Below are 115,343 nucleotides of genomic sequence, written 5' to 3' on the forward strand. Positions count from 1 at the left end.
GTTTTCAAAGATCAACTTCGTTTTCAGCGTCGCTGCGTTCTCAGCAGCAACTCTTATAATATATCATATGCTGTTCTTCAATGCAAGACTTTTTGAAATCTTTTTTTGAAGCAACTTTCGTTGTTAGCAACAGCGTTTATAAATATACCCTATATTCAATCTAATTGCAACCCTATTTTAAGCCTTCTCTCCAAGTACGTCCAAAGAAGATCGGTTTCTTCACCGAAGCTTATGCTTCCGATACGCAGCCAGTTGGATAAAGCTAGAGCCTGGAATTCTATAACGCAAGTCTATGTGAGGACTTCCTCAATATACAAGTTAGTCTCCTGAACCAGATTAATAATCATGCCCTGCACGGATACCATAGGCCGGGTAGGATGATTACGATCGGAAAATACGATCTCTCCTATCTGATTATTGCTTAATCTGATTCGAGTCCCGTTGTGAAATTGAGTGACCTTATCTACGAAAGTCTGCACAATACTAGGATCCAGCTTACCGAAGGATTCCGACTTGATCTGTTCCAATACCAAATAAGGTGATACCGCCGGGCGATATGCCCGATTCAGTGTCATCGCATGAAAAATATCTGCGACAGCGATGATTCTGGCATAAATATGAATCTTCTCGCCGGCTAAATGAAACGGATAACCGCTACCATCCATTTTCTCATGATGCTGCAGGGCCGTTAACCGTACCCCTTCATTGATTGCCGAAGTCTTGCGCAGCTGCTGATAGCCATAGGTCGTATGCATACGCATCTCGTCACGCTCAGCCTCAGTTAATGGTTCAGTCTTGAACAGAATCTGCGGATCTATCCTCGTATTCCCGATATCATGCAGTAGACCAGCAAACGCAACCTGCATCCAGTCCTTCTGCGGGAGTCCATGCCACCCGGCCAATTGATAGGAGGTCAGAGCAGATAGTATGGCATTATGATATAAGTAATCATACTCTTTATGGTTGCGTGGCATAAATGTCAGAATATTATAATGCTTTAATTGTTTGATCAGAGCCTCCAACTGGTTACGCAGCTCATAAATAGGCAGTTCGGAAGCGAGTACAGATTGAAAAGCATTCTTCGTCAGTAGCAGCATCCGATCATATTCCTTATATAAAGCTCCAATAGGACTCGATTCCAATTCAGGTATAGAAACGGCTGCAGGCTTTGATTTATCGGCTGCGGAAGAATTGGCAGACTCCCCTTGTCCCATCACTGGCGGTTCGTCCACTTCTACATGAGCAACCAGAAAAGCGCGCAAGATATCCAAGTCCCGCGGCAATAGAACCTTGCCTTTTTGCAGTAACAGCCCACCAAGCGGCGTATACACATGATTTGCTATTTTTAAACCCGGTCTAACATCTGCTAGAGGAATACTCACCATTTCTCAATCTCTCCTTGGACGAATCTTCAAATTGATATGTATAGTGAAAAAGTACTATAACTATATGTTCAAAAAGCCGTTTTTCAGCATCGAAGCTTATGCTTCCGATGTGCGTTTTTCAAAACGCTTTAGTTGGATGAAGCTAGGGACTAAGGAGCGGAGCTACACGTTTTCGTAGAAAACGACCTCGGAAGCATTTGCTTGTAGTGGGTACGTGAGAACCTGAAATGTTTCCTCAGGAAACATGACTTCGCAAGCTCCTACTTAGGCCCGGCTAAATTCAAGATTCGATGTCGAATATACTCTCAGTGTTACTTCGTGTTAGATATAGAATTTATTCGTTATCAACCTACCTTTGAATCGCGGTCGCTCATCCTTGAATGTCTTCGATCGGTTTTCTTATCAAAAGTAGACTTTTTGAACTACTTCTATAGGTTATAGTCATTATATTACGAGTTGACTAGACCAACAATCCTTCTTTTAACGCTTAAAAGTAATAAAAGAGGACTTCCGCGGTTGGAAGTCCCCTAGAAATATATGATTATTCTTCGTCTGTCTCTGGCGCTTCGCCCATATTCTCAGTATTGATATCTTCTGAAATAGACTCGCTGCTATCGCCATTCATCTCGCCCAATTCATCCGTATCCTCACTGTCATCGCTCTTATCGGAACGGCAGACCGTAGCTACGGAATCCTCATCACGAATATTAATCAGCTTCACCCCTTGTGCATAACGCCCCATGGTGGAAATGCCCTCCATGCTCATTCTGATCAAGGTTCCGCTACTAGTAATAATCATCAAGTCTTCGTCATCCTTAACGACCTTCAGACCCACTACAGGACCATTCTTGTCCGTAATATTGATCGTCTTAATCCCCTTGCCGCCACGGCTCTGGATACGATAGTCAGACACTGGAGTACGTTTGCCGTATCCTTTTGTCGTAACGATCAGAATATCTTGATCCGGAACGATAACGTCCATACCGATCAATTGATCATCCTCATCGAGTGTAATCCCCTTCACGCCAGTTGCTGCACGTCCCATCGAACGCACATCACTTTCAGGGAAGCGGATCGACATTCCTTTAGCTGTACCCATAATGAGTTCTTGCTCGCCATCTGTAAGTCTTACGTCAATCAAGGTATCATCTTCGCGAAGATTAACGGCAATCAGACCGCCCTTACGTATATTCACGTAATCTTCAAGCGGAGTTTTCTTCACGATACCCTGACAAGTCGCGAAGAATAAATATTTATCCTCATCGAAGTTCTCTACCGGAATTACGGCATTGACCGTCTCGCCTTGTTCAATCTGAATCAGATTAATGATAGGCGTCCCGCGTGCGGTCCGACCAAGCTCTGGAATCTCATAGGCTTTCAGTCGGTAGGCCTTACCGCGGTCGGTGAAGAACATCAAATAATGATGCGTATTCGTCACAAAGAGATGCTCAACGAAGTCATTATCCTTCGTATCCATCCCGACGACACCCCGTCCCCCCCGCTTCTGGCTGCGATAAGTCGTAACTGGAAGACGCTTGATGTAACCCGTATGAGTGATCGTAATAACGACCTCCTCTTGCGGAATCAAGTCTTCATCCAGGATGCTCTCTTCACCAACTATAATCGCGGTGCGGCGATCATCGGAATAACGTTCGCGGATCTCTTGCAATTCATCGCTAATAATTTGCAGTACAAGCGCTTCACTAGCTAGAATCTCACGGTATTCGGCAATCTTCTGCAGAAGCTCTTGATATTCTGCCTCGATCTTCTCGCGTTCCAGGCCAGTCAGGCGTTGGAGACGCATATCCAGAATAGCCTGTGCCTGCTCCTCGCTCAAACCGAAGCGTTCGATCAAGCCGTTACGGGCAATCTCGGCAGTCTGCGAGCTGCGGATTAGGGCGATAACTTCATCCAGATGATCCAGGGCAATCCGTAGGCCTTCCAAAATATGAGCACGGGCTTCCGCTTTTTTCAGCTCAAATTCGGTGCGCCGGCGAATAACATCAACCTGGTGTTGTAAATAATGATGTAGGACTTCCCGCAGCGTCAGTATCTTAGGCTCGTTGTTAACGATAGCAAGCATATTAATACCAAACGTGCTTTGCAAGGAAGTATGTTTATATAAGTTGTTCAATACAACATTCGGATTGACATCCCGACGCAATTCGATAACGACGCGCATCCCATTACGGTCTGATTCATCGCGCAAATCGGTAATGCCATCGATTCTCTTCTCACGTACCAGCTCAGCAATCTTCTCAACAAGCCGAGCCTTATTGACCTGATAAGGCAATTCATCGACGATAATGCGCGCTTTATTGTTATTCTCTTCAATGGTGGTCTTGGCACGCATTGTGATTGAGCCGCGGCCCGTCGTATACGCCTGACGAATGCCGGAACGGCCAACGATGAAGCCTGCTGTTGGGAAATCGGGCCCTTTGATATATTCCATCAATTCCAGGGAATCGATATCAGGGTTCTCGATCATGGCCTGAACCCCATCGATAACTTCGCCCAAATTATGTGGTGGAATGTTGGTTGCCATCCCGACAGCAATCCCCGACACACCATTAACGAGCAGATTCGGGTAACGCGCAGGCAGAACGACAGGTTCATGCTCCTCACCATCATAGTTCGGCATGAAGTCGATGGTCTCTTTGTTAATATCGCGCAGCATTTCCATAGCTATCTTGGACAGACGTGCTTCTGTATAACGCATCGCTGCTGCAAAGTCACCGTCGATGGAGCCAAAGTTACCATGCCCCTCAACGAGCATATAACGCATCGAGAAATCCTGCGCCATACGTACCATGGTCTCATATACTGCTGAATCGCCATGAGGGTGGTACTTACCGATAACTTCGCCGACGATTCTTGCTGATTTCTTAAACGGCTTGTCTGGATACATACCGAGCTCGGACATCGCATACAAAATGCGCCGATGGACAGGCTTTAAACCATCCCTAACATCGGGCAAAGCACGGCTGACAATGATGCTCATCGCATAATCCATAAAGGATTCGCGCATTTCCACATTAATGTCCCTATCTACAATTTGCGAAAATTTTTCCTCCGCCATGCTGGACCTCCTAAAAATTTATCCATGTGCCTACGTACAGGATGATTATGAAAAAGCCAGTCATTAACATCGTTTCACAAAAACGGCTCACTTAAACGTAACGATTTCTCATCCTAAACTCCCATAGACAACAATAAAAATGGGGATGTGTCCATTCCCATTGTTACGTCTCTTCATACACTGAAAATATAGGCAATTTATTCGATTCATCAAAAAACTTATAAAATCCCCGCATCTTTTAATTATATCATTGTTTATCTCTCCTGTCCTATGTTTTTCATACCTTAGGGCAGCATCCGGGGTACAGAAAGGAAGGATAAGTACTTGGCGATACAACGTATAGCAAGTAAATGGGAGAAGACCGTCATTTTACGGCAGAACGAACTCATTCGTCCTTACATTCCAGATACAAGAAAATATTCTGCCGAGCATCTTGGAGAAATGTTGAATACTTACGGCGTCGTATTTATCAAACCAGACTGCGGGACTTATGGGATCGGAGTCATGAGTGCCGAACTATGGCATAATGAACTTGATGCTGGTGCAGGTCATCAATATAAGCTCAGGCACGGCATTCAAACGGAGCTGTTCTCGTCATTAGAGGAGCTACATGCCTCCATCTCCTCTCATATCGGCAAAAGATTATATCTGATTCAAACTGGCATTCGAATGCTCACATTTAGGCGCTCCAAATTTGATATTCGTGCCCTTGTTCAAAAGACACCACTTAAAACTTGGGAGACAACCGGATTTATCGGACGCTTGGCAGCCCCGCAGAAGATCATCACCAATTACCGCGGCGGTGGCACGATTATGACGATCGAGAGTTTGTTCGCCCCTCACCTTACACCAAGACAATTTACTAGCGTGTACAAGGAGATGAAGGTGCTAGGAGTGCGCGTTGCCGCCCAGCTCGCCCGGAGATTCCCCAATTTGAAGGAAATAGGCCTTGATCTGGCTATCGATGAACAACACCGCATCTGGATTCTGGAAGTGAATACACTCCCGGCACTCTTCCCCTTCAAGCATCTTACTGACAAAGAGATTTATAAGAAAATCCGCCGGTATGCCGTTCACTATGGACGTCTGAAATCTAAGAAGTAGTCTACTTCTCCACCGGGTATAGAAGAAGGCCGAGTTGAGGGGATGCCTCTTCTCGGCCTTCTTATTGCTCAAACTTTAAATATCCAAGTTCCTCACGTATTTAGCATGTTCATGGATGAAGTCGCGCCGCGGCTCAACACTATCGCCCATGAGCACATCGAATATTTTGTCAGCTTCCATCGCATCGGAGATCGATACCTGCTGCATCGTACGGCTCTCGGGATCCATGGTTGTCTCCCACAGCTGTTCAGCGTTCATCTCGCCGAGACCTTTATAACGCTGTACATTGTATTTGGCATTCTCGCCGAACTCGGCAATAATCGCATCGCGCTCTGCTTCAGAACCGGCATAGCGGACAACCTTGTTGCGTTCTACCTTGAACAAAGGCGGCTGAGCAATGTATACATATCCTGCCTCGATAATTTTCCGCATGTAACGGAAGAAGAAGGTCAACAGCAATGTACGAATATGCGCTCCGTCGACGTCGGCATCGGTCATAATAATAACTTTGTGGTAACGGGCTTTGGAAATATCGAACTCCTCGCCGATCCCGGTACCCAGTGCAGTAATGATTGCACGAATCTCTGCATTGCCGAGAATGCGATCAAGACGCGCCTTCTCCACGTTCAGAATCTTCCCGCGCAGCGGCAGAATCGCTTGGAAATGACGATCACGTCCTTGCTTAGCCGATCCGCCTGCGGAGTCACCTTCGACGATATACAGTTCGCTAAGCGATGCATCCTTAGAGGAGCAGTCGGCGAGCTTACCTGGCAAGGCACTAACCTCGAGCGCACTCTTACGACGTGTCAATTCCCGCGCCTTACGAGCTGCTTCTCGCGCCCGTGAAGCTTGCAGAGCCTTCTCCAGAATCCGGCGCGATACCGCTGGATTCTCCTCCATGAATTCCTGCAACTTCTCTGCGAACAAGGACTCCACAATTCCACGTACTTCACTATTGCCGAGCTTCGTCTTTGTCTGCCCTTCAAATTGTGGTTCAGGAATTTTCACGGAGATAATCGCCGTTAACCCCTCACGGACATCATCCCCGCTCAGGTTGGAGTCATTATCCTTGATCATGCTATTCTTACGGGCATAATCGTTAATAATTCTCGTCAACGCACTCTTGAATCCGGACTCATGTGTACCGCCCTCATGCGTGTTAATGTTATTGGCGAAGGAGAAAATATTCTCCGTATAGCTGTCGTTATATTGTAAAGCTACTTCAACCTGAATCATATCACGCTTGCCTTCAACGTAAATTGGCTGTTCATGCAGTACTTCTTTGTTATGATTCAAATATTTAACGTATTCGTTAATTCCACCTTCATAATGAAAAGTATCCGAGACTCCGGTACGATTATCCGTCAATGAAATATTGATGCCTTTATTCAGAAAAGCAAGCTCACGAATACGTGTCAATAGAGTGTTGTAGTCAAAAACAGTCGTCTCCGTAAAGATTTCCGGATCGGGATGGAAGGTCGTCTTATTTCCCGTCTCTTCATTATCTGAATTACCGACCACCCGGACGTCATACTGAGGAACACCACGGCGATATTCCTGTTGATAGACATGACCGTCCCGTCTAACTTCAACTACCACTTTCTCGGACAGGGCATTCACAACAGATACACCAACCCCGTGCAAACCACCGGATACTTTATACCCGCCGCCGCCGAACTTGCCTCCGGCATGGAGAACGGTCATAACGACCTCAAGGGTCGATTTTTTCAATTTCGGGTGTTCACCAACTGGAATGCCACGCCCGTTATCGATAACCGTTACGCTGTTATCTTCATGAACGATTACGTCAATCTTATTGGCGTAGCCGGCCAATGCCTCGTCAATACTGTTATCAACGACTTCCCAGACCAAATGATGCAAGCCCCGGGCACTGGTCGAACCAATATACATCCCCGGACGTTTGCGGACAGCCTCCAGACCTTCCAATACCTGTATCTGACTCTCATCATACGATTGTTCGTTCATAGACATGCCTTCACCTACTTCTATAGATTCAATTCAAGATCACACCAAATAGTTCAGATTGGTCTTCTTCTTCAGTGTTGAAGAGGAAATTGGCGAGTAGTACACAGTATTTTTGGCGACAACGATGGATTTGGCCTCTTCTTCTCCGATCCGTACCACATTCTTCTCCTGAATCGCGTTACTTACGAACTGTTTCGATATTTTGGATGATTTCTCAATCGATATATCAAAGATCGCTACCAATTCCGATGAGAGAATGATCTTCTCTCCCCCCAAATGAATGTACATCGCTTACCTTCCCACCTTATCTCTGAACTTGTCCCTCTTGAACATGAAAAATGCTGGCGTTCTGAAGCCGGCTCTCGTTAATGCTCTCAATTCCCGTAGCCGTGATGAACGTCTGCACTTTACTTTGAAACGTCTCGATCAATTGGGTTTGACGGTATGGATCAAGCTCGGACAATACATCATCCAGGAGCAGGATCGGGTATTCTCCGATCTCCTCGTTAATAAGCTCAATCTCCGCTAATTTAAGTGATAGTGCCGTGGTCCGCTGTTGTCCCTGTGAACCATAGGTCTGTGCTTCATTGCCATTAATATAAAAAGTTATATCATCGCGATGAGGACCCGCTAAGGTCATGCCGCGGCGGATTTCCTGATCCTTCATTTGTGATAACTTTATCATAAATTGCTCCAATAAGACAGCTTCATCTTCTGTATCGGCTTCTCCGAAGGAAGGAAGATAGGATAATTCCAGCTTCTCGCTCCCCCCAGTTATACCATCGTGAATCTGTTCCGCCCATTTTTGCAGTTTCTTTATAAATTGTTTCCTCTTCTTGATAATTTTAACACCATGCTCCACTAATTGCTCATTCCAGATCTCCAGCATGACCGCATGCTGGGCTTCCTTGCCCCAAGCCTGCTTCAGCAGATTGTTGCGCTGTACCAGCACCTTCTGATATTGCTGCAAATGGAATAAATAGCTTGGCTGGACTTGTCCAATCTCCATGTCGAGGAAGCGCCGGCGAACACCAGGGGTTCCCTTTACAATCTCCAGATCCTCTGGTGCGAACATAACGGCATTGAGGGCGCCAACGAACTCGCTTAACTTGCGCTGCTCAAGTCCGTTGAGCTTGGCCTTCTTGCCTTGGTTAGAGAAGCGCAGCTCCACTTGAACGGTTCCATACTTCTTCTCAACCTCAGCCGAGACAGCAGCATGATCTTGTCCGAAGGAGATCAGCTCCCGATCTTTACTCGTACGGTGGGATTTGGTCAAAGCAAGGACAAGCAATGCCTCGAGCAAATTCGTCTTGCCCTGGGCATTGCGTCCAAGAATGAGATTCACATCTCCAAAAGAATCAAGATTTAGCGCGTCATAGTTCCGATAATGCTGCAAGCTTAATTTATTAACAAACACGATCGTTCATGCCCTCATTTCCACCTGTCGCTTCAGGTTCAGGGAGCTACTTGCTGGCCACTTGAAAAGTGCCGCAATCCCGCACTTCTACAATATCCCCAGGGTATAACTTACGGCCGCGGCGCTGCTCGGGCTCATTATTCACGGCTACAGCTTCTTCCTGCAGCAGGGCCTTGGCCATGCCACCTGTACTAACACAGTCGGCCAGCTTCAGAAATTGATCCAGCTTAATATACTCATCCGAGATGCTAATCTTCTTCATCTCTGATCCATTCCTTTCTTGAGGGATGCAATCCCCGTTAGTTCTCTTATTCGCTTTTCAGCACCAAAGCTTATGCTTCCGATGTGCGTTTTTTCAAAACGCTTCAGTTGGATGAAGCTAGGGCATGAGGAGCGGAGCGTACGTAGTTTGTACGTGAGCACCTAAGATGTTTCGTAGGAAACATGACTTCGTAAGCATCTGCTTAGGCCCGGGTGAATTCAAGATTCGATGCCGAGTTCACTTCTTGCTTTACTTCGTGATCAAAGGCGAACTCTAGTTGGTTGTGCGGTAAGGCAGGATCAGATAGAGACTCTGGCTGTCATCCACCGGTTTAACGATCATCGGACTCATCGCTCCGGTGAAGCCGATATGGAGCTGCTCGCTCTCCACCACCTTAAGCACATCCAGCATATATTTTGAGTTAAAAGAAATCCTCAGTGGATCTCCGGTGTATTGAATTACATCCAATTGTTCAACGACCTTCCCGAGTTCGGTGGAACTGGAGGAAATCTCTATCGTACTATTCTCAAAGGTTTGTAGACGGACGATATTCGACTTTTCTTCACGCGACAGCAAATAAGCCCGGTCGATGGACTCGCTTAATTTCTTCGTATCGATAACCAATTCCGACTTATAGTTCGTCGGGATGATTCTGGAAGTATCCGGATAGGTTCCGTCCAGAATACGAGTATAGAACAGAACTCGGTCAATTTTAAATAATACCTGATTGTCGGCAACAACGATATCCACAATTGTATTTTGGTCAGGTACGATCTTGCTGAGTTCATTCAGCGTCTTACCAGAAATAACGATATTGCTGACGCGAACTTCATCCGCGTTGTCGATCTGTGCAGTACGGCTTGCCAAGCGGTGACGGTCTGTAGCCACCAGTTTGAAGTCATTCCCGTTAATATCCCATAGAATACCTGTCAGAATCGGTGATGTCTCGTTGGTAGAGATCGAGAATGTCGTCTGCTTGATCATATTCTTGAGCAGATCGCCCTGAATCGAGATGACTTGATTCTCTTCAATGCTCGGTAATACAGGATATTCCTCTGGATCCATACCTACCATCTGAATATCGGTAGAGCCGGAGGTGATTCTGGTCTGGAATCCGTCGAGAAGCTCCATCTCAATTTCGGAGGAAGGCAGCTTCTTAATAATTTCCACGAAAAATTTAGCCGGTAATACAACGCTGCCCGGCCGTTCAACTTGTACGATTTGCTTCTCGTTATCTTCAACTGGAATATAGGCTTGAATAGAAATATCGGTGTCGCTGGCAGTCAGCGTCATTCCCTGATAATTAACTTCGATCTTGATCCCTGTCAGAATCGGGATCGTTGTACGGCTGGAGATCGCTTTGGATACATGCTGGATAGACTCATTCAATTCATGTTTTAAAACGCGGATTTTCATAAATTCAACTCCTAAACAAAGTATCTTATTCTTCTACTTCTCTAACCCCCAAAAAAGAGGGCAGTCATAAAACCTCTCATAGCAGCATATTAGTAACTGAAACAGCTTGTTCTGGAAGAAAAGCAGGGTTGGACAATTGGCAGCGGCAGGGCCGCTATTATCTATGATGAATATTATTATTTATAGTAATAGTAGTAGTAGGGACCCTGAATATGTGGATAACAAGCATAATCATATGAAATGAAGCCTATCCACATGTGCATATCATGTGCATAGGCTTATAGCTTATTCAGGATGAATTTTTAATTTTCTCCGTGATGTTGTTGATAACTTTATTCAATTCCTGATCATTCTTAATCTGCTGCGAAATTTTCTCATGGGCATGTATTACTGTTGTATGATCTCGACCTCCGAAGGCATCCCCGATCTTGGGCAATGAGAAGTCGGTTAGTTCCCTAGATAGATACATCGCGATCTGGCGAGGAAAGGCAATGGCTTTGGTCCGCTTACGCGCCTTGAAATCCTCCATCTTGAGATTGAAGTATTCACCGACCCGCTGCTGAATATCCTGAATCGTAATCATCTTCGGACGGCTGGAAGGGATAATATCCTTCAAAGCTTCGGCGGCTAGATGAGTTGTAATGTCCTGATTAATCAAGGACGAGTACGCAACGACACGGATCAGCGCTCCCTCGAGCTCCCGAATGTTCGTATCGATCTGGTTGGCGATATACATCATCGCTTCGTTCGGAATGTCGAGATTCTCCGCTTTGGCCTTCTTGCGCAGAATGGCAATACGGGTCTCCAGATCCGGAGGCTGAATATCAGTGATAAGTCCCCATTCGAACCTTGACCGGAGCCGTTCTTCTAAAGTCGGAATCTCCTTAGGCGGTCGGTCACTAGAGATAATAATCTGCTTACGCTCTTCATGCAGGGCATTGAAAGTATGGAAGAACTCCTCCTGCGTAGACTCTTTCCCGGCAATAAATTGAATGTCGTCAATGAGAAGGATATCGATATTTCGATATTTGTTACGGAAGCTCTCCGCTCGATTATCCCGGATCGCATTAATGAATTCATTCGTAAATTTCTCGGAGGAAATGTATACGACCTTGCTGCTGGGGCTATGTTCCAGAATATAATGTCCGATTGCATGCATTAGATGCGTCTTGCCTAGTCCCACGCCCCCATATAAGAACAGAGGGTTGTAAGCTCTGGCCGGCGCTTCAGCAACAGCAAGTGAAGCTGCATGGGCAAACCGGTTCCCGGATCCAATAACGAATGTATCAAAGGTGTACTTGGGATTGAGCATGTGGGATATGCTGTCTTCGGTTTGGACGGGGGCCTGGGGCTCCTTATAGACTGGGGGTTGCTCGGGTGGGGCTGATTCTTCGATGACGAAGGTTACGTCCACCTGTTTGCTGAGATATTCATAAACCGTGGTAGCTACCAATTTTGTATATCGGCTCTCCAGCCACTCCACTGCGAACGTGGTGGGAGCTGAGATGACGATGGAATGATCGTCGATGGATACAACTTTGGTCGCTTTGAACCAAGTATCGAAGCTGGGCTTGCTGAGCTTGGTATTAATGATGGATAAAATATTTTGCCATATTTCAGAAGTATGGCTATCCACAGACTGTCACTCCTTTTAAATCATCCAATTGTGGCATGAGCCATGCAAAAAAAGTCGAAAAAACATAAATAAAGGGGAGTTTTATCCCCAGTACTCAGAAAAATGTAATCATTATAAAAGTGGATAACTTTGAATTGTTCACAATATTATCCACAGGCTGTTGATAATTTTATAATGTTTAATAGATATTCACAGTGAAAGCAATATAATCATAGCAAAAGAAGCCTTATATTTCAATGGAATGCGCGTATTTATCCACAAATTCAATAACTTGTGTATAAATTCCGTCAACAACACTATATATTGTTTATAATCTGTTTAAAAATCGACAGGAACTGTGAATTAACGAAAAAAAGTGTGCACAGGTTATTCCAAGCCGATCGAAATTTGTCCTTCAAGAGGTTGTGAATAACTTTTTCGATTGGATAGATACGAGGATTGTTGGTAGGATAAACGAGCCCTTTTCATAGAAATAAAATAAAAAACAGGACCTGACATTCGTCAGGTCCTGTTCGTATGATCAGACTATATATTACCCGTTAAATGGTTACGCTGAAAATCGGCAATGGCTTGATAATCTTCCTCTAATTTTCGCGAGATACGGATATAGATAGGAAGGAGCTCCTTATAGATCGCTGAATTGTCGCGGTTTGGCGTATGTTCATAGGTTTCTCCGATCATGCTGGAGACATGGTTGAAGGAATCGATTCTTCCTAGCGCATATAAGCCAAGTACGACTGCCCCCAGGCAAGAGCTCTCGAAGCTCTCCGGAATCACGACGGTCTGGTCGAAAATATCGGCCAGCATTTGCCGCCATAATGGGGAGCGGGCAAATCCGCCAGTGGCTTGAATTTGAAGCGGCCTCCCAATTTGTTCTTCCATAGCAAGTAGAACGGTATACAGATTGTAGATGACTCCTTCCAAAACGGCGCGAATCATATGCTCCTTCTGATGATGGAGGGTCAGACCGAAGAAAGAACCGCGTGCATTCGGATTCCATAGCGGGGCTCGCTCTCCCGATAGGTATGGATGGAAGAGGAGACCGTTTGAGCCAGGGGGAACCCGTTCTGCAATCTTCGTTAACACTTCATAGGAACTGATTCCGAGCCGCTTGGCGGTCTCGACCTCGGATGCGGCGATCTCATCGCGCACCCAGCGGAAGATAACGCCGCCGTTATTGACCGCTCCGCCGATCACCCAATGCTTCTCGGTTAGCGCATAGCAGAAAATCCGTCCCTTCGGATCGGTCCTAGGCTTATCCACTACAGTGCGGATGGCTCCGCTCGTGCCGATGGTGACTGCGACGACTCCAGGATCGATGGCGCCGACACCCAGATTTGATAGAACCCCGTCGCTTGCGCCGATCACAAAAGGGGTAGAGGCGAGCAGACCCATTCTGTTGGCATATTCAGGGGCTAGCCCGTGCAAAATAAACGTCGTTGATACAAGAGAAGACAGATGCTCTGGAGTAATGCCAGCGATCTGCAGCGCCTCGGCATCCCAGTCCAGATTCTCCAGGTTCATCAGTCCGGTTGCTGATGCGATGGAATGATCGACAATATATTTTCCAAACAACTTGAAGAATATATATTCCTTAATAGAAATAAATTTACGAGTTCTATTGAAAATATCCGGCCGCTCATGGCGCAGCCATAATATTTTCGTCAGTGGAGACATCGGGTGAATCGGTGTTCCGGTACGAAGATAAATTTCATGTCCGCCCAGTTCCTGCTTCAGTTTATCCGCCCATTTCACACTGCGGTTATCGGCCCATGTCAGGCAGCGCATCAATGGTGCTCCCGCTTCATCTACAGGGATTACGCTATGCATGGCCGTACTGAAGGAGACGAACAGGATTCGGCTTGTCTCCGTCTTACTCTGCTGGATTACTTGCTGAACTGCCTGTAGTACAGCGGTGAAAATCTCTTCCGGATCTTGTTCAGCAATATCTGCGGAAGGAGTATATAATGGATATCCAATATTTGCGCTCGCTACAACAGTGCCATTTTCTTCGTAAAGAACTGCTTTTGTACTTGTCGTTCCGATATCAACACCGATCATAAATGATGTTTTGTTCACTTAACAACGCACCTTCTTTCTCCTGCAGGAGATATATTATTCTGGAATACTTGTATGCAAGGTTTGAACGGAATCTTCGAAGTATTCTTCAACATTGCGGGCGATGATATGTGGATCTCTGGATTCCAGCCCGGCTAACAATTTGCGATGCTTATTGACGACGTAATTGATCCTGTAATCATCCTGGGACAGAATTTGATTTGTCGTGATCAGCATGACGGTCATCACAATCTGCCGAATGCTCATCCATAGATGCCAGATCCGGGTATGATTCGCTGCCTTAATGATCGTCTCATGGAAGGTTAGGTCCTGATAGGCAAACTCTACAACATCATGATACTTGCCGGCCAAATCCATTTTGTCAATAATCTGCCGCAGTTGAGTTATTAGTTCCGCTGAATTGCTGCTGGCCAGCCGTTTCCAGGCAAAGCTCTCAATTAAGTATCTGACGTCATACAACTCTTCATAGTCTTGTACTTGAAGTCCGTTCACGACCGCGCCCATTCTTTGCAGGGTGATTAATCCTTCACTAGACAGCGTTTTCAAGGCCTCGCGCACCGGTGAGCGGCTGGCGCCATAATCTGCGGCAATCCGATTCTCGGATAGTACCGTACCCGGTTTAATGTCTCCGCTTATAATATGTAGGCGCAGCTCACTGGCGATAGATTCGCCAAGTGAACTGCCCTTTAACCAACTTGAGGGAAACTTCATCATTCTATACTCCTATCACTAAATACGTTTATAAGATCATAGCATGAAATATTTAGGATACCTATATTTTATTTGCTTGATTCTACGGCATGGCCGCCAAATTCATTGCGCAGAGCAGCAACGACTTTGCCGTGGAAGGTGTCATCTTCAAGAGAACGATAGCGCATGAACAGAGACATTGCGATCACTGGGGCACTTGCCTGCAATTCCAGTGCAGTCTCGACTGTCCATTTACCTTCGCCCGAGGATTGCATAACTCCGCGGATACCCTCCAGCTTCGGATCTTTGGAGAAGGCATTCTGTATCAGTTCCATCAGCCAGCTGCGGATCACCGATCCATTCGACCATACCTTGGCTACATCTTCATATTTGTAGTCATATTGGCTCTTGTCCAGCACTTCAAATCCTTCGGCAATCGCCTGCATCATTCCGTATTCAATTCCGTTATGGACCATTTTTAGAAAATGCCCACTTCCAGGGTTGCCAGTATACATATAACCGTTCTTCACAGCGATATCTTGGAAAATCGGCTCAATGGTGCGAAATACAGCTTCATCGCCGCCAATCATGAAGCAGCCGCCTTGTTCAGCGCCTTCGATGCCGCCGGAGGTTCCCACGTCGAAGAAGTGGATGCCGGATTTCGCTAGCTGGTCAGCCAGCTCTACCGAATTTTTATAATGGGAGTTGCCTCCGTCAATAACGATATCATTTGCATTCAAAAGTGGAGTTAGAGTAGAGATGACGGACTGAAGAGCAGCTCCGGCCGGCACCATAATCCAGATAATCCGCGGTGGCTCGAGTGCGGCTACGAGTTGTTCCAAGCTTGTTGCAGGAATAGCTCCATGCTCAGCAACACGGCTTACTGCCTCCGGATTCATATCGTAGGCCGCAACCTCGTGATTATGGTGCAGCAAATTCATGACCAGATTATGGCCCATTTTTCCGAGTCCTACCATGCCTAGTTTCATAAATTACATCCTCTCAGTATACTTGTATACATCCTTACATTAGAGATCATACCCCGATTCATAAATACTGTAAATATGAAGAAATTGAGAGTGTCAAAATTACTTTTCCACATGTGTATAACCTTTATTCTCAAGTAAAATAGTAACCTAGCCTGTGGAAAACTAAAATGAATCATTATTTTTTGCTTGTTTACGCGAGTTGTGTATAAATTTGACTGGATAAAGATATGCCGGGCTCAGTTGACTTTTTATAGTGCTTATGATTAAATGTAAAAAGGCATTTTCTGTGGATTATGAAAATGGTGAATTTGACAGTGACGGATTCCTGTAGAGGGGGTGCAATAGATGAGACCGACTTTCAAACCGAATGTGAGCAAACGTAAAAAGGTTCACGGTTTCCGTAAAAGAATGAGCACGAAGAATGGCCGTAAGGTTCTCGCTGCTCGTCGCCAAAAAGGAAGAAAAGTATTGAGTGCGTAATGCGTGCGTGAAGACCACTGCGGTGGTCTTTTTTTGTACGCCAAATGATATAGCAATGAACTTGCTGGTTTATGTGTCAAATTGGTTGACTAATTATTGACTATAATATGAAGGAACTCGATTTTGCATAAAATCAGGTTTACTGCATAAATGGATGGTTTATAATTACAATAGCAGTTAGCAGGTCTAGAGTTGAGGAGATTGCTCGTGCATAAAAAGTTGAGATTAAGAAATCGGGCGGATTTTGGCCGGGTATACCGGCATGGAAAGTCTTTTGCTAACCGTCAACTCGTTGTTTATTGGTCGAGAAAACCGGATGTTGAGCGTTTCAGACTGGGTATATCGGCAAGCAAGAAGATAGGTAATGCTGTGGTACGAAACCGTATGCGCAGAATGCTGAAGGAGATCGTTCGCTTGCATGAGAGCGAGATCCAGGATCATGTCGATATCATTCTCATTGTGCGCAATGGTGCTGTCGGAATGGAATATAAGGAACTGGAGAAAAGCGTTCTTCACGTCCTTCGTAAAGCCTCGCTACTCAAGCCTTCCGGACGCCAAGCATGATTGTTTCTTTGTCCCTATAAATATGTTATGATTTACGATGACGGATAGGTTAAGAGAGGGGTTTTGAAGTGTCGCGAATTGCCAATAACAAGAGGAGATTAGTCCTCCTTATTCTTGCAATCGGGCTCGTCGTATTGTTGGCCGGTTGCGGAACGCAAAATGCTCATTTGGCTACCACTACCGAAGATATGAAGAATAGCGGTTCTTTCTGGACTGCGAATGTCGTCTATTATTTTTCATTAGCTTTGGATACGTTTGCGAAGTGGTTCAATGGGGCATACGGAATCGCCGTATTGATCATGGTGATTATTGTTCGTACGTTAATTCTTCCACTTACATTGAAGCAAGTTAAGAGTTCAAAAGCGATGCAGGCTATTCAGCCTCAGCTGGCGAAGATCAAAGAGGATTACAAAGATAATCCTGAGAAGCAGCAGCAGGAGACGATGAAGCTGTTCCAGGAGCATAAGGTTAATCCGATGGCGGGATGTTTCCCACTTCTGATTCAGATGCCGGTCTTTATCGCGCTCTATAATTCGATTTATTATAACTCGGCGATCCGTGACCACTCCTTCTTGTGGTTGCAGCTTGGTGAGCCGGACAAGACGTATATTTTGCCGTTAGTAGCGGCGATTACTACATTCGTTCAGACGAAGATGATGTCGAATATGAATACGATGAACACTTCCGGTCCTAACCCAATGAAATTTATGATGTGGGTCTATCCGGTGCTCATCTTTATTATGGCTTTCAACTTCCCGGCTGCATTGCCGCTGTACTGGATATTCTCTAACTTGTATACGATAGGACAAAATTATTTCATTTATAGAAAGAAAGAACCTGTACCTGCTGTAGCAACCAGTAGCAACACGTCATCAGGGAAGAAAAAGGGCGGTTCGAATCTCAAAGCCGGTCATCCCGGCAGAGGTGCCAAGGAGGCCAAAAAGTCGAAATGAATAAAATTGTGACGTCAGGGAAAACCGTTGAAGAAGCTGTAAGACAAGGATTGGCTGTGCTCGGCACCACCGAGGATCAAGTCGCCGTTAATGTGTTAGAGCAGCCATCAAAAGGATTCCTGGGACTGATTGGGGTGAAGGAGGCAAAGGTTGAGCTTACTCTCCTGACCAAGACCCCAGCAGTTCCGCCAAAGGGAGATCGTTCGGAGGATCGCAGTCTGGAATCCCAGAAGGATCTAAGTTCTAATACCGATCAGGATCCTTATCAAGAGGCGGCGTCATTTATAAAAGACGTTGGCGAGAATATGGGACTTCAAGTCGATGTGGAGATCGCCCAGAAGAAGGATGCCACTGTGCTCAATATCTCAGGCAACGATCTGGGCATGATTATTGGGCGCCGGGGGCAGACGCTTGACGCGCTTCAATACTTGGCAAATATTATTGCCAACCGCTATTCTGATAGTTATATTCGTATTATTCTTGATGCGGAGAACTTCCGCGAGAGACGTAAGAAGACGCTGGAGGATCTGGCCGTCAGACTGGCGGGTCGGGTTGTTCGCACCCGTAAGGAAGTAGCTCTTGAACCGATGCCGCCGCAGGAGCGTAAAGTGATTCATTCCAAACTTCAGGATCATCCGGAGGTTAAGACGTTCAGCAAAGGCGAGGAGCCGAACCGGCGGGTTGTTATTACACTGAAGCAAAGCAAATGATGAATGAGACGCAAGCGACGTTTCCTTAGGGGGAACGTCGTTTTTTTCAACTGTGTAGGTGACCCGGGTGCTCCAATAGTAAGACGTACCCGAAGGGGGAAAAGCGTTCCACGATCCATAGTCTTCTTGGTGCGCTTCTCCCTCTCCCACGTTAGTCCAGTTGCGGGTGTCCAGAGGGCGCAAGCCCTTGGGGCCCTCCCTTACGGTAAGGGAGGGTTTGGGTGGGATGAGGACGAGTAAGTTGTTGACGGATGTGGTACATTTAATAATTGAAGATAACAGTTAAAATTTGCTGTTTAGGATAGATATTTGATGAAGCAGGGGTGAGAGAATAAATGTTAAGTGATACGATTGCAGCGATCTCTACGGCGGTAGGAGAGAGCGGGATTGCGGTAATCCGGGTGAGTGGACCGGAGGCGATCGCGAGTGTGGAAAATGTATTTCGCTCGAAGACGAAGTTAACGGATGCGGATAGTCATACGGTCCATTATGGATTTATTATAGATCCGAAGACGGATGAGAAGCTGGAAGAGGTGCTGGTGTCGCTGTTCAGAGCGCCACGATCTTTTACGACGGAAGATGTGGTAGAGATTAGCACGCACGGGGGGATTATCTCCGTGAAGCGGGTGATGGATCTGTTGCTGGAGCAGCGGGATATTCGCCTGGCAGAGCCGGGGGAATTCACGAAGCGGGCGTTCTTGAACGGGCGGATCGATTTGTCTCAGGCGGAGGCGGTAATCGACCTGATCCGCTCGAAGTCGGATCGGGCGTTCTCTTTAGCTCTGAAGCAGGTTGAAGGGGCTTTGTCGCGCAAGATCGGGGAGCTTAGGCATACGCTGGTGGAGACGCTGGCACATATTGAGGTCAATATCGATTATCCGGAGCATGATGTGGAGTCGATGACGACGGCGTTCATTAAGCAGAAATGTACGCTAACGATGCAGGGAATTGATGATCTACTGAGGACGGCGAGCCAGGGCAAGATTTTGCGGGAAGGGATCACGACGGCGATTGTCGGCAGACCCAATGTCGGGAAGTCTTCGCTGCTTAATGCATTAGCCAGGGAGAATAAGGCGATTGTTACGGATATTCCGGGTACGACGCGGGATGTGATCGAGGAGTTCGTGACGATCAATAATATTCCTCTTAAATTGTTGGATACGGCGGGAATTCGTGAGACGATTGATGTCGTGGAGAAGATCGGTGTGGAGCGTTCCAAGGCAGCCGTTAATGAGGCAGATCTGATCCTGCTGGTGTTGAACCATGCTGAGGAGCTGCATGAGGATGAGATCACTCTATTGAAGCAATTATCTGATCGGCCGGTAATCGTCATATTGAACAAAATCGATTTGCCGCAGCAATTGGATCGGAGCGAAGTAAGCCGTTATTTCGCAGATGATGTAATTGTGGAGTTGTCGGCGAAGACAGAAGAGGGTCTTGATCATCTGGAAGAGGCAATCTCGAAGCTGTTCTTCGGCGGTGAGCTGGAATCTGGAGATTTGACTTATGTTAGCAATGTCCGTCATATTGCGCTGTTAAAGCGGGCTAAGCAATCTTTGAAGGATGCGTACGAGGCGGCAGATGCAGGTATTCCGATCGACATTATGCAGATTGATGTTCGCTTGGCTTGGGAACAGCTTGGTGAGGTGGTCGGCGATTCGGCACCGGATGCGCTGATCGATCAAATTTTCTCGCAATTTTGTCTTGGAAAATAACGGCGTTCGTGTATTATACACGATTGTTCATGGTATGATGAAAAGTATGAATAAACGTTTTAAATTTGAACGAATGTAGAGCACGTCTCTTCATTCGATTTCCTTATAGTGTAGGTTCAAAAAGATGCAAGGGGGTTGAGATATGGGTCATTTTGGCGGCGAATTTGATGTAATTGTCGTCGGTGCAGGACATGCTGGCTGTGAGTCGGCATTGGCGGCTGCTCGTATGGGAAGTAAGACGTTAATGATTACAATTAATCTGGACATGGTGGCATTTATGCCTTGTAATCCTTCGATTGGCGGTCCGGCCAAAGGCCATGTTGTTCGTGAGATTGACGCGCTTGGCGGAGAGATGGGGCGTAATATCGATAAGACTTTCATCCAAATGCGGATGTTGAATACAGGTAAAGGGCCTGCCGTACATGCACTTCGTGCTCAAGCGGATAAGTTCTCTTATCAGCATACGATGAAGGAGACGCTGGAGAAGGAGAAGAATCTGACACTTCGCCAGGGAATGGTTGAGGAATTAATTGTTGAGGACGGGCAATGTGTCGGTGTCATTACGAAGACCGGGACAGAGTATCGTGCCAAGGCAGTAGTACTTACGACAGGGACTTATCTGCGCGGCAAGATTATTATGGGTGAATTGATGTATGAGAGCGGTCCAAATAATCAGCAGCCATCCGTGCAACTGTCTCATAATCTGAAGGAACTAGGATTTGAATTGGTTCGTTTTAAGACAGGTACCCCACCACGGGTTCATAAGGATACGATTGACTTCTCGCAGATGGAGATCCAACCTGGGGATGAGAATCCGAAGTTCTTTTCCTATGAGACAAAGAGTTCGGATAATGAACAGCTTCCGTGTTGGTTGACTTATACGTCGATCGAAACCCATGACATCATTAATGCTAATCTTCATCGTGCACCAATGTTCTCTGGGGTGATCGAAGGGACGGGCCCACGTTATTGCCCATCGATTGAGGATAAGATTGTTCGTTTCAGCGATAAGCCGAAGCATCAGATCTTCCTGGAACCCGAGGGCAAGAATACTTCGGAGTATTATGTACAAGGCTTCTCGACCAGTATGCCTGAGGATGTTCAAGTACAAATGCTTCGTTCTGTTCCAGGCCTACAAAATGCTGAAATGATGCGTAATGGCTATGCGATTGAATATGATGCAATTGTACCGACTCAGCTCTGGCCATCCCTGGAGACCAAGCGAATTTCCGGTTTGTTCACAGCTGGACAAATCAATGGTACCTCTGGTTATGAGGAAGCAGCTGGACAAGGGATTATGGCAGGAATTAATGCAGCTCGCAAGGTACAAGGCAAAGAGCCAGTCATTCTTGATCGCTCCCAAGGATATATGGGTGTGCTGATCGACGATCTAGTGACGAAGGGAACGAATGAGCCTTACCGCTTGCTTACTTCCCGAGCCGAATATCGGCTATTGCTTCGTCATGATAATGCAGATCTTCGCCTTACACCATTGGGTCATGAAATTGGGCTTATTAGCGAACAGCGTTATGAGCAATTCCTTGATAAGAAGCAGAAGGTAGAGGATGAGATAGCAAGACTCAAGGAGACGAAGGTTAAGCCTTCGGAGATCAATGAGTTGCTCACTTCTATCGGATCAGCTCCAATTCAGGACGGAAGCAATTTGTTAACGATTTTGCGGCGTCCGGAAGTGGCGTACGCTCATATCGATTCCTTCTCTCCATCTGAGGTACAGTTGGATGATGAAATGAAGGAACAGGTGGAAATTCAAATTAAATATGCTGGTTATATTGAGAAACAATTGCTGCATGTAGAGCGTCTGCAGAAGATGGAACGGAAGAAACTTCCTGAGAATATTAACTATGAAGATATTCAAGGCTTGGCTATAGAGGCGCGGCAGAAGCTTGCTAAGATTCGCCCAATCTCAATCGGCCAGGCTTCAAGAATTTCGGGTGTAACGCCAGCGGATATTTCCATTTTATTGGTGTATTTGGAGCACTTTAATCGCGTTACTGCTGCAGGAGGACCTCCGATTGGATAAGGTACAGGATATTTTTCAAGAGTTATTAAAAGAGCATCAGCTTGAGCTGTCTGCGGAGCAATTACATCAATTCGAGATATACTATCAGGAACTGGTAACCTGGAATGAGAAAATGAACTTAACCGGGATCACGGAGCGGGAACAGGTGTATGTGAAGCATTTCTATGATTCAATCACATTGTCGTTCTATATGGATATGAATCAGATATTAACAATGGCAGATATTGGGTCTGGAGCTGGTTTTCCGGGAATACCGCTTAAAATTTGTTATCCTCATTTGAAGCTAACCATTATTGACTCTTTGAATAAGCGAATTCAATTTTTGCAAAACGTTGTAGATCAGCTCGGCCTGCAGGATGTGCAGTTGATACATGGACGTGCTGAGGATATAGCTCGGAAAGAGCAATTTAGAGACACCTACGATCTCGTATCAGCAAGAGCAGTTGCACGTATGGCTGTACTAAATGAATTCTGTCTACCTTTTGTTAAAACGGGTGGTATCTTCGCAGCGATGAAGGGTCTGGATCCGCAAGAAGAGTTGAAGGAGGCTGCTCGTAGTTTGAATGAGCTTAAAGGCAAGCTCTCGGCAACTCATCATTTCGAACTCCCAATGGAGAATTCGGAGCGACACATTATTCTTATCAATAAGACAGCTTCGACACCCAAGAAGTATCCGCGTAAAGCGGGGACACCCCTAAAAACTCCAATTATTTAGAAATATTTGTATCCCTCTTAACAAAATGTTCCACGTGAAACATATGTTAAGGGGGACTTTTTAATTGTGGAAGTTTACCATCTAGCAAATTTAAAATACATTTAATAAGAGAATAGGATTATAGTGAAAAAAGTGGTAGAATAGATATATCGTTACAAAGTAGAGTTTTTTACATAGGGACCAGCATAGCGATTTTTGGTTATGTTTGGGAGATGCCCTTAAACTTCATCGTGTTTAATAATGAACTTTTGTAGTCTCTATTAGTGTATGTTCAAGTAAGGTATGACCTTATGTCACTATGAAATTAGGTGGTAATCTACAGAATGAAAGAACAATTTTCCAAATTGTTTGGTTTAGCCGAACGCAGCAGTAGTGATGAAGTCAAGCAAATTCCGGTAGGGGATATCGTTGGAAGTCCTTATCAGCCCCGGACAATATTTGATGACGAGAAGATCGATGAGCTATGTCAGACGATTAAGACGCATGGCATTATTCAGCCGATCGTTGTTCGTTATCGCAATAATAAGTATGAGATTATAGCGGGCGAACGGCGCTGGCGGGCTGTGAAGAAGTTGGGAATGGAGAGCATTCCTGCTATTTTACGAGATTTCAATGACTCTCAGGCAGCGTCGATTGCCTTGATAGAGAATCTGCAGCGTGAAGGACTGACAGCGCTCGAGGAAGCGATAGCCTATCAGAATCTAATTGATTTACATCAATTGACACAAGAGAGTCTCGCTCAGAGATTAGGCAAGAGCCAATCTACAATTGCTAATAAGATCAGGCTGCTCAATCTTCCTGAAGATGCCAAAAATGCCTTAATGGAGCGTAAAATTACGGAGCGTCATGCCAGAGCTTTATTGTCACTGGATACAGAAGAGCTACAGCTTAAGGTGTTAAAGGAAATTATCGATAAGGAATTGAACGTTAAGCAGACGGAAGCTAGAATTGCTTACTACAAAGAAGTGAATAAGAACAAGAAGAAGTCTAAGCGGATCTCTTTCACCAAGGATGTCAGATTGGCCTTAAATACGATACGACAATCGATTGATATGGTATCGGGTTCAGGATTGCAGATCAAGACGGAAGAGAAGGATCACGACGACCATTATGAAATTGTGATTCAGATTCCAAAGAGATAAGTTCTATGTTCGCTGACCATAACCGGACAGGGTTGGGGGTCAGCTTCTTTTTCGATCATTTTCTGAAATATTGATTTGCTTCATTTCAAGTTTGTGGCTTAGCAGAACTACCAATGTTTGGTCTTTTTGTAGCTGCAGCTTAGTAGTTACAATCTTAGAAAATCTACAAGAAGATTCTTCTTATATATTGAGGTGAAATGGATTGTCTAAAATCATTGCCATAGCCAATCAAAAAGGCGGAGTTGGAAAAACAACGACGTCCGTAAATTTGGGAGCGGGTCTTGCCACGATCGGTAAGAAGGTACTGCTTATTGATATCGACCCTCAGGGGAATACGACTAGTGGTGTTGGCATTAATAAGGCCGATGTAGCTAATTGTATTTATGATGTGCTGATTAATGATGTCAATCCGAAGGATGCGATCACGCAAACTGAAATTGAGGGCCTGGATATTATTCCGGCCACGATCCAGTTGGCGGGTGCCGAGATTGAGCTTGTATCTACGGTGTCTCGTGAAGTACGTCTTAAGAAGTCATTGGAGCAGGTGAAGCGTTCCTATGATTATATTCTGATTGACTGCCCGCCATCGCTGGGTATTTTGACTCTAAATTCTCTAACAGCAGCGGATTCCGTCCTGATCCCAATTCAGTGTGAATATTATGCGCTGGAAGGCTTGAGCCAGTTGTTGAATACGGTGCGTCTCGTTCAGAAACACTTGAATACCTCTCTACAAATTGAGGGTGTTCTGCTGACGATGTTCGACGCTAGAACAAATCTGGGAATACAAGTGATCGAAGAAGTTAAGAAGTATTTTCAGCAAAAAGTGTACAAGACGGTCATCCCTCGAAATGTGCGTCTAAGTGAGGCACCTTCGCATGGCCAGTCGATTATCACGTATGATCCGAGATCCAAAGGGGCGGAAGTATACCTAGAGTTGGCAAAGGAAGTGGTTTCTAATGAGTAAGCGTTTGGGTAAAGGATTGGATGCTTTGATTCCGTCGCTTTCCATAGATGAAGATGAGAAAGTGATCGAGATTCCTTTGAATCAGCTTCGTGCTAATCCGTATCAGCCTCGGAAGACTTTTGATGAGGAATCGATCAAGGAATTAGCTGAATCTATTCGTCAACATGGTGTTATTCAACCAATTATTGTTCGTAGTGTACTAAAAGGGTATGAGATTATCGCAGGAGAACGGCGTTTTCGCGCGTCCCAATTTTGTGGGAACACTTCGATCCCGGCTGTCGTTAAATCCTTTTCCGATCAACAGGTAATGGAGATTGCTCTGATCGAGAACCTGCAGCGTGAAAATTTGAATGCGATGGAGGTTGCGGTCGCCTATCAAGGGTTAATGGACCAGTTTCAATTAACACAGGAGGAATTATCTCTCAAAGTTGGGAAATCAAGGTCGCATATTGCGAATTTTTTGAGATTGCTATCTCTTCCGGATGAAGTAAAGGAATATGTTTCACGTGGAACATTATCCATGGGTCATGCTAGAGCATTAGTTGGCTTGAAGGATTCTGCTGTAATCATGCAACTAGCGAAGCAGTGTATTGACCATGAATGGAGCGTCCGTGATCTGGAAAATGCTGTGCAGCAGTTAGACAAGAAGAAATTGGAAAGCAAAAAAACTGCTGTTAAGAAACGTGATCCGTATATTGAAGAGGTAGAAGAGGGATTGCGTGAGAGGTATAAAACGACAGTTAAGATCAAAGAAAATAAAGATAAAGGTAAGATCGAAATTAACTATTATAGCAAACAAGACCTACAAAGATTACTGGATATATTGAGCCAATAAAATGAGGTGGCATATTTATCCTATTTATCCATGGAAGGATTATCCTTGGGCAGGGATGGGTATGTCACTCTTGGTATAAGTGGTGATATTTCCTTGTCAGATGAAGGCAGAGGGGGGAGACGATGGTCAATCAGCCTGCTATATATTTGGACCACGCTGCTACATCCTGGCCTAAAGCTCCCGGTGTAGGCCAGGTGATGCTGGAAATGATAGAGGGGCAGGTTGGAAGCTCGGGGCGAGGTAATCATGGGATGGCACTTGTGGCTGCGAGGAAATTGTTCCGCACCCGATCCTTGCTGGCAAAATTGTTCCATATTTCCAATCCAAATGATATTGTCTTTACGTCAAATACAACAGAAGCGTTAAATCTGGCGATTAAGGGATGGTTAAAGCCGGGGGATCATGTTATTGCCACGATGGTGGAACATAACTCTGTCAGAAGGCCGCTGGAATTCCTGCGCAGGACAATAGGGATAGAAGTAGATTATATCCCGGTCAGCCCGCTGGGTGAAATGGAAATGGAGCTACTGAGAAGCAGCTTCCGTTCTAATACAGCTCTGGTGGTCTGCTCCCATAGCTCTAATCTGCTGGGAAGTATAGCTCCTGTGCGTGAGATGAGTCAGCTTGCTCATGAGTATGGGGCGGTCATGCTGTTGGATGTCGCTCAGACGGCTGGAAATTATCCTATAGATGTCGAGGAACTAGATGTGGATATGCTGGCCTTTCCGGGACATAAAGGACTGCTTGGCCCACAGGGAACGGGCGGCTTATATATTAGCCCCAAGATTGATTTGGTTCCTCTACTCCATGGAGGGACGGGGAGCCAGTCTGAAGAGTTAGAACAGCCTGCTGTGCGCCCAGACCGTTATGAAGCAGGAACCGCAAATACGGTAGGGATCGCTGGGTTGGGAGAGGGCATTAAGTATATTCTTGAACAAGGTCCGGAGAATATATATCGGCACGAGTGGGAATTGACTCAGCGGTTAATGATGGGATTATCGGAAATCCCTGGTTTAACAATGCTTGGACCAGAGATTGGCAAAGACCGGACAGGAATCGTTTCCTTTGTTTTAGCAGATAGGGATGCTTCAGAGGTCGCTTTTCTATTAGATAAGGACTATGGAATTGCTGTAAGGGCAGGCTATCATTGTACTCCGTTAGGGCATATGACGGCAGGTACGATGGAGGGTGGCGCGGTACGCGCCAGCATAGGTTACAATACTGTGGTTGATGAAGTCGACGCTTTAGTGTTAGCTATAAAGAGGATTACCGAGTGATATTAGGCATAGAGGGGAAAAAGCATGCGGGAATGGAATGAGCTCTTTTTAGATCAGATGGTATGGATTGTAGTTGGTTTGGTGGTAGTGTTCTTATGGCTGTTGATTTGGAACTTCATCCAAGGCAGTAAGCTTAGAAAGATACGCAAGAAATATGAATTGATGATGGGCGGCACCGGAGTTGAAGATTTGGAGAGCTTGCTCATCGATTTGAAGCTGGGGCAGGACAAAATTGAAGAGCTTCAGACGAAGCAGAGTGCGGAGATATCGGCGATTAGCCAATTGCTTCCTAAGCAGAAGTCGAAGATCGGTATTAAACGTTACAATGCATTTGGTGAACGTGGAAATGACCTAAGCTTCTCTATTGCGATCGTTAATGATGCTAAGGATGGAGTGGTCATTACTGGACTGTACAATCGTGATGGGTCCTATGTGTATGCCAAGCCCCTGGCAAAGGGAGAGTCGCCGCATGCGCTCTCCCCGGAGGAATTGGAAGCTATTGCTCTCGCTGGATCAGGGGAATGAACGAGCGATTCCATTCTTTAATAGCAGCATAGACGCTGCTGGCGATAATTTCAGATAAACGCATAACAAGGCTAAGCCTTGTGTTCTGCAATACGAAATACTCCATAAAACCGCCGACGTTGACGATTCCTGTAAGATGGATATCGCCGACCGGCGGTAATTCTTTATTTACCCCAGCTCCAGGACGCAGCGGCCCCTGTACGACTTGGATGGAGCCGACGCTGGAGGTCTGCCCAAGGCAAGCATCGATCCCGATAATAAAGGGTTGGTTGAATTTTTCGTTAATTTGCTGTAGGGTATCTCTTAAATTCATCGCATGCACAGGCTCCTCCAAGGTGCCATAGACGTGAAAGTGCTTGCTATTCCACTTAGACAATGAAGTACCGACTAAAGGTCCAAGACAGTCTCCAGTAGAACGATCTGTACCGATGCATACGATGACGATATCCTGGCCCGGGCACACTTTAGCGAAGTGCAGCAAGAGGCGGTGAATAATGACGGATTTAATACCAGGTTCGGTATGGGCGATCTTCAAGTAAGGGATGTCCTGGGTGCGCAGCGGTGGTTGAATCTGAGACATGGAATCTTCCTTTCACGCGTATTAAAATAGGTTACATAGACATGAATGTATACCTGTGCCACTCTTATAGCGGTAGTAGATAGTATATGGAAATCAAGGGAATTATATACTCATACTTAAGTCATAGTTCATAAAAAGAGCGTGAACTACATCTTAAAAAGGGGTTCAAAAAGTGCGATTTTCAGCACCGAGAAGGTTGGATGAAGCTAGGGTCTGAGGAGCGGAGCGTACGTAGTGGGTACGTGAGCACCGGAGGAACCGGCTGAATTCAAGATTCGACGCCGAGTAGCTTTCTAATTTACTTCGTGATCAAAAGCGAACTTTTTGAACTACATCTTAAAAAGGGGAGACTAGATTTGGAAGATTGGCTGGTAATGGCCTTCGATTCCACCCAACAGGCGCTGCGTGCCGAAATGCTGCTTGAATATGCTGAGGTGGAGATAGACTTATGCCCAACCCCGAAAGAGATTACAGCGGGTTGTGCGTTGTCCATTCAATTTCCTCAACAATTCTTGACTGTGGTGAAGGACGTCGTGACCCGGGAACAAGTGGAGATTCGTGGCATCTATATGCGCAGTGAGACAGGAGAATATGACAACATCAGCTTATAGGAGAGGATATGGATAAATGATAGGCTTATTAAGTGGGGAGACGACAATTGATGATCCGGCAGAAGCGGTGGAAGCAGCTAAGAAATGGACGGATGGCATGATAAGCTGGTTCACCGATATGGATATGTGGCAGAACTTCATGTGGGCTGCGGTGCGGATTATTCTTATCTTCATATTAACTCGTATATTAGTAAGAATTATTTTCCGGATTATTGATCGTTCTCTGCAGAGGAAAGAGAAGGGAAGACTGCAAGTAAATCCGCGCAGATTTGTGACGGTTGGTGAGCTGTTGAAAAATATGACTTCGGTCATTAGCAACTTTATTATGGTATTAATTGTGCTTGGGGAGCTTGGCTTCCAACTAGGTCCATTGATTGCGGGGGCTGGAGTGCTGGGGATGGCAATTGGTTTCGGTGCACAGAGTTTGGTTAAAGATGTAATAACTGGATTTTTTATCATATTAGAGGATCAATTTGCGGTAGGTGACGTCATTCAGACCGGTACGCTAAAAGGCACGGTTGAGATGATTGGGCTAAGGTCGACGAGATTGGTGAGCTGGACAGGAGAGGTTCATATCATTCCTAATGGCATGATTGCCAACGTGACGAACTATTCTATCGGGACTGCGCTGGCGGTAATTGATCTGCCCTTCAGTAATACGAAGAAGCTTGAGGATAGTGTTGAATTGCTGAAGAAGGCCATGCGTGAATTGAAAGAGAAGCATGATGAGATTGAACAAGTGCCGAATGTACTTGGAATCCAGTCTTTAACGGCCAGTGAATACGTAATACGGATCGCTGTGGAATGTCAGCCGGGGGCCAGATCGGAAGCGGAACGTCTGATGCAGATGTATGCGAAGGAGGCGCTGGAGCAGGAAGAGAGCGCTAGACTTGGCAGTTGAGCTATGTCAGACTTGAGTAAATATCTCACTTAGAGAATAAAGGGGGAAGGCAAAATGGAGCGGAAACAGTTTCAGCTAGGTGATATTGTTCAAATGAAGAAGAATCATCCATGTGGCAGTAATGAGATGGAGATTATCCGGATGGGGATGGATATTCGTATCAAATGTGTTGGATGTAAGCACAGCGTGCTCATTCCAAGAACCAAGTTTGAGAAGAATATGAAGAAGGTGCTGCGCTCCGCCGCCTCTGAGACAGAAGCTACAGACAATGAATGAAAGATGCTTGGAAGTCATGAGGGGACACTATTGCAATTGTTCATAAATCATGATACAATCATTCTTGCTGTAAGGAGAGGTACCCAAGAGGCCCAAGGGGGTTGACTCGAAATCAACTAGGCGTCGCAAGGCGTGCGTGGGTTCGAATCCCACCCTCTCCGCCATAGCTTTGAAATTTAAGACCTTCTACACAAATGTGTGGAAGGTTTTTTGGTATTACAGGCTAAATACATAAGATGGGCTGTTGTGAACGTACAAAAGGGAAAAGGACCCTTTTTACGGGTCCTTTTCTGGTCGACGGCGAAGCCTAATGGAATTCTTTTTCTAACGAACTCAGAAACGTCGATATGCGATCATTCGCGACACGTCTTATCGAAGAGGGGTCTTCAATAACCCGTTATTATCTTGGTTTCTACTCTCGACAGTGAATAAGACTCCTAAAGCGGTGTTACTCGCTGACTGGCCCAACGGAACCACACCTCTCTTGGCTAATGTAAATTAGTCTCCTAAAGCGTCGTTACTCGCTGATTGGTTCAACGGAACCACACCTCTCTACGCTATCGCCATCTGAAGTGTATTATGCTCAGCCAATTACTTTTTATACAGCTTAGAAATATAAAATTACGAAATTCTCCTTGCTTAAGTTGAAAAGGCTGCTACATTAGTGAACGCGAGCTTTCTCGACTTTTTTCCATTTACGGTTCTTGTTGCTGGTTTCTGGGAAGGTATCCCCTTTTTCCATTGTAATTCGCATCGGATCTTTAATTTGGGTGTGGAAGCTTCTCGCTTCGCCAACCTCCATATAAACTCCAGGATTCGGGGCCTTATCGCCTTCTTCGTATTCTGTTCTTTCACCCATGGTAAATGCCTCCTTAATTATTGATAAATACGCACTTATATTGTGCGCAGGGTTCGGCTTAAAAATGTGTGAGCTTGCGTTGGCGGTTCTGATTTGGTATATTAATATAGTTCGAGTTTATGCTCGTTCCTTGCTCCTAAGCGAAATAATTTGGGGGCCATAGTCCAAGAGGAGGTGAAACAAATGCGCAAATACGAAGTGATGTACATTCTTCGTCCTGAACTTGAGCAAGAAGCTGTTCAAGCTTTAGTCGAAAAATTCCAAGGCATCATCCAAAACGGCGGTGAAATTACTAAGCATGACGTCATGGGCAAACGCCGGCTTGCGTATGAGATTAACAAAATTCGTGATGGAATTTACATTCTTGTGAATTTCACAGCAACTCCTGAAGTTGTTGCCGAGCTTGAGCGGATTTTGAAGATTTCCGACGAGGTTATCCGTTATCTCATTACAAAAGACGTAGCCTAATATGTACTAAGTTTAGTAAACATTTGCCCGTAAGGAGGGGATTTGATTGTTGAACCGTGTTATTCTGATTGGACGTCTTACCCGGGATCCGGAGCTAAGATATACACCATCCGGAGTGGCTGTTACTCAGTTCACTGTAGCTGTTGACAGACCGTTCACATCGCAAGGTGGCGAACGCGAAGCGGACTTCATTCCAGTTGTAACCTGGAGACAGCTTGCCGAGACTTGTGCGAATTATTTGCGCAAAGGTCGTCTGGTTGCCGTTGAAGGACGCATTCAAGTGCGGAATTATGAAAATAACGAAGGTAAACGTGTCTACGTCACCGAAGTCATTGCTGATAATGTCCGTTTCTTGGAATCGAGCCGTGAAGGTGGATCCGGCGGCGGACAGCGGGAGGATAATCCTATTGGAGGCGGTAATGCAGGCCGCAGCAATAATAACAATTATTCGCGCAGCAATCAACAGGATGATCCATTCTCTGATGACGGGAAACCGATCGATATATCGGATGACGATTTGCCATTCTAATAAGGAAGGACTGAAAAGCATGAGCTTCAAGCAAAGAGAAGGCGGAGACGACAAAAGACCGGCTCGCCGCGGCGGACGTAACAAACGTCGTAAAGTGTGCTACTTCACTGTGAATAAGATTACTCACATTGACTATAAAGATACTGAGCTGTTGAAGAAATTCATCAGCGAACGTGGTAAGATTTTGCCACGCCGTGTAACCGGCACTAGTGCAAAATACCAACGTCTCTTGACAGTTGCGATCAAACGCTCCCGTCAAGTAGCATTGCTTCCGTACACTACGGAGTAATGTAGAGATTTTCAAGAGAAAGACGAACAGCCTTATTCCAGAATTTTCTGGAGTAAGGCTGTTTTTTCTTAAATAGGAAATGGCATAAGTTTATTTACAGAACGACAAGAAACATACATGAATGAAGGTAGAAAAGAGGACTTTCCTAGCTCCTTTTTAACGTCAAAAAATATGAAGATCCCTGCCCACAGTTGCTTTTCTATCATTTCCAGAACATCAAACTATACCTTAAGTTAACATTTCCCGTTGGTTTAAAAATGAAACGTTAAAAAATATAATAAAGTACTTGGAATATTAGGGGAATTAGGTTATATTATTAACTAAATTAAAAAAAGTTACATTACCTTCTAAGAATCTACTGCATATTCAATTGACCTTTGGTTTATTTATGCACTAACCTCATCCACGAATTTCTACCTTTCCAAGCATCTTTGATTATACCCGCATTTTTTACTTTGAATGATTAATCGTTTCATGATTTAACTACTTTATTTTTAAAAATAGTATCATGCAGCCGTTTTTTTCTGGAAACATAAAACCAAGTTAGCCTATGTTATTTACTGGATATATTATTTTATAATATATTTCTTCATTGTATAACCATCAAAGGGGCAATGATTCTATCAGAGGGGGCTGAACAGGTACACAGATAATTCGGAAGCAGTTTGATTTGATCATGGGTGTAGTGTAGAAATTATTCTATTACGGGGAGGAATGTAAGAATGACTAAGAAAAGGTATTGGATGTCTTTGTTCATGGTACTCTCGCTGCTAGGTGCATTGCTGGCAGGATGCGGAGGCTCGAAGACAGATTCCGCGGGTGGGAATGACAAGCCGCAGAATACGAATCAGCAGACGGATAATAACAAGCAAGGTGATGAACAGAATACTAGTGATGCAGGCACGCCTAAGGATGGCGGAACATTTACGTTCAGCAGCACATCGGATATCGTAAGTATTAATCCTATTTTCGTAAATGACACTGCGTCAGGGGATGCTGAATTATTTGCTTTTGCCAAAATTTATGACCTTAATCGCGCTGGTGACCTCGTGGTTGAACCTTGGTCGCTAGCAGAGAGCCTTCCAGAAATATCGGAAGACGGCAAAACTTATACCGTTAAATTGAAAAGTACTCCAAAGTGGAGCGACGGTCAGCCAGTTACCGTTGATGATATTATTTTTACGATCAATACAATAATAAAACCTGAAACAGGATCACCAGGGATCAGCCAATTCGATAAGGTAGATTCCATGGAGAAGATTGATGATCAAACGGTTAAAATTACATTGAAAGAAGTTTATGCTCCTTTTGGATATTCACTTAATAAAACAATTGCTCCAGAACATATTCTGAAGGACGTTGATCCGAAGGATTTGAAGAAGCACAAATTTGGTGCTGATCCAGCACAAACAGTAACCAACGGACCTTGGAAATGGACAGAATGGAAGCAAGGTCAATACTTAACATTCGAAGCCGATCCAAACTATTGGGGCGAAGTGAAGCCGCATATCGGTCAAGTCGTATATAAGATTTATGCGGATCAAAATACAGAAGTTCAAGCTTTGCTGAAGGGCGATGTAGACACCGTAAAAGGAGTTCCATTGACTCAATTAGACGCAGTAGCTAATCAGAAGGGTATTACGATTACCAACAAACCGGGAGCGTCTTACGAATTTATTTCCTTCAACTTTAAGCCGGATAACTTCAAGGATAAATTCATTCCATTTGAAAGCCAGAAGGCAAGACAGGCCATCGCTCATGCATTGAACCGTCAAGGCATGGTTGATAACGTACTGAAGGGAACAGGAATCCTGATGAATGCTCCGTTCCTGCCAGGATCCTGGGCAGATCCAGGGGACAAAGCAGTGAACTATGCTTATGATGTAGAAGCTGCCAAGAAGCTGCTTGCTGAAGATGGCTGGGTCGCTGGCAAAGATGGAATCTTAGAAAAAGACGGACATCGTTTCTCGTTCGAACTGCAATATAATGCCGGCAACAGCCGCCGTGAACAGATTGCGGCCATCGCTCAGCAAAACCTGAAGGAAGTTGGCATTGAGTTAACTCCGAAAGCGATTGATTTCGCTGCTTGGAATGAACAAAATCTTACTCCAGGTAAATATGAAACTGTTTTGCTTGGCTGGTCCCTTAGCGATCCGGACCCTAACCAAGAAAGTATCTTCTCTTCGAAGTATTTCCCAGAAGCCGGTCAGAATATGGGCTGGTATAAGAATGAAAAGCTTGATCAATTGTGGATTGACGGTTACTCAACCGTAGATCAAAACGAACGTAAAGAGGTTTACGCCGAAGCTGCAAAAGAACTTTCTACTGATTTGCCATACATCTTCATGTACCAATACGGGATACCTCAAGCGATCGGCCCGCGTGCTCATTTCCCAGAGGAGGATGGTCCAGAGCCAACAAGAGCTTATGGATACTTCTACCACATCATCAAATGGTGGGTCGACTAAAATAGAACAGGTTACGTCATCAGCGTCAGTATGGAGGGGAGGAGAACAATCTCCTTCCCTTATTTCCATACTTGGGGGTGGCGAAGGTGTGTAACCTCCAAAACTTGAGGAGGAAAAACATGACAGAGTATTTAGTTCGCCGTTTACTTCAATCTGTCCTAGTATTTTTTCTAATTACTTTGGTTGCCTTTGGTCTTATTCACGCAGCCCCGGGCGGTCCGACGCAAATTATGCTCTCGCCGGGCCTGTCTCCGGAAGCCCTAAAAGTACAAGCCCATAACCTGGGCTTAGACCAGCCTATTCATATTCAATACTTTCGCTGGTTAGGGGACATGCTGCAAGGAGACCTTGGCCATACGTTCAAAAATAATATACCTGTAGGGGAAATTCTGTGGCCGACAGTGGGCAATACGCTGATATTGATGGGAGCTGCCTGGCTTGTGTCACTTATTATCGCGATCCCCTGGGGTATTTACAATAGTACGTCGACATACGGAATTTCCGATCAGGCTGCATCGTTTGTTTCCTATGTCGGTTTTGCTATGCCGAGCTTCTGGTTCGGGATATTATTACAGGAATTATTTGCGCTTAAGCTGAATTGGCTGCCTTTATCCGATATGTGGCCCATGAGTAAACAAGGGGATATCGGTGAATTGATATTACATTTATTGATGCCAGTGACTGTCCTATCTTTGGGCTTCCTTGCTCAATATGTAAAGTATTCGCGCTCAAGCATGCTTGAAGTACTTGACCAGGATTACATCCGTACCGCTCGCGCGAAGGGCGTCCCGGAGCGGAGGGTTATTTTCCGTCATGCTCTGCGCAATGCGCTTATTCCGATTATAACGATCCTTGGCTTGGATTTGCCGATGCTTGTTAGCGGCGCTGCGTTAACGGAGCGGGTATTCAACTGGCCAGGTATGGGCCGATTATTCATTGAAATGGCTGTAGCCCGTGAGTATTCGGTATTAATGGCCATTACAATAGTAACCGCTGTCATGGTCATTTTCGGGAATCTGATTGCCGATATTTTGTACGCGATTGTCGATCCTCGTGTTCAACTGGGACGTAAAGGAGGGAAAGCAGCATGACAGAGCTTAATCTTGAGCCTTCCCTTAGTAATCCACAGCCGAATACGAATTCTTCAAAAGCGGCGTCTGCAGACAGGCCCCAGAGCACCTGGGTTGTTTTCTGGAGAAAGTTCTCCCATAACAAGTTTGCTATGTCTGGATTGGTTGTTCTTGTTTTCTTTGTTCTTGTTGCCATTTTTGCACGTATTATTGCACCTTATGATCCGACTTTCATCGATTTATTGAATGCAAATTTACGTGCAGGGACCGGGAACCATCTTTTAGGGACTGATGAGTTGGGGAGAGATATTTTCTCCAGGCTTATTTTTAGTAGTCGAATTTCGTTGCAAGTTGGCTTTGCTGTAGCCATAGTTGCTGTTGTTATAGGATCTATAGTGGGGGCCATTTCAGGATACTTCGGCGGCATTATCGATACGATCTTTATGCGTATCATCGATGTGATGTACTCGCTTCCGACTTTATTTATTAACATACTGGTGCTAGCTATATTCGGATCGAAGTTTGTTTATATGATCCTGATTCTTTCTTTAACCGGCTGGATGGGCGTAGCGCGGCTTGTACGCGGCGTATTCCTGCAGCTGCGTGAAATGCAATATGTTGAAGCAGCCAAGGCGATTGGAGTCTCCAACTGGGGGATTATTTTTCGGCATCTGCTGCGCAACGCAAGCTTTCCGATTATCGTTAACGCAACATTGATGGTAGGCAGCGCCATCTTGAGTGAATCTGCGTTATCGTTCCTGGGATTAGGAATCCAGGCTCCTCTGACAAGCTGGGGGGTTATGCTCAGTAATGCTCAGGAATTCATGCTGGTAGATCCGCTGCAGGCGGTTTACCCTGGCTTATGTATTCTAATTGTAGTACTGGCAGTTAACTTTGTCGGAGACGGGATTCGCGATGCAATGGATCCTAGAAATAAAGTTATGATATCCCGGAGGAGGCTGGACAAATGGCGGGAAGATTACTACAAATCCGAGATTTAACGACCGGCTTTGTAACAGAGAAGGGTATTGTCAAAGCGACCGATAAGGTATCGCTGCAGTTGAAACAGGGGCAAACTTTATGTCTGGTTGGTGAATCGGGAAGCGGCAAGAGTGTGACCGCACTGTCGATTATGCGGTTGATCGATTATGCCGGAGGCATGGTGTTAGAAGGAAAAATTGAGTTCCAGGGCCAAGACCTGGCCAAAATGGATCAGAATAATCTACGCCAGATTCGTGGTAATAAAATTGCCATGATCTTTCAAGATCCGATGTCTGCGTTAAATCCTGTATTCACGATAGGAGATCAAATTGCGGAGAGTCTTAGACTGCATCGTGGTCTAAGCGACAGCGAGGCTTGGCAGGAAGCGGTCGAGCTGTTGAAACTGGTTGGCATACCTGATCCGGCACTAAGGGCTAAGCAGTATCCTCATGAGTTGTCTGGAGGAATGAGTCAGCGTGTCGTTATTGCGATTGCTTTGGCGTGCAGACCGGAGCTGCTTATTGCGGATGAACCGACAACCGCGCTCGATGTGACGGTTCAGGCGCAAATTCTGGATCTCCTACGGAAGTTAAAAGATGAGATAGGAATGTCGATTATTCTTATCACCCATGATATGGGTGTAGCTGCCGAGATGGCAGACCGGATTGCAGTCATGTATGCAGGTGTTATCGTAGAAGAGGGGACGGTTCAGGAGATATTCGAGAATCCATCGCACCCTTATACCGTTGGACTACTTCAATCGATTCCTGGTTTAGAGGGAGACCGTGGTAAGGAGCTGTTCACGATTCAAGGCAATATTCCAGGCCTGGGACAAATTCCGTATGGATGCCGTTTTCACCCACGATGCCCTCATGTTAAGGATAGATGCCGAAGCAAGGAACCGTGCGACTTCTGGATCACGGACGATCATCGTACAGCATGCTGGCTGTTCGAGGATAAGAACGTGAATAAACAGGATCGTCCGATAAAGGAGGGGCATGTATGAGTAATACGGCAAAGTCTACTCCGGCTGAGAATCTAGTTGAAATCAGTCATCTTAAAAAATACTTTCCGATTCGCAAAGGCGTGTTCAATCGAACAGTAGGCCATGTAAAAGCAGTGGATGATGTATCTCTGACGATCAAACAAGGGGAGACCTTTGGACTCGTAGGCGAATCCGGCTGCGGAAAATCTACATTAGGCCGGGTTATTCTGCAGTTGCAGCATGCAACGGGTGGCGAACTTCGCTTCGAAGGCCAGGACCTACTCGCGCTCAAATCAAGAGAACTCAGAGAATTACGCGAGGAAATGCAAATTATTTTTCAAGACCCATTTGGATCCCTTAACCCGCGTTTTCTCGTTCGGGATATTATCGGTGAGCCTCTGCGTATCCACCGTAAATTATCTTCTAATGAGGTTGACTCCGAGGTCGTTCGCCTGATGGAACTCGTAGGTCTCGATGCTTCTCGGCGGAACCGCTATCCTCACGAATTCTCAGGCGGTCAGAGACAGCGGGTCGGTATTGCCCGGGCAATCGCCCTTAATCCTAAATTTATTGTAGCTGATGAGGCTGTGTCTGCCCTGGACGTATCTGTTCAATCCCAGGTTATTAATCTGCTCATGAAACTACAGAAAGAACTGGGTTTGACCTATCTGTTTATCGCCCACGGTCTTAACGTGGTTAGACATATTTCAGATCGGGTTGGGGTGATGTATCTCGGTAAGTTGGTGGAGGTAGGAGAGACGGAGAGCTTATTTGCGGAGCCGCTCCACCCATATACCGCAGCTCTACTATCAGCGATTCCAAAACCTCGAGTTAGAGACCGAAGAGAACGAATTGTTCTACAGGGGGATGTTCCGTCTCCGGCAAATCCGCCATCAGGCTGTCGATTCCATACTCGTTGCCCGTTTGCCCAGAGCAAATGCTCGCAAGTAGAGCCAGTATTAACAGAAGTGCTTCCTGGAAGACAGGTCGCTTGTCATTATCCACTTCAATAATTTTTTGAACAACCTTATAAGTGAGTGTCAAATAGGACGATTTTCAGCATCGAAGCTTATGCTTTTTTGAACTTCCTCTATAAATTTATGGAAAAGAGACAAGGCCTGCTCTAGTATTAGAGTGAGGCCTTTACTATTATTAGGCAGAATGATAGGTTCGATGTAACATGCTAAGTTGTATCCAAATTCCAAAATATGATATATTACGAATCGATAGAGTTATATTAATTCAACTTTAATAGGTTGTTTAAAAAGTCTCTCTTTGATCACGAAGTAGCGCGAGTAGCTTATACGACATCGAATCTTGAATTCAGCCGGGCCTAAGCAGATGCTTACGAAGGTATGTTTCTTACGGAAACATCTCAGGTGCTCACGTACCCAAAACGTACGCTCCGCTCCTTTTGCCCTAGCTTCATCCAACCTTCTCGGTGCTGAAAGTCTGACTTTTTAAACACTCATTGAAAGTAACGTGTCTTTTTTGTAGCTTTTTTGTTTAATTATCCGTTTACAATGTAAAAAGAGTATGTCGTTTGAGATGAGTCATCTATTTTATTTTCTTTAATTTTGGAGGCAAAGATGCTAGAACGAAAACAACATTTGAAGAATAAAGCCAAATCCAAGGACAAAAAGCGTAAAAATAAAGGTAAACGTGCGCTCATTGTGGTAGCTGTTCTGCTGCTCCTTGGGACTGGCGGATATATTTTCAGGAAAGAGCTGTCGGTTATGGCCTTCGATCTGTTCCTGTCGGGTCAGGTAGAGAAGAAGCTTGAGAAATCCTATGCTCCGGTTGAAGAGCAGGAGCCTCAGCAAGTTCCGGTGGAAGAGAAATTCAAACCGTTCAGCATGCTTCTTCTGGGCGTGGATCAGCGCGACAATGAACCGGCCCGTTCCGATACGATGATCTATGCCGTAGTACGTCCGGAGGAATCCCGGGTGCTGCTTGTCTCAATCCCTCGAGATACTTATACTGAGATCGTAGGCAGAGGCAAAGAGGATAAGATTAACCATGCTTATGCTTTTGGCGGAGCGAAGATGGCGAAGGATACAGTAACAGGACTGCTGGATCATCCTGTAGACTATTACGCCGCGATTAATTTCCATGGTTTGCGTGATATTGTTGATGCATTGGGGGGAGTAGAACTCCCGATTACGAAGGATATCGTCAATAAGCAGAAGGACCATGAGAAATTTACGATCAAAGCGAATAAGCCGCTCTACAATGGACAAGAGGCATTGAATTACGTAAGATACCGCGAGGATAGCGACTTCAATCGGACAGGAAGACACCAGATTTTCTTGAATGCGATTGTCAATCGGATGATGAAGCTGGACCAAGTCTCGAAAATTCCTGAATTGATGGATATGATGGGTGAGAACTTCAAGACAGATATGATGCCAAGCTACATTATTGATTTGTCCAAGCAAGTATTGCTAGGTGATTCTCCTACAATTAAAGGGTTCACCATCATGGGCGAAGGTTTCCGTAAGAACGGAGTGTACTATGATTCGGTAGATAAAGAAGACCTCGAGTACGCCAAGCAAATGATCGATAGCTGGAGCAATCCGGATACAAAGCCAGAGGACTTGCTTACACCGGAATCCCGGGATCAACAGGATTCAACGGCTACAACCAAAGAATGAGTCCATTTTAGCTATCATATCTATATATAAAGCCATCTTACGTTCATATTTCGGCAGTCCGGTTTTCCGGCTGCCGATTTGTTGCGCTAGAGAACACAAGTGACATTTTCAGTAGATGTATAAATACGCACTGTTATCACTTATAATCCCCCTTAAACTGGGGAGTATGAAAAGGTAGAGGAGGACTCCACTCGAATGAATATCGCGTTTTTTCTGTTGCCGAAAAATGATGTTGCTGCCGTAAGGATAGATTCAACGCTTAGACAGACGCTGGAACGTATGGAGCATCACCGTTATACGGCGGTGCCGATTATCGGGCATCATGGGGAGTATGTCGGGACGGTCACAGAAGGTGATCTTCTCTGGTATATGAAAAATTCGGATGGTAAGGTGACTTTTGAGAACGCTTCAAAATTTTATCTAGCGGATGTGCCGCTTCGGATGGATAATAAACCGGTCTCTATCGACGCTGACATGGAGGATTTGATTAATTTGGCCAAGGTGCAGAACTTTGTCCCTGTCGTTGACGATATGGGGAGATTTATCGGTATTGTCCGCCGTAGTCAGATCATAGAATATTGCGAGAAATTCGTGACTAGAGACGATTCCATCGTCAGAAAATAAAAGTAGTTTTCTTATCATAAGCGAACTTTTTGAACTGCCTTGTTAGGTTTGCAAGTCTTGGTACGGTTGCTATATGCTATAATGAAGAGCAAAGTTCTTTTGGAAAGGTGGAAAGCTGTCTCCATGCATAAAGAAATGGATGTGGCCAAACGCGCCAAAGTGATTGAGTGGCTCAAAACAGAAGTAGTCGATCACGTATCCCGTTTATTCAAAGCATTGTGGGAAGGCAGCACGACACGGGTAACGGATAGCCTGGCCAGCTTAATCGTCAGTAGCTACATATTGGGACGCAGGCTGGGGATTTCTTATCGAGATTTAGATGAATCCATTTTGGAGAAGTTAAAGAAGCACAAACAAGATGGACATCAGCTCGAAGATTGGTATCAGGACATTTCTACACTTGAAGATCATATGCGTAAGAGGTGAACTTATTTTGAAACTGCGCTGGACATCGGTCGCTTGGAGCATTGTTTATTTATTGCTCCTGTTTTCATTAGCTACTCCACTTGCCGTGATTACGGTATTTTTCATTTTGGTTCCGACCGTCCTGCTATATTCGACTTTATCGAGGCGGTTGTTCCTGCTTCATATCGTACCGGCATGGATTTTGGCAGCTATAGTGTTTGGATCGAGCGGACCGATCATTCTGTTGCAGGCCCTGTATTTTATAATCCCTTCTATAGTGATGGGAGAGTTGTATAAGAAGCGGGCACCTGCTTTCCGAACAGTAATGATGGGAGCGGGCACGATTTTGGTGGAATTTCTGCTAGTGCTGCTGATTAGTACGGTATTATTTGATTTTCATTTGTCATGGGCTATTGAAGACATGATTAACACGATGATGGACCCTTTCAGAAATGCTGCAGACAGCACAATAGGAACTGGTCTAGGCAGCAATTTGGTATGGTCCCCGGAGATGATTCAGCAATTCTCCTCTCTAACTGTACGGATGCTTCCATTTACACTGATTGTATGTTCGCTTATCATGGCGGCGGTAACTCAGGCGATCTCTCGTCCAACATTGGGCAGCATGGGATTAATCGTTCCGAAGATGCCGGCTTTCCGCAATTGGCGATTGCCGCGCTCTTTAATCTGGTATTATCTGATTTGCCTAATCCTGAATATGCTTGGTGGAGCGGCTATAAGTGAAGGGTTCCTCGGGACCATTTTGGTTAATCTGACGCCGTTATTACAGTTTTTATTTATGATTCAGGCTGCAAGCCTCTTCTTTTTCATAGCTTATCAACGCAAGTGGAATCCGGTAATGCCTATATTGCTCGTGATCGCGATGGTCTTCATACCGTTTCTGCCGTTATGGATTGTCGGGATCGCAGACATTGCCTTTCCACTGCGTGACATGATTACGAAATCAAAACGATAGGGTGAAAAGGAATGCCTAAACTTCTGCAAAAACGTTGGTATGGGTATCAGACAGTATGGGTATTTATGCTCGAGCTGCTGCTTGTCATATTTGTCTCCTATTACAACTGGATCCTCGGTCTGGTCAGTCTATGTCTAGTTGGTGGATTAGCCTATGTTATGCTGCAGGCGGAGCGTCGCTTCCGTAAGGAACTGGTAAAGTATGTGACGGATCTGACTTACCGGATCAAGCGAGTAGAAGGCGAAGCGGTGAGTCGCTTGCCGTTTGGCCTTCTTCTCTATGGCGAGGATCGCACAGTTGAATGGCATAACCGCTTTGTACTCGGTATGTTCGGTCGGGGGAGTGTTGTTGGCGTCTCCTTATCGGAGCTACTGCCGCCACTACCACAGCTTGTTCATGATAAGAAGGATCATGGAAGCGGCAGGTCCTTGGTGGAAGTCATCGTCAATGAACGATATTATGAGCTGACGATCGATGCCGATGAACGAATGATATATATTCATGATATGACTGAGCTGGCTGTGCTGCGTGAGCGCTATGAGAACGAGAAGGTTGCACTCGGGATCGTGATGCTTGATAATCTGGATGAAGCTGCACAGGGGATGGACGATCAGCAGCGGACGGCATTGATTGCCCGCGTGGCGACGGCGATCACCGATTGGGCGAAGCACTATCGCCTCTATCTGCGGAGGCTGTCGTCGGAACGATATCTGATGATTATGAATCAGAAGTCGCTGGGCCAGCTCGAACAGAGCCGGTTCGTGATCCTGGACGAGGTCCGCGAGATGACGGCGGACCTCAAGGTGCCGATGACGCTGAGCATCGGCCTGGCCTTCGGCACCGAGAGCCTGAGCGAACTGGGCGAACTAGCCCAGTCCAGTCTGGATATGGCTCTCGGCCGGGGCGGGGACCAAGCCGCTGTGAAGGCGGGTCAACGCATGTCTTTCTACGGCGGCAAGACAGGCGCCGTAGAGAAGCGGACGCGCGTTCGTGCCCGCGTCATCGCGCACGCGCTGCGCGATCTGATGCAAGAGAGCGATCGCGTCATTATTATGGGCCATCGCGTCCCAGACTTTGACGTGATTGGCTCCTCGATCGGCGTGCTGAAGGCTGCCGATATGTACAATGTCGAGGCCCATATTGTGCTCGACGGACCAAATCCGGGCATTGCTCGCCTCTTGGATCGCATTGAGCAGGAGGACGCCTTGTTAAGGCGCTTCGTTACACCTGAACAAGCCCTCAGCATGATGACGCCGAATACACTGTTGATTCTGGTTGACACGCATAAGCCATCGCTGACGATGGAGCCACGGCTCGTGAGCGCAGCAAAACGGGTAGTCGTCGTCGATCATCACCGCCGTGGTGAAGAGTTCATCAATGATGCTGTATTGGTATATTTGGAGCCGTACGCTTCCTCAGCCGCAGAGCTGGTAACGGAGCTGCTTCAGTATATCCATGAGAAGGTTGAGCTCAGCCCACTGGAAGCAACGGCCTTGCTGGCCGGGATTACGGTAGATACGAAGCATTTTGCGCTTCATACGGGCTCCCGTACATTTGAGGCGGCGGCCTTCCTGCGGCGAATGGGCGCTGACACAGTCACGGTACAGCGGCTCTTAAAGGAGGACCTGCAGGAGTATATCGCCAAGGCGGACATTATCAAGCATGCCCGGATCATCTACAGTCATATTGCGCTGGCTGTCACGGAGCCGAATCGCAAGATTCCGCAGATGCTCATCGCTCAGGTGGCCGATACGCTGCTGAATATGACCAATGTGCTCGCCTCATTTGTCATTAGCGAGCGCCCAGATGGTCTTATCGGAATTAGCGCCCGTTCACTCGGGAGCATGAATGTCCAGGTCGTGATGGAGCGGCTTGGCGGCGGCGGACATTTAACAAACGCCGCGGCACAGTTAGAGGGCACCCAGGCCGAAGCAGAGAAGAGACTGCTGGAGGTACTGGAGCAAATAGATAAGGAAGAGGGGTTATTCGAATGAAGGTTATCTTCTTGAAGGATGTTAAGGGTCAAGGTAAAAAAGGGGAAATTAAAGAAGTCTCGGAAGGCTATGCAACAAACTTCCTGATTCCGCGCGGACTAGTCCGCCCAGCAACTGAGGGCAATGTGAAGACGTTGGAGCATCAGACAGCGGCTGAACAGAAGCGCAAAGAGCAGGAGAAGCAAGATGCAATTACTCTTGGCAAGAAGCTGGAAGAGATGACGGTTGAGCTTCAAGCAAAAGCTGGTGAAGGCGGACGTTTATTCGGCGCAATTACGAGCAAGCAAGTAGCTGAAGCTATGGGTAAGGCCGGTGTGAAAATTGACAAGCGCAAGATCGAACTGGACGAGCCGATCCGCACGCTGGGTGTAACCCAGGTTAGCGTGAAGCTTCATCCTGAGGTGAAGGCAACATTCAAGGTACATGTAACGGAGGAGTAAAATGAGCAGCACAGATCTGTTTTACGACCGGATCCCCCCGCAAAATCTGGAGGCGGAACAGGCCGTGCTCGGAGCGATTTTGCTTCAGTCTGAAGCGCTAATCACTGCGATGGAGCGGGTGAGGACCGAGGACTTCTATGATAAGCCCCATCAACTTATTTTTGAAGCGATGGTACAGCTTGGAGAAGAGGGTCAACCAATCGACCTCGTTACGCTGACCTCGCGCTTGCAGGATCGGGGTGAACTGGAGGATACCGGCGGTGTCAGTTACCTGGCTAAGCTGGCTCATGCAGTTCCTACAGCCGCAAATGTGGAATATTATGCGCAGATTATTGAAGAGAAGTCGATGCTCCGGCGCCTGATCCGGACGGCAACTCAGATCGTAAGCGAGGGATATACCGGTGGAGAGGATGTCTCTTCGCTATTAAGCGATGCCGAACGGCGCATCCTGGAAATATCCAACCGCCGCTCCGGCAGCGGGTTCGTCTCGATCCGCGATGTTGTGATGGAAGTATTCGACCGCGTTGAAGAACTGCATCAGAATAAGGGGACAACAACGGGGATTCCTTCCGGGTTCGTCGATCTCGACAAGATGACGTCGGGCTTCCAGCGCAATGACCTCATTATCGTGGCGGCACGTCCTTCTGTGGGCAAGACGGCCTTTGCGCTGAATATTGCTCAGAATGTGGCAGTCCGGGCCAAAGAGACCGTTGCGATCTTCAGTCTGGAAATGTCGGCCCCTCAGCTTGTACAGCGGATGATTTGTGCGGAAGCCAATCTGGACGCTGGTGTAATGCGGACGGGCGACTTCAAGGGTGATGATGACTGGGCCAAGCTGACGATGGGGATTGCCGCCTTGTCGGAGGCGGAGATCTATATTGACGATACCCCGGGGGTAACCGTTGCCGATATTCGCTCTAAATGCCGACGTCTCAAGAAGGAGAAGGGCCTCGGAATGATCGTGATCGATTATCTGCAGCTCATTCATGGGCGGGGTAAGCCGGGCGAGAACCGTCAACAGGAGGTATCAGAAATCTCCCGGACATTGAAGCAAATCGCGCGGGAACTAGAAGTGCCGGTAATCGCACTGTCTCAGCTGAGCCGGGGTGTGGAGCAGCGTCAGGACAAGCGGCCGATGATGTCTGACCTTCGGGAATCGGGTTCCATCGAGCAGGATGCGGATATCGTCGCCTTCTTATACCGTGATGATTACTATAATCAGGAGACGGAGAAGAAGAATATTATTGAGATTATTATCGCTAAGCAGCGGAACGGCCCTGTGGGTACGGTCGAGCTTGTCTTTTTGAAGAATTTCAATAAATTCGCGAACTATGAGCGGGCGCACGCCGATGCGTTCGCTGGATAAACAGATTGCACTCCGGATATAATATAGAGAACATCTTCCATATTTCCGAACAATCCTACGGGTATCCGTTTGATTGTTCGTTTTTTATTTGACTTTGAAAAATGAGGCTGGTAAACTTGTATTGCTGCTCAGGAGCAGCGCTTTTTGTGGTTGTTCAGTAGGAAGTCAAAGAGGCTGGGGCGGGTTTATCGGTGCTCCACTCATCATTTTTTAATAAAAAGGTGCGAGTTTAGCACCAGGCGGGGGAATGTACATGTCAACGGTAGTCGTTGTAGGAACCCAATGGGGAGACGAAGGCAAAGGTAAAATCACGGATTTTCTGGCGGAAAGCGCAGATGTGGTGGCCCGTTATCAAGGCGGCAACAATGCCGGTCACACGATCCTGATTGACGGTAAGAAGTACAAATTAAGCCTAATTCCGTCGGGTGTCTTCTATGAAGATAAGAAATGTGTTATCGGCAACGGGATGGTAGTTAACCCAGCTGCCTTGCTTGAAGAAATCAATTATATCCATGAGAATGGCTTCAGTACGAAGAATCTTGTGATCAGTGATCGTGCTCATGTCATTATGCCATATCATTTGCTGCTTGATGCGCTTGAAGAGGACCGCAAGGGGCCAAATAAGATCGGTACGACTCGTAAAGGGATCGGCCCGGCTTATATGGACAAGGCGGCGCGGAACGGAATTCGGATTGCGGATCTGATGGATCCTGAAGAGTTCGAAATGAAGCTTCGTCATTTGATGAAGGAGAAGAATCAAGTGATTCAGCAGGTCTACGGAGCAGAGCCGCTCAATGTAGAAGAGGTGCTGAAGCAATATCTTGAGTATGCCGAGGTAATTCGTCCTTATGTGGCCGATACTTCTGTCGTGCTAAATGATGCAATTGATGCGAAGAGGAAAGTACTGTTTGAAGGGGCGCAGGGCGTTATGCTTGACATCGACCAAGGTACTTATCCGTACGTTACTTCCTCCAATCCGTCCGCTGGTGGTGTCTGCATCGGATCTGGCGTAGGTCCTTCGCGGATTGACCAAGTCATCGGTGTAGCTAAATCTTATACGACACGTGTAGGGGATGGACCGTTCCCAACTGAGTTAAATGATGAAGTCGGCGATACGATCCGTGAGACAGGACATGAGTATGGTACGGTTACTGGCCGTCCACGCCGTGTTGGTTGGTTCGATAGCGTGGTCGTGCGTCATGCTCGCCGCGTAAGCGGGTTGACGGGGTTGTCGCTGAACTCGATCGACGTATTGACCGGACTGAAGACAGTTAAGATTTGCACGGGCTATAAATACCGTGGAGAGATCATCACGCATTATCCAGCTAGCTTGAAGATGTTGGCAGAGTGTGAAGCCATCTATGAAGAGCTTCCAGGTTGGTCTGAGGATATTTCCGAAGCGAAGACCCTTGAAGATCTTCCAGAGAACGCCCGCAATTATGTGCAGCGTGTATCTGAGCTGACAGGAATTCCGATTGCCATCTTCTCGGTTGGCCGCAACCGCAGCCAGACGAATCAAGTATTGCCCATCTACGAATAAATTAAGTTAAAGCATACGAAGAATAGAAAAGCCGCTTCGAGAGAGGATTCAGCCGCTCTTGAAGCGGCTTTTTTGTCATATATTGGGCGGACATAAGGGAGATGGTAGTGAATCTCTATAAGTGCGTGTTCACCTCTATAAGTATAATTTGTTGAATTATAGAGGTTGAATTCCAACTCTGTCGTCCATACTGTTGATAGAATGCCGAAAAATACATAGATCGATAGGCTGACTAGAAGGAGGAAATCGAATGAAGTGGATGTGGCGGCTGTTCAAGCTGTCTGTTACAGCTATTGTCGTTAGCTTGCTTACGGTAATGACGACAGGCTATGTAGTTAATTCATATATTCAGTCATTGCTAAGCAGTTATAATATACCGATCGCTGAAGAGGTTCCAACCTTGGGTGGTATGTTCAAAGGAATGCTCGGGTTCGGAGGCAAGACCGGGAACAAGGTGGCAGACAAGTCAGAAACGGAGAATGGGTTGTTGGATAAAACAGCGGATACAGGAGGATTGGGGGTTCTCCCTGGAACGGGGAGTGATACTAGCTCAGGTGCTGGTGATGATACAGCTGCGAATAGGGAAGGCTCTGACAAGACTGTTGAAGGAAAGGCAGCAGAAGATGACAAACCGGCAGGAACCGATCAAGAGAATGGCCAAGCGCCTGAGGATTCGGTTGCGGCTATGGGGGGGATAACTTCTCAATCGGGACAGCAGGGGGATGTGTTGGTTACACCGGATGATCTAATCGCAAGGAAGGATCAGCTACCTGATCAGGAGAAGGAGGAAGTGTTCAAGATTCTCATGACGAAGCTGCCTCAGGAGGAGATGCAGAAGCTGACCGAGGCGATGGAGGATGGGTTAACAGAGACGGAAATGATAGAGATTGAGCAGGTTTTGTCCAAATATCTGGATAAGACGGAGTATACGAAGATGATGAATATATTAAAAAAGTGAGCACTTCTTCGGATCTCACTTCCAGCATTGCAGGCAATATTCACATAAATGTAAATTATATACTAGGTCAACCAATTACATGAAATATAACGCAAACCCGCGCTACAAGCGGGTTTTTCTTATGTTTGCCTCTAGTTGAAATCCCTTACTAGGCTATGATAAAGTATTAACTAGTTGTAAAAGGTTAAGATTTTGAAACTATTTAAATTGTTGTCGTATATAGTCGATATGGAAAAGGAGATCAGTATGAGAGGTTTCAGGGGAAATCGGTGGCAGTTATGGCGCAGGAAATCTGAGAATGCGTCCATGAGCAGTCGCCCGGAAAACGATCAAGAGATGTCCGAGCACCACGAGGCCATTCCGGCTGCCACAGGCCGCCGTCGTAAAACCCGTGTGATTGCGGCTAGCGCGATTGCTACTATTGTACTTGCGGGTACTGTATATTTTGCGGGTCAACAATACGTTGAAGCGAATATGGTGCCTTATTACCGGGTGTATGTGAACGGGCAAGAGATTGGTATGATTTCAAGCGAAGAGCAATTACAGGCTCTGTATCAACAGAAGGAACAAGAATTAAATCAGAAATATCCCCAGGCAAAAATGGGATTATATACAGATGGCATCACTACGGTGATGGAGAAATCATATAAGGCGGAAGTCGATTCGGAACAGACGCTGGCGAAGCTGGGCGGTATGCTCAAGGGCTATGCACAGGGAGTCGAATTAAGAGTCGATGGCAAATTAATCGGGATTGTGAAGGATCAGGCTACGGCGGATGAGGTGCTGAGTACGCTGCAAGGCAAGTTCGCACCACAGGCGAAGACGGTGCAAGGCTTTGCTGCAAAAGTAAAGAAAACAGGCGGTATCCAGCAGACGGCAGCTGCAGTCGAAGACAAACATGGAACTACGATTGAATCGGTGAAGATTAAGGAAGATGTCGCCAAGGTTGCTACCAAGACGGATCCGAACAAGGTCATGGATGTAAATGAGACCGTTGAGCGAATTCTGCAGGGAGACGAATCGGCGATTACATATGAGGTTCGGGAAGGCGACACGATCTCCTCAATTGCCAAGAAATTCGCAATCACCCAGCATGAGTTGAAGGTGAACAATCCGGGTATCAAAGAGTTCACTCTGCAAATCGGTGAAGTTCTGAGCATTAAGGCGGTTCAGCCATCGCTTACAGTGCGTACGGTAGAACGGGTATCTGAGGAGATAACTACCGAGCCGCAGGTTGAGATTCGCAAGAGTGACAGCATGCGCTCTGGGGAATCGAAGGTGATTGCTGAGGGTTCCAGCGGTCTTAAGACGGTGGAGTACCGGATTACAAAAGAGAATGGTGAAGTGATTGCCGAGGAGTGGCTTGGTCAGACGGTAACGAAGCAGTCTTCGCCGAGAATTGTTCTGAAAGGTACGAAGGTTGTTCTTGGCGAGGGATCAGGCGATTTCGCCTGGCCGGTATCGGGAGCCCGCTTATCCAGCAGCTTCGGAAAGCGCTGGGGCAGAACGCATAAGGGCGTTGACCTTGTATCCAGCAATAAGACCATTATGGCTGCCGACGACGGTGTGATCACCTTTGCTGGTCAGAAATCAGGGTACGGCAATTGCATTATCGTCGATCACAAGAATGGATATGAGACATTGTATGGTCATTTGAGCAAGATCAGCGTCAAGAAGGGACAAGTTGTCGAGAAAGGTTCGAAGATTGGAGTCATGGGCAATACGGGTCGATCCACGGGGACCCATCTTCACTTTGAAATTCATAAGAACGGCAGCTTGCAGAATCCATTGAAATACTTATAATATCGCAATCATTACGAGTTATATAATAATTTTGACTAAGGACTTGGTCGAGGATGAGACCGGGTCCTTTTTTTATGTTCAAACGCAGGTAAGAAATAACTATAGGTTATGAAGAGGATTGCCTGGTATGGTAAGATAGTAAGAGATTGGTCAAGCCTGAAGGTATGGGGTGAATTAAGCGATGCAAGGGAAAATTCTCGTAGTTGATGACGAACAGCCGATTGCGGACATTCTTAAATTTAATCTGGAGAAAGAGGGATACGAGGTTATACTTGCTTTCGATGGTATTGCCGCGGTTGAGCTTGCGTTCTCGGAGCAACCCGATCTGATTCTGCTTGACCTGATGCTGCCTGGCAAGGACGGGATGGATGTCTGCAAGGAGGTCCGGTCCAAGCTGGAGACTCCGATTATTATGCTGACCGCCAAGGACGGAGAAATTGACAAAGTACTAGGCCTTGAGCTTGGCGCGGATGATTATGTGACCAAGCCCTTCAGTACGCGGGAACTGTTGGCCCGGGTGAAGGTGCAAATGCGCCGGCAGCAGAAGCCAGCTGCGTTGGAGGAGCCGGAGGAACGGCAAGGAATCAGCTTGTTCGAGCTGTTTATAGATACAAATATGTATACGGTATACAAGAATGGGGAGGCTCTTGATCTGACACATCGGGAGTTTGAACTGCTCTACTATTTGGTGAGGAATGCGGGTAAGGTGATGACCCGTGAGCACCTGCTGCAAGCAGTATGGGGATATGATTACTTCGGTGATGTACGAACCGTGGACGTAACGATCCGCCGACTGCGGGAGAAGATCGAGGATGATCCGAGCAAGCCGGAATATATACTGACACGGCGTGGTCTAGGATATATGATGCGTAGTTCCAAGGTGGGTGGTTTTTAGATGCGGTTGCCCGCTTTCTTCCGTACGCTCCAAGTGAAGCTGATCATTATCTATGTGCTGCTGATCTTGATTGCCATGCAATTGATCGGGGTTTATTTTGTGAGCGCGATGAAGACCTCATTAACCAGCAATTTCACGAAGGAATTGCAGGAGCGGGCGGAGCTTCTCTCCGTTCTGGCTGCACAGAATTTGGGCGTGGTCGGGGAGTCGGCGGATGAGTCGATGGAGAACTTGCGTGTATTGGTCAATAACCTGTTCACGATCAATGGAGCTGAGATTCAGGTATTGGATGCCAGCGGTAAAGTGTTGACGACCTCTAAGCCGTCGCATGCCGATTATGTTGGCACGAAGAACACGCAGACGGTAGTCAGCCGTGCCCTACAGGGTATCCGCGACAATGAGGAGTATATTATCGATGATGACAACATCCGTAAGAAGGTCGTGGCCAAGCCGGTAGTTAGCGACGGCAAGATTGTTGGGGCGATCTATATAGCTGCTTCTATGAGTGAGCTATATGCGACGATGGAACGGATTAACAATATTTTTATATCTGGAATACTGCTGGCACTGGGGCTGACAGCCGTACTCGGTGTCATTCTTGCTCATACGATCACTGCGCCGATCAAGGAACTGACACGGCAGGCGACAGCTGTGGCGGAGGGGCGGTTCCATCAGAAGATGCCGGAATTCGGCAACGATGAGATCGGCCAGCTCAGCAAAGCGTTCAATTATATGACGAGTAGGTTAAGTGACGCACTTGCACAGAACGAAGAGGAGAAGGAGAAGCTGGCTTCGATTCTGACTAACATGAGTGATGGCGTCATCGCTACGGATGAGAACAATAAGGTGATTCTCATGAACAGGCGTGCCAGCGAGATGCTTAATGTCGAGGAAGAGCTAGCAGGCAATATGGATATTATGGAGCTGCTTCAACTTACAGAGGAGGAGCAGGCGATTTACGCTCAGGGTACGATGCATTCTACTTTGTTGGAGAATGAGACTTCTGAGGGCGATGAGTTCATGATCCGTGTAACCTTCACGCCGATTCATCGCCGCGAGATTGGGATTGTCGGTACGATTGCTGTACTGCAGGACGTAACTGAGCAAGAGAAGCTGGAGGCATCGCGTCGTGAATTCGTAGCCAACGTGTCTCATGAACTGCGCACACCACTAACGACGATTAAAAGTTATACGGAGGCGCTGGAGGATGGCGCCATGCAGGACGCGGAGCTTGGGCCGAAGTTCGCCTCGGTTATCCAGAACCAGACGGAACGGATGATCCGGCTCGTTACGGACTTGCTGCATTTATCTCGACTCGATTCGAAGGAGGCTGAGCTGCGCAAGCGTCCAACGAATGTGATAGATATGCTGGAGGAGGTCGCTGACCGCTTCTCGTTCCAGATGCAAGAGAAGAGCATTAAACCGAGCTTGGGTGTAGACAACAGCGTAGGTACGGTCTGGATTGACCGTGATCAGATTGACCAGGTATTGGACAATCTGATCTCTAATGCGCTGAAGTATACGCCGGAGGGTGGGTCTCTCTCTCTTGAAGCCAGAGACATGCATGATGGAATGCTGGCCATTTCGGTCGAGGATAACGGGATGGGGATTCCGAAGAAGGATCAGGAGCGTATCTTTGAGCGCTTCTATCGGGTGGACAAGGCCCGTTCAAGAAATATGGGCGGTACAGGTCTCGGCCTATCCATTGCCCGGGAAATTGTCAAGGCGCATGGCGGAACGATCTGGCTGCAATCAGAGCTGGGTAAAGGAACGAAGGTTACCTTCACACTGCCACAGCAGGAGCAAGGGGGCAGGATGCCATGAGGGAGAAAATAAAATCGACGGCACTTGTTCTGCTTGTCATCTGTAGTCTGGTCCAGAGTTATTTCTTAATATATCGCTTGCCGGGCAGCGATCCGGTTGTAAAGACGGCGAATGATTATGTGAAGACCGAGAATATGGGAACGGAATTGGAAGCAGATGAACTACTCTACCCTTCGCAGATAACCGTTCATTTGGGAAAAAATCGCCATACAGTCTTTTACCCGGAATCAACGTTCTATAATCTGATCTACTCCCGGTTAAAGGGCCGGCAGTTCGACGGGTTCCAGCGTTATCCTGTACAGAACATCAATTGGTCGGAAATTCGCGGCGATCAGGTCGGGCTTGAGCTGGAGTTCGGCAAGGGGGTTCCGGTGGAGCTTCTGCAAAAGGTAATGCAGATCGCCAAAGATCCGCTATTCGAAGGAGAGAGCATAAGCCGGCTCTTGATCTATAGCACCGAGACGGAGGATCAGGTAAGAGTCTTCTTCTTTAGTTCACGCGGAGATGTGGTCTATGAAGCGACCAAGGCTGACCTAACGGTACAGGACGTGAAGCAGCAGGCTGATTTCGGCAAGGACTGGGTCTCTTACACAATGGAGAACGGATACTACATTCCGGAACAGCCGATTGAAATGGTCGAGACGACACTGCTCACCGGATTATTCTCTACAGAGCAAATGCAGAGCAGTCTGTTCTTTGATCCAAGTATTACCCGTTACATTCGTGAGAAGGATGGATCGGAGATTTATACAGATGGCAGGCGAAGCTTGCAGGTGCGTCAGGGCCGCAATTGGATTAATTATACGGACCCTGCGGCGGCAGCGGTTGCTGGTGAGAGCAGTCCGGGACGTAATGCGCTGTCTGCTGTCGATTTCGTCAATCAGCATGGAGGTTGGAACGGGAAATATCGGTTGGATCAGAACGAAGGGGCCAGCGCGGAATCGCAAACGGTTATCTTCCAGCAATACTACGGTTCCGGGCAGTATGGGGCGTTCCCGATTATTGATCAATCGACATTCCATTACGGCATTATATCGCTTGAGCTTCGCCATGGGACGATTACTGGTTATGAGCGCTCACTCATCTATTCGATCGGAGATGGCTCGGATAAGAAGGTTGTGCAGCTTGAAGGCGGAGAAAAATTGCGGAAGAGGCTTGAATTGTTAAGTCGGGAGTCCGTCATCAAGCGTCTGTATCCTGCCTATCTTCCTTCGCTTGGTGAGGAAGGGCTTAAGCTGACACCGATGTGGGTGGCCGAGCTGCAGAACGGGGCCACACGAATTTTGCCTAAGGGCGGGAATGGTCGTTAAATGACTTTTTGAACTACCTCTTCATGCAAGGATTGGAAAGGAGGCTGAGGGATGGATTGGAGCCGAGCGAAGAATGTGTTGATCTATGCCTTTTTGCTGCTGAATCTGGTACTAGGTTATCAGCTATGGAATGATCTGCAGGAGCAGGCGGATTCCAATCTGGACTTCACCTCTCTAGAGAGTAACATTCAGAAGATGATGGATGAGAAGGGAATCAAGATTCTGGCGAAAATTCCGGGAGACACGCCAGCGCTGCCGAAGATCTCTTATCGCTTTGTAGACGGGGATCAGAACGACCGGATGATCAATCTGGAGTCGCCTGTCGACAGCAAGCTCATCTTTACGAGTAAGGAATTGGTTAACGCCTTGAAGGGAAGTATCCCTGATATCGGTGACTATTGGTATGATGAAGCAGCCAGTCGGGCCGGAGAGTTCATACTGCATCCTTTGGTCGATGGCAAATGGCCGTTGTTCAAGATTAATCTTACCCTCTATTACAGTGAGCAGAAGATTATATCGTACAGGCAGCCGAAGATTGAGGTCAGCGATCCGGGAGACGAGAAGGAACAACGCGTATTATCCGCCTCCAAGGCTCTTGGTAATTTGATCGAGAACTTCCTGCCGGATGGAGCCGTTGTTACAGAGATTGAGCTTGGTTATTATGGCGAGGTGTTCAATTCGGATGCCCACCTTCCTGCATCGCCGGCTTGGCGGTTTATTCTGGAGAGCGGCAAGGAGTATTACGTGCAGGGAATCAGCGGGGACGTCATCAGTCCGAATACAGAGAAAGCGAAGGAGTAATGGGGAAATGGGTCTACGATTTTCAGTATTATCAAGCGGATCGACGGGGAATGCGACACTGGTCGCTAATGGGGAGACGACATTGATGATCGATGCCGGATTCAGCGCCAAGCGTATTGATGAGTTGTTACAAGAACGCGGAGTCTCTGGTGAAGAGATTCAGGGTATTTTGGTAACGCATGAGCATTCGGATCATATTAAAGGACTTGGAGCGGTTGCGAGAAAATATAATCTCCCCATCTATGCCAATGAGAAGACCTGGGAAGCGATGGAGAAGGCCGTCGGGAAGATCGCCGAAGAGAATCGTCGAATCCTAGGGACAGGTGAGACCCGGGATTTCGGTTCGCTGCGGGTAGAATCATTTGGCATCTCGCATGACGCCGCCGAGCCTGTAGCCTACTGCTTCTATGACGGCAAGCAGAAGCTGAGCGTGTGCACAGATCTAGGCTATGCCAGTGATAAAGTGAAGATGTCGATAGCTGATTCCGATGTCATCGTTCTGGAAGCGAATCATGATATCGAGATGCTGCGCATGGGACGCTACCCTTGGAATATCAAGCGGCGTATTCTCGGTGATATGGGCCATCTGTCCAATGAAGCGACCGGCGAATTAATGAGCGAGATTCTGAGCGGGCGGATCAAACGGATCTATCTTGCCCATCTAAGCCGTGAACATAATATGCCGGATCTAGCTAGAATGTCGGTAAGAGGAGCCATGGAGGACCGTGGCTGCTTCTATAAGGACAGCGAATTCAAGTTATGTGATACTTATTTTGATCGGCCTACGCCATGGGATACGGTGGCGGACTTATAAAGGAATTCAGCTCGGCCGCTTTTGTCTCGATTTCGGTTCGGGTTACAATCCCTTTCTCAACTAATAGTTCGATAATTGTGCTGAGCGTTACCAGTTGGTGGTAATGCTCTTCTTTTATATCGGCCAACTTGGCCAGCATATTCACTTCATGCAATGGGGAGAGGGAATTGGAATTCATCGTCGTTTGCTCCTTTAGAGATATTTTTTACCAAATTTGGTTGGCAGTAGTGGCCATCTACAGGCACAGGCATTTTGTAAGCGATTTCTAGTGAAATTTCCCTGAATGGAAAATACTATAGTCCCATCCGGTAACGTCTAGGATATGATAGAATGAAACTATAAAACTAAGCTTGTTCAAAAAGTCAACTGGACTTTTTGATTGCTCTATAAAACTATCGCTTAAAAATAGTGTAGTCCAGTTATGGGACAAACATTCCTGATTCAGCCAAAAAAGATGAGAAAAATGGGTCAGGAGAGCAACCTGCAGGTCGATTTTGACGTCAGATAATTTGGGGATTGTGTGGTCATATGGCTTTGCTGTACCAGCATACAGTTTGAAGGGGAACTTAGGACTCTGATGGGTTGACCGACCGAAGAACTGGATGAGAAATAGACATATACCCAGGGCAGAGTCATGGAGGGGGAGACTTGATGGGATTGTTCGATGATGATTTTTACTCCACAAAGATATCTAGGCGGCATTTGCGTAGATCACCAAAGCAGCAGCAAGGCTGGAGGGCGCCGAAACATAGGAAGAAGGGCTTATCCACCTGGCAAGTCTCATTGATCTCCTCTTTGCTAAGTGCAATATTTGTTGTGTTATTATTTGTGGTATTTACAGGGCTGAATTCCGCGAGGAATCCTGTGGATCTGATCAATACGGTCAGTGCTGATCCATTCAATCGGATTAGCGTCGCGGCCGATAAGGTTTCCCCGAGCGTTGTTAGTATTCTGAATCATAATGAGTTCTCCAGAAGCAATCCCGATGATGCAGCACTAGGGTCCGGGGTTATCTTCAAGCAGGACGACGGCAAGGCGTATATTATTACGAATAGTCATGTGATCAGCGGGGCGGATGATCTGGAGATTGTATCCAGCGACGGGGTGTCGCGAGAAGCAGAGATCGTCGGTCAGGATTCCATTAATGATATTGCTGTGCTGAGTATAGATGGTAAAGGGATTAGCACTGTAATTGAGCTTGGTGATTCTGATAATCTGCGGGCCGGTGAGACGGTGATTGCCGTCGGCAATCCGCTCGGACTTGGAGGGACATTGACGTCGGGGATCATTAGTTATACGAGCCGACTGATTCCTATATCGCTTAACCAGGATGGGGTCTACGATTGGGAGCAGAAAGTGATTCAGACGGATGCCGCGATTAATGAGGGCAACAGCGGCGGGGCGTTGGTAGATCTGAAGGGCCGTCTGATCGGGATTAATACGATGAAGATTTCCGATACGGGTGTGGAAGGGCTCGGCTTTGCGATTCCGGTAAATGATGTGATGAAGACGGTGGACGGCATTATGCAGTATGGCAAGGTTGTTCGTCCATATCTAGGAGTATATACGCTGGATCTCGATAACCCTTATGCGCCGATCGATGCTGAGCAGCGCAAGCAGTTGAAGCTGCCGCAGAATATTACATCTGGGGTGATCGTACTAGAAGCGCACGGTCCGGCTCAACTATCAGGATTACAGCTCAACGACGTCATTGTGCAGCTTGATAAGGAGCCTATCGCTTCGACACGGGAACTTCGCAAGTATTTGTACGACGAGAAGAAGGTTGGGGATACGCTCGAGATTACCTTCTATCGTGACGGCAAGCTGCAGACGTCGAACTGCAAGCTAACGGATAAACCTTCTGAGGCGGAGATCGAAGCCGGCCTTGGAGATAGATGATGTTTAAGGCGCGTGATGCTGTTCTATCAGCTCATGCGCCTTAGTCATTTACCGTTTGGCGGAGATAGACCAAGGAGATACTGTATGAATAACGTATTACTTTGAATATGGCTTAATCCAGTAAAGAGGGGGAACGGTATGTTAGCAGATATTAGGGTCGATGAAGGTGGTTATATCGCTTGCTTCACTCGTCATTTCCATCATTCTAGTGCAGAGGTCTGGTCTTATCTGACAGAGAATGAGAAGCTGAAGCAATGGTTCTCTGAGTTGCAGGTGGACAAGCTTTGTGAGGGCGGAGTGATCCGGTTTGATATGCGGGACGGGACTTTTATAGAGCTTGGAATTACGGAGCTCAAGCCAGGTTCTGTCTTGGAATATACTTGGGGAGCTGATCGAGTTCGCTTCGAATTGTATCCGGAATCGGAAGGCTGCCGCTTGCTTCTAGTTGAGAAGCTAAGCAAGATTACCGATCATACCCCTAAGGATCTGGCAGGCTGGCATGTATGTCTGGATATGATACAAGTATTGCTCGGTGAGAAGACCATAGAATCGCGGGAAGAGGAATGGAAAATAAGGTATCAGGAATATTGCCAACGGATTGGGACTCTCTAAGAGTAGCTGATTCTCATCAGGAGGATACCCATAGAAGAAGGGGACATATTTTCCACGGGAAAGTATGCGTAAATTGGTTCCTTTTTGCGCTGGAGTATGGTAGAACAGATACAGGATGTTTGTAATTCTAGAAGCGTATGCTTAGTAGCTGCGGCAACAGAGAGGATGCTTTACGTATATGTATGTAGTGTGCAAAGATCATGTAGAAGTAGCCATCGATAAGTTCATTAAAGAATTCGAGGAAGCGCCGGACGTTGTAGATCTGGAACATACGAAATTTATTGATTGGGAGCCGCCGGTCAAATGCGAGGAATGTGAGCACGAAGCACGGTTCTTGGTTGTGTGATAATTATAATATGAAGAACAACAAGCTCTTCCCTTCTGGGGAGGGCTTGTTTTATTATCGGAGCTGCCCATTCTTGAAGCAGCTGCAATAGGGTTTTCTTATAATCGTGATCGCTTCATGATAATAAACCCTTGAAAGTGACGTAACGTCATTTTGTATAATCGAGACAATGATGAAATAACAAGAGACTCACAGCCAAAGTTTAAAGGGAAATGAGTCTGATTAAAGGGGGATGAAGTATGAAGCAAGGTGATGCACTTATTTATGGATGTGTCATTATCGGCGGGGGGATCGGGTTTATTCTAGATAGAGCGTTGCCTGGAGTCATCATCGGACTGGGATTGGGTTATCTGCTGAAATACGCAGTAGTCAAGGATAAAGAGAACTAGACAGAGGAGGCGTTTCCCGCTTGATTCATATTAAAGACGTTGCCAAACAAACGGATATTTCGGTAAGAACCCTCCGGTACTATGATCAGATCGGATTGTTGAAGGCACCCGCCAAAACCGAAGGAGGACACCGCCTCTATTCGGAAGAGGAGCTGAAGAAGCTTCAATATATCCAATTCCTTAAAGGAATGGGCTACAGCCTGCAGGAGATTAAAGATATGTTGTCCGACACCAATTGGAACTGGCTGGCCAGTTTGAATAATCAGCTGGCTTGTATCCTTGAGGAGCAGCAAAGACTAAAGCGCATTGAGTCCTCTCTGCGGGAGCTGATCAACGGGATTGTCGTCGAAGGCGGGGATGAACAGTCGGCCGTACAAAAGTTGACTCAGTTATCTCATCAATACCAAAAAAGATCGTCTTCTATCAAGGAGGGTATGTTTAACAAGAAGGAGATGGAGCTTCTAAAGAAGGTTCCTAAAATGAATGGGGAGGACCCGGATTCGATGGAGTGGATCGCTCTGCTGGGACAGCTCAAACAGCATAAGAAGGCTGGCCCCGGTTCGCCGAAGGTCCAAAATATCATACGCCGCATGCTGGAAAAACAAGCTGAACAATTTAAAGACGAAACTGAATTTATCGATAAATTATGGGAGTTCAGAAAGTCCCCTCAGCAATCCGAGCTGCTCGGACTTTATCCGATCGAAACGGAAATTCTTGATTTTATGGAGCGTGCTTATGATATATATATCGCTTCAATACAGGGAGCCGCTAAGAGGCAAGGAGGAGAATCGTGAGTCTTGAACTACTGGGTATGATCGGTGGGTTAGCTTTATTAGATATGCTTAGCCCGGCAACTTTAGGAGTAACGGTCTATTTATTGCTTTCCGAAAAAGAGCGGATAGGTTCGCGTTTAATGATCTATTTAGGGACGGTTGCGGGATTTTATTTTTCGGCGGGCTTTGTTCTTATGCTTGGCCTGGATGCGCTGCTGTCGGCTTTTTCCTCGATACTTGAGAATCGGTTTATAAGCTGGACGATGATGGTTATTGGCGCAGCCTTGTTTACAGCCAGCTTCTTTTATCCGAAGGGTAAAAAACGGACGGATTTGCCGAGACCGAAATCTAAAAGCAAAGCATCTATGGTTGCTCTGGGATTTACGACATTTTTGATTGAAGTGGGAATGGCATTCCCCTATTTTGCTGCGGTTGGACTAATGACGACCAGAAATTTACCGGTTTATCAGTGGCTTCCCATTTTGGGTGGTTACAATTTCATGATGATCCTGCCGCCGTTGGTGCTGTTTGTTCTGCATGTATTGTTGGGGAGGTTCATGCAAAGACCGTTGGAACGGCTGCGAATCAAGCTTTCGAATACGGGGTCAGCCCTTTCGTGGATCATGTGTATCGTTGGACTGATTTTGATGCTAAACAGTGTGGATAATTTGTAAAGGATGGAGGTCTGCTCTATTCCATCTTCTTATGTCCGCTCAGACGAAGACCGCCAGCAGGAGGCCAGGTTCCTGGTTATATGATAATTATTATGGAGACGACAAGCTCTCCCCAAAAAGGCTCCCATCTGTTGTTGCAGTTGGGGGCCTTAATTCGTCCGTGGATATGGCACCGGAGGAGATAGCTGAATGGAAATGAACGTTCTGCATAGGCTAAGCGTATTATAGTTATTCTACTAGCAAAGCGGATAGGAAGAAGATAGAATGCTGCGCTAAGCTTGTATATTACGCCTATGGAGAGGTGAGGGAAGATGCTCACAATAAAACATTTTACTAAGAGCTATAAAGGCAGTAAGAAGGCCGTAGACGACTTGAATCTGGTGGTTGAAAAAGGTGACATTTACGGTTTTATCGGACATAACGGGGCAGGAAAGACGACGACGATCCGCTCAGTCGTTGGTGTCCTGGACTTTGAAGAAGGGGATATTGAAATTGACGGTATCTCGATCAAGAAGGACCCGGTTGCCTGCAAGAGGGTTACTGCCTATATTCCAGACAACCCGGACTTATATGATCATCTTACCGGCATACAGTATTTGAATTTTATCGGTGATCTTTATAGTGTATCGAAGACAGATCGTGAGCGGCTTATTCAGAAATATGGCGATGCTTTTCAGATTACAGCCAGTTTGGGGAATTTGATCTCCTCGTACTCTCATGGTATGAAGCAGAAGCTTGCGATTATCTCTGCTCTGATACATCAACCGAAGCTGCTGGTCCTGGACGAACCTTTTGTCGGACTTGACCCACAGGCGGCCCATACGTTAAAGGCGATCATGGCAGACCTGTGCAGGAATGGCAGTGCCATCTTCTTCTCCACCCATGTGCTAGATGTAGCTGAGAAGCTATGCAATAAAATTGCTATTATTAAGGCGGGTCAATTGATAACCCATGGCAAGACTGAGGATGTGAAGGGTGATAACAGCCTGGAAGATGTGTTCCTGGAGTTGATAGAAAATGATTAATATATGGCGATTAACAAAAATACAGCTGCTTTCCACATTTGGCTTGAATAAAGCATTGCATACACGGGATGTTAAGGAAAAGCGTAAATTTCTCCTTCTCGGCATCGGTATTCTGATTGGTGTGGTTATGATTGCAGGATATTCTTTTGTGTACAGCTACTTAATGGCGCAGACCTTTGAACAAATTGGGCGTATGGATCTGCTGCTGGCCATCATGATGGCAGCAACATCGATAATCGGGTTCTTTACAACGATTTATAAAGCTAGCGGGGTATTATATAGCTATAAAGACTATGATTTGGTCATGTCGCTACCTATCCGAACAAGCTACGTGGTAGCAAGCCGTGTTCTTCAGCTCTATGTGCTGAATTTATTTTTCACTTTGATACTGATGCTGCCGGCTGGTGCGGTATATGCAATAAAAGTGAATCCAGAAGTGGTATTTTATCTGTCATTTCTAATTACACTCTTGTTTATTCCGTTATTACCTATCATTGCGGCAGCCCTAATTGGTGCGCTGATCAGCTGGGTCTCCTCCCGGTTTAGGGCGAGTCGAGTGATCACCATTGTTCTAACCATGGCCGTAACGATTGGAATTATGGTTGGATCGTTCAGCCTCAAAGGAAACGAGCAGATGCTTACAGATATGAGTACGCAATTGGCAGATATGATCTTTAAGCTGTATCCTCTTGCAGCCATGTATGTAGATGCCGTTTGCTCCTATCAGATCGGCCCGTTGCTATTATTTATGGGCATTTCGTTGCTGGCGTTTATCTTGTTCTCTATTGTACTTGGCACGAGATATAAAGCGATACACACAGGCTTAACGACGTCCCATACAAGCAGTAAATATGTGATGAGATCACTGAAAGCTTCGTCTCCTTTTCGTGCCTTGTATGTCAAGGAGCTGCGTCGATATTTTAGTTCTTCCTTATATGTAATGAATACGAGTATTATGATGATTCTTCTGCTCGTGGCGTCGATTGCCCTCTTGTTTGTTAGCTCGGAGAATCTTGGGCAGTTGATTGAAATTCCACAATTGTCTAACTACTTGGGTAGTATGGCTCCAATGGTCGTTTCTTTGATTGTTGCATGCAGCTGCACAACGTCAAGTTCTATTTCTTTGGAAGGCAACCATTTATGGATACTCAAAAGCTCGCCCGTATCAAAAAAAGACATCCTGCTTAGCAAAGTAGCCGTTAATCTTACCATCACCATACCGATTTCAGTGATTATCTGTTTGCTGCTAATGATATCATTAGGTACAGGATGGATTGAAAGCTTGCTGTTGCTTGTGATCCCAATCATCTATGCGTGCTATTCAGCGATGCTGGGGGTTATCGTTAATTTGAAGTTTCCTAAACTGGATTGGACCAGCGAAATTACTGCGATTAAGCAGAGTGCATCGGTACTCGTCTCTATGTTATTGGGCTTTATCAGCGTAGTGATTCCAGTTGCTATATTGCTGCTCCTATCCCATGTGAACGAAATTCTCATCTTGTCGGTCATTGGAGTCGTGATGTTGGCGGTATGTGGTGGAATGTATAAGTACATTGCGACCCAAGGGGAGAGGTTGTTTCAGGCGCTTTAATGGTCATCTCGGTACAATGGCAAATGAACTCGTATCTCCAGGCAGCCATCCTGCAGCGATGCATCTGTGCTGCCTCCCATTTGTGCTGCCAGCAATTTAACGATGGACAAGCCGAGTCCTGTGCTGCTGCCTCTTGCTTGATCTCCGGTATAAAAGCGATCAAACAGCCGCTTCACATCGATGCTTGTGGCTGGATTAACACGATTCTGAAATGACAGGACGACCTGTTCGGCCGTAGTAGACAAGCTGACATGCAGAGTTCCGGTTGAATGTTGAATCGCGTTACGAATCAGATTCTGAATAATCCTTGTGATCATCTCCTGATCGCCAAGAATATAGGTAGGCGGGGCTTCCTCGAACTCAACGGCCAGCTTGTTGTCTTCAAGCGCCGGGACTGACGCGGCGAGGCACTCTGTTATCAGATTGGTCAAGTTGATTCGTTTTCGCTCAAGCTTTGGCTCGGCATGAACCAGACAAGAATATTCAAAGAAACGTTCAATCAGATATCCCAGCTCATTGGCATGCTTCTGCGCAATTTGCAGCTTCTTCTGCTGGTCACTAGTTAATTCACTCTGAGTCAGCATCTGGTGATAGCCTTTAATAGCTGTAAGCGGGGTGCGCAGGTCATGGGATATGTTGGTGATCATCTCCTTGAAGCTTCGCTCCTCGTGAATGCCTTTAAGACGGAGGGTTTCCTCCGCCTTCAGGCATTTATTGATTTGAATCGCTAGAGTATTCAGTTCCTTGCTTACGAGCTCTAGACTAATCGGCTGCCGCGTCTGTTCGTTCAGGCGTTTGCCTAGCTGTCGGTTGATGCTGCGCAATTGCTGCAGGATAAATACGATATATAGAATAAGTCCGATGACTAAGATGGTTAGAAATCCTACTGCAATGGCCACTACGTTTCACCAACCTCTCCGTTATTTAATCTCCGACCTTCTGAATGTGCTGTATGTGACAGCGAGCATGATGATGATAAAGATCAAGCTGACTGCGAGGGCTTTGACAATCTCTCCCGTGCCCGAAGTTAGTGTTAGAAAGGTATAGTTCCCTCCATAGGGTGTGCAGGAGAAAATACGGTCAAACAGCATAGAGCTGTCACTCAGCTTGGTAAGCTGCGCAGTCAGGATGGAAAATCCGTAATAAATGGCGACGACCAGAACAGGCTTTTTAAGTGTAAAAGCAAGTGGGATACAGATACTTACCTGAGCAATATAGACAAGGGTCAAGGTCAAGATGATCGCGGCTAGCTTCCATATTTCCGCTGCAGTGAGTGCCTTCCCGGCTTCTGTAGTCATCAAATTCAGGAAACCCACGGCTACGGAGCCCATGCTGAATTTGGAGCCTGTTCCAAGCACAACCCCTGTTGTGACGATATAAGGGATCAGAATACACAGGATAGAGAAACAGAAGACGATAGTCTTGCCTATGATGATCGAGGACCTGCTGGAGCCGCTAGCTACAGCATCATGAAAGGTTCTTGAGTCAAAATCGCCGCAGATTAATACCGCCGCCATGACGGCGCCAAGAATACTGATTACGTTGATATCCGAGAACATGAATCCAAGTCCGGTCAGGTTTGCATCGATGTTACCTTGCGGGATCAGATAGGCCATGATTGCCACAATGATGCTACTGATCGCTGTGATGGAAAATAAAACTTTAATGGGTGCGGATTTGCGTAATTTATAAATATCAGCCTGGATCAAATTAAGCATATTGTTCACCACCTATCACAGAGATAAAGTAGTTCTCCAGTGTATCGCCTTCGTTGGAGAGATTGGTAATAACAACTCCGTTTTCAAACAGGACACGAGATACCTTCTCCTTATCATCGAGATAATCATACAACTTCACGCTTTGATCAGGCATAACCCTGTAATTCGTCGTATGCAGCTGCGTTTCCAGAATGCTTACCAGCCTTTCCGGTTCATTGCTACGGATTAGAAAGTGATGCTTGCAGCGCTCATCCAGCTGCTCTAGCGTAAGGACCTGCTTCAATTCGCCTTGATGGACGATGATATAATCCGTTGCCGTCTGATATAGCTCCGGCAGATTATGACTTGAGATCAAGATGGTCATATGCCGTTCTTCGCATAACTTTTTAAGCAAATTTCGGATCTCTATGACCCCTACAGGATCAAGACCATTAATTGGCTCGTCTAGAATTAGAAGTTCGGGACTGCTAAGCAGAGCGATCGCAATTCCCAGGCGCTGCTTCATGCCCAGCGAGAAGTTCTTAGTCTTCTTCCTCCCGGTATTAGCAAGGCCGACCAACTGCAGTAATTCGTCCTCTATTTCCTTGTTCGGGATTCCTCGTATGATGCGGTGAAGCCTGATGTTCTCCTTGGCTGTCATGCTTAATGTCAAGCTAGGATATTCAATCATGCTGCCGATCCGTTTGCGTTCGATTTGCAGGTTCTTCTCACCTTGATGGCCGAATAGCTCAATACTTCCGCTTGAAGGAAAACTAAGTCCGGTGATGAGCCGCATTAGCGTCGTTTTACCCGCTCCGTTTTGCCCGATTAGACCATATATTCTGCCAGGGGCCAGATTAAGTGATATATGCTTCAATACATTGGCTTCGCGGTAGCTCTTCGTCAGGTTCGTGGTTTTCAGTACATATTCAGTCATAATTGATCACCTGTCCTTTCTATACGCAAGAGTATAAGGCGCAAAGGTTTAGAAAAGGTCAAGAGCTATACGGAAAAGTGTCAGGAAAGGGATAATTTGAACAACCTTTTTATTCCTGATAAAGGCGATAGCCAAGCCCCCATACCGTTTCAATATATTGCTCGTCAGGGCTAACCTTCTTGAGCTTGCTGCGAAGGTTGCTGATGTGAGTCTTGACGGCGTTATCATCGCCGAGATATTCCTCCTGCCAGATGGATTCGTACAGATTGGCCTTCGTGAACACCTTGCCTGTATGCCCCATTAGCAGCTCCAGAATCATATATTCTGTTGCGGTCAGTTCAATTTCGGTACCGCTCACGCAAACCCGCTTCGTATGTTCATCGAGTATGACATCTTTGTATGTAATGACAGGGTTCACCTGTATTTGCTTATGGGAGCGCCGCAAGTTGGACTCGACCCGAGCAACCACTTCTCCTAAATCAAAGGGCTTGGTAATATAGTCGTCCGCACCTAACCGCAGCAAATCTATTTTTACACCAACCATATCCTTGGCGGAAATAATTATGACCGGAGCATCCGAGAAGGTACGCATCTCTTTCAGTATTTCGTCCCCGCTTTTGTAAGGAAGCATAATATCCAGCAAAATCAAGTCATAGGAGTTGGTCTGAATTTCTTTGATTCCATCCAGGCCGGTATATGCAGATTTAACGCGATAGCCTGCAACGGTCAACGCTTCGGCCAGCAAGTGATTCACATCTTCTTGATCTTCGATCACCAGAATCATATTCACGATAGACACCTGATTCCTTTCTGAGTTCATTTGTCTTGGCTCTATTCTAGTAGATTATAACTGAACTTTACCTATTAGGTCTCTGAGAACCTTGATATCATAACTCGTAAGGATACATGGGAGGGATATGAATGTTGAATGTGTTTGATGTTGCTCAGGCTCTTATAGAATATGTTGAAAAAGAGTATTCCGACGAGATCGCAATTATCGCTTATTATGGGTCATATGCTCAAGGAACGGCTACAAAACGTTCTGATCTGGACTTTTTCTTTATCCCGGCTAGTTCACAGGGTTACCAGGCGAGTATCCAGTTCATCATTGACGGCATAGGGTTTGATTTCTGGCCTATAAGCTGGGAGAGAGCAGAGAGAATGGCTTCCTTCCAGGAGGATAAAACGACGATTATCGCGGATAGCAAGCTTTTATATGTTCGTTCAGAAGAGGACCGTGACAGATTTATGAGGCTGCGCGAGACAACCTCCACCATGCAAGGGTCGGAAAAGGCACAGGAAATGGTTGAGAAAGCGGAATCGGAGCTGCGGAAGGTTTATCTGCATTTGTATAAGATGAGCCGGGCCGTCGATTCCGAAGATATCACCTTCTATAGAACTGAAGCCCACGAGGTTTTAACGAAGGTATTGCAAAGTCTTGCACTATTAAATAGAACTTATTATACAAGGGGTTTCGGCAAGAATAAGGAGCAAATTCTATCCTTGCCATTGAAGCCGACTCGCTTGAGGCTGTATATGGAGACAATTATGTATAGCAACCTGAATGCTGATATACTACAGGCTTGCGAGGAACTTACGGCAGATACACTTGAATTGGTATTGGTACAAAAAGAAAAGTATTACGGTTCTCCTTCGTATCCTGACCGATTGAAAGGTTTTTACGAAGAGCTAAAGGGAGTTATGGATAAAATCATTACGGCCTGTGAAATGAATGATTATGATACTGCGTTTTTCTCTGCTATTTCTGTACAGGACTTGACCGCAGCCTTTTTGTTCTTTGCTGAAACGGGCCATTGGCCTTCTGACTTGATCATCGGTTCATCGTATATGGAGACATACAGAAAATTGGGGTTCCCTGAATTGATTGTGACTCTGGACTCGCAGGATTTATCGAAATTACAGGCTGCTGTAGAATCCTTGGTCGTCTCATTAGATAGGTATCTTCGGGCAAAGGGAGTCGAAGTCAATTGTTTCGAGAACATTGAAGAATTCAAAATTAACCTATGTAGACGGCCGAAATTTCATTTCAAAAATTAACAAAACACCAATGGAAACAGTAGGCAGGCTTTGTATACAACTATGAATCTTTAGTACCGTCTATATAGTTATTTTGCCAACAGCACTCAAGCGGATAATGATCAGATAGCATGTCAGTATATTCATCGCAAATGATCCGAGCCACAGGATGACGTTCGTTCAGAATGGCATTAACGAGAGCATAGTCCAAACGCAACTCTGCGGCGTGCATTTTGTCTTTATTGATTAGTGTTGGTACGGATGATTGAAATGGCAGATCTCGATGAATCGCTGCGTCAATTAGCCCTGCATCAAGAAGAATTTGGATAGGGCGATAATTAATTTCCTCGTTATCGAGAAACTTTCGATTCAAAAATTCGTCTTGAACAAGTTGACGAACGAGCTGGTTGGATTCATATATGGCATTGTCGGCAGGCGACAAGGTGTTTAGATCGCCTATCAGGGCCAGCGGCTCGTTCGCAAGTTCAACTTTTTTCAGCCGTTTAATGATTAGTTTTGCCTCGAATTGTCGCTCCTTGGCACTGGCAGAGGAAAGATGGGCGATAAGCAAATGTACCCCATGAATACGGACATGGAGCAATCCATGATACCACCCTGTTTCAGATTGCTCAATCACTTCTATTGGGAATTTGGAAACAACTCCGATAAAATATCGACTCTTCTTCATTTGGAATAGCCAACTGTATGAGAAGCCCCAATCCTCCGCCTGCTTTTGCAATTCATCGTCTGACCAACCGTTTAGTTCGTTGAAGCAGATAATGTCATACGTTTGAGCCGATATCCAGGCGCTTAGACGAGCGAAACGTCCTGCATCCTGACAACCATCCAATATATTATACTGTAGCAATTTCATGAGTTATCCCTCCAAGTTCCAGATCATGGTGCGATCTTGTTCTCGACCATAAACATAAGCACGGTTGGAATTATACTTCGGAGAGAAGCTTGAAGAAGTATCGACGGTTTTAGATGTAATATTAATTTGCTTATCGGTAATTTCAATTAATTTATAGGCAAACGGCGTTTCGATGAATGCACTGTTGCTAACAAAGAATCCCTCTGATGTCCGTTTCAACGTATTAACATGATTGTGTCCGGATAGAACCCCTTTGATATGTGGGTATTCGTGCATTAGGTTCAGCACGGTTTCCCTGAACTCGGCCGGTACGTCATGAATCACATGATCCATGCCTGTTTGCTCGCTTGATATTCCGAAGATAGGATTATGAATAGCAAGCAGATGGACGTATTCAGTATGTTGATCCAGTTCTATCTTTAATTTTTTCAACTGGTATTTCGTAAAGTATGGATTTTGCGCCTGTTCCCAGTAATAGGTGCTCCCGATCTCCCACTGATTAGGAATCACGTGAATGACACAATTTTCATGTCTTATTGTATATTGCGGACTGAAGCCATTGAAAAATTGCGGTGCATGCTGAAGCCAGATTTCCTCGGCGTCGATCCGGTCGACATCATGATTGCCTAGCGATAAATAGACCGGAACATCCATTTGGAACAACCGTCCGGATTCTTGTACCGTTTCGAGCTCACACCGATCAATCATATCTCCCCCATGCAAAACGAAATCGATCTCTCCTTCAACAGCTAGCGCCTTAATTTCTGCAATCAATTCCTCCATTTTCTCTGGATAAGCAGGTTGTTGGTGGAAACCGATTGGATTAGCGCCTATGTGGGTATCGGAAAGGAATGCAAATTTAGTCATTATTGAACCATCCCTTCTTTTTATCTAGTATAACAAATGGACAGAAATAAAAGGATGTATTTTTTATTTAATATAATAAACGTGGATATATTCTCCAGAAATATGATTATACAAAATGGGGGAATGTGATTACATTGAGATGTAACCTTTTTCAGCGTGACTGGCACTTGAATAGGAGAAGTCGGGTCTAAGGGAGGCATCATTAGAGGTGCATGAATGGATAGAAGCCGCGAAGCGCGGTGAAAAGGCAGCGCAGGAGTATATCGTTCAGCAGTTTAGAGGAATGGCAATGACCGTGGCTTATGAGATATTACGCGATGTGCATATAGCAGAAGATGCGGTTCAGGAGGCGTTTGCAGAAACGTTTATGAACTTGCCTAAGCTTCGGAATCAAGAGGCCTTTCCCGGCTGGTTCAAGGTGATTGTAGAGCGCCAATGCTATCGAGTGTTGCGTCGTAAACAGCATCCCATCGTACCGATTCAGGAAGTGGAGCAGTTTGCCGTCGATCAGCATCTCAGTGTAGCAGATTTGGTGGAGCGAAGGGAGATGCAGAAGGTGCTGCATGCTACCGTTGCTGAACTATCGCCCAATATGCGAATTGCTGTGCAGTTATATTACTTCCAGGGTTATTCCATTCAAGAAATCTCTGACTACTTGAGTGTATCTGTATCTGCTCTGAAAAAACGACTGTTCGACGCGCGGCGCATGCTGAAAAATTCGCTTCATGTTGCTGATTTCATCTCCGTATTTCTCGATCTCTATGAAGGAGGCACTAAAATGCTGCATATTGTGAACGGGGATTCTGTTGCTGATAAGCTGAAGGAAAGCGGAGTTCAAGGAGAGATTCTGGTATGGAGAGAGGTATATCCGCATGGCCCTGTGTTCCGGGAGCTGGAAGGGGACAACCTTAAGCTGCGCGCCCAATATTTGCAGGAAACACTAGGGATTCCGCAGGAGGAGTATATTCAGGGGTGTAGGGAGCAGGAACAGGTTCTCCAGAACTTCACTGACTATCCCGAGATCGTCCTATGGTTCGAGCATGACTTGTTCGATCAAACGATGCTGTGTTATCTGTTGCATTGGTTCTCCCATCAATCCTTGGGAAATACCAAGTTGAATCTGTTGTGTGTCGGCGCCTATCCGGGCATCGAGTTGTTCCGGGGATTAGGGCAGCTCTCTGCGAAGCAGCTTCAGACCTTTTCAGGAACTTGGCAGCCTGTTGGGCCAGACCAGCTTCAATTAGGGAGAAAAGTATGGGAGGTATATACATCAGAAGAATGGAGCAAGCATGTCCAGATTGTCGAAGAGAACACGGAGGCATTGCCTTTTGTACAGGCTGCATTTCAGGCTCATTTAGATAGGTTACCTTCTAGAGATAATGGCATCGGGATCATTGAACAGGCTACGTTAGAAGCGGTGTCAGCGGGAGTTGTTCATCCATACGAGTTGTTTCGTCATGTAGGAGATCGGCTGCATGTGCTTGGCATGGGCGACTTGGAGTATTGGTACCGATTGCGGAAGATGACGGAGAAGCCTTATCCGCTGCTGGATATTCAGGGATTGGATGTTTTTCCTGATTATAAGCTTGTCGAGTCCTCTTTTAAGGATTGCGTTATTCGCTTAACTGATTTGGGGCAGCAAGTACTATCGGGCGCCGTGAATTGGGTGAAGCTCAAGGGGGCAGATGAGTGGTATGGTGGATACCATTACTTCGAACCAGGAGTATCAAGTGAATAGTGGGTAATTATAAGGGATATCTTCGCCTGATTCAGGGCATATTAGGCCAAAATAGATGTGGAGAGTGATTCAAGGATATGTCTAGAAGACGCAGAAGGTATGCCGTTCCCGGGGTTGAGCAGGAGATGCAGTCATTTAAAGCCGAAGTGATGAGAAAAGAGGGCTATGACGTAGACCCCAATCGGCCGGATGATGTAAAGTATGAGGTGGCTGACGATCTAGGTATTCCCTTGTCGGAGGGAGATAATAGCGATTTGACGACCGAATCGGTTGGCAAGATCGGCGGAAAGATCGGCGGCTCCATGGTACGCGAGATGATCCGCATGGCCCAGGAGAAACTGGCGAGTTATAAGAAATAGTATAAGGTAAAATGATAAAAAAGCAGCCCGCAAACTTTGGTGTTTGGCGGGCTGAGCTCGTTCAGTGGTAGTCGTTTGTTAAGTATGGGGAGTAGGGGAATGGTTACAGATCACGCATTTTTGTTACCGCGCTGCTCGAGATTTCGTGCCGTTTGGCTCAGTTCTACGTTCTTCTGATCTTCAAAGGTTCCGAGTGCAAAGTCAAAGATTGGGTTCGTGACACCGTACCAGTAATTTTCGTTCTTGAAATGATGCCATAAGTGGACCTTCTTCATCCAACGACCCCATGGGGAGAGAGGGGTGACTGGACGATGGGCGATAAAATGCTTCCACTCGTAGAATAGTAAGAACAGGATCACCCCATCGATAAAGGCCATCGTAATAACAAGGCTCGATGAGATGAGGTAGGCAGCTGCTCCGGCGATGGCCATGTTCGGGAGAGAGTACCATAAGGGAAGGAACAATAAGTGCAGATCGTTCGGACTAGCGTGGTGGTCGTAGTGTAAGCGCTTAAGTAATTTTAGAAAAAAGGGATTCTTAGGCGTCTTTATATGAAACAGAAAGCGATGGATGAAATACTCCGCAGCTGAATAAGCAGCCATGCCAATAACTAGAGCAATCCATGGGCCTACGGACGTCAAGTTCGGAATCAAAAATCCGAAGCTGATCAAGAAGATGAGACACATGATTGCGATGTCAGGAAAGAGGAAAAACTCCTTTACATATTTGGGTTTCATTCAAACACCTCCAGATTACATAAATGGGTCAGTGTACAACCATTTGTCGCTGTAAGAAATGAGCGAAGCGTCTGGTCCTTGAAACGAGGTCTTACTTAGTTGTGATGATATATGGATATGCAGGAAGTACGAGCGGATTGCCGGTTTATTGAACGATTGGGATACTTCGTTTTATAAAGTAGATCCCTTTTCCAAGTTTTAATCGACTTTATTTTTCGCGAACACTTTTTTTAAAAATATGGGTTTCTTTTATTACAAAATTAACCGTTACAAGAATAACTTCAACTTAAAAAAGTCGTATTCCTTACTATGCTAAGGATCGACTTTTTGTAAATGATTATTAACAGTTATAAAATCTGACTAGTATTTATTTTAGTTGAATCTCCCTTGAAGCTCCATGGGATATCAATACTGTCCTGAATAATTTTGATTACTAATACTAGCTTTTCTGTCTGTTGCTCTATTAACGAAAACAAATATAATTAATGCTACCATTACTAAAATGGCACTACCAATACCAACATAATTAATTGAACTAACGCTAATTACTCCTCCACCTACTATTGCACCTAAACCAATTCCCATGTAAAGGGCTGATGCGCTGAAGGATAAAATCATTGAAGCTTGTGAAGGCTTTAAAGAAATTAGGAATGAATTTAGAGCTGGATTCATTCCAAAACCGGGAATCCCCCATAATAAAGCAACTAACCCAACAAGAATTATTGATAATGTAGATGGAGTCAGTATCATTAACAAAGAGAACGCTGCTAATAAAATTGAAAATCCAAAAAGTGATAATTTAAGTGTTTTTGGAGCACCAATTCGATCAGTCAAGTATCCTCCGACCAAATTACCGAATAAAGCACCTATTCCCAATAAAAATAAAAAAGCACTTATATTTTCTACAGCTGTAATTTCTGTAATTATCGGTGCTATATATGTGTAAGTCATGAAACCACCTGTTGTACCAATAATGCTTACGCTTAATGTTAGAATAATAATCTTGTTGAGACTCTTTAATCTTTCTTTAATACTCAAAGATGCTTCCCGTTCTATTTTAGGTAAGAAAATCATAATTCCTATAACTGTTATTAAAGAAATTACGGCTACAAAAACAAAAGAATATCGCCAAGTTATAGCATTTCCAATTGATGTACCAATCGGAGCCCCTAGAATTAATCCTACTGTTATACCAGAAATTACAAATGACAAGGCTTTTCCTCTCATTGTGTCGGGAACTAAGCTTGTAGATGCAGCCATAGCTAAGGGTGTAAACACTGCGGCTGCTAAGGAGGCCAATATTCTTGTTAAAAATAATAACTCTAAAGAAGTCACAATTGCAGAAAGGCAATTTGCGATCGTAAATATAATCATCGATACGACTAATAAAGTTCTTACAGGTATATTTAAAGTTAGAGTTCCCAAAACAGGTGCACCAACTGCATACGCAATTGCAAATGCAGTGACCAATTGTCCGGCTGTTGCAATGGATACATTCATATCATCCGCAATACTCGGTAACAAACCTGCAATAACAAAATCATCTGTTCCTATAATAAAAGTTCCGAGTACTAATATAAGTAAACGATAGTTCAATTAATCCCTTCTTTCCTCTTTTTTCTTTTCTTCTTTCCAAAATTTAAGAAGTGTCTCTAAATGCTGTTCAGTGTCCCTGAGATGTTGGATTTGTTCACGTACACTTTTTAATTTTTCTGAGTACAGTGCAATTGCTGAATCTGTACATCCATTATTTTTGAGCATCTGAAAATTATTGCAAGAAATAATGGGGTAAATTTCGTCAGTGTTTAACCCTATTTCTAAAAACAGCTGAACAGCTTGCACTTTCTCGATATCTGATTCTTTAAATTCACGATAACCGTTTTCTAATCTAGAAGGACTAATTAGTCTCTTTTTTTCATAATAACGTAACGAACGCACACTCACCCCCGTTCTCTTCGAAAGTTCCCCTATCATCATTGGTGTTCCCTCCTTTTTTTTATGTTGTTACTGCAATAATAAAGTATTACACTATGTCAGGGTCAATGGATTTAATGCCTTACCCAATCACTACGTAGTTTTTTGATAAAATGGAGAGGGTAACTAGAGTAACTAGATCTCTAATTATCTCTAACGAAACACCATATCGTTATTGCTGCAAAAATAGGGAATCATTAAATCTAATGAAACTGGCGATCGTTATTTGGGCTAAATTCAGGCTTTAAGCTACATTTTAAGCATAATAGCGATACCCTGTTTCGTTAAAATATTTAACAGCCTTTTTTGGCGTAATTAGCGATACTACGTTTCGTTAGAAGTCAGTTGTCCAGTAGTGTCTGTTAGCTGAGAAACCGGATATGGTCGACCGACCGTCGTTATGCAGCGAAACCTCGCGTGCTAGATTCTGAGCAAATATGACAGAATGACGAAGGAAGAACTAGAGCTTCGCGCGGTGCGAAGAAAATTGCAACGCTTGCGGGCGTTCTCAATAGATAAATGATAAGGATTAATCATCGAGACGGAGGATTCATATGTTGATTCAAATTATTGCTGTTGGCAAATTAAAAGAGAAGTATTTGGTCCAGGGCATCCAGGAATACGCCAAGCGCCTGAACCCTTACATCAAATTTCAGATGATTGAGGTTGCAGACGAGAAAGCGCCAGACACCTTGAGCGATGCCGAGGTGTCGATCGTGAAGGAGCGGGAGGGCGAACGCATCCTCACGCACGTGAAGGAGAGCGCGCATGTTATCGCGCTCGCCATCGGCGGCCAGCTCTGGAGCTCGGAGGAGCTGGCCGCCGAACTCGACCGGCTCGGCACCTACGGGTCGAGCCATGTCGCGTTTGTGATCGGAGGGAGCCACGGGCTCTCTGATCAAGTACTGCGCCGCGCCCAGCAGAAGCTCAGCTTCGGGCGCATGACGCTGCCGCACCAGTTGATGAGGCTGGTGCTCACCGAGCAGATTTATCGCGCGGTGAAGATAAATCGGGGGGAACCATACCACAAATAGGACGAAGTTTTTTTGGGAAATGCTTGCAGTAGCCTGTATATAGATCATGCCGACCATGGCTTGATCAACTTTTTTGGTTGGTAGTCCGCGGTTCAGTCAGACGTTGCTGGAATCTCGGAAGTTGTCTCCTGCTTTGATTTGATAATTCTCATCTCAGTATGACTCCTGGAGATAACAATGCCCCCGCGAAGAGGGGGCTTGGCACTAGGTCGCAAAATCACAATACCAGAACAAAGCCGATGAGCATGCTGAACAGAGAGACATAGGCAAGGAAAAAGAGAGCGGAAATCCGTGATTAGCCTTGAAAAATTTGAATTCCAGATACTTTAACAGGTCCGAAAATAGCTGTTTGTGATAAAATGCGTGCAATATCTTCTGGTGACCTATCCATTCCACATTCTAACCAATGTTGAATAAGACCAAGATGAGCCGAACCGATATAAGCTAGTAAATAATCTGGAGGAACGATCACATGATCTTCTTTAAGAAATTGCGAAAATCTAAGAAGCAGGTTGTCCATAATCACATTTTTTAACTTGTTCTGAAAAGCGGAATTCCCTTTTGCCCCCAATAGAACCTTTATGAATTTAGAGTTATCACCAATAAATTCAAATAACTGTATTGATAAAGGCAATAAGTCATCCACATTCATTACTTCTTCATAATCATAGTTTTCATTGTGCCAAAAAGTATCTACAATCTTTTTTAGCCCTTCAAAAATCTCTTCTTCACCTTGTTCCAGCAAATCGTATTTATCTTTGTAATGCTGGTAGAATGTTCCTCTATTAATATCGGCTTTTTCTGTCAGGTCACTAACTGTAATGGCCTCAAATCCTTTTTCCTCCATTAATAGGATAAAGGCCTCCATAATCATTCTCTTCGTTCGAAAAATTCGACGGTCAGTTTTCTTTGGGATCATTTTTGCACATCCTTATGTATACCTTGAACATTTTCCTGCTTATTGTTGAATAATGAACAATTCAAAAACGATTGGTGATTGTTATTAATACACTGTTTATTATAATGAACATGTAGAGTGTTAATCAACAATGTGTATATTATTTAACTGCGTGTAGAATAGACTTTTTGCAACTCTATTAAATATATTTTCGGGTAAGTATAGGAGGGGTTAATTGTGCAACAGACTCGTAAAATTGCCATAATTGGTGGAACCGGGAGGGTGGGAAAGTATATCGCAAAAAGAGCGGTTGAAAATGGATATCACGTTCGGATGCTCGTACGTAATCCAGATAATCTGATTTTTCGTGACCATCGTATAGAGATTATACAAGGTGATGTGCTGGATGTGACTTCTTTGAGAACGGTGCTCAAAAGCTGCGATATAGTCATGAATACCTTTGGTCAACCTGCAAAAGCAGAGCCGTTATATAGTCAGGTAACAGAGCAAATCCTAAATATCATGAATGAATATGGTATTTGTAGATATATTGGTGTCACGGGTGGATCACTCAATGTAGCTGGGGATCAAAAGAGCATTAAGAATAAAATCGGTGCGAGATTATTTGCACTGTTCTTTTCTAAGATGATTATAGATAAGAGAAGGGAACTAAAAATATTAGAGAAAAGCCAAGTGGATTGGACGCTTGTACGTCTACCCTTTGTTAGGGAAGGTAAAGAAAAAGGGGAAATAAAAGAAAATGAATTAGATATGCCAGGTAATTCCATTACGAATAACGATATCGCCAGTTTCTTAATTCGGCAAATTGACGATAAAAAATACTTAAGAAAAACCCCTCTTATTTCAGGTTAAATATTTAAATTCTGTAAAAGCGCCGCGGCGGATTTTTTACCAATAGACCGATACGGGGAACCGTATCACAAGTGACGGCGAAAAATTGGGGTTCTTTTCTGCCGTCCTCACGGTTCAGCCCGACGTTGCCGAGGTCGCGGACGTTATCTCCAGCTTCAAGAACGACGATGTAGCCGTGCCTGCCCAAGCACAATTCGTCTTCTAGCTCATTCCTTAATCGCAGAAAATAGTCCTCGATCTGACTTAGGAGATGTGAGTGCCCGGCTCGACGCAGGGACTTAGTTTCAGATTATGTGAGACTGTGATGACCATTTTACAATTAAACGGGAGCTAAATCGTCAAATTATCAAGATCTTAAAAAGAGAAACATATGAAGGCATCTTGTACGATGAAAAATCTCCATTCATTGTAGTAAAAAGATAGGGATGGTACTATAGAACTGCCTCATTAAAGAAGGAGTTTTATCATTTTTATAGATAGGTCAGGTGGTTATAAATGAACAAAACCGCTCGTCAAAAAATTTTGGACGTAGCTTCTGAGTTATTTTATAACGAAGGCATCCGTGCCGTAGGTGTTGATAAAATTGTGGAAGTATCCGGAGTGAGCAAAGGTACGTTATATCGTCATTTTCCTTCAAAAGATGATCTGATTATCGCTTACCTAGAAGAACAAAATGAAAGTTCGTGGGTTCTATTTGAAGATGCCATCTCTGTCTACGATGGGGCGCCACGTATGCAAATATTAGCGATAGTGGAAAGTATTAAGACATCGTTGACCGAACCTAGAAATCGTGGTTGTGTTTTTCTGAATGCCCAAGCCGAATTTTCAAGCCAGCATCCTATCCAAAATCTTGTTCAAGAGCGTACCCATAAGTTAAGGAATCTCCTACAGCGTCTCACAAAAGAAGCCGGGGCTACAGACGATACATTGGCTGACCAGCTTCTGCTGCTCATTAATGGCGCTTTATCCACAGCACCGATTATGGGAGCAGACATTGCAGGAGAACAATTAAAAAAAGTATCAGTCTGCCTAATCGATCTGCACCTTAACCAATAGTTGTGCAGCGTCTGCCCATTCTCTCTTCTTTCTTGACATTGGACAAAGATATGCTTTAAGATGAACAGAACTGTTCTGTTCTGTCTGGAGCAGCGTTTCCATATTAAATTTGAATTGGAGGAGTATAGGCATGAATATTGGAATTATTGGAGCTGGCGTTCTCGGATCAACATTGGCCAAACAGTTTGTTGCTTTGGGTTATCAGGTTAACATCTCAAATTCACGCGGACCGGACACATTGGCAGATGTTGCAGTCCTCACCGGAGCGAGTCCGGTGACTATTGAAGAAGCAGTTCGTGGAGCCGATCTTATTATTCTTGCAATTCCTTTCATCAAAATTGCTTCACTTCCTCGCAGAGTGTTCGATCTTAGGCAGGCAAAAGCTATTATTATTGATGCAAGCAATTATGTTGTACAACGGGATGGAAGAATTGAACAGCTCCTTGATGGCAGCATTAAAACGGAAAGCCGTTGGGTGGAGCAGCATATCGGCGCCCCAGTCGTCAAAGCGTTCAACCACATCGTGGCTCAGAGTATTATTGACCTAGCAAAACCGGAAGGCGTTGAGAATCGAATTGCGCTGTCGGTTTTTGCAGACGATCCTGCGTCCAAAGCGGTTGTGATGAAGCTTGTCGATACACTCGGCTTCGATCCTGTCGATGGCGGTTCCATTGACGATTCATGGCGTGTGCAGATTGGAACCCCCACTACTGGCGTGAATTTGAACGCTATAGAGCTGAAGAAGGCAATTTCAGAAGCCACCGTTGAGCAAAATAACAATTACCGCACCGCGGCTCTTGAAAGCTTGCAATCATAACAAGAAATTGATATTCCCATGAAAATCCTTTGACCCGCATAGCGGATGCTTTTTCAGTTTCGTGTACTTCACAATCAACTGTTGTCTTAAGCCTAAATAAAGCGCGTGTGATGGCTTTGTCATTCACCCAGACGTAAGTTTTGATGGAACTCGTGACTTCGTTGACCAAGTTATTCCTATTTTACAATAACCTTATCAATATGGAATGACGGAGTAATTTTATTTAGGATAAGTTACTTAAATACTTAGGAGACGTTCTTATCTATCTGCGAGATGTTTTCACATCTGAAGTAATAAATCAGTCATGTTGATGCAAAGTAGAAATAAGGGCGGCGTAGCCAGAGAGCGTCCCATTACAACTCTGGGTGGGAAACCTCTGAGAAAGCCGGAAATAACTCGCCCATAGATTGTCAACCCAGGCGAGTTATTTTCGTGTTCCGATATATGTAGACAGGACATAATGACCAATATTAAACTCTAACGGGACACAATAGTGTAATCACCAGCAGATAGGCCGTCGATCACTTCGACGGCCTTCTGTGTGGAAATTTAATGGGACTAGACTATCAGTCTACGAAGGATATTTCGCCGATAGACTCGTTAAGGTGAACCTTATCATAAGTGACGGCGAAATTATAGGAGGATGTCGTATGGAGATATCAAACTGGCATTCGATTCAAGATTAAGCGATAAACCAATACTTGAAGCTGAAACAGCCCGATTAGCTCGTCTTATCCAATCCCACACTCCGCATGATGGGATCTTTGTTCAGCCTATTCCCGGCTTGAGCCTGGGTCGTTTCTCATCAACGGGGACGGACTTAAAAACATTCTATACGCCATCATTCGGTATCGTGGCGCAAGGGACGATCTCGTTCACCGTCGGGCAGGAGGTCTATACCTCCAGCAAACCGCGCATATTCATGGTCCCTGTTGCGCTTCCCATCACCGTACAAATCATGCAAGCTAGTCCTTCCGAACCGTATCTTACAGCCAGCTTGGCTCTCGAACCGCAAAGAATCGCCGAGCTGGCAGCCAGAATGTTCCCTCATGGTCTGCCGCCCATTCAGCGGCGAAGTGCGGGTTACGGAGTTGATGCCGACACGGGATTCGTCGGCACGATGACGAGACTGGTGGGGGACGGGCAAGATTGATTTGCGGGGCATGAGATTCTGATGAAAAAGCCGAATTGTTTCACTGTACTGTAAAGTTTTATGAAGCGGTATGGAGCTAACTGGAAGGAGTAATCCATATTGGAAGAGAATGTTTTTTAAACGAAAAAATTATTGTTTCCATGATAGATTAACCTGACGGCAGGCATTAACTAGACAAGAGGTGAAAGGGGAGCTTGGGCAGGTGCAGGCAAACGATGTACGGATTGAACATCGGAACGACGACGCATCTTATGGAAGCGACGAATGTGCTAACGAGCTGGAATTGCTGCCTGAGGAGCGTTTGACGGCGATGGCCCGGGAAGGCGACCGCCAAGCGTTCGGGGAGCTTGTTCGGCGCAGCCGCTCGAACATGTACGGATGGGCACACTCGCTGACGCGCGACCACCACATGGCTGAAGACGTGGTACAGGAAGCACTTGTTCGCGCGTTTCTTCATGTTGGCCAGTTGGTTGAAAACAGTAGGTTTACGCCTTGGCTAGCGCAGATCGTGCGTAACCAAGCGTACATGAAGCTGCGACGTGGTGGACCGTTTGCGAAGGAGCGACCATTTTCCGGGCTCGAGACCGGAGCGGGCACCTCCATAGGAGGGTCGTCGGATTGGCGTGATATTGACAGGGTGCTGTTCCACCTAAGTTGCCACTCTGAAGAAACCGCCCGACAATCAGGGGATCCGGCTGCCGCTCTTATGCGCAAAGAGATGGTAGAAGGAATCCGGCAGATGCTGGCATGCTTAAGCGCACGGGAAAAGCACATTTTCGAAGCGCACTTTTTCAGGCATGTTACTCCGCAGGAAATTGCCCTCCTTCTCGATACATCGGTCATGAACGTTTACAACAGCATATCCCGCGCCCGTGGCAAGGTGCAACGTGAACGGCTCCGCTTGTACGTCGGCATGTACATACGACACCGGCGAGACGCCGGAAAGCCAAAAGCCAAGCTTCTCGCCCCTCCGATCCTATGGTAACCCGCAACTTAGCTTGCCCCGGGGGTCCATAACCACATACCAAGGGAGTGTTATTGAATGGGGAACGGTTCCGATTACACGCGTAATTTCACGCACACGAATGTCACAGATACAGGCTCGATGTACTCTATTTTGCAACATACGGATCTCAAACATCTTTCGCTTGTCGAAGTTGTCGGTTATACCGCGAACGCATTCCGGATTATTATCGACCGTGAGCGGGTCAATGTCGCCGGGTACTCCGCATTCGAATGGCCGATGCATCACGAGGAGCAGTTTGCAAATTTGGGAGTCCGTACCCGGTATGAAGGCGGTCCAACATCGATGCCCCCGACGCCGGAGGAGCTGGAACGTGCGCTCGAGTTGATCCAATGGAGTCTGGATCGCGGCATCCCTGTTATGGCGTGGGATCTGTTCGTGCCTGATTTCGGCATCATTTATGGGTACAATGACGAGACTCGCACGCTTCGCTGCCGTCACGTCACTAAGGACGGTGAACTACCCTACGAAAAGCTGGGGCGCGGTCAAGCACCTGAGCTGTACGTGATGGCTGTGACCGAAACAATAGTGGTCGACAAACGGACCATGCTGCGCGGCGCACTTCAGTTGGCCGTCCGCCACGCACACGAACAAGGGTATAAGCGAGAAAATTCGAATTACCGCAACGGATTGGCCGGTTATGATGCATGGATCGAGGCGTTTGGACATCGCAACGTCGAAGTTTATGGCAATTCGCTCCACGGGGTTATGCATTATGATCAACGTGTGTTCGCAGCTGAATTTATGAAGCAGGTATCTACAGAACTGCAAGGCGAATCAGCCGCGGATAAACAGTTAAGGTTTCTAGCCAAACAAGCTGCAGTCCATTATGACAACGTCGCGAATAATTTTACCAAGTTTGTGATGCAGTTCCCGTTCCCCAAAGGCGGCGATCCTAACGACTCTGAAGAAGCGGCTGCCGCAATACGGTTGTTGACCAAAGCTAGATCCGAAGAGGAGCAAGGTGTGACATTGCTTGAACAGATGCTGCGGATACTGGATGAACAGGTTGAATAGTGAAATTATAAAGCAACTCTGGTAGGCTTTAACGACAATCTTTTGAAAATCGGTATTTTTGAACAAGATAGAATAGTTGGAGATAATAATGGCAGAAATTGCAGGAGTATAGGAAGGTCAGAGACAGGATTTATGAAAACACCGAACAGGTTAAATATTTAAATTCTGTAAAAGCGCCGTGGCGGATTTTTTGCCAATAGACCGATACGTTGAACCTTGGGGATCGCATCAAAATTCGAACATTTGACAGAAGTCATAAAGGATACCAAACCGTAACGGTGGTCGGAGTCGTCGATCTTGGATACAGCTTGGGTGAACCGCCGTTGAACGTGTAAATGCATACCTAAAGAAATATTTTCAAGCAAATATTACACCTAATCAATCTCTGATTTACGTAATGTTTGATAAATTTTCAAACTTATTATATATTGAAAGTATTATTTTATTAAAGGGTGAACTTTTTGTTAATTGTAGAATTCTAATCTAAATCAACGCTATAGCTTAATTTTGTTGAACAATCCACCTTTATAGGGTGTTGTTTGTTATGCAAAAAAAGCAAGATTAGAATTAGTTAGCTTAGTATAAACAATTGGCGCGACTAATTTTAGTCGCGCTTTTTCTATTCGTTGATTTAGACAATTTTAATTTTTTTCTAATTAAAATTGAGAGGGCGAATCTACAATGCAAAAACAATTACAACAAATTACAGCTGATATGCAGCTAGAAGAACATTATCATATATTAGAAAAAGCTCTAGGTGCTGATGCTGAACTTTACCTTCAATTAACGACAGATCAGGCATTTCGTATGGAATGGATTACACAAAATATAAGCGAGTTAAGCACTATTTATGAGGCTAGACCCATAGCTGACGTGGCAATTGACCAAGCCAAATGTACAGTTGAGACTGCCTTAAAACGTGCATTGCTCGCACTAGACTATACGATGTTACTTAATAAGCACATTTTATGTTTAGGCGATGATGATTTCATCAGTATTGCATTAGCGTTTTTACTAAAGAAAATCGCTCCGCATCCTACAACTAAAATTGTTGTATTAGATATTGACAGACGAGTTTTAGGTACGATTAGCAAAATAGCTAAAGACTATGAACTTCCGATTAAGACAGATTATTATAACGTTCAGGAGCCTTTGCCAGAAACATACGCCCATCAGTTTGATTGCGTATACACAGATACACCGTATACCTTGATTGGCGCGCAGCTTTTTTTATCACGTGCAATTAATGCACTAAAGCCAGAAGCAATGCGGCATGTATTTTTTTCCTACGCTAAACGTAGCTATCAAAAGCAATGGGAGCTACAGCAAAGTCTGCATGCTATGGGCTTTGTGATTGCCAGTATTCAATACGACATAAACACCTATGAAGATGCGCAGATTTTAGGTGCTACAGGCCAATTATTCGTATTACAAACAACAGAGCAAATGACTTCCTATATTCCTAATCAGCGTAAATGTACGCGACCAATTTACACAGGAGAAATTGAGCGGAAATCCGTTGTTTATCAGTGTATCCATTGTCAGCACGCACTTACAGTCGGCGCTGGCTATCAGTACAACACGATTATTCAACTTCAAGCCAGTGGTTGCCCGAAATGCAAAAGTAAAAAGTTTTCACAAGTTAAGAGAACAGTACAAAAGATACAACCCCAGCATGCATTAGGACATCATATTTTATTAGAGTTGAATGATTGCAATGATGCATTACTCAATGACGTACAACAAATTAAAAGGATTATGTGTCAAGCTGCCCATAAAGCAAAGGCGACAATTGTGACCGAACATTTCCATCATTTTTCACCTTACGGGGTTAGCGGTGTAGTCATTATTCAAGAATCACATTTAACTATTCATACGTGGCCAGAGTACGGTTATGCGGCAATAGATGTTTTCACTTGTAACAGTAAATTAGCCTTACAAGAGGCTGTTCAATATATTACTGAGCAATTTAATGCAGGAAATGTCACACAGCATTACCTGTCTCGTGGTAAATAGAAGAATGGGGGGCTGTCCCATTAGTCCTTTTTCAAGCCAGTCATCCATATTACTCTGATGGGAGAAATCAAAAGATTCCACAAAGGTTATTCCTCCTCGTTCATTGGTATATAATGGGTACACAACAATGATTAATAAAGTTGGGATTTCAAAAAATAGAACAGCCTCTAATGCGGAGGAGCTATAATTCCATCAAAAGACCGTCATCTCACATAAGTTTAGGTGAATTTTCTAAGGGGGCCAACAGGAAAATGACCAAAATTCTTGTCGCAGACGACGATGCCCATATTTGCAAGCTCATAACCTTGTATTTGCGGAACGAAGGGTTCGACACTGTCGAGGCGGCAGACGGTATCGAGGCGCTCTCCATCATGGAGAATTCGACTATTGACATCGTTATTCTCGACATTATGATGCCGCATATGGACGGATGGGAGTTGTGCAGGGAGATTCGTCGCCTATATCCGGAAATTCCGATGCTTATGGTAACAGCCAAAGGAGAATCGGAGCAAAAGGTGAAAGGCTTTCAGCTCGGCACGGATGATTATGTGACCAAGCCTTTCGATCCCTTGGAGCTTGTGATGAGAGTAAAAGCGCTGCTAAAGCGTTATCGAATCGTTTCCTCCCAGATCGTTCAATTAGGCGGAATCGTGTTGGACCGACGGGCCTTCAAAGTGATTCGAGAAGGCGAAGAACTCATTTTGCCGTTAAAAGAGTTTGAGCTTCTGTTCAAACTGGCCTGTCACCCTGGACAAATATTAACCAGAGAACAGCTAATCATGCAAATATGGGGGATGGATTACGAAGGCGACGATCGAACCGTTGATGTCCATATTAAGAGAATTAGGGAGCGTTTCGCCGAGGATGCCGAGCATTTCCGCATAGAGACGGTCCGTAGTCTCGGATACCGGCTAGAGGTGAAGAAATGACAAGGTCTTTATACGTCCGCGTTGTGTTAACGTTTTTGGCTGCCATGGGAATAGGCCTGATTGTCTCCGTTCTGGCGGGGCTCGCCCTATTCGAGAAAAAAATAGACCGAATCGGGCAAAACGATTTGATAGCCGCGGGCGAGGAGATCATTCGCGTCTACGAACAGACGGGGCCAGTAAATTTGGATCAGTTCATGAATAGCATGGTGAAGCTGACCTCCTACTCCGTTCAACTATACGCCGGCTCTGGAGCCATGAGATCATTCAAGTATAGCCCCGGAACGGACGATCTTGCAATTTCGCAGGAATCTATTCGTAAAGTAAGGGAAGGCGAGATATACCGATCCTCCTCCAAGGATAAGGAGACGTTTATCGGGCTGCCTTTCCAAATCGACGGCGAGCGTCAAGCTTTATTTTTGCGGCCCTCATCCAGGAACGAATCGACCCTCATTCACTTGATGCTTACGATCTTTTTATTTGTTCTGGTTACGGGAAGCGCCTGCATTCTCATAGCCGCCATCTATGTTGTAAAACCGATCAAGACGCTTACTGCCGCGACTAAACGACTTGCGCAGGGTGATTTCGACGTGGAATTGGGAGTGAAGCGCAAGGATGAGCTGGGAACTTTGGCTCAGAGCTTTAACGAGATGGCGGTTGGGCTTAAACAATTGGAGCAGATGCGTCAGGACTTTGTCTCGAATGTGTCGCACGAGATTCAGTCCCCTTTAACGTCTATTTCCGGTTTTGCGAAAGCACTGAAGGACATGAGTTCGATTAGCGAAGACGAGCGCGCTCAGTACCTTGATATCATCTTGGAAGAAAGCGGCAGATTATCTAGACTCAGCGATAATTTACTCAAGCTCGCGTCCCTCGATTCCAATCACCATCCTCTAGAGTACGCCACGTTTAATCTTGACGAACAAATCAGACAGGTTGTCGTGAACTGCGAACCTCTGTGGTCAGAGAAAAACCTGGATATTGATCTGGATTTGCCTCAGGCTGCTGAAATAACGGCCGATAAGGATCAGCTCAATCAAGTATGGACGAACCTGCTTGGCAACAGCATCAAGTTTACACCGGAAGGGGGACTCATCCATTTTCAATTAAAGACTCGCATGGACGGATATACCGTGACTTTATCCGATTCCGGGATCGGTATTGCACCTGAACAACTGGGCCGCGTTTTTGAGCGATTTTACATGACGGACCGGTCCCGGAATCGCAGCGGCGGCGGCAACGGCCTTGGACTGGCAATCGTCAAAAAAATTGTCGCTCTTCACCAGGGTGATATTCATATGGAAAGCAAAGTCGGACAAGGCACGAAAGTCGTCGTTCATCTGCCCGCCATTCCGCCTGACAAAGTGTAAACTGGTTCACGCTCCGTTCATATTTCTCCCATACTCTTCCCAATGTATCGTAACGAAGGCTGCTAGGAGAGTATGAATGGGAGGAGACGGAAAATGAGCGTTATCGGCACGATTGATTCGGTAAAATGGCTGACGGTTTATGAGTTGGTTATGTGCATCATCAGTTTATTCGTATTGGCGGTTTACGCGGTACCTATCAAGAAGTATTACAGATGGTTTGATTTTTTACCCAGTGTGGGTGTGCTCGCAGCCATTGCAAGTGTCCTGTCCGGGGATATGACCCTTCTGGCTCTGATCATCGAGTCGCTGACACTACTCGTGTTTTTATGCACAGCAAGGAGACTGTTAAAGCCTAAAGTCTGGACGGCTCCTAAGAAGAAAGCATTCAGGATCATTAGGAGCGTAATCTGCGTATGCGGAGTTGTCCCCATTGTGTATGCGTTAGCAAACGCGGGAGTATTGCGGTACAACCCGGTTAGCGATTTTAGCAGCATGAGCTATTCCAAGGCGTTCGTGACCATGAATGAAAGATTGTCTCGGGAATATCCGTTCGGGGAATGGAAGAAGATTGACTGGAATGAGCGCCGAAGCAAGTACGAGCCAATCTTCAAACAGGCCGAGAAAGACAAAGACCTCGATTTGTATTATAAAACGCTAAGAGAATATCTGTCTTCTCTCCGGGATGGACATATCAAAATCGTTAACGATAATGTGTACGATGGGAATACGGTATTTAAAAAGGAAGTTGGCGGCGGCTTTGGACTAAGCACCGTTCAATTGGATAACGGCAAAGTTCTCGTAAGTCTGGTTTTGGAGAACAGCCCCGCGGCCAAGAGCGGAATAAAGCTAGGTGCGGAAATCGCCGCGTGGGACGGAAAAACGGGGAAGGAAGCGTTCGACCAGACGACTTGGAGCGAGAACAATATGGCTACGGATGAGGTGAAGAGGTTCAATCAGGGGCGATTTATGGTTCGGGCGCCCATCGGCAAGGAAGTACAAGTCGAATTTCGCAATTGGGGGGAATCCGAGCCTATCCGTACGCAGCTGACGGCTTATGACGATCAATTCGAGACGTTGAAGAAGACGAAAATCCAGCTCACCCAAGCCGATCTGGATGCTTCCCCCATTGAAGGAGAAGTTCTTGACAACGGCTATGGATATGTGAAAATCAAGCATTTCCTCCCCAACTCAGACACCACCTCACCTGAAAAAAGACTGGCGGACCTATTGAAAATGTTCCAGGACAGGCACGCCAAAGGCTTGATCATCGATCTGCGGAACAATCCCGGCGGGGAAGATCAGCTTGCCGCCAATCTGGCCGGCTTCTTCGTCAAGGAGATGACACACTACGAATATGTCAGTTATTACAACAGATACACGGGAAAGTTTGAACTGAACCGGAATGAAGTCGTCAAAGTCAAGCCTGCAAAGCCCTATTTCGACGGGACGGTGGCCATTTTGATCAACAGCAGAACCGGAAGCTCGGGAGAAGGGCTGCCTCTTGTTCTAAAAGGCGTGCCCAATGTCAAAATCGTAGGGTTTACTTCAACGGCGGGTTCGTTCGGACTCATGAGCAGCCCGATCGAGATCAAGATGCCGGAAGGCTACGTCATCCAGTTCCCTGATGGGAGGTCGCTCAATCAGAACAAGAAGGTCCAGGGAGACGCTGACCAAACTGGAGTGGGGGGCGTGGTTCCCGATATCAAAATCCCCCTAAATGAAGAAACGTTCAAAGCAAGCATGATGGACGGGCAGGACGTCGAGTTGAAGTATGCGATCGAAGCGATGAATAATTAGACATAGAGACTGTATTATGGTCACGGTCGAAAAGTGGCGAGCTCGACGCTGCCGACCGGCTCAAATATATTGCTTGTGAACCATTTATCTATGTGTGCGAGAATTTCGGCCATAGTAACACTTCCGCTTCGCCTACAATATGATGAGTTTAGAAATCAAAAGAGGTGAGCGAATGGCAGTCGTAAAAGCAAGGGACCAGGATATTAATATGTTGGCAAGGTTGCTTCGAGCTGAAGCTGAGACCGAAGGCGAAACGGGCATGCTCCTTGTTGGGAATGTTGGCGTTAACCGAATAAGAGCGAATTGCTCCGATTTCAAAGGAATTCGGACAATTCCCCAAATGATCAACCAGCCGCATGCGTTTGAAGCATTGCAACATGGCATGTTCTACCAAAATGCAAGAGATAGGGAGCGCCGTCTAGCGAGACGGGCTGTGAATGGGGAGCGGAATTGGCCAGCCGAATTCTCCCTATGGTATTTCCGTCCAGGAACGTTCGAAAATCCCGGACCATGTCCGCCAACTTGGTATAATCAGCCGCTTGTAGGACGATGGAAGAAGCACTGTTTTTATCAACCGACCGTGGAAGAATGTGAAAATATATTTAATACGTTTTAATTGTATGAACGAAAAGACTCATTGAGTGCCGCGTAAATCGCGGCTTCTTTGGGTTTAGTGAAAACATAATACACTGGAGATCATAATGCCAACACCCTCCTTATGAGCCAGATCCCGTAAGTGACCTCTCAACTCGCGGATATCAGCCGGATCGAGTCCATTGGTAGGTTCATCGAGCACAAGCAGGGAAGGCTTATGGACGAGAACGATGGCAAGGCCTAGACGCTGCGATTGGGGCGGAAGGCTATATGCTGAAATCAATGCACCCTAAGAAGTTGGCAGCAACCATCCGGCTTATACACGGCGGGGGGACGATGATCTCGCAAGATGTGGCCCACATAAGTAACGACAAGTTTTTTTATATGACTTCTTTACCTTTACAACTTGGTACATCGCGTGAGAACATATTAAAAAAGTTACAAGGTAGGGGGGATGAAATGCTTAAAAAGGAACCAGCAATTATATTGATAACTGGGATTATGGCAAGTGGCAAATCAACAGTTGCACAATTACTTTCCCAACGATTTGATAAATCCGTTCATCTCAGGGGAGATATTTATCGAAAAATGATCGTGAATAACCGAAAGGAAGTGTCTCCTGAGGGCAACGAAGATGAGCTTGAGCAACTGCGGCTTCGATATCGGCTCGCTGCCAACACTGCGGACACCTACTTTAAGGAAGGATTTACTGTCATTGTACAGGATGTTGTTATTGGCCGTATGATAAACGAATTCGTTTCGTTTATTCAAAATCGTCCCTTCTATGTGGTGGTTCTCTGTCCCAAGCCTGAAGTTGTCGCGAAGAGGGAGGCCGTTCGCATAAAAAAAGGTTATGGAATTTGGACCGTATCCGATTTAGACAAAGTATTGCGACAGGAAACTCCCCGAATCGGGATGTGGTTGGATTCATCGGATTTAACCCCCGAAGAAACGGTAACAGAAATAATGAAACGAGTAGAGCATGAAGCGATCATTACCCCCTGACAAGGAACTTGCCGTTACAGACAGTGCGGAGAACCATATCACAAATAACGGCGAATATCAGTGTGCTACAATGGTAATGATCGTAAGAAAGATTTCTAATGAAGTAAGATTATAGGTATCTTAAAAATTTCAGAGGGCAGATAATGACATTTAATAAAAAACAACGCTACCGCTTTAGTGAAGCGCCTATATGGAATATTCAACGGAAGTACTATGAAGAAGAAGGAACGAAAGCTTGGAACAATGACCAAGTTCCTCAATATATAACGAGTAATCCGATGATCGCTACTTCCTATGCCGAAATGATATTTGGGTTTCTTCAAGATCGGGCGAATAAGGAAAATAGTTCGGAACCTGTGATGATTGTGGAGCTTGGAGCAGGAGCGGGACGTCTTGCTTTCCATGTGTTAAGTGAGTTGTGCCAGTTAAGAGACTATGCTGGGACTTCACTACCTTCGTTCTGTTATATTATGACGGACTTGGCGATAAACAATGTTCTAGCTTGGAGGGAGCATCCTGCTCTACAATCTTTTATTGCCGAAGGATTACTCGATTTTGCGCAATTTGATGCTGTTCATGATACGGTTCTGAACCTTGTTGTATCAGGCACAACGATTAGTGAAGGAGATTTAAAACAACCGTTAGTCATTGTTGCCAACTACTTTTTTGATAGCATTCCACAAGAGTTGATTTATGTAGGTGATGGTCGAATTTATGAAGCTGATGTTTTTGTAGAATATCCCGAACATCATGGTTCACTTAAACCATCAGAATTGTTAGACCAAATATCTTTGCATTATGAACATCGGTGGGCGCCCGAGTACGAACAAGAAACCTATCCATACCGTGATGTCATTGTAATCTATCAGGAACAACTAGAAGATTCGCATATTTTGTTTCCTGTCGCTGGAATCACTTGTTTGGAGCGTTTGAATCGGCTATCTCAGGCGGCGGGATTCTTATTAATAACGGCAGACAAGGGAGATCACTTGCTTGATAACTGGAAGTTCGCAGAACCGCCAGAATTGATCCTGCACGGAAGTTTTTCTTTAACGGCAAACTACCATGCGATTGGGCATGTTTTTGAACGAAGAGGAGCCATGGCGTTATTTCCCCCGCATCATTATAAAAATATAAACGTGGGCTGTATTCTCAATATGGATAAACCGCAGGATTATTTCAATACAAGATTAGCTTATCGTCGATGTATAGAACGCTTTGGTCCGGATGAGTTTTTCAGTTTGAAGATAGGGGTAGATCGCAATCTAGATAACATGGGACTACAACAAATCTTGAGTTTTTGGCGTTTGGGTGGATATGATGCGGAATTTTTCATTCAAAGTACGAAGCGGATCTCTAGTCTGTTGCCGGATGCAAATGATGAAGAAATGCAGGATATTTTGAGAGGCATACAGCTTATGTGGTCATCGTACTACGTAATGGAGCAGCGCTATGACTTGGCGCTCGATGCTGGATTGCTACTGTTTGAGATGGAAATGTATGAAGACTCCAAGCGTTTTTTAGAAATTTCAATGAATCAGGAACAAGGTGAGATCATATCAACCGTATTTTATTGTCTGGCTGTTTGTTGTTTCGAGTTAGAATTATACGAAGATGCTCTGAGATACGTGCGGAAATTATTAGAACTCGAGCCTGATCATGAAGAGGCGCTGGCATTGTTAAACCAATTTGAGTTGGGTTAGTCGAGTTCAATAAATGGCGGCAGTCTAGGACGATAACTTCTCGTCAAAGGTTGCCGCTTTTTGGGTGCAGGTAGTAGACATTCATTCATTACTAACTACCTAGGCGTTCTTCTTCAGCCTTTGCCTTCCTTCTCATAGGCATAAATAATGTGATGACAAGCGCCGCAATAGCTAAAATCATCATGAAATAATAGGCATCACTTGCCCCTAAAATGGAAGAAAGGGATTCAAGGCGATCAGCAGTAGTAGAAGGATTGGTCTGCATCACTGTAGCTGCATGGCTTGTTGCCTGCGCGGTATAAATCGTAATCACGACGGCAGTACCAATCGCCCCGGCAATTTGGCGAACGGTATTATTCACTGCGGAGCCATGTATACCGAGTTGTTTGGGCAGCGCATTTAATCCGGCCGTATTGAGTGGCATTGTAATGAAGCTTAATCCAATTCGAAGGCCAATCGTACGAACCATTAAATACATATACGTTGTCGATTCAGATAAATCGGTCACCGCCCACATGGATGGGATAATAAACAGTAAACCAATGATAAACAGCGGCTTCGCGCCAAAGCGATCGTATAATCTACCCGTGACCGGTGACATAAACGCATTCACGAGTGCACCTGGTAATAAAAGAAGTCCTGCATCAAAGGCTGTGAATCCACGACCCTTTTGTAGATAGATAGGCAATAAAATCATATCTGCGTACATCATCATTGTGATTAACACGTTTATAAGTGACGTTAACGTAAAGATTTTATTTTTAAAGACAGATAGATTCAACATGGGGTCATTGGACTTTATTTGTCGAATACAGAAGATGGCTATTACAACGATACCAATCACTAATGAAAGGACCACGATTACATCGCTCCAGCCTTTACTACCTGCACTACTGAACCCATATAAAATAAATCCAAATCCAACGGTTGATAAAATAACACTTAGCATATCGAGCTTCGCCTTAGACGTCTCAGATACATTCACTAAATATTTAAGTGCCAACAAAATGACGATAGCGATAAGCGGGATTAGGCCGATAAATAACCAGCGCCAAGAGTAATATTGGATGACAAATCCGGCAAGTGTGGGGCCAATGGCAGGAGCGAAGATCATCGCTAGTCCCAGTAAGCCCATTGCACTTCCGCGTTTTTCAATTGGGAAAATGGCGAGAACGACACTCATCATAAGTGGCATAATAATCCCTGCACCAGCAGCCTGAATCATACGCCCTGTTAATAGCATACTAAAGCTTGGTGCCGCTCCACAAATAATCGAACCGATTAATAAAAATAGCATTGAACTTATGAATAATTGACGCGTTGTAAAGCGTTTCATTAAATAGGCTGTAACCGGAATCAATACCCCGTTAACCAGCATGAACCCCGTTGAAATCCATTGTACGGTTGTCGCCGATACATGAAATACATCCATTAAATTACTTAATGCGATATTTAATATCGTTTGATTCAATGTTGATAAGAAACAGCCAACGATTAGAATGCTGAGTAATATCCCTTTGTTTATTTTCTTGTTGTCTTCTTGCATATAGAGTAAGCCCTCTTTTCGTTGCTTTTTCGACAGTGTGTCAATAAAATAGAGCATATCAACATTTATGAAAAATGGCTATTTACAATCTCTTTAAAAATGTTGACTAATCCACAGAATAGGTTGATCTGTTAATGAAGTCAGAAAATAATCGATAATAGAGGGATAAAATGTCTATATACAAAAAAGAAGATCCGCGTGCCATTCGTTCGAAAAAGATGCTAAAGAATGCCGTTTTTTCCTTAATAACTGAAAAGCTGGATATTTCTCAATTGACTGTTCAAAAAATTGCGGAACGTGCAGAACTAAATCGTGCAACGTTTTATTTGCATTATGAGGATATTAACGACTTGTTACGTCAGATCGTACATGAGATCTTTGATGACCTATCGATGAAGATTGATCCGTTATTACAAGGAAAAAGTAACAATGAGCAGGAAACGTTGGTTACATTTTTAAATTATCTTTATGAATATCGGAAAATTTTTGCTGTACTATTTGAGCACAAAGGATTCAAAAACAATATGTTTAACCTATTAAAAAATACGATAGAAAAGCGAAGAAACGTGAGGAAGATTCAATACACAAGGGAAGTCGTTTCGGTTGATATTATTGCATCGTCACTCCTCGGGATTATTATGTGGTGGATTAAGGATGGCACGCAATTCAGCTCTGAATACATCGCGGATCAAATTTCTTTGATGTATAAAAAAGGTATTTGAATACACTCTTTGAAAAGCTACAAATTCCCCCTCAGGCCTATCCAATTTCCTCACCCGGCAACAGCATCTAATCTAGTTGAGAAGAATTTGGATCATGAGTATGATGCTGTCGTTGAAGAAATAGATATTAATTGGATTGTAGACAAATCTCATTCCTCAGACGGAGGGAGTATCCATCCAGAGCCAGTTAATTAAATCGAGATACTGCAATAGAATAAATTAAATCAATGGAATCGCTATTTGTATCCTACGGGAGAGGATGGTTATGAAGTGGAGAAAATTATTGAAGTACGGGGCATTAGCAAGGTGTATGGGAAAAGAAAAACGAAAGAGAAGGTGCATGCCGTTCGTGATGTATCTTTTTGTGTGAATCGAGGAGAGGTTCTCGGTTTATTAGGGCCCAATGGCGCTGGGAAAACATCAACGATAAAGATGCTCTGTGGCTTGTTAGATGCGGATGCTGGTTCTATACATATTAATGGCTTAGATATTGGTAAGAAGAGACTTAAGGCGCTTGAGCATATTAGTGCTGTATTAGAGGGGAACCGAAATTTATATTGGCGTCTTACCGTCCGGGAAAACTTAGAATATTTTGCAGGTAACCGGGGCTACTCTCGGAAACAAGTCGCCGATCAAGCGGATAAATTATTAGAGCAATTCAACCTTAAAGAAAAGGAGAATGAGCTTGTCAATGGATTATCGCGGGGAATGCAACAAAAGCTGGCCATCGCTGTAGCACTCCTGGCTAATACGGATGTCATCTTGCTGGATGAGCCAACTCTAGGCTTGGATGTTGAAGTTAGTTATGAATTGCGCAACATTTTAAAAACGATAGTTAAGGAAGAAAAACGCACGATTATTATTAGTTCCCATGATATGCCCGTTGTACAGGAGTTGTGTGACCGGGCCATTATCATTAATAAAGGGGAAGTCGTGATTGACGACAGGGTGGAGAACTTATTGAAGTTATTCGAGACGAGGGCATATTCAATTAAGTTGGGTGAGAAATTAAGCGTAGAACAGGAAAATAAACTGTTAAGCAGATTTCCATTAAGCACCTATAAAACAAGCTCTCATGAAACCATTGTAGAAGTGAATTTAGAGCATGGTCAGGATATCTACGAATTGTTCGATCTTCTGAAAGAGGAAGGAACTATGGTGGAGAGCATTGATCGTATAACGATCGATTTTGAACAAGTGTTTATTCAGATTGTAAAAGGAGGAATGACTAGTGAAGTGGCTCCACTTATTCAATGCTAATTTTCGTAAGGAATATATTGAGATGAAACGTTATCTACCGAACACTATTGCGTTAGTGGTCACTTTTTATATCATATTTCTGGCTGCATTTTTTGGAATTATGTTCATAGGTGATCCTGCCAATTTTGAGATGAATGTTCAATATTCCATTGTAAGTGTAATGTTCTGGAGCTTGACGATGATGACGATGAACTTTATTGGTTATTCGGTAGTAACAGAAGCAACGCGTGGCACGTTAGAACAAATATACATGTCTCCCAGGGGCGTGTGGAAAATAATGCTCACGAGAATCATCGCCCAATTTGGCTTGCAGTTTGTTATTATGGTCATCTTGCTTTTTGGTGCAATGCTAACCTCCGGCCAGTGGCTGAGTCTTAATCCTATGACAACGATCCCGATTATTCTAGTTACTATAGTAAGTATGATAGGTATCAGCTTTATGATTGCTGGTTTAGCTATTATCGTCAAGCAAATTCAAGCGTTTTTACAGATTTTTCAATTTATTTTGATGGGGCTTGTATTTGTTCCTTTAACTGCAGCTCCGTTTCTAGCATTCGCCCCATTCGTCCAAGGTGTGAATATGGTAAGAACCGTGATGATAGAGGATCTGACGTTGACCCAATTACCTTTGTCAGATTACGGGGTTTTATTATTAAATTCGCTAGTATATTTGATTCTCGGACTCGTTGTTTTTCATCGCTGCGAAAAAATAGCCATGAAGAAAGGTCTTCTAGGGCAATACTAGTGTAAGTGACGGAGAGACACTCTCTTTTCCTATGAGGAAGTGAATTGAGCACCAATGGGGGGGCATCCATTCCCATTTGTCATTTACGTGGATGAGCAGCCTGTCGGGTTTGTTATGTTAGCTTATGGAACCACCGGATACGAAGAACCATCAATCGCGGAAAGCTTTATGAAAGCTTCGGCTTCCGTGACAACGTTGAAGTCTTCAACAACGAATCAATAACTGTATTGCGACTCTGATGTTGCTGTTATCATGTTAGGTTAAATGGTTATTCTCATGATTTAGCAGCCATTCTTTGCGTACAATTCCACCTCCATACCCACCGAGCCCGCCATCGGTATTGATGACGCGGTGACAGGGAATGACAATCGCCAGCTGATTGGCGCCGTTCGCTTGAGCTACCGCACGATATGCGGTGGGTTTTCCCAGCGCCAGCGCAATGTCGGCGTAAGAACGGGTTTCCCCAGGAGGTATCTGCCTTAATTGCTCCCATACGCTTTGCTGAAAAGGTGACCCGATAAGACGAAGAGGTGTCCTGAATTCAGTTAGCGTGCCCTCGAAATATTGAGTCAGTTCTTGTTCAATCGACTGAATGGCTTCTGTTCGGCCGGGAATAATAGCAGCTTTCAATTTTTTTCTTAACCGTTCAACCTCACGTTCTAGTCCACGACGGTCCACGAACTCTAACAAATACAATTCGTTCTCATCCGATATGGCAATCATAGGGCCGAGCCGCGTGTCCAGCCACGATGCCTTGAGAATACGGCTGTCATCAAGGAGCGTAGGAGGTGCGCCCATGATGCGAGAAAATGCATCTCTAAATCCGCTACTGGAATCGTAACCTGAAGCTAATTGCGTATCGATAATCTTCTCCCCCGATCGGATGCTCTTCAAAGCGAGTCCCATCCGACGTGCCCTAGCGTATTCGACGAATGTCATGCCAAAGCGCTTTTTAAACTGGCGGCGGGCAGTGGATTCATCGATGGATAGAGTCCTGAAATCGTGCCCCTTCCATCGCTTCTCCGGGTTTTGCTCGACTGCTTCGACGAGTAGCCGGACGATATCCGAGACTTGATTCGGATGCGACAAGGGGCGGCAGCGCTGACAAGGGCGGAAGGATGCCAGAAGTGCTTGCTGAGCGGTCTCATAGAACTCGCAGTTTTCGTATTTCGGTTTCCTGGCTGGGCAAGTCGGTCGGCAAAACACACCAGTGGACGTGATACCAACGTAGAAGACTCCTTCATAGTCAGACCTTTTCTCGACAAGCGCTTTATAATATTCGATTTTGCGTTCCTCGTTATGGATCATAATTGTTGCACCTACTCTTTAAGAATAAATTTATTATACCCTGTGTTTGCGACAGTCGTAGCCGAAAATCAGGCATTAATTTTAAAGAATCGTACCCGTATCATAAGTAACGGCAAGTTCTTTTGGCGATCCTGCAAAATCGTACATGAAATATCGGATGTCTATGATCGTACTTTGCTACTCTGTACATGAAGGGAGGTTATTCAAGTGGATTGGCTTAAGAATCTGAATGAGGCAATGGAATATATCGAGGAAAATCTTGCGGAGGAGTTAGATTTGAAGGAAGCTGCGAGGCGGGCTTATTGTTCCGAATATCACTTTTCAAGGATGTTCTCATATCTTGCAGGGATTACGCTATCGGAATATATCCGTCGGAGACGCCTGACACTTGCTGCATTTGAGCTTCAAACTAACGATGTAAGAATTATTGATGTGGCGATGAAGTACGGATACAACTCAGCAGATGCCTTTTCAAGGGCTTTTCAGACTCTACATGGGATGTCGCCCTCTACGGCAAAATCCAATGGACCTACATTAAAGGCCTATCCACGTATGACCTTTCAATTAACCGTACAGGGAGGAAACGCAATGCATTATCGTATTGTAGAAAAGGGACCATTCCGAGTTGTAGGCATCATGAAGAGGGTACCCATTCAGTTTAATGGTGTGAATTCGGAAATCGAGTCCATGTGGAGAAGCTTAACGCCGGAGGATATCGTTCAACTCAAAGCACTTTCGGATATTGAACCACGGGGGTTGATTCAAGCATCGGTGAATTTTTCCGATGAGCGTATGGAGGAGAAGGGATCGCTTGATCACTATATTGGCGTCGCTACAAGCAAGGAGTGTCCTGAGCATTTGACGAATCTAGAGGTTTCCGAGGCAACCTGGGCTGTATTTGAAGCGGTCGGCCCATTCCCGGATACTTTGCAGAATGTATGGGGACGTATCTATTCAGAATGGTTTCCTTCTGCGAGTTACGAGTTGGCAAGAGGGCCAGAAATATTATGGAATGAGAGTAAAGAAGTATCCTCACCAAACTTCAGAAGCGAAATTTGGATACCCGTCATAAAAAAATAAGTGCTAGCCTGATTGAATTAAATCAGTCATCGGGAAAAAGAGAGAACCCCTATCCAGCCGGGAGAGTTCTCTCTTCTCGCATTCGTGTACATCGATCCGATGTGAAGTTAACTACACTGGAATCACTTCATAGGCCAACTTCATGATGACATCCTTATGTTGAGGGTATTGAGCCAAGAGCTCGTCCTGTGTAAATAACTCGAAGTCCCGAAACTCAAACCCGGGTGAAACCATGCACCCTACTAAAGAGAAGGCATCTTGATCCGTAACAGATGAACCAAAGATACTATTTTTTGGAACTAGCACTTGCGGGACTTCTCCTTTATCCAAGTCTATTCCTAATTTGAATTCTTTATATTCTCCATTCTCATCAATGACATGTACCGTTAACGGGCTTCCTGCGTGATAATACCATAGCTCATCGGATTTCAAACGATGGAAATGCGAGATATTATTTGAGCCTAACAAAAAGTAGATGCTTGTATAAAGTAATCTTGTTCCCTCAAAAGAAACAGACAATTCTTCATCTGAAGTTTTCTCCTCAGATTCAAATGTTCTTTTGTAATATCCGCCCTCCGGATGGGGTTCAAGCCCTAGTTTGGATATGTAATATTGTGCGTCATATTTACTCATGGATGTATACCTCCGGTTATATAAGTGATGGTTAACTACATAATCATAGATTTAATTATAAGCTTATTATTACTTATGATACATCAATTTTTCATTCACACGCACATGTCTCTGGGGATCGGCGTTAGCCGGCGAAGAGGGCGTGTGCGCATGCTGCATTCGCACAAGCAGGTAGTCCGCCCCTGGCGTACAATGAACCATAACCAGTGAGCGAGGTGAACTTCCATGGCACAATCCAAAGAGGTGCTCGCACAGGCCAAGCGGCTGCAGGGCCGGCCGGTATGCATCACCCTGCACAGCGGAAAGACTTACATCGGCTACATTACTGAAGTCGACAGCAGCGGCTTGGCGCTGGCTAGTGCTGGAACTCAGCCGAGCACCTCATCTGGGAAGCAAGGTTCCCGTCCTAAGCCGGACAGAACTGGCTCCCATGCCTCTGGCAGTCGTTCAAGAAGTAGACGAAGCCGATCACGCAAGCCAGCCGCCCGTTCTCGATCACGCAAGTCTTCGGTCCGTTCCCGCTCCCGCAAGCCGGACGCCCAGATATCGGCCTTTCTGCCGATATTAGGTTCGCTGTTCGGGGGATTAGGCAGTATCGGTGGGCTTGGCGGTGCGCTCGGCGGCGGCATGCGGCTGTTCAGCATGATCCAGCGATTTGTCCCGGTCGTTAAATTGGGATACGGTATGATCAGGTCCATCCGTCCGTTCCTCGGCGCCGTTCAAGGCTTGATGACGCCAGCCGAGGCTGTTGCGGCAGAAGTCGAATCACAATAACCGCAAGATGAATAGCCCTTTTGGACGGCCCAAGAGGGCTATTCATGATCGGCAGGGAGCTAAATGAGGAGTCTGATCTTGGGCGGATCAGATTCTTTTTTTCGCCTTTGGAACGATCCGCAAAATCGTACTATAAGTAAGCGACCATGAGAGATTATGGTAGATTCATGCTCGTAGAGTGCATATCTTTTAATCACCAATTTATATATACTGGCTGTAATAAAATGAAGAGAGCATACAATCGTATGAGAAACAGTAGCAGAAAGGAAGTTATTATGGAGTTTACAATTACTCAAGAGATGCTTAGTAATGTAAGCGCTACAAATGATAGTGCATCAATGTCAGGCGCGCTATTTTACTCGGAAGAGGAAGCTTTCAGCGGTGTGAACAAAATAGCAAAAAAGGTAATGCATGACGTAGAGCTAGTCTTTGGTTATGCACCGCAAACAGTAACAGACAGAACCCAGCTTGGTAAAAATGCTGTGCTGTATGGAACCGTGGGCCACAGCCCAATGCTGCTCGAGCTTGAAGAGAACGGGCTGATAGATTTGTCAGGCATCAAAGGGAAGAGAGAAGTATTCTTATTCCAGGTTATTGATCGTCCCTTTGAAGGCGTTGAAAAAGCATTGGTTATTGCAGGAAGTGATAAACGCGGTACGATCTACGGTCTTTTTCACCTGTCAGAGCGACTTGGGGTCTCTCCGTTGGTGGATTGGGCAAATGTGAAGCCAGAGTGGAAAGAATCGTTCTCTTTGAGTGCAGATTTGAAATATATCTCCAAAGAACCATCCGTTCGTTTTCGCGGTTTTTTTATCAATGATGAATGGCCGGCCTTTGGCAATTGGACCATGAATAATTATGGCGGTTTCAACGCAGAAATGTATGATCATGTTTTTGAGTTATTACTAAGATTAAAAGGGAACTATCTCTGGCCTGCGATGTGGTCAGCCCGGTTCTATGAGGACGGGCCTGGCTTGGCCAATGCAGAACTGGCAGATGAATATGGAGTAGTCATGGGGGCCTCCCATCACGAGCCTTGTTTGCGATCGGGAGAGGAATATAAATATCTCCGTGGTAAGGATTCAATCTATGGCGATGCCTGGAATTTCATGGTGAACCGAGAAGGGATTACGAAATTCTGGGAAGACGGTCTGAAGCGGAGCGGCAAATTCGAGAGTGTGATTACAGTCGGTATGCGTGGTGAGGCGGATACGGCAATTATGGGTAAAGGCGCTACACTTGCCGATAATATTCAATTACTGCGAGAAGTCATATATACACAGAACCGGTTGATCCGGGAAAATGTCAATCCAGACCTGTCAGAAGTACCAAGAATGTTGGCCTTATATAAAGAGGTGGAACCCTTCTTCTATGGAGATGAGCATACCCCAGGATTAATCCATTCCGAGGAGCTTGAGGACATCATTCTAATGCTCTGTGATGATAACCATGGTAATCTCCGGACTTTGCCAACAGAGGAAATGCGTAACCATCCAGGCGGTTATGGGATGTATTATCATTTTGATTATCATGGCGGACCGATCTCTTTTGAATGGATTAACAGTTCGTACCTCCCGAAAATTTGGGAACAGATGACGATGGCTTATGACTTCGGAATCCGTGATCTCTGGATCGTCAATGTGGGCGATATTAGTACACAGGAGTTCCCGTTATCTTATTTCCTTGATTTGGCGTATGACTTTGAACAATGGGGAACGGACGCTCTTAATAAGACGGATCTATATACAAAGCGTTGGATTCAGCAGCAGTTCGCTGGCGTGTTCCATGAGGATGATATGGAGAAGATCTTTGAGCTCCTGACAGGCTATACTAAGATGGCACATATCCGCAGACCTGAACATATGAATTCAGAAGTATACCATCCTGTAAATTACAAGGAAACAGATCATTTATTAGCCCAAATTGATTACCTATTGGATATGGCTAATGAACTGTATAAGACCGTGGATGAAGGGAACTTGTCGTCTTATTTCGCACTAATCTATTATCCAACCGTAGGGAACCTCAATTTGCAGAAAATGTGGTTGTTAACCGGTAAAAATCATTACAAGGCAAAGCTAGGGGAGATGGAAGCCAATAAGCTTGCTGAACAGATTCAAGAATGCATGAAAAACGATAGGGAGCTTGTGGATCAGTATCATGCAATAGATCATGGCAGGTGGTACGGTATGGGGCTTTCTGAGCATATCGGCTTCACGAAGTGGAATGAAGATGAAGCTCGAAATCCGATCCTTATGAATGTTATGCCTGCGAATAAACCGAGATTGGCAGTTGCAATAGACGGAACAACCCAGCGTAGTGAAGGAAGCTCATGGCATATCAACAAGTTATATATGAATGATTTTTTGCAGCCGGATGTTGTGGAAGCTTCATTTACTATTTCGAGTATCAGCGATCTAACGGCTGAGTATAAGATTGAATGTCATCAGCCGTGGCTAACCTGTTCTAAGACGAGCGGCAGTTTAGACGGGAAAGATCAAACAACGGAAGCCATACATGTAAAGATTGACCGTAATGCAATGAATGGTGAGACAGAAGGCCATATTTTAATAGAAATGCCAGTAGGCAGCTGTACTATAGTCGTAAATGTATCCAAGGATGATTTTAGTGAACTACCTCATATGACCTTTATCGAGACGAATGGCTATATTTCCATAGAAGCCGAACATTATGCGATAAACCAGGAAGCCAACCAGCAAAGTGGGGGTGCTAGCAGATTCGAAGTGATTGAAGGATACGGCAAAACATTATCTGCTGTGAAGGCTTATCCAACGACAGAATACTTTACTGCAGGCAAGGACGCACCTTATCTGGAATATCTTTTTGCAGTTAAGGAAGGCGGATTGTATGAGGTGGAGCTCTATATGCAGCCATCCAATCCAGTTACTCAAGAAGGTTCGTTATTCTGTGGGGTCCAAGCAAATGAGGGAGCTATTGAAGTCATCAATACACTTCCTGAAGGATATCGTGTAGATGACGGTCATTGGGCCCGAGGAGTTCTTAATCATATTCGTAGACACAGCACGGGAATTCATTGCCGGAAAGGGATAAATACATTAAGGATTTATGCAGTAAGTCCGGGCTTTGTATTGGAGAAATTGGTGATCTATCCAGAGGGCAAGCAACCTGCGGACAGTTATCTAGGACCTACCGAAACGTACTATACCGGTAAAGGTGCTACTTGGCATTAGAACGAGTGAAGGAGGGGGCAAATGCTTTCTCCTTTTTTGTATGCATACATAGCAGCATCCTCATTCCAACCCCAAAATCTTGAATCTCTCTAGTAGAGCTTGCAGGACTTCTTCTGGCACTTCCCTGACCTTGATATCCTCACCTAGAAAGAGTAGCCAATTTGTTATTTCGTTTAATTCTTCTGAATGATCAACATGGATAAAGGTTTTTAGAATGGCTGTGGTTTGATAAGGATTCGTATAAGAAATGGAAACTTTCAAAGGATGGTATTTCTTGAACTGGGCAATCGCCTTTGGACCAAGTTCAAGGATCAGGTTGATTACTTCTTCCTGCTTATTTAGTTTTTCTAAAATCTTTTTCTTACTTTCTCTTTTTTTCGTAGGGTATGGTTCTACATGGATAAGATTATCGACAGGAAAAATTCGCCTCTTCTCTTCCTCTAAGTCAAAGCCCTCAATGAGCCATTGGCTTTTTTCATGATAAAGGTGCAAGAGATAAATGGGATAAGACTGTATTACCTTTTCTTCTTGGATGGTAACCAATAAATAGCTATCCATAAGAAGAACTTGAAAGAGTCTTTCGATCATTGGATGGGGTAAATCTGACAGATCTAGCAGATCGGGATTATGGGGGTTGGTCCCTTCAAACAGCAATATCTGATTTAAAAGAACAAGGTCGTCTTGCTGATTTTTTGAGATGAGGCCGAGTAATTTTTCAGTTAAAGATTGACGACTCTTTAGATAAGGGAGTTGTTGATTTCTTGTAGCCATAAAGGCGATAAAAAGGGCTTTAATCTCATTATCAGTAAAGCGAACCGTGGGAAGGACAGAGTTGTTCATAACAAAATACCCTCCATCCCGCCCAACTTCAGCGACAAGTGGCATTCCCAGGGCTTCAATTTCTCTGATATCTCGAATAGCTGTCGAACGAGAGATGTTAAATTCTTGCATGATTTCAGAAATGGTAAAGTGGGCACGATTATTGATATACCGCATGATGATATTAATCCGTTCAACTTTTTTCATAAGGCCCCCTAAACAGTATCACTTTTTGACATGATTTAAGGCTATTATAAACCCATCAAGTGAAAAGACAAATCATTTGATTCATTTAAAAGGAGGATGGTTTTGAATATGGCACAATATACGTTGGAGGAAAAAGAAAGCTTTATCGTATTAGGGATTGGAACAGAGCTGAAGAGCGATTACACAGACTATGTCGGCATAAACAAGGAAAAGGCAGACTTTTGGTCGGCTGTTGAACAAGATGGAAGGCTTGCCACTTTAAAAGCCATCGCCACAAATGATTACATTTTTGCTGTGAACGAAGCGGTGAACAACAAGATGATGCACTATGCTGGTGTTATGACAGAGGAATCACTGCCAGAGGCAACCAGGGTTATTCAATTCCCAAAGGGGGAATACCTGGTTGTAAAAGGGGAAGGGAAAACGGCTGATGAGCTCAGTAATAAGCTTGCTGGCATTGCCTTTGGTCAGGTGCTGCCAGAAGCCAAGGATTTTGCCTATGTTGGTGGGCCAAATACAACGGTTCAGATGGGACAGCGAGACGGCGTAGTATTTGGTGAAATGTGGATTCCTGTTGTCAATAAATAAAGAGATAGATGTAATTGCTCGCAAAACTTTTAGGAGGGATGGAAATGTCGTATATCGTTGATTTTAAAGAGGTGTCTACGGTTGGTTTAGAATCTTCTCCTGTAGCAGAAGCGCTTGCCGGCTTACGAGCGAATGAAGCCCGTTATTTTATGAACAAATACAAGCATGAATTTACGGTTGTGCCCGCTAGTGAAAGCCAGGAGAACCTTGATTATGTGAACCGAATTTTGAAAGAAGAACGTGATATTGAGTTTGCAGCCAAACCTTTAGAGACGTCGCGTTTTCAAGTGGAAAATATTCTGTTTACCTACGTCTTTTATGAGGATGGTCTGGGGCTTAATGTCATGTATACGATTGATGATCCTAAGAAGCGGGCCGTTGGTTTTAAGCTATCTGAGGGGATGGAGGTTCCCAAAGAGTTAGAAGAGAAGTTTAAGTTTGCTAGGCAGAAGTCCAAACTTGCCGGAACCATTCGGGGCTCGTTCTTCGTCATTAAAGGAGAGTATTAAATTTAGCGGGGGAAACATTATGTCCTTCCTGTCATGAGAGAGTTTCTGTATGGCCGTCTTTACTTAGTACAATTACAGTTTAGAACTGCGGGTTAATTTCATCCAATGGATTTCTAGGAGCTGTCATGCTGTGACAGGCTCCTTTTTTATAGAAACTTACTATTGATCTTCGCCATCGTCTACAGTCTACCAGATGGCCTCTTGATTCCAGGAACGCGTTGTTGGCGGAAGAGGCGGAGTAAAGTAGGGGTCTTCCGGCTGATCGTTGGCGATGGGGATCATATGACCGATACCGCACAAGGCCTGCCATGGTAGCGCAGAAGCTATACGAGGCAGGTTGTGACTGGAACTATAGATCAGATCTTATTGGGCACCCGACGGGTGCCCTTAAATTGGCTTTACTAAATTGCTAGATATAGCTCTGCATGTAGAGGTATTGTAAAGATACAGTTGGTAAACTGATATATTAGGATTTTTATGCACATATATGATGCTCTATTTAACAGTGGAGGTAGACGTAAAAGTGGATGTAACCAAAAAAGTTAACTATGCTAGGGATAAACAGCCGATAACGAGCGAATTGATCGTCAGAGCGATGGAGCGGAATCTTGCCGTGATCCGTTTTGACATCGATCGAAATGTAACCTATGTTAACGAGGTATTTGCTAATGTAGTGGGATATTCCATCGAGGATATATTGAAAATGCAGCATCGTGACTTCTGTTTTGACTCTTTTGCCAAATCACCAGCTTATGAGCAGTTCTGGAATGAACTACTCTCTGGGCAAAGCTTCCAGAATAAGATTGAACGGAAAAATTCCCGTGGTGAAATAGTGTGGCTGGAGGCAACCTATATGCCGATATATGACGAACAGGATTCTGAAATCATCAGCATTTTAAAAATAGCAACGGATATTACTGAACGCCAATTTAGCCTGACCACAGTTGTTAAGGAGTTGGAATCTACTTCCCAAGTCCTGAATCAGCGAGCAGAAGTAGGAATTAACCGGAGTCGGGAGCTGCTGTTGGGGGTGGACCGGATTGCAGAGATTTCAGAGGATAATATCCTCACCCTTAAGGATCTACAGGAGCAGGCCAAATTGATTCAGGGGATTGTGGAAACCATTCGTAATATTGCATCTCAGACCAATCTGCTTTCTTTAAATGCAGCTATTGAGGCAGCCCATGCGGGTCCGTATGGTAGAGGGTTTGATGTAGTCGCTAAGGAGGTGCGTAAGTTGTCAGGTGAGGTATCAGAATCCATTATCAAGGTTCAGGGAATCATTGGCGGTATAACGGAGGAGATATCCGAGATTTCAGAAGGTATCAATCGCGCTGGGTCTTCTATCGTAGAGAGTCAGAAGCAAATACGTGTGACCATGGAGGACTTCAACAGCATCGTTGCCTTCGCCCAGAAGCTAGATGAGCAAGCACAAAACGTTGCTGAAAATATTTAAACATTTAATCATGTATACTTAATCATAATCGGAATAAATAGCTGCAAACTTAAAGGAGATTCATAAGTAATGAAATCTGGACGTATAAAGCTCCCGCCGGGGTTTTGGGTGGGATTACAACAATTGGGGATTGCTCCGCATGAATTAGCGCGTAAAGCAAGGTTGCCGCTCACCATGATTACAGATCAAGTTGCAGTCCCTACCGCCCAATATTTCAGAATCTGGCAAGCATACGCCGATCTCGTTGGTGATACTGCCATCGGAATCATCAAGCTTGCAACCGTCTTTGAAACGGCACAATACCCACCAACCGTCTTAGCTACCTACCATGCATGTAACTATCGCGACGCCCTTACCCGAATGGCCCGGTATAAACAACTATGTCCTCCGGAAAACTTACGTATAATCGAAGAGGAGGAGTCCTGTACAATCGAGTTGGAATGGATGCATAGCGAGCAGATCGGGCCCCCAGTGCTGGTTGGAACTACTCTGGCTTTTCTTCTAGAGCTTGGGCGACGTGGAACGGGCCAGCCTCTAACTGCACGGTCTGTGGAATTTGTTGACGCAATGGGCGATGTAAAGGCCCTCGAAGCTTATTTTGGGTGCCCTATACGGATAGGTGCAACGGTAAACCGATTAACGTTGCATCGAAGAGATTTAGATCGTCCTTTTATTTCGTATAATAAAGAACTGCTGGAAATCCTGACCCCCGTATTGGACCAATCATTAGACGAACAATGCAGCCGTTCAATCCCTAAGATGGTCAAGTGGATCTTAAAGCGCGGTCTAACTGGAGGGCACCTTGATGTTCGGGCGGTGGCGAGCGAGCTGGGCATGAGCGATCGTACTTTGCAGCGCCGCCTTACTGAAGAAGGTACAACATTCAAGCAGCTATTGAATCAGGTGCGGCATGAACAGGCATTAGAATATTTGGCGGATCCTACGTTCGATATTAAAGAAGTGGCTTTCTTAATTGGATATGAAGACCAAAACTCATTTTACCGCGCCTTTCGCCTCTGGGAAGGAAAGACTCCTTCAAATTGGCGTTCCGATTATTTTGGGATTGATACATCGTCATAGAATCCCCTACACTATCCGTAATATTGTCAGGCTTTCATTTTGGCGGGTTATACAAGAAGGTTGGCGTTGTATGCTAGTTACTGAATGATCCAGACAAAGTAATATTATCTTTATTCGGAGTACAAGGATAAAGGAGATATAAGTTATGGATATGGGAATAAGGAATAAAACAGCTCTAGTAACTGGATCAACGAAAGGTATAGGCAAAGCCATTGCCATTGAACTCGCCAGAGAAGGCGTCAATGTCCTTGTTAATGGACGGAATCATGAAGAGGTAGAACGAACGGTGAATGAGTTGAAGTCGGAGTTCCCGTCTACCTCCCCTCAGTGTGCTACAGCTGATATTGTGGATGTGAGGCAGAGAGAAGCCTTATTTGAGAAGCATCCCTTTGTTGATATTCTGGTTAACAATATGGGAATTTATGAAATCATGTCATACGAGGATGTTGACGATGAAGTATGGGAAGCCTACTTCCGGACGAATGTCCTTGCTGCTAATGGATTATCTAAATTCTATTTACCTAAAATGCTGGACAAGAATTATGGACGAATCATCTTTATTGCAAGTGAGGAAGCGATTATGCCATCCGGGCAAATGCCTCAGTATTGTATGACCAAATCCATGTTACTATCACTGTCAAAAAGCTTATCCAAACTCACGATAGGAACGGAAGTCACATCCAATACGATCATGCCAGGCCCAACGCTTTCCGAAAATGTATATCAAATCATTGAAAGTTTGTTTGCCGATGATATGTCATTTTCAGAAAAAGAGAAAAAATTTATGGCTGCAAACCTGCCACAATCCGAAATACAGCGGTTTATCAAGCCATTCGAAATTGGCAGACTGGCTGCGTTCGTATGCAGCCCTTATGCTTCCGCTTTTAAAGGTTCCCCTATCCGGATGGACGGGGGCATGGTTCCTACAATTTTTTAAACATAAATGACCGCATATTCCAGTGGAAACAGGATGGCGGTCTTTTTCATTAAAATATTCACCTCCATTTGCCGATTCGTTCAGTTTCAGAAGAGTGATACAGCAAGATTTATCGTAATGATATTGGGTTGAGCTTTGTCTGAGTTTCTTGCATAGGTCTTACAGACATAGTATACTTGCCTCATTATTGATCAATCACTTCCATTCAGGAGGAGAAAAGTAATGGCTAAATCTGAAGCTACTGCAGCAAATCGCAAATCAGACATCATCTCTGCAGCGATTGAAGTATTCGCTGAAGTCGGCTACTATCGAGCTACGACGGCACAGGTAGCGGAAAGGGCAAATATCTCGCAGCCCTACGTATTCCGATTCTTCGCGACGAAAGAAAATCTGCTGCTGACCGCGCTGGAGGTATCCTGGTCCCGAGTGATCGATTCATTCCAGAGAGTAGTGGAGACGGCCTCGTCAGAACGGCTGGAGGAAGAGCTCATTCAGGAGTACGAGAACATTCAGTTAATGCACCAGAACGAGATTTTTTTACAGATGCAGGCTCAGACCATCCGGGAGGATTCGATTCAGGAGACGATGCGCAATGGATTCAAGGAAGTCCGCCAGATCGTGCTGACGGCGTTCCAGAGAGCGGGCATAGAGAAACCTGAAGAGCGGACCATGTTATTTCTCGCGCGCGGAATGCTGTGCAATGTTGCCGTCGCACTAAATATGCCCGAATTACTTAAGGGATAAAGGGGATGATAAGTTTTAATGGTACAGTTGGCCATAGCCATTTCCTGAGAAAAACTGAAGCCCCCTTGCGCAAGGGGGCTTTGTGTATTATTGCGGGACGATACCATGTATTAGAATGCCTCGTATTACGGATTTGCTCGCTTCATTTCCTCTAACTCCGCTTTTAATTGAGCATTCTCTTCTAATAACTTCTGTATGTCCGGGAGATCCTTGCCGGAAAACCAGCCATTCAGATCGTCTCTCTTTCCATACTCAGGTAATTGATCACGAAGAACCATCTGAATGTGGCGCATGTCTTCAACATGATAGAAAGGTATTGTCTCTTGAACGGACTTCTTGAATTCAAGGTATTGCGGATAGTCTTCTAATACAACAAAATCGTATGGCTTTTCTCTTAAGGCCTCATCTGTAAGGACAAAGGCAAATCTAGGTTTGCCAACTTCGCCGGCATAATCATATTCCCAATGGACATGGCTCTTTGATACGTCATGAAGCATGTTCCCATAGAGTCCGCCGAGAATTAGAATAAATATGTCGGATTCATCGATCCATTTCTTCATCATTCCTAGCTGACGCAACTTAAAGAATTGCTCGATCCCAGCAGGGATATGACCCGCCTTAAGCACGGATTCCACAACAGTATGTCTTTCTTCAATTAGATCAGGAAAAGTAGACGATATATAAACTTGTAATTTTTTTCTCATAGGCCACCTTTTGTTAAATAAATTATTATAAAACTTACCATTCGCTTATTTTATTTGTCAATAATTTACCAGCGAATTTAGAGGATAACAGATTTAGAAGGGGGCAGTTATTTATTGAGGGGGAGTGATTTTTTTATGTTATAGACGTTTTCGCTAACACGCATTAAACTAGGGTAGATGTAGAGAATTGACCTAATAGGAGCATGCAGAAACGTGACAACTACTGATCAAATTCCATCATGGAAAAAACTTAGTCTCTTCGCCGTAACCTGGCCCATTTTCATCGATTCCGTGCTTCGGATGCTGCTGGGTACGGTGGACGTATTTATGTTAAGCCGCGTATCCGATACGGCAACAGGGGCGGTTGGGTTAGCGAACGAAATTATTTTCTTCTGTATTCTGATGTTCGGCTTTGTCGGAATCGGAACGAGTGTTGCGGTGTCCCAGTATATTGGGGCCAGACGAGAGCAGGAGGCGAGCCGAATCTCGGCGTTAGCCATTACGATTAACCTGATCTTCGGGATTCTCGTCAGCCTTGCACTAGTAAGTTTTGGTGAACCTCTATTGCAGCTGCTGAATTTGAATCCTGAGCAAATTGGTATTGCCAGCCATTATTTAAAGATTATCGGCGGCTTCATCTGGATTGAGGCGCTGTCTTATGCGATTTCGTCGGTTATCCGCTCCACGGGACATACCAAGAGCGTTATGTATGTTACATTAGGTGTCAACATCATCCATATGACAGGCAATTATTTGCTTATATTCGGTAACTTCGGCTTTCCACAATGGGGTGTTACGGGAGCGGCCGTATCGACGGTGATTAGTCGTTTGCTTGGTATCATCGTTCTTATCGTGATTCTGTACCGTCGTATTCCAGCACCGATTCGACATAAGGATTATGTGACCTGGAACGGTTCATATGTGAAGCAGATCATGAGCATTGGCTTGCCTGCTGCAGGGGAGCATCTCTCCTGGCAGTCGCAGTATCTAATGATCATCAGCTTTGTCAATATGATTGGAGTTACGGCGCTGAATACACATGTTTATGTCATGAACGTATCGAACTACTTTATGGCGCTTGCGATGGCGATAGGATCAGGTACAGAGATCATTGTCGGACAAATGGTTGGCGCAGGAGAGAAGAAGGCAGCTTACCATAGATTGATCAAAAGTGTGAGAATCAGCTTCATATTAACATTGGTTATTGTCGGTATAGCATCGCTATTCCGCTATCAGCTGATCGGCATGTTCACAAATGACCCTGACATCATTGCTGTGGGAGCAACTATTTTCTTACTATCCATCGTGCTTGAGCCAGGTCGGACCTTCAATACGGTCGTTATCAATTCACTCCGCGCCGCTGGCGATGCACGTTTTCCCGTTATGATGGGCGTGCTCTCGATGTGGGGAGTTTCGGTTCCACTCGCTTATGTGCTAGGTGTTCATTTTGGGTTTGGGCTGCTTGGCATTTGGATCGCATTCGCGGTGGACGAATGGTTGCGCGGGATCATCATGCTGCTTCGCTGGAGAAGTCGGGCCTGGGAGAAGAAGGCCCTCGTCAAGCCACTCTCCGTCTCGGACGTCAGCATCGAAACACAAGCATAGCCTCTCCCGAGGGAGGAGTAAGAGAGAGTCAAAATTCTGCTCACAAGAGCAGCGGGTTTAGGAACTGGGCGAAGGTATCCCTTTGGTATAAGGGGCCTTCGCCTTTTTTGACAGGGGTTAGACATGGATTTCCGTTACTTGAAAAATTTTCTGAAAAAGGATGTCGAATAATATAAAAAAATGTTGAAATGCATCCGATTATTAATGTATAAATGCTAAGAAGTTCAAATTGAATGGACCAATCATGGCCCTCCAATGCGATTGCAACGACCAGGAAAGAAGTTGTTCATGGACTGTTGAATTCATTTTCGGCAGTCCACATTTTATTCAGCAAGGTAATTTGGTACTTATTACGGAGGGGTAAATGATGAAGAGTTCTGAATCTATTCAAAAATCAAAGAAAGGGGTTGTTGGCAAGACTGCAGATTTATTTATCGGTAAGCTGCGCAACAAAATTATACTCTTATTTTTAGTTGTTGCAATTATCCCGCTAGTCACGACAACGACCTATATTTTTAACCAGTCTTCTTCTGCACTTATTAATAAGCAACGGGAGAGCTATGAGAAGCTCGTCACCAATACAGCCAACACCGTGGATCAGTACATTGGGGAACGGATGGCTGAAGTGAGAATTTTGGCTACTACAACGGATATTAAGTCTACGGATTCCGTGGCGAAATCTAAATTTCTTAAGAAATTTGCGGAAAGCACCAAGGTGTTCGACGGGAATACATTTACCAATGATCAAGGGGTTGTAGCTTCAGATACGATCGAGAGTAATATCGGAGTTGACCTAAATGAGAGGTGGTACATTAAGAGCGGGTTGGAGGGCAAAGACTCCTACAGTGAAGTCGTAGTCGCCAAATCAACTGGAAAGCGATCTATTATCGTAGCTACACCAGTAAAAGGCGAGAATGATAAGGTATTAGGGGTTCTTACTGGACTAGTTGATTTTGAAGCTTTTATGGAAAAGTATACGGAAGATTTATATATCAATGACGGAGCGGGCTATCCTATCGTTGTAGACTCAAAGGGAATTATTCAGCTCCATCCGAACGAAGAGTTAATCGGAAAGACGATTGGCGAATCGGGAGTTCCACAGGAATTAGGAAATATTTTGCAATCCCAAGGGACAAGCTCGGGTTCAACTACATACCAAGACGAAGGTAAGACATTTATCGTAGTCTATGCTCCGATGGCACAGACGGGGTATGGATTGTATCTTCACCTTCCACAGAAAGTTATAACGGAGCAGGTCGATGCCGTTAAAAGTAAGATGACTATCATAATATTGTTAGTAGTGGTTGTCGTCAGTGCCATTGCTTATTTCGTTAGTCGACAAATATCCAGACCGATCATGGAGGTTGCTTCCGTTACCGGACGCGTATCCTCAGGAGATTTAACGGTGTCTGAATTAAAGACCCGTGGCCGTGATGAGGTCAGTGACTTAGCCCACTCTGTGAATACGATGGTGGAAAACTTACGAGGCTTTATTTCGAAAGTTCAGTTTACGGCGGAAGAAGTGGCAACTTCGGCTGAAGAGCTGTCCGCAAATGCCGAACAAACGAGCAAGGCGACTCAACAGATTGCTCTAACCATTGAACAAATGGCTGAAGGTACAGATCAGCAGCTTCAAGATGCCGAAGCGAGTGTTAATTCGATCAAAGAAGTCGCTGAAGACGTGCAGCAAGTTGCCGCCAATGCACAGCAAGTGACAGATTCGGCAGTACAGACATCCCGAACCGCTGGAGAAGGGAACGAGGAAATTCAGACGGTTATTACACAGATGCACTCGATCAAAGATACGGTAACGCAAATTGCTGAAATTATATCGAATCTGGGAGCAAGATCAGCTGAAATCGAAGATATGGCCAAGGTCATCTCCGATATGGCAACTCAGACAAATCTATTGTCGCTCAACGCTGCCATTGAGGCTGCTCGAGCAGGAGAGCATGGCCGTGGCTTTGCCGTAGTTGCAGACGAAATCCGCAAATTGGCGGAGCACTCCGCTCACTCGGCAGGACAGATTGGGCTGCTGATCTCCTCGATTCAAAGCGAGACCCAGCTTGCTGTCGAAGCGATGGCCAAGGGAACCAAAGAAGTGGGCCTGGGCATTGAAGTCGTCGATCATGCGGGTAAATCGTTCGAGATGATCCAACAATCCATTAATGAGGTAGCGGCGCAAATCCAGGAGGTTACTGCTTATTCCCAGCAGATACAATCCAGTACAGGACAAGCCGTTGAGATTGTTAGTCAAATCTCTGAAGTGGCGAAAAATTCGGCGGATGGCACGAAGGACATTTCGGCCGCGGCAGAAGAACAATTGGCGTCGATGGAGGAAGTTAACTCGTTCTCTGTATCCTTGGCTAAAATGGCGGATGATTTACAGAGCCTTGTGAAAGAGTTCAAGTTATAAAATAAAAGGAGGGCCATTCATCTAGTTATAGTAAAGTGGTCCCCCAAAAGATGATTCCTGTATTGAACAGGAGTCATCTTTTTTTATCCCTATTGGGTAGCGCTATTTTTGCGAGAATCAACAGGAAAGCGAGCAGCGCGAACATTATGCCGCACCAGATGAGCTGATGTATGCCGAGGCGGGAAATAAACCAGCCTCCGATCGACGTTCCTACTGTAATACCAACATTGGAGAAGGAGACAAACAAGCTGTTGCCAAATTCCGGCGCTTCTTTTGCCTCCGTCATCAACAGGGCTTGGCTGATAATAAGTCCCCCGGAATGCACGGCGCCCCAGATGAATACGAAAGCCGTCATGGGTATGAAGCAAGACCCGAGATAATAAATCACCAAATAAATAACCGTATATATCAGGGGAAATAGAAGCGCAGTTTTTTTTAAGCTTTTCTGCAGGAGGCTCCCAAACAAAAAGTTTCCGGCAATCATCGTGATACCAAATGCCATCAACATCATGCTAATCCATGATCCGTTCATATGACTGACTTGTCCAAGATATTCGGAAAAGTAGCTGTATACGGAAAACATAGCGGCAAAGATAACGACAACGGTCAGAATCGTTAACCACAATTGAGGTTTGCGCAGGATGCCAAGCTGCTTGCCAAAAGACATTTTCTCCTGAACAGGCATGGAAGGAAGCCAGACGAGTATCCCTATAAAGGCAATGATGCTTATCATAGCACCAAATAGAAAGGCAGCTTCCAGCGAGATGTTCTCGGCCAGATAAGAAGTCAGCGGTACGCCAA

General features: G+C 45.3%; 108 protein-coding genes, 1 tRNA gene and 2 pseudogenes (1 of these 111 running past the window's edge). 80 read left to right on the forward strand and 31 right to left on the reverse strand.

Annotated elements, in window-relative coordinates:
• Window positions 1–290: 290 nt before the first annotated feature.
• Window positions 291–1,385 carry an HD-GYP domain-containing protein gene (locus ABD014_RS15965; RefSeq protein WP_343862848.1) on the reverse strand — a complete coding sequence of 365 codons (1,095 nt, stop codon included), beginning with the start codon at window positions 1,383–1,385 and terminating at the stop codon, window positions 291–293.
• A 541-nt stretch (window positions 1,386–1,926) separates the two neighbouring features.
• A complete protein-coding gene (gene gyrA / locus ABD014_RS15970; protein ID WP_343862849.1) occupies window positions 1,927–4,464 on the reverse strand; it encodes a DNA gyrase subunit A in 2,538 nt (845 codons plus the stop codon).
• A 324-nt stretch (window positions 4,465–4,788) separates the two neighbouring features.
• Between gyrA and ABD014_RS15975 the strand changes: the two genes are divergently transcribed.
• Window positions 4,789–5,568 (forward strand): YheC/YheD family protein, encoded by a 780-nt coding sequence (locus ABD014_RS15975; RefSeq protein WP_343862850.1) that lies wholly within the window; start codon window positions 4,789–4,791, stop codon window positions 5,566–5,568.
• 75 nt (window positions 5,569–5,643) lie between these two features.
• Here ABD014_RS15975 and gyrB read toward each other — a convergent pair whose 3' ends face one another.
• The 9 genes from gyrB to gnd all read right to left on the reverse strand — a co-directional run bounded on the left by gyrB (window position 5,644) and on the right by gnd (window position 16,043).
• Complete coding sequence (gyrB, locus tag ABD014_RS15980) at window positions 5,644–7,560, reverse strand: DNA topoisomerase (ATP-hydrolyzing) subunit B (RefSeq protein WP_343862851.1); 1,917 nt, start codon at window positions 7,558–7,560, stop codon at window positions 5,644–5,646.
• A gap of 33 nt (window positions 7,561–7,593) precedes the next feature.
• Window positions 7,594–7,842 carry an extracellular matrix regulator RemB gene (gene remB, locus ABD014_RS15985; protein ID WP_343862852.1) on the reverse strand — a complete coding sequence of 83 codons (249 nt, stop codon included), beginning with the start codon at window positions 7,840–7,842 and terminating at the stop codon, window positions 7,594–7,596.
• Window positions 7,843–7,858: 16 nt separating this feature from the next.
• On the reverse strand, window positions 7,859–8,971 hold the full coding sequence (gene recF, locus ABD014_RS15990) for a DNA replication/repair protein RecF (RefSeq protein WP_343862853.1): 1,113 nt from the start codon (window positions 8,969–8,971) through the stop codon (window positions 7,859–7,861).
• 46 nt (window positions 8,972–9,017) lie between these two features.
• Window positions 9,018–9,233, reverse strand: coding sequence for a S4 domain-containing protein YaaA (yaaA, locus tag ABD014_RS15995; RefSeq protein ID WP_309156793.1), 216 nt, complete (start codon window positions 9,231–9,233; stop codon window positions 9,018–9,020).
• A 273-nt stretch (window positions 9,234–9,506) separates the two neighbouring features.
• Window positions 9,507–10,649, reverse strand: a complete 1,143-nt coding sequence (gene dnaN / locus ABD014_RS16000) for a DNA polymerase III subunit beta (RefSeq protein WP_343862854.1) — start codon at window positions 10,647–10,649, stop codon at window positions 9,507–9,509.
• Between the two features lie 289 nt (window positions 10,650–10,938).
• On the reverse strand, window positions 10,939–12,285 hold the full coding sequence (gene dnaA, locus ABD014_RS16005) for a chromosomal replication initiator protein DnaA (protein WP_343862855.1): 1,347 nt from the start codon (window positions 12,283–12,285) through the stop codon (window positions 10,939–10,941).
• A 525-nt stretch (window positions 12,286–12,810) separates the two neighbouring features.
• Window positions 12,811–14,346, reverse strand: a complete 1,536-nt coding sequence (gene gntK / locus ABD014_RS16010; protein WP_379340858.1) for a gluconokinase — start codon at window positions 14,344–14,346, stop codon at window positions 12,811–12,813.
• Window positions 14,347–14,400: 54 nt separating this feature from the next.
• Window positions 14,401–15,075, reverse strand: a complete 675-nt coding sequence (locus ABD014_RS16015) for a GntR family transcriptional regulator (RefSeq protein ID WP_343863198.1) — start codon at window positions 15,073–15,075, stop codon at window positions 14,401–14,403.
• Window positions 15,076–15,143: 68 nt separating this feature from the next.
• Window positions 15,144–16,043 carry a phosphogluconate dehydrogenase (NAD(+)-dependent, decarboxylating) gene (gene gnd, locus ABD014_RS16020; RefSeq protein WP_343862857.1) on the reverse strand — a complete coding sequence of 300 codons (900 nt, stop codon included), beginning with the start codon at window positions 16,041–16,043 and terminating at the stop codon, window positions 15,144–15,146.
• A 345-nt stretch (window positions 16,044–16,388) separates the two neighbouring features.
• On the opposite strand from gnd, the gene rpmH reads away from it, so the two are divergent.
• From rpmH to ABD014_RS16080, 12 genes are all read left to right on the forward strand, one after another.
• Window positions 16,389–16,523, forward strand: coding sequence for a 50S ribosomal protein L34 (rpmH, locus tag ABD014_RS16025; protein WP_068778604.1), 135 nt, complete (start codon window positions 16,389–16,391; stop codon window positions 16,521–16,523).
• A gap of 207 nt (window positions 16,524–16,730) precedes the next feature.
• The gene (gene rnpA / locus ABD014_RS16030) at window positions 16,731–17,087 is read left to right on the forward strand and encodes a ribonuclease P protein component (RefSeq protein WP_068778605.1); all 357 of its coding nucleotides are present in this window, start codon (window positions 16,731–16,733) and stop codon (window positions 17,085–17,087) included.
• A gap of 68 nt (window positions 17,088–17,155) precedes the next feature.
• A complete protein-coding gene (locus tag ABD014_RS16035) occupies window positions 17,156–18,040 on the forward strand; it encodes a YidC/Oxa1 family membrane protein insertase (protein ID WP_343862858.1) in 885 nt (294 codons plus the stop codon).
• A complete protein-coding gene (gene jag / locus ABD014_RS16040) occupies window positions 18,037–18,750 on the forward strand; it encodes an RNA-binding cell elongation regulator Jag/EloR (protein ID WP_343862859.1) in 714 nt (237 codons plus the stop codon). The genes ABD014_RS16035 and jag overlap by 4 nt, the downstream gene beginning before the upstream one ends.
• 335 nt (window positions 18,751–19,085) lie before the next feature.
• The gene (gene mnmE, locus ABD014_RS16045) at window positions 19,086–20,465 is read left to right on the forward strand and encodes a tRNA uridine-5-carboxymethylaminomethyl(34) synthesis GTPase MnmE (protein ID WP_343862860.1); all 1,380 of its coding nucleotides are present in this window, start codon (window positions 19,086–19,088) and stop codon (window positions 20,463–20,465) included.
• Window positions 20,466–20,607: 142 nt separating this feature from the next.
• Complete coding sequence (mnmG, locus tag ABD014_RS16050) at window positions 20,608–22,506, forward strand: tRNA uridine-5-carboxymethylaminomethyl(34) synthesis enzyme MnmG (protein WP_343862861.1); 1,899 nt, start codon at window positions 20,608–20,610, stop codon at window positions 22,504–22,506.
• On the forward strand, window positions 22,499–23,221 hold the full coding sequence (rsmG, locus tag ABD014_RS16055) for a 16S rRNA (guanine(527)-N(7))-methyltransferase RsmG (protein ID WP_343862862.1): 723 nt from the start codon (window positions 22,499–22,501) through the stop codon (window positions 23,219–23,221). Before mnmG ends, rsmG begins: the two co-directional genes overlap by 8 nt.
• A 323-nt stretch (window positions 23,222–23,544) precedes the next feature.
• Entirely contained in the window at window positions 23,545–24,363 is an 819-nt protein-coding gene (gene noc, locus ABD014_RS16060) for a nucleoid occlusion protein (protein WP_343862863.1), read from the forward strand.
• Window positions 24,364–24,565: 202 nt separating this feature from the next.
• A complete protein-coding gene (locus ABD014_RS16065) occupies window positions 24,566–25,327 on the forward strand; it encodes a ParA family protein (protein ID WP_127004176.1) in 762 nt (253 codons plus the stop codon).
• On the forward strand, window positions 25,320–26,162 hold the full coding sequence (locus ABD014_RS16070) for a ParB/RepB/Spo0J family partition protein (RefSeq protein WP_127004174.1): 843 nt from the start codon (window positions 25,320–25,322) through the stop codon (window positions 26,160–26,162). The genes ABD014_RS16065 and ABD014_RS16070 overlap by 8 nt, the downstream gene beginning before the upstream one ends.
• 122 nt (window positions 26,163–26,284) lie before the next feature.
• A complete protein-coding gene (locus ABD014_RS16075) occupies window positions 26,285–27,439 on the forward strand; it encodes an aminotransferase class V-fold PLP-dependent enzyme (protein WP_343862864.1) in 1,155 nt (384 codons plus the stop codon).
• A 24-nt stretch (window positions 27,440–27,463) separates the two neighbouring features.
• Complete coding sequence (locus tag ABD014_RS16080) at window positions 27,464–27,964, forward strand: DUF4446 family protein (protein ID WP_127004170.1); 501 nt, start codon at window positions 27,464–27,466, stop codon at window positions 27,962–27,964.
• Here the strand turns inward: ABD014_RS16080 and yyaC are convergent.
• A complete protein-coding gene (gene yyaC, locus ABD014_RS16085; RefSeq protein WP_343862865.1) occupies window positions 27,936–28,544 on the reverse strand; it encodes a spore protease YyaC in 609 nt (202 codons plus the stop codon). The two genes, ABD014_RS16080 and yyaC, sit on opposite strands and share 29 nt — an antisense overlap.
• 356 nt (window positions 28,545–28,900) lie before the next feature.
• Here yyaC and ABD014_RS16090 point away from each other — a divergent pair, with 356 nt between their 5' ends.
• From ABD014_RS16090 to ABD014_RS16105, 4 genes are all read left to right on the forward strand, one after another.
• Entirely contained in the window at window positions 28,901–29,155 is a 255-nt protein-coding gene (locus tag ABD014_RS16090) for a putative Se/S carrier protein (protein WP_343862866.1), read from the forward strand.
• Window positions 29,156–29,171: 16 nt separating this feature from the next.
• Entirely contained in the window at window positions 29,172–30,056 is an 885-nt protein-coding gene (locus tag ABD014_RS16095) for a mechanosensitive ion channel family protein (protein ID WP_343862867.1), read from the forward strand.
• Between the two features lie 54 nt (window positions 30,057–30,110).
• Window positions 30,111–30,332, forward strand: a complete 222-nt coding sequence (locus ABD014_RS16100) for a DUF951 domain-containing protein (RefSeq protein WP_343862868.1) — start codon at window positions 30,111–30,113, stop codon at window positions 30,330–30,332.
• A gap of 73 nt (window positions 30,333–30,405) precedes the next feature.
• Window positions 30,406–30,496, forward strand: a tRNA-Ser gene (locus ABD014_RS16105).
• Window positions 30,497–30,993: 497 nt separating this feature from the next.
• Here the strand turns inward: ABD014_RS16105 and ABD014_RS16110 are convergent.
• Window positions 30,994–31,191 carry a YjzC family protein gene (locus tag ABD014_RS16110; protein ID WP_309156769.1) on the reverse strand — a complete coding sequence of 66 codons (198 nt, stop codon included), beginning with the start codon at window positions 31,189–31,191 and terminating at the stop codon, window positions 30,994–30,996.
• A gap of 183 nt (window positions 31,192–31,374) precedes the next feature.
• Here ABD014_RS16110 and rpsF point away from each other — a divergent pair, with 183 nt between their 5' ends.
• The 23 genes from rpsF (at window position 31,375) to ABD014_RS16225 (ending at window position 56,385) form a co-directional block, all read left to right on the forward strand.
• Window positions 31,375–31,659 (forward strand): 30S ribosomal protein S6, encoded by a 285-nt coding sequence (rpsF, locus tag ABD014_RS16115; protein ID WP_343862870.1) that lies wholly within the window; start codon window positions 31,375–31,377, stop codon window positions 31,657–31,659.
• Window positions 31,660–31,705: 46 nt separating this feature from the next.
• Window positions 31,706–32,188, forward strand: a complete 483-nt coding sequence (gene ssb, locus ABD014_RS16120) for a single-stranded DNA-binding protein (RefSeq protein ID WP_343862871.1) — start codon at window positions 31,706–31,708, stop codon at window positions 32,186–32,188.
• 19 nt (window positions 32,189–32,207) lie between these two features.
• Complete coding sequence (gene rpsR, locus ABD014_RS16125; protein ID WP_343862872.1) at window positions 32,208–32,477, forward strand: 30S ribosomal protein S18; 270 nt, start codon at window positions 32,208–32,210, stop codon at window positions 32,475–32,477.
• 722 nt (window positions 32,478–33,199) lie between these two features.
• Entirely contained in the window at window positions 33,200–34,945 is a 1,746-nt protein-coding gene (locus ABD014_RS16130) for an ABC transporter substrate-binding protein (RefSeq protein WP_343862873.1), read from the forward strand.
• A 119-nt stretch (window positions 34,946–35,064) separates the two neighbouring features.
• Window positions 35,065–36,036 carry an ABC transporter permease gene (locus tag ABD014_RS16135; RefSeq protein WP_343862874.1) on the forward strand — a complete coding sequence of 324 codons (972 nt, stop codon included), beginning with the start codon at window positions 35,065–35,067 and terminating at the stop codon, window positions 36,034–36,036.
• Window positions 36,033–37,016 (forward strand): ABC transporter permease, encoded by a 984-nt coding sequence (locus tag ABD014_RS16140; RefSeq protein ID WP_343862875.1) that lies wholly within the window; start codon window positions 36,033–36,035, stop codon window positions 37,014–37,016. Before ABD014_RS16135 ends, ABD014_RS16140 begins: the two co-directional genes overlap by 4 nt.
• Entirely contained in the window at window positions 36,983–38,002 is a 1,020-nt protein-coding gene (locus ABD014_RS16145) for an ABC transporter ATP-binding protein (RefSeq protein ID WP_343862876.1), read from the forward strand. Before ABD014_RS16140 ends, ABD014_RS16145 begins: the two co-directional genes overlap by 34 nt.
• The gene (locus ABD014_RS16150; RefSeq protein ID WP_343862877.1) at window positions 37,999–38,994 is read left to right on the forward strand and encodes an ABC transporter ATP-binding protein; all 996 of its coding nucleotides are present in this window, start codon (window positions 37,999–38,001) and stop codon (window positions 38,992–38,994) included. Before ABD014_RS16145 ends, ABD014_RS16150 begins: the two co-directional genes overlap by 4 nt.
• A 576-nt stretch (window positions 38,995–39,570) precedes the next feature.
• Window positions 39,571–40,635, forward strand: a complete 1,065-nt coding sequence (locus tag ABD014_RS16155; protein ID WP_343862878.1) for an LCP family protein — start codon at window positions 39,571–39,573, stop codon at window positions 40,633–40,635.
• A 195-nt stretch (window positions 40,636–40,830) separates the two neighbouring features.
• Window positions 40,831–41,259: a CBS domain-containing protein gene (locus ABD014_RS16160; protein ID WP_127004140.1), complete on the forward strand. Its 429-nt coding sequence runs from the start codon at window positions 40,831–40,833 to the stop codon at window positions 41,257–41,259.
• Window positions 41,260–41,382: 123 nt separating this feature from the next.
• Window positions 41,383–41,685, forward strand: coding sequence for a MazG-like family protein (locus tag ABD014_RS16165; RefSeq protein ID WP_343863200.1), 303 nt, complete (start codon window positions 41,383–41,385; stop codon window positions 41,683–41,685).
• A gap of 7 nt (window positions 41,686–41,692) precedes the next feature.
• Window positions 41,693–42,640 (forward strand): DUF2232 domain-containing protein, encoded by a 948-nt coding sequence (locus tag ABD014_RS16170; protein WP_343862880.1) that lies wholly within the window; start codon window positions 41,693–41,695, stop codon window positions 42,638–42,640.
• A gap of 11 nt (window positions 42,641–42,651) precedes the next feature.
• Window positions 42,652–44,634, forward strand: a complete 1,983-nt coding sequence (locus tag ABD014_RS16175) for a DHH family phosphoesterase (protein WP_343862881.1) — start codon at window positions 42,652–42,654, stop codon at window positions 44,632–44,634.
• The gene (gene rplI / locus ABD014_RS16180; protein ID WP_343862882.1) at window positions 44,631–45,074 is read left to right on the forward strand and encodes a 50S ribosomal protein L9; all 444 of its coding nucleotides are present in this window, start codon (window positions 44,631–44,633) and stop codon (window positions 45,072–45,074) included. Before ABD014_RS16175 ends, rplI begins: the two co-directional genes overlap by 4 nt.
• A 1-nt stretch (window position 45,075) precedes the next feature.
• The gene (gene dnaB, locus ABD014_RS16185; protein ID WP_343862883.1) at window positions 45,076–46,440 is read left to right on the forward strand and encodes a replicative DNA helicase; all 1,365 of its coding nucleotides are present in this window, start codon (window positions 45,076–45,078) and stop codon (window positions 46,438–46,440) included.
• Window positions 46,441–46,693: 253 nt separating this feature from the next.
• The gene (locus ABD014_RS16190; protein WP_343862884.1) at window positions 46,694–47,980 is read left to right on the forward strand and encodes an adenylosuccinate synthase; all 1,287 of its coding nucleotides are present in this window, start codon (window positions 46,694–46,696) and stop codon (window positions 47,978–47,980) included.
• A 250-nt stretch (window positions 47,981–48,230) separates the two neighbouring features.
• Window positions 48,231–48,938, forward strand: coding sequence for a hypothetical protein (locus ABD014_RS16195; protein WP_343862886.1), 708 nt, complete (start codon window positions 48,231–48,233; stop codon window positions 48,936–48,938).
• Window positions 48,939–49,184: 246 nt separating this feature from the next.
• Window positions 49,185–50,741, forward strand: coding sequence for a peptidoglycan DD-metalloendopeptidase family protein (locus ABD014_RS16200; protein WP_343862887.1), 1,557 nt, complete (start codon window positions 49,185–49,187; stop codon window positions 50,739–50,741).
• 181 nt (window positions 50,742–50,922) lie between these two features.
• Window positions 50,923–51,636, forward strand: a complete 714-nt coding sequence (gene yycF, locus ABD014_RS16205; RefSeq protein ID WP_343862888.1) for a response regulator YycF — start codon at window positions 50,923–50,925, stop codon at window positions 51,634–51,636.
• Window positions 51,637–53,460, forward strand: coding sequence for a cell wall metabolism sensor histidine kinase WalK (gene walK, locus ABD014_RS16210; protein WP_343862889.1), 1,824 nt, complete (start codon window positions 51,637–51,639; stop codon window positions 53,458–53,460). It abuts the gene before it with no gap.
• The gene (locus tag ABD014_RS16215; protein ID WP_343862890.1) at window positions 53,457–54,770 is read left to right on the forward strand and encodes a YycH family regulatory protein; all 1,314 of its coding nucleotides are present in this window, start codon (window positions 53,457–53,459) and stop codon (window positions 54,768–54,770) included. The genes walK and ABD014_RS16215 overlap by 4 nt, the downstream gene beginning before the upstream one ends.
• Window positions 54,771–54,821: 51 nt before the next feature.
• Window positions 54,822–55,571, forward strand: coding sequence for a two-component system regulatory protein YycI (gene yycI, locus ABD014_RS16220; protein ID WP_127004118.1), 750 nt, complete (start codon window positions 54,822–54,824; stop codon window positions 55,569–55,571).
• Window positions 55,572–55,578: 7 nt separating this feature from the next.
• On the forward strand, window positions 55,579–56,385 hold the full coding sequence (locus tag ABD014_RS16225; protein WP_343862891.1) for an MBL fold metallo-hydrolase: 807 nt from the start codon (window positions 55,579–55,581) through the stop codon (window positions 56,383–56,385).
• Here the strand turns inward: ABD014_RS16225 and ABD014_RS16230 are convergent.
• Complete coding sequence (locus ABD014_RS16230; protein ID WP_343862892.1) at window positions 56,354–56,563, reverse strand: hypothetical protein; 210 nt, start codon at window positions 56,561–56,563, stop codon at window positions 56,354–56,356. The two genes, ABD014_RS16225 and ABD014_RS16230, sit on opposite strands and share 32 nt — an antisense overlap.
• Before the next feature lie 473 nt (window positions 56,564–57,036).
• Here ABD014_RS16230 and ABD014_RS16235 point away from each other — a divergent pair, with 473 nt between their 5' ends.
• From ABD014_RS16235 to ABD014_RS16270, 8 genes are all read left to right on the forward strand, one after another.
• Window positions 57,037–58,284 (forward strand): S1C family serine protease, encoded by a 1,248-nt coding sequence (locus ABD014_RS16235; protein ID WP_343862893.1) that lies wholly within the window; start codon window positions 57,037–57,039, stop codon window positions 58,282–58,284.
• A 138-nt stretch (window positions 58,285–58,422) separates the two neighbouring features.
• A complete protein-coding gene (locus tag ABD014_RS16240) occupies window positions 58,423–58,896 on the forward strand; it encodes an SRPBCC family protein (RefSeq protein WP_343862895.1) in 474 nt (157 codons plus the stop codon).
• A gap of 178 nt (window positions 58,897–59,074) precedes the next feature.
• Window positions 59,075–59,242: a CxxH/CxxC protein gene (locus ABD014_RS16245; protein WP_251414212.1), complete on the forward strand. Its 168-nt coding sequence runs from the start codon at window positions 59,075–59,077 to the stop codon at window positions 59,240–59,242.
• Between the two features lie 239 nt (window positions 59,243–59,481).
• Entirely contained in the window at window positions 59,482–59,631 is a 150-nt protein-coding gene (locus tag ABD014_RS16250) for a hypothetical protein (protein WP_343862897.1), read from the forward strand.
• A gap of 20 nt (window positions 59,632–59,651) precedes the next feature.
• A complete protein-coding gene (locus ABD014_RS16255) occupies window positions 59,652–60,425 on the forward strand; it encodes a MerR family transcriptional regulator (protein WP_343862898.1) in 774 nt (257 codons plus the stop codon).
• A complete protein-coding gene (locus ABD014_RS16260) occupies window positions 60,422–61,078 on the forward strand; it encodes a GAP family protein (protein ID WP_343862899.1) in 657 nt (218 codons plus the stop codon). The genes ABD014_RS16255 and ABD014_RS16260 overlap by 4 nt, the downstream gene beginning before the upstream one ends.
• A 311-nt stretch (window positions 61,079–61,389) precedes the next feature.
• Window positions 61,390–62,103 carry an ABC transporter ATP-binding protein gene (locus ABD014_RS16265; protein ID WP_343862900.1) on the forward strand — a complete coding sequence of 238 codons (714 nt, stop codon included), beginning with the start codon at window positions 61,390–61,392 and terminating at the stop codon, window positions 62,101–62,103.
• The gene (locus ABD014_RS16270; protein ID WP_343862902.1) at window positions 62,096–63,694 is read left to right on the forward strand and encodes an ABC transporter permease; all 1,599 of its coding nucleotides are present in this window, start codon (window positions 62,096–62,098) and stop codon (window positions 63,692–63,694) included. The genes ABD014_RS16265 and ABD014_RS16270 overlap by 8 nt, the downstream gene beginning before the upstream one ends.
• Here ABD014_RS16270 and ABD014_RS16275 read toward each other — a convergent pair.
• The 4 genes from ABD014_RS16275 to ABD014_RS16290 form a co-directional block, all read right to left on the reverse strand.
• Entirely contained in the window at window positions 63,691–64,593 is a 903-nt protein-coding gene (locus ABD014_RS16275; protein ID WP_343862904.1) for a sensor histidine kinase, read from the reverse strand. The genes ABD014_RS16270 and ABD014_RS16275 overlap by 4 nt on opposite strands.
• A gap of 21 nt (window positions 64,594–64,614) precedes the next feature.
• The gene (locus tag ABD014_RS16280; protein ID WP_343862905.1) at window positions 64,615–65,412 is read right to left on the reverse strand and encodes an ABC transporter permease; all 798 of its coding nucleotides are present in this window, start codon (window positions 65,410–65,412) and stop codon (window positions 64,615–64,617) included.
• On the reverse strand, window positions 65,405–66,328 hold the full coding sequence (locus tag ABD014_RS16285; protein WP_343862906.1) for an ABC transporter ATP-binding protein: 924 nt from the start codon (window positions 66,326–66,328) through the stop codon (window positions 65,405–65,407). Before ABD014_RS16285 ends, ABD014_RS16280 begins: the two co-directional genes overlap by 8 nt.
• A 109-nt stretch (window positions 66,329–66,437) precedes the next feature.
• Window positions 66,438–67,148: a response regulator transcription factor gene (locus ABD014_RS16290; protein WP_343862907.1), complete on the reverse strand. Its 711-nt coding sequence runs from the start codon at window positions 67,146–67,148 to the stop codon at window positions 66,438–66,440.
• Window positions 67,149–67,249: 101 nt separating this feature from the next.
• Between ABD014_RS16290 and ABD014_RS16295 the strand changes: the two genes are divergently transcribed.
• Window positions 67,250–68,386, forward strand: a complete 1,137-nt coding sequence (locus ABD014_RS16295; protein ID WP_343862908.1) for a nucleotidyltransferase domain-containing protein — start codon at window positions 67,250–67,252, stop codon at window positions 68,384–68,386.
• Window positions 68,387–68,426: 40 nt separating this feature from the next.
• Here ABD014_RS16295 and ABD014_RS16300 read toward each other — a convergent pair whose 3' ends face one another.
• On the reverse strand, window positions 68,427–69,239 hold the full coding sequence (locus ABD014_RS16300; RefSeq protein ID WP_343862909.1) for an endonuclease/exonuclease/phosphatase family protein: 813 nt from the start codon (window positions 69,237–69,239) through the stop codon (window positions 68,427–68,429).
• A 3-nt stretch (window positions 69,240–69,242) separates the two neighbouring features.
• Window positions 69,243–70,106 carry a metallophosphoesterase family protein gene (locus ABD014_RS16305; RefSeq protein WP_343862910.1) on the reverse strand — a complete coding sequence of 288 codons (864 nt, stop codon included), beginning with the start codon at window positions 70,104–70,106 and terminating at the stop codon, window positions 69,243–69,245.
• 208 nt (window positions 70,107–70,314) lie between these two features.
• On the opposite strand from ABD014_RS16305, the gene ABD014_RS16310 reads away from it, so the two are divergent.
• On the forward strand, window positions 70,315–71,844 hold the full coding sequence (locus ABD014_RS16310; protein ID WP_343862911.1) for a sigma-70 family RNA polymerase sigma factor: 1,530 nt from the start codon (window positions 70,315–70,317) through the stop codon (window positions 71,842–71,844).
• Between the two features lie 77 nt (window positions 71,845–71,921).
• Window positions 71,922–72,203: a small, acid-soluble spore protein, alpha/beta type gene (locus tag ABD014_RS16315; protein ID WP_343862912.1), complete on the forward strand. Its 282-nt coding sequence runs from the start codon at window positions 71,922–71,924 to the stop codon at window positions 72,201–72,203.
• A gap of 110 nt (window positions 72,204–72,313) precedes the next feature.
• Here the strand turns inward: ABD014_RS16315 and ABD014_RS16320 are convergent, their stop codons facing one another.
• The 3 genes from ABD014_RS16320 to ABD014_RS16330 form a co-directional block, all read right to left on the reverse strand.
• Window positions 72,314–72,940, reverse strand: coding sequence for a sterol desaturase family protein (locus tag ABD014_RS16320; protein ID WP_343862913.1), 627 nt, complete (start codon window positions 72,938–72,940; stop codon window positions 72,314–72,316).
• Between the two features lie 405 nt (window positions 72,941–73,345).
• Window positions 73,346–74,536, reverse strand: coding sequence for an MFS transporter (locus ABD014_RS16325; RefSeq protein WP_343862914.1), 1,191 nt, complete (start codon window positions 74,534–74,536; stop codon window positions 73,346–73,348).
• Window positions 74,537–74,917, reverse strand: a complete 381-nt coding sequence (locus ABD014_RS16330) for a MerR family transcriptional regulator (protein WP_343862915.1) — start codon at window positions 74,915–74,917, stop codon at window positions 74,537–74,539.
• Between the two features lie 551 nt (window positions 74,918–75,468).
• Between ABD014_RS16330 and rlmH the strand changes: the two genes are divergently transcribed.
• On the forward strand, window positions 75,469–75,948 hold the full coding sequence (gene rlmH, locus ABD014_RS16335; RefSeq protein ID WP_343862916.1) for a 23S rRNA (pseudouridine(1915)-N(3))-methyltransferase RlmH: 480 nt from the start codon (window positions 75,469–75,471) through the stop codon (window positions 75,946–75,948).
• 295 nt (window positions 75,949–76,243) lie between these two features.
• Here rlmH and ABD014_RS16340 read toward each other — a convergent pair whose 3' ends face one another.
• Window positions 76,244–76,867, reverse strand: coding sequence for a TetR/AcrR family transcriptional regulator (locus ABD014_RS16340; protein ID WP_343862917.1), 624 nt, complete (start codon window positions 76,865–76,867; stop codon window positions 76,244–76,246).
• 216 nt (window positions 76,868–77,083) lie between these two features.
• Here ABD014_RS16340 and ABD014_RS16345 point away from each other — a divergent pair, with 216 nt between their 5' ends.
• The 11 genes from ABD014_RS16345 (at window position 77,084) to ABD014_RS16395 (ending at window position 89,511) form a co-directional block, all read left to right on the forward strand.
• On the forward strand, window positions 77,084–77,719 hold the full coding sequence (locus ABD014_RS16345) for an NAD(P)-dependent oxidoreductase (RefSeq protein WP_343862918.1): 636 nt from the start codon (window positions 77,084–77,086) through the stop codon (window positions 77,717–77,719).
• A 495-nt stretch (window positions 77,720–78,214) separates the two neighbouring features.
• On the forward strand, window positions 78,215–78,775 hold the full coding sequence (locus ABD014_RS16350) for a TetR/AcrR family transcriptional regulator (protein WP_343862919.1): 561 nt from the start codon (window positions 78,215–78,217) through the stop codon (window positions 78,773–78,775).
• 130 nt (window positions 78,776–78,905) lie between these two features.
• On the forward strand, window positions 78,906–79,592 hold the full coding sequence (locus ABD014_RS16355; RefSeq protein ID WP_343862920.1) for an NADPH-dependent F420 reductase: 687 nt from the start codon (window positions 78,906–78,908) through the stop codon (window positions 79,590–79,592).
• Window positions 79,593–80,235: 643 nt separating this feature from the next.
• Window positions 80,236–80,745 (forward strand): AraC family transcriptional regulator, encoded by a 510-nt coding sequence (locus ABD014_RS16360; protein ID WP_343862921.1) that lies wholly within the window; start codon window positions 80,236–80,238, stop codon window positions 80,743–80,745.
• Window positions 80,746–80,947: 202 nt separating this feature from the next.
• Entirely contained in the window at window positions 80,948–81,730 is a 783-nt protein-coding gene (locus ABD014_RS16365) for an RNA polymerase sigma factor (protein WP_343862922.1), read from the forward strand.
• A gap of 57 nt (window positions 81,731–81,787) precedes the next feature.
• The gene (locus ABD014_RS16370; RefSeq protein ID WP_343862923.1) at window positions 81,788–82,786 is read left to right on the forward strand and encodes a hypothetical protein; all 999 of its coding nucleotides are present in this window, start codon (window positions 81,788–81,790) and stop codon (window positions 82,784–82,786) included.
• 681 nt (window positions 82,787–83,467) lie between these two features.
• Window positions 83,468–84,802: an adenosylmethionine decarboxylase gene (speD, locus tag ABD014_RS16375; protein ID WP_343862924.1), complete on the forward strand. Its 1,335-nt coding sequence runs from the start codon at window positions 83,468–83,470 to the stop codon at window positions 84,800–84,802.
• Between the two features lie 251 nt (window positions 84,803–85,053).
• Window positions 85,054–85,731 (forward strand): response regulator transcription factor, encoded by a 678-nt coding sequence (locus ABD014_RS16380; protein ID WP_343862925.1) that lies wholly within the window; start codon window positions 85,054–85,056, stop codon window positions 85,729–85,731.
• Window positions 85,728–87,098 (forward strand): sensor histidine kinase, encoded by a 1,371-nt coding sequence (locus ABD014_RS16385; protein WP_343862926.1) that lies wholly within the window; start codon window positions 85,728–85,730, stop codon window positions 87,096–87,098. The genes ABD014_RS16380 and ABD014_RS16385 overlap by 4 nt, the downstream gene beginning before the upstream one ends.
• 93 nt (window positions 87,099–87,191) lie before the next feature.
• Window positions 87,192–88,895: a S41 family peptidase gene (locus tag ABD014_RS16390; protein ID WP_343862927.1), complete on the forward strand. Its 1,704-nt coding sequence runs from the start codon at window positions 87,192–87,194 to the stop codon at window positions 88,893–88,895.
• 172 nt (window positions 88,896–89,067) lie between these two features.
• Complete coding sequence (locus ABD014_RS16395; RefSeq protein WP_343862928.1) at window positions 89,068–89,511, forward strand: cell wall hydrolase; 444 nt, start codon at window positions 89,068–89,070, stop codon at window positions 89,509–89,511.
• 66 nt (window positions 89,512–89,577) lie between these two features.
• On the opposite strand, the pseudogene ABD014_RS16400 reads toward ABD014_RS16395, so the two are convergent.
• Window positions 89,578–89,769 (reverse strand): annotated as a pseudogene (locus ABD014_RS16400) (bacitracin ABC transporter ATP-binding protein); the annotation flags it as partial.
• Here ABD014_RS16400 and ABD014_RS16405 point away from each other — a divergent pair.
• The 3 genes and pseudogenes from ABD014_RS16405 to ABD014_RS16415 all read left to right on the forward strand — a co-directional run.
• A pseudogene (locus ABD014_RS16405) lies at window positions 89,745–89,846 on the forward strand (DNA-binding response regulator); the annotation flags it as partial. The pseudogenes ABD014_RS16400 and ABD014_RS16405 sit on opposite strands and share 25 nt — an antisense overlap.
• 102 nt (window positions 89,847–89,948) lie before the next feature.
• On the forward strand, window positions 89,949–90,494 hold the full coding sequence (locus tag ABD014_RS16410; RefSeq protein WP_343863201.1) for an AAA family ATPase: 546 nt from the start codon (window positions 89,949–89,951) through the stop codon (window positions 90,492–90,494).
• Between the two features lie 143 nt (window positions 90,495–90,637).
• Window positions 90,638–92,197, forward strand: coding sequence for a tetratricopeptide repeat protein (locus tag ABD014_RS16415; RefSeq protein ID WP_343862929.1), 1,560 nt, complete (start codon window positions 90,638–90,640; stop codon window positions 92,195–92,197).
• Between the two features lie 91 nt (window positions 92,198–92,288).
• On the opposite strand, the gene ABD014_RS16420 is transcribed toward ABD014_RS16415, so the two are convergent.
• Window positions 92,289–93,743, reverse strand: coding sequence for a DHA2 family efflux MFS transporter permease subunit (locus tag ABD014_RS16420; protein ID WP_343862930.1), 1,455 nt, complete (start codon window positions 93,741–93,743; stop codon window positions 92,289–92,291).
• Window positions 93,744–93,913: 170 nt separating this feature from the next.
• Between ABD014_RS16420 and ABD014_RS16425 the strand changes: the two genes are divergently transcribed.
• From ABD014_RS16425 to ABD014_RS16435, 3 genes are all read left to right on the forward strand, one after another.
• Window positions 93,914–94,465, forward strand: a complete 552-nt coding sequence (locus ABD014_RS16425) for a TetR/AcrR family transcriptional regulator (protein WP_343862931.1) — start codon at window positions 93,914–93,916, stop codon at window positions 94,463–94,465.
• A 270-nt stretch (window positions 94,466–94,735) separates the two neighbouring features.
• On the forward strand, window positions 94,736–95,725 hold the full coding sequence (locus ABD014_RS16430; RefSeq protein ID WP_343862932.1) for an ABC transporter ATP-binding protein: 990 nt from the start codon (window positions 94,736–94,738) through the stop codon (window positions 95,723–95,725).
• Window positions 95,697–96,470 carry an ABC transporter permease gene (locus ABD014_RS16435; protein WP_343862933.1) on the forward strand — a complete coding sequence of 258 codons (774 nt, stop codon included), beginning with the start codon at window positions 95,697–95,699 and terminating at the stop codon, window positions 96,468–96,470. The genes ABD014_RS16430 and ABD014_RS16435 overlap by 29 nt, the downstream gene beginning before the upstream one ends.
• A 255-nt stretch (window positions 96,471–96,725) precedes the next feature.
• On the opposite strand, the gene ABD014_RS16440 is transcribed toward ABD014_RS16435, so the two are convergent.
• Window positions 96,726–97,778: a bifunctional transcriptional activator/DNA repair enzyme AdaA gene (locus tag ABD014_RS16440; protein ID WP_343862934.1), complete on the reverse strand. Its 1,053-nt coding sequence runs from the start codon at window positions 97,776–97,778 to the stop codon at window positions 96,726–96,728.
• 207 nt (window positions 97,779–97,985) lie between these two features.
• Between ABD014_RS16440 and ABD014_RS16445 the strand changes: the two genes are divergently transcribed.
• Complete coding sequence (locus ABD014_RS16445; RefSeq protein WP_343862935.1) at window positions 97,986–98,858, forward strand: AraC family transcriptional regulator; 873 nt, start codon at window positions 97,986–97,988, stop codon at window positions 98,856–98,858.
• Window positions 98,859–98,969: 111 nt separating this feature from the next.
• Here the strand turns inward: ABD014_RS16445 and ABD014_RS16450 are convergent, their stop codons facing one another.
• Window positions 98,970–99,491 (reverse strand): cupin domain-containing protein, encoded by a 522-nt coding sequence (locus ABD014_RS16450; RefSeq protein WP_343862936.1) that lies wholly within the window; start codon window positions 99,489–99,491, stop codon window positions 98,970–98,972.
• A 225-nt stretch (window positions 99,492–99,716) separates the two neighbouring features.
• Between ABD014_RS16450 and ABD014_RS16455 the strand changes: the two genes are divergently transcribed.
• Together ABD014_RS16455 and ABD014_RS16460 are read left to right on the forward strand one after the other, a co-directional pair.
• Entirely contained in the window at window positions 99,717–100,265 is a 549-nt protein-coding gene (locus ABD014_RS16455; protein ID WP_343862937.1) for a hypothetical protein, read from the forward strand.
• Window positions 100,266–100,540: 275 nt separating this feature from the next.
• Window positions 100,541–103,477: a glycosyl hydrolase 115 family protein gene (locus ABD014_RS16460; RefSeq protein ID WP_343862938.1), complete on the forward strand. Its 2,937-nt coding sequence runs from the start codon at window positions 100,541–100,543 to the stop codon at window positions 103,475–103,477.
• A gap of 60 nt (window positions 103,478–103,537) precedes the next feature.
• On the opposite strand, the gene ABD014_RS16465 is transcribed toward ABD014_RS16460, so the two are convergent.
• The gene (locus ABD014_RS16465) at window positions 103,538–104,503 is read right to left on the reverse strand and encodes a helix-turn-helix transcriptional regulator (RefSeq protein WP_343862939.1); all 966 of its coding nucleotides are present in this window, start codon (window positions 104,501–104,503) and stop codon (window positions 103,538–103,540) included.
• A 108-nt stretch (window positions 104,504–104,611) separates the two neighbouring features.
• On the opposite strand from ABD014_RS16465, the gene ABD014_RS16470 reads away from it, so the two are divergent.
• The 6 genes from ABD014_RS16470 to ABD014_RS16495 all read left to right on the forward strand — a co-directional run bounded on the left by ABD014_RS16470 (window position 104,612) and on the right by ABD014_RS16495 (window position 109,817).
• Window positions 104,612–105,091: a GyrI-like domain-containing protein gene (locus ABD014_RS16470; RefSeq protein ID WP_343862940.1), complete on the forward strand. Its 480-nt coding sequence runs from the start codon at window positions 104,612–104,614 to the stop codon at window positions 105,089–105,091.
• Window positions 105,092–105,135: 44 nt separating this feature from the next.
• Window positions 105,136–105,600 (forward strand): phage tail protein, encoded by a 465-nt coding sequence (locus ABD014_RS16475; RefSeq protein ID WP_343862941.1) that lies wholly within the window; start codon window positions 105,136–105,138, stop codon window positions 105,598–105,600.
• 523 nt (window positions 105,601–106,123) lie between these two features.
• On the forward strand, window positions 106,124–107,056 hold the full coding sequence (locus ABD014_RS16480; RefSeq protein WP_343862942.1) for a methyl-accepting chemotaxis protein: 933 nt from the start codon (window positions 106,124–106,126) through the stop codon (window positions 107,054–107,056).
• A 69-nt stretch (window positions 107,057–107,125) separates the two neighbouring features.
• A complete protein-coding gene (locus ABD014_RS16485; protein WP_343862943.1) occupies window positions 107,126–108,136 on the forward strand; it encodes an AraC family transcriptional regulator in 1,011 nt (336 codons plus the stop codon).
• Window positions 108,137–108,281: 145 nt separating this feature from the next.
• Window positions 108,282–109,073, forward strand: coding sequence for an SDR family NAD(P)-dependent oxidoreductase (locus ABD014_RS16490; RefSeq protein WP_343862944.1), 792 nt, complete (start codon window positions 108,282–108,284; stop codon window positions 109,071–109,073).
• Window positions 109,074–109,295: 222 nt separating this feature from the next.
• The gene (locus ABD014_RS16495; RefSeq protein WP_343862945.1) at window positions 109,296–109,817 is read left to right on the forward strand and encodes a TetR/AcrR family transcriptional regulator; all 522 of its coding nucleotides are present in this window, start codon (window positions 109,296–109,298) and stop codon (window positions 109,815–109,817) included.
• A gap of 125 nt (window positions 109,818–109,942) precedes the next feature.
• On the opposite strand, the gene ABD014_RS16500 is transcribed toward ABD014_RS16495, so the two are convergent.
• Window positions 109,943–110,521: a DUF4062 domain-containing protein gene (locus tag ABD014_RS16500; RefSeq protein WP_343862946.1), complete on the reverse strand. Its 579-nt coding sequence runs from the start codon at window positions 110,519–110,521 to the stop codon at window positions 109,943–109,945.
• 213 nt (window positions 110,522–110,734) lie between these two features.
• Here ABD014_RS16500 and ABD014_RS16505 point away from each other — a divergent pair, with 213 nt between their 5' ends.
• Complete coding sequence (locus ABD014_RS16505) at window positions 110,735–112,126, forward strand: MATE family efflux transporter (protein WP_343862947.1); 1,392 nt, start codon at window positions 110,735–110,737, stop codon at window positions 112,124–112,126.
• 364 nt (window positions 112,127–112,490) lie between these two features.
• Window positions 112,491–114,542 (forward strand): methyl-accepting chemotaxis protein, encoded by a 2,052-nt coding sequence (locus ABD014_RS16510; RefSeq protein WP_343862948.1) that lies wholly within the window; start codon window positions 112,491–112,493, stop codon window positions 114,540–114,542.
• 73 nt (window positions 114,543–114,615) lie between these two features.
• On the opposite strand, the gene ABD014_RS16515 is transcribed toward ABD014_RS16510, so the two are convergent.
• Window positions 114,616–115,343, reverse strand: partial view of an MFS transporter gene (locus tag ABD014_RS16515; protein ID WP_343862949.1) — the 3' portion only. 436 nt of this gene lie beyond the right edge of the window; 728 of the gene's 1,164 nt are visible here — the last part of the coding sequence; the start codon falls outside the window, past its right edge; its stop codon occupies window positions 114,616–114,618.

Source organism: Paenibacillus motobuensis, assembly GCF_039521865.1.
GTDB classification, from domain to species: domain Bacteria; phylum Bacillota; class Bacilli; order Paenibacillales; family Paenibacillaceae; genus Fontibacillus; species Fontibacillus motobuensis.

What these genes read in the sequence shown, in the direction of transcription:
- ABD014_RS15965 (WP_343862848.1), bottom strand. Translation starts at nt 1,385, where the DNA reads ATGGTGAGTATTCCTCTAGCAGATGTTAGACCGGGTTTAAAAATAGCA.
- gyrA (WP_343862849.1), bottom strand. Translation starts at nt 4,464, where the DNA reads ATGGCGGAGGAAAAATTTTCGCAAATTGTAGATAGGGACATTAATGTG.
- gyrB (WP_343862851.1), bottom strand. Translation starts at nt 7,560, where the DNA reads ATGTCTATGAACGAACAATCGTATGATGAGAGTCAGATACAGGTATTG.
- remB (WP_343862852.1), bottom strand. Translation starts at nt 7,842, where the DNA reads ATGTACATTCATTTGGGGGGAGAGAAGATCATTCTCTCATCGGAATTG.
- yaaA (WP_309156793.1), bottom strand. Translation starts at nt 9,233, where the DNA reads ATGAAGAAGATTAGCATCTCGGATGAGTATATTAAGCTGGATCAATTT.
- dnaN (WP_343862854.1), bottom strand. Translation starts at nt 10,649, where the DNA reads ATGAAAATCCGCGTTTTAAAACATGAATTGAATGAGTCTATCCAGCAT.
- gntK (WP_379340858.1), bottom strand. Translation starts at nt 14,346, where the DNA reads ATGATCGGTGTTGATATCGGAACGACAAGTACAAAAGCAGTTCTTTAC.
- ABD014_RS16015 (WP_343863198.1), bottom strand. Translation starts at nt 15,075, where the DNA reads ATGAAGTTTCCCTCAAGTTGGTTAAAGGGCAGTTCACTTGGCGAATCT.
- gnd (WP_343862857.1), bottom strand. Translation starts at nt 16,043, where the DNA reads ATGAAACTAGGCATGGTAGGACTCGGAAAAATGGGCCATAATCTGGTC.
- rpmH (WP_068778604.1), top strand. Translation starts at nt 16,389, where the DNA reads ATGAGACCGACTTTCAAACCGAATGTGAGCAAACGTAAAAAGGTTCAC.
- jag (WP_343862859.1), top strand. Translation starts at nt 18,037, where the DNA reads ATGAATAAAATTGTGACGTCAGGGAAAACCGTTGAAGAAGCTGTAAGA.
- mnmE (WP_343862860.1), top strand. Translation starts at nt 19,086, where the DNA reads ATGTTAAGTGATACGATTGCAGCGATCTCTACGGCGGTAGGAGAGAGC.
- mnmG (WP_343862861.1), top strand. Translation starts at nt 20,608, where the DNA reads ATGGGTCATTTTGGCGGCGAATTTGATGTAATTGTCGTCGGTGCAGGA.
- noc (WP_343862863.1), top strand. Translation starts at nt 23,545, where the DNA reads ATGAAAGAACAATTTTCCAAATTGTTTGGTTTAGCCGAACGCAGCAGT.
- ABD014_RS16070 (WP_127004174.1), top strand. Translation starts at nt 25,320, where the DNA reads ATGAGTAAGCGTTTGGGTAAAGGATTGGATGCTTTGATTCCGTCGCTT.
- ABD014_RS16075 (WP_343862864.1), top strand. Translation starts at nt 26,285, where the DNA reads ATGGTCAATCAGCCTGCTATATATTTGGACCACGCTGCTACATCCTGG.
- ABD014_RS16080 (WP_127004170.1), top strand. Translation starts at nt 27,464, where the DNA reads ATGCGGGAATGGAATGAGCTCTTTTTAGATCAGATGGTATGGATTGTA.
- yyaC (WP_343862865.1), bottom strand. Translation starts at nt 28,544, where the DNA reads ATGTCTCAGATTCAACCACCGCTGCGCACCCAGGACATCCCTTACTTG.
- ABD014_RS16095 (WP_343862867.1), top strand. Translation starts at nt 29,172, where the DNA reads ATGATAGGCTTATTAAGTGGGGAGACGACAATTGATGATCCGGCAGAA.
- ABD014_RS16100 (WP_343862868.1), top strand. Translation starts at nt 30,111, where the DNA reads ATGGAGCGGAAACAGTTTCAGCTAGGTGATATTGTTCAAATGAAGAAG.
- ABD014_RS16110 (WP_309156769.1), bottom strand. Translation starts at nt 31,191, where the DNA reads ATGGGTGAAAGAACAGAATACGAAGAAGGCGATAAGGCCCCGAATCCT.
- rpsF (WP_343862870.1), top strand. Translation starts at nt 31,375, where the DNA reads ATGCGCAAATACGAAGTGATGTACATTCTTCGTCCTGAACTTGAGCAA.
- rpsR (WP_343862872.1), top strand. Translation starts at nt 32,208, where the DNA reads ATGAGCTTCAAGCAAAGAGAAGGCGGAGACGACAAAAGACCGGCTCGC.
- ABD014_RS16130 (WP_343862873.1), top strand. Translation starts at nt 33,200, where the DNA reads ATGACTAAGAAAAGGTATTGGATGTCTTTGTTCATGGTACTCTCGCTG.
- ABD014_RS16135 (WP_343862874.1), top strand. Translation starts at nt 35,065, where the DNA reads ATGACAGAGTATTTAGTTCGCCGTTTACTTCAATCTGTCCTAGTATTT.
- ABD014_RS16140 (WP_343862875.1), top strand. Translation starts at nt 36,033, where the DNA reads ATGACAGAGCTTAATCTTGAGCCTTCCCTTAGTAATCCACAGCCGAAT.
- ABD014_RS16145 (WP_343862876.1), top strand. Translation starts at nt 36,983, where the DNA reads ATGGCGGGAAGATTACTACAAATCCGAGATTTAACGACCGGCTTTGTA.
- ABD014_RS16150 (WP_343862877.1), top strand. Translation starts at nt 37,999, where the DNA reads ATGAGTAATACGGCAAAGTCTACTCCGGCTGAGAATCTAGTTGAAATC.
- ABD014_RS16155 (WP_343862878.1), top strand. Translation starts at nt 39,571, where the DNA reads ATGCTAGAACGAAAACAACATTTGAAGAATAAAGCCAAATCCAAGGAC.
- ABD014_RS16160 (WP_127004140.1), top strand. Translation starts at nt 40,831, where the DNA reads ATGAATATCGCGTTTTTTCTGTTGCCGAAAAATGATGTTGCTGCCGTA.
- ABD014_RS16165 (WP_343863200.1), top strand. Translation starts at nt 41,383, where the DNA reads ATGCATAAAGAAATGGATGTGGCCAAACGCGCCAAAGTGATTGAGTGG.
- ABD014_RS16175 (WP_343862881.1), top strand. Translation starts at nt 42,652, where the DNA reads ATGCCTAAACTTCTGCAAAAACGTTGGTATGGGTATCAGACAGTATGG.
- rplI (WP_343862882.1), top strand. Translation starts at nt 44,631, where the DNA reads ATGAAGGTTATCTTCTTGAAGGATGTTAAGGGTCAAGGTAAAAAAGGG.
- dnaB (WP_343862883.1), top strand. Translation starts at nt 45,076, where the DNA reads ATGAGCAGCACAGATCTGTTTTACGACCGGATCCCCCCGCAAAATCTG.
- ABD014_RS16190 (WP_343862884.1), top strand. Translation starts at nt 46,694, where the DNA reads ATGTCAACGGTAGTCGTTGTAGGAACCCAATGGGGAGACGAAGGCAAA.
- ABD014_RS16195 (WP_343862886.1), top strand. Translation starts at nt 48,231, where the DNA reads ATGAAGTGGATGTGGCGGCTGTTCAAGCTGTCTGTTACAGCTATTGTC.
- ABD014_RS16200 (WP_343862887.1), top strand. Translation starts at nt 49,185, where the DNA reads ATGAGAGGTTTCAGGGGAAATCGGTGGCAGTTATGGCGCAGGAAATCT.
- yycF (WP_343862888.1), top strand. Translation starts at nt 50,923, where the DNA reads ATGCAAGGGAAAATTCTCGTAGTTGATGACGAACAGCCGATTGCGGAC.
- walK (WP_343862889.1), top strand. Translation starts at nt 51,637, where the DNA reads ATGCGGTTGCCCGCTTTCTTCCGTACGCTCCAAGTGAAGCTGATCATT.
- ABD014_RS16215 (WP_343862890.1), top strand. Translation starts at nt 53,457, where the DNA reads ATGAGGGAGAAAATAAAATCGACGGCACTTGTTCTGCTTGTCATCTGT.
- yycI (WP_127004118.1), top strand. Translation starts at nt 54,822, where the DNA reads ATGGATTGGAGCCGAGCGAAGAATGTGTTGATCTATGCCTTTTTGCTG.
- ABD014_RS16225 (WP_343862891.1), top strand. Translation starts at nt 55,579, where the DNA reads ATGGGTCTACGATTTTCAGTATTATCAAGCGGATCGACGGGGAATGCG.
- ABD014_RS16230 (WP_343862892.1), bottom strand. Translation starts at nt 56,563, where the DNA reads ATGAATTCCAATTCCCTCTCCCCATTGCATGAAGTGAATATGCTGGCC.
- ABD014_RS16235 (WP_343862893.1), top strand. Translation starts at nt 57,037, where the DNA reads ATGGGATTGTTCGATGATGATTTTTACTCCACAAAGATATCTAGGCGG.
- ABD014_RS16240 (WP_343862895.1), top strand. Translation starts at nt 58,423, where the DNA reads ATGTTAGCAGATATTAGGGTCGATGAAGGTGGTTATATCGCTTGCTTC.
- ABD014_RS16245 (WP_251414212.1), top strand. Translation starts at nt 59,075, where the DNA reads ATGTATGTAGTGTGCAAAGATCATGTAGAAGTAGCCATCGATAAGTTC.
- ABD014_RS16250 (WP_343862897.1), top strand. Translation starts at nt 59,482, where the DNA reads ATGAAGCAAGGTGATGCACTTATTTATGGATGTGTCATTATCGGCGGG.
- ABD014_RS16265 (WP_343862900.1), top strand. Translation starts at nt 61,390, where the DNA reads ATGCTCACAATAAAACATTTTACTAAGAGCTATAAAGGCAGTAAGAAG.
- ABD014_RS16270 (WP_343862902.1), top strand. Translation starts at nt 62,096, where the DNA reads ATGATTAATATATGGCGATTAACAAAAATACAGCTGCTTTCCACATTT.
- ABD014_RS16280 (WP_343862905.1), bottom strand. Translation starts at nt 65,412, where the DNA reads ATGCTTAATTTGATCCAGGCTGATATTTATAAATTACGCAAATCCGCA.
- ABD014_RS16285 (WP_343862906.1), bottom strand. Translation starts at nt 66,328, where the DNA reads ATGACTGAATATGTACTGAAAACCACGAACCTGACGAAGAGCTACCGC.
- ABD014_RS16290 (WP_343862907.1), bottom strand. Translation starts at nt 67,148, where the DNA reads ATGAACTCAGAAAGGAATCAGGTGTCTATCGTGAATATGATTCTGGTG.
- ABD014_RS16295 (WP_343862908.1), top strand. Translation starts at nt 67,250, where the DNA reads ATGTTGAATGTGTTTGATGTTGCTCAGGCTCTTATAGAATATGTTGAA.
- ABD014_RS16300 (WP_343862909.1), bottom strand. Translation starts at nt 69,239, where the DNA reads ATGAAATTGCTACAGTATAATATATTGGATGGTTGTCAGGATGCAGGA.
- ABD014_RS16305 (WP_343862910.1), bottom strand. Translation starts at nt 70,106, where the DNA reads ATGACTAAATTTGCATTCCTTTCCGATACCCACATAGGCGCTAATCCA.
- ABD014_RS16315 (WP_343862912.1), top strand. Translation starts at nt 71,922, where the DNA reads ATGTCTAGAAGACGCAGAAGGTATGCCGTTCCCGGGGTTGAGCAGGAG.
- ABD014_RS16320 (WP_343862913.1), bottom strand. Translation starts at nt 72,940, where the DNA reads ATGAAACCCAAATATGTAAAGGAGTTTTTCCTCTTTCCTGACATCGCA.
- ABD014_RS16330 (WP_343862915.1), bottom strand. Translation starts at nt 74,917, where the DNA reads ATGATGATAGGGGAACTTTCGAAGAGAACGGGGGTGAGTGTGCGTTCG.
- rlmH (WP_343862916.1), top strand. Translation starts at nt 75,469, where the DNA reads ATGTTGATTCAAATTATTGCTGTTGGCAAATTAAAAGAGAAGTATTTG.
- ABD014_RS16340 (WP_343862917.1), bottom strand. Translation starts at nt 76,867, where the DNA reads ATGATCCCAAAGAAAACTGACCGTCGAATTTTTCGAACGAAGAGAATG.
- ABD014_RS16350 (WP_343862919.1), top strand. Translation starts at nt 78,215, where the DNA reads ATGAACAAAACCGCTCGTCAAAAAATTTTGGACGTAGCTTCTGAGTTA.
- ABD014_RS16355 (WP_343862920.1), top strand. Translation starts at nt 78,906, where the DNA reads ATGAATATTGGAATTATTGGAGCTGGCGTTCTCGGATCAACATTGGCC.
- ABD014_RS16360 (WP_343862921.1), top strand. Translation starts at nt 80,236, where the DNA reads ATGTCGTATGGAGATATCAAACTGGCATTCGATTCAAGATTAAGCGAT.
- ABD014_RS16370 (WP_343862923.1), top strand. Translation starts at nt 81,788, where the DNA reads ATGGGGAACGGTTCCGATTACACGCGTAATTTCACGCACACGAATGTC.
- speD (WP_343862924.1), top strand. Translation starts at nt 83,468, where the DNA reads ATGCAAAAACAATTACAACAAATTACAGCTGATATGCAGCTAGAAGAA.
- ABD014_RS16380 (WP_343862925.1), top strand. Translation starts at nt 85,054, where the DNA reads ATGACCAAAATTCTTGTCGCAGACGACGATGCCCATATTTGCAAGCTC.
- ABD014_RS16385 (WP_343862926.1), top strand. Translation starts at nt 85,728, where the DNA reads ATGACAAGGTCTTTATACGTCCGCGTTGTGTTAACGTTTTTGGCTGCC.
- ABD014_RS16390 (WP_343862927.1), top strand. Translation starts at nt 87,192, where the DNA reads ATGAGCGTTATCGGCACGATTGATTCGGTAAAATGGCTGACGGTTTAT.
- ABD014_RS16395 (WP_343862928.1), top strand. Translation starts at nt 89,068, where the DNA reads ATGGCAGTCGTAAAAGCAAGGGACCAGGATATTAATATGTTGGCAAGG.
- ABD014_RS16410 (WP_343863201.1), top strand. Translation starts at nt 89,949, where the DNA reads ATGCTTAAAAAGGAACCAGCAATTATATTGATAACTGGGATTATGGCA.
- ABD014_RS16415 (WP_343862929.1), top strand. Translation starts at nt 90,638, where the DNA reads ATGACATTTAATAAAAAACAACGCTACCGCTTTAGTGAAGCGCCTATA.
- ABD014_RS16420 (WP_343862930.1), bottom strand. Translation starts at nt 93,743, where the DNA reads ATGCAAGAAGACAACAAGAAAATAAACAAAGGGATATTACTCAGCATT.
- ABD014_RS16425 (WP_343862931.1), top strand. Translation starts at nt 93,914, where the DNA reads ATGTCTATATACAAAAAAGAAGATCCGCGTGCCATTCGTTCGAAAAAG.
- ABD014_RS16440 (WP_343862934.1), bottom strand. Translation starts at nt 97,778, where the DNA reads ATGATCCATAACGAGGAACGCAAAATCGAATATTATAAAGCGCTTGTC.
- ABD014_RS16450 (WP_343862936.1), bottom strand. Translation starts at nt 99,491, where the DNA reads ATGAGTAAATATGACGCACAATATTACATATCCAAACTAGGGCTTGAA.
- ABD014_RS16455 (WP_343862937.1), top strand. Translation starts at nt 99,717, where the DNA reads ATGGCACAATCCAAAGAGGTGCTCGCACAGGCCAAGCGGCTGCAGGGC.
- ABD014_RS16460 (WP_343862938.1), top strand. Translation starts at nt 100,541, where the DNA reads ATGGAGTTTACAATTACTCAAGAGATGCTTAGTAATGTAAGCGCTACA.
- ABD014_RS16465 (WP_343862939.1), bottom strand. Translation starts at nt 104,503, where the DNA reads ATGAAAAAAGTTGAACGGATTAATATCATCATGCGGTATATCAATAAT.
- ABD014_RS16470 (WP_343862940.1), top strand. Translation starts at nt 104,612, where the DNA reads ATGGCACAATATACGTTGGAGGAAAAAGAAAGCTTTATCGTATTAGGG.
- ABD014_RS16475 (WP_343862941.1), top strand. Translation starts at nt 105,136, where the DNA reads ATGTCGTATATCGTTGATTTTAAAGAGGTGTCTACGGTTGGTTTAGAA.
- ABD014_RS16485 (WP_343862943.1), top strand. Translation starts at nt 107,126, where the DNA reads ATGAAATCTGGACGTATAAAGCTCCCGCCGGGGTTTTGGGTGGGATTA.
- ABD014_RS16490 (WP_343862944.1), top strand. Translation starts at nt 108,282, where the DNA reads ATGGATATGGGAATAAGGAATAAAACAGCTCTAGTAACTGGATCAACG.
- ABD014_RS16495 (WP_343862945.1), top strand. Translation starts at nt 109,296, where the DNA reads ATGGCTAAATCTGAAGCTACTGCAGCAAATCGCAAATCAGACATCATC.
- ABD014_RS16500 (WP_343862946.1), bottom strand. Translation starts at nt 110,521, where the DNA reads ATGAGAAAAAAATTACAAGTTTATATATCGTCTACTTTTCCTGATCTA.
- ABD014_RS16510 (WP_343862948.1), top strand. Translation starts at nt 112,491, where the DNA reads ATGATGAAGAGTTCTGAATCTATTCAAAAATCAAAGAAAGGGGTTGTT.